Below are 88,305 nucleotides of genomic sequence, written 5' to 3' on the forward strand. Positions count from 1 at the left end.
CACGACGTGCACACACCACGCAAGACGCAGCCAACGAAACGGCAAACGAAGAAGACAACGACCCCCAAACCCCGCCGCACAGGTTAAAGATCAAGTTAGGGGATGTCACAGGTCGGCAGCAAAGGCCCCCGTGTTCCTCCGGCCGGGACACCGGACACAGCGGGAACAGGTACGTTCGAATGCGTGGCTGGATTCAGGATCGGACGCGGCCGGGACAACAACCGCACCCCGCAACAACAACCGCAGCAGGCGCCTCCGCCGCCGTACGGGCAGCAGCAGCAGTACGGGGGCCAGTACGCGGGCGGCCAGGCGGCGCCCTCGTACCCTCCGCAGCAGCAGTGGCAGCAGCACCAGCAGCCACACGGCGAGCCGGAGTACTTCGGCGACCCGCACCCCCAGGCGCACCCGCAGCACCCGCAGCAGCAGCCGGGCGGGTACGCGGCGGGTGACCCGTACGCCGACAACCCCGGTCACACCCGGGCCTTCAGCGTCGGCGACGACCCGTACGGCGACGGCTCCACCTACCGCGCCGGCGCCGCCCCCGTGGCCCCCGCGGGCCCGCGCCTGCACTGGAAGGACCTGCTGAGCGGCATCGTGCTCCGCCCGGGCCCGACGTTCCTGCAGATGCGGGACTACCCGGTCTGGGGCCCGGCCCTGACCGTCACGTTCCTCTACGGACTGCTCGCGATCTTCGGCTTCGACGAGACGCGCAAGGAGGCGATCAGCGCGCCGTTCGCCACCGTACTCGGCTCCGTGCTCATCACCGGCGTGGTCTTCGTCATCGGTGGCCTGATACTCGGCGCCGTCACCCACACCCTGGCCCGCCAGCTCGGCGGCGACGGCGCATGGCAGCCGACGGTCGGCCTCTCCATGCTGATCATGTCCCTGACGGACGCACCGCGGCTGGTCTTCGCCCTCTTCCTGGGCGGCGAGAACTCGCTGGTGCAGGTGATCGGCTGGGTGACGTGGCTGGCGGCGGGCGCGCTGTTCACGACGATGGTCGGCAAGTCCCACGACCTGCCGTGGCCGAAGGCGCTGGGGGCGTCGGCGATCCAGCTGATCGCACTGCTGTCGATCATCAAGCTGGGAACGATCTGATACGAGCGGATACGGGAAAGGCCCCCACCCGAACCGGGTGGGGGCCTTGCTGTGCGTGTCAGGCGTCCAGAACCTGCCCGCTCCGCTGGACGACGGGCTTCTCGACACTCCAGGGAAAGTTGATCCAGTCGTCGGTGCGCTTCCAGACGTACTCGCACTTCACGAGGGAGTGCGACTTCTCGTAGATGACGGCGCTGCGGACCTCGGCGACGTGGTCGACACAGAAGTCGTGGACGAGCTTGAGGGTCTTGCCCGTGTCGGCGACATCGTCCGCGATCAGGACCTTCTTGTCGGAGAAGTCGATCGCGTTGGGCACGGGCGCGAGCATGACGGGCATCTCGAGGGTCGTCCCCACGCCCGTGTAGAACTCCACGTTCACCAGGTGGATGTTCTTGCAGTCCAGCGCGTACGCCAGCCCGCCCGCGACGAAGACCCCGCCACGCGCGATGGACAGCACTATGTCGGGCTCGTACCCGTCGTCCGCGATGGACTGTGCGAGCTCACGGATCGCGCCGCCGAACTTCTCGTACGTCAGGTTCTCGCGTACCTCACTCATCGCGTGCCCGCCCTCACACCTGCGTCCGATGGAAATTCATGAACGACCGCGAGGCCGTCGGCCCGCGCTGCCCCTGGTACCGGGAGCCGTACCGCTCACTCCCGTACGGGTGCTCGGCCGGCGAGCTCAGCCGGAACATGCACAGCTGCCCGATCTTCATCCCCGGCCACAGCTTGATCGGCAGGGTGGCCAGATTCGACAGCTCCAGCGTGACATGCCCGGAGAACCCCGGGTCGATGAAGCCGGCGGTGGAGTGCGTGACCAGCCCGAGCCGCCCGAGGGAGCTCTTGCCCTCGAGCCGGGACGCGATGTCCTCGGGCAGCGAGATGACCTCGTACGTCGACGCGAGCACGAACTCGCCGGGGTGGAGGATGAACGCCTCGTCGCCCTCCGGCTCGACCAGCCGCGTCAGGTCCGCCTGCTCGACGGCGGGGTCGATGTGCGGATAGCGGTGGTTCTCGAACACCCGGAAATAGCGGTCGAGCCGCACGTCGATGCTCGAGGGCTGCACCATCGAATCGTCGTACGGGTCGATACGCACCCGTCCCGCGTCGATCTCGGCCCGGATGTCCTTGTCTGAGAGAAGCACGCCCCGAGGATACGCAGAGCGCGCGGGCCCGCCCCAATCGGGCGGATCCCCGCGCGCCACCTCGACCACACCTCAGCGCTTCTGCAGCTCCACCGCCCGGCCGATCTGCTCGGCCTTTTCGACCTTCTCGACCTTCTGGACGGGCACGGCATGCCTCAGCCGCGCACACCGGGGACACCGGATGAGCCGCCCGGGCCCGATCCGGCCGGTACCGAGCTGCTGCATCGGGAACGACGAGGTGGTGAACACATGCCCTTCGGCACAGCGGACGACGGTGCGCTCCGTCGAGTCCATCGGGTCCATGAAGTCCCTTCCCCAACACGTGGACGAGATAGCCACATTAGGGGATCAACAGGACACCACTCCACGCGGCGCTCCGTGCCCCAAAAGTACGCCCCACCCCTCCACCACCCCGCGCACATCCCCCACTCCGACGCGACTCCGACACGACTTCTGCGCGTCTCCGGTGCGGGGCCCTGACAGCCCGAAGGCCCCTCGGCTCAATACACCGGGGGCCTTCGATGGGGTACAGTGTGCGACGGTGCGGTGCCGATCAAACGGCCCGCTGTGCGGGTGTAGTTTAATGGTAGAACATGAGCTTCCCAAGCTCAGAGCGCGGGTTCGATTCCCGTCACCCGCTCCATAGTTGAAGGCCCAGGCCAGGGACATGATCCCCAACCTGGGCCGTTTGTTGTCTAGACCGATTCAGACGTCGTGCACCACCTCCGCACTACCTGCCCCCTGTTTTGCCTGGTCGGAGTGCTTCGTTCGCTGCTCCCGCACCTTGCGGTCGAGCCCCGCCGCAACCTCCTTCTGTCGGTCCAAGTTCGAGTGCTGATAGATCAGTGCCGCCTTCTCCGAGGACTGGCCAGCACGCACCATCGTGTCCTTGAGCGTCGCCCCGGACTGGGTCGTCAGGGTGTGGCCGGTGTGGCGAAGGTCGTAGAAGCGGAAGCCGTCGGGCATGCCGACCTTGGCCCGCGCCCTCCTCCACTTGCGGCCGAAGCTGGAGCGGCGGAACGGCTTGCCCTTCTCCCCCACGAACAGCAGCCCGTCCGGTCCCTTCTCCGCGTACCACTCCAGGTGCCGCCGCAGGTCGGTGTGGAGGAACGGCGGCAGCACAAGGAGCCGTTTGCCCGCCTCGGACTTGGTCGGGCCCTCGGCACGCTTCCCCGTGCTGAGCTCCGGAGCCGCCTTGCGGACACGGATCGTCATGTTGTCCAGGTCAACGTCCTTGCGCCGTAGCTCTGCCTGCTCCTCAGGACGCGGAGGGCCGTACGCCCCGAGGTAGACCATGAGGCGCCAGCGCAGCCCGATGGCGTCCGCCAGGGCGTCCACCTGCTCAACGGTTGCCGTCTCGCGCTCGGCGGCTTCCTCCTTGCCCGCGCCTCTAATCCGGCAGGGATTGCGGCGAATCAGTTCATCGTCGGCCGCGGTCTCCAAGATGGCCTTGAGGGTGTTTGTGCGGCTCGGTTCGCCCCGTTCCGGCTGCGTCGGGCCGGCCACCGGTTGCTCGACTGCTCTTTCGCCGCGCTGGCCGACTGTCCCGGTGCTGCTTGTCACAGCCCCGTGCACCTTTCGGGGCACGTTGTAGATCATGTACGCTCCCCGGTCACCCAGTGGGGTCGATTATTTGTTCGTGCATTCAGGGGAGGGGTACATGAAGACGCGCGTGTTCAGATCAGGCGTCAAGGCGCTGCTCGCGATTGTCGCGGCCTTCGGGATGGTGCTGGCCGCCAACGGGCCGGCGATGGCGGCCGACACGTGGAAGTACTACCGGAGCGGTATCAACGGTGACAACTGGGACATCGAGTTGTGGCGCGACGGCACCCTCCGCGGTTGGGGGTCGTTCAACGCCGACCCGTACGGCGGCATCAACCCCGTCCCCGGGGACGCGTTCCAGGCCTGCGACCAGTACGCCGACGGCAAGGGGATCGAGGTCCAGCGCAAGTTCGAGGGTGGGTCGTGGCACGTCATGGCCAGCACGCGGGGCGTCAGCTCGCCCTACTGCACCATCTGGGAGACGGACAACATGCCGGAGGAGACCTTCCTGGCCGTCCGGGTGTGCATCGTCGAGGGGACGAGCCAGACGTGCTCGGCGGAGCGGTGGACCTGGGCCTGACGGGCGCCTTGGGACCGACGTAGGTAGGGGAACGGCCGCGGTGCTGATGCACCGCGGCTTTCCTGTGCCGTCGGCTTTGGCGCTGCGATAGCAGGGGTGGTTGGCTGACCGCCTGCTCCGTCTTGACTGGGTGCTCGCGGTTCCTCGTTGTGGGTGGGCTGGTGCACTGGTCGCTGCGCCGGTTGGCGCCGGGGTGACCCCTCACCGTCCGCCGTGGTCGTCCGCAGAAGTGGATGCCGTGCGGCAGCTGGCGCACCTCCCGGGCTCCGTCGCTCCGACGCGCACCACCCTGCACCACCTCCGCACCACGGCGGAGAACCACGGTCAACCACGGAGACACCCGCCGATCGTCGAGTGACACGAACGGCATCATCGACGCAGCTCACCAGCCCATACCCCGAGATCATTGTCAGGATTCCCAAGCTCAGAGCGCGGGTTCGATTCCCGTCACCCGCTCTTGCAAGGAGGTCCAGGTCAACGACCTGGACCTCCTTTGTTGTCTAGACCTCTCCGGCCCCGCGTGCCACCGTTCGCGGTGGGGCCCTTCGACGTATGCGGTCTCAGCCTGCGGCCTGCCCGTCCGCAGGCGCCGTGACGGGTTCTTCCGGTGCCGATGGCAGGCCACGGAGTCGGCTCACGGGGGACAGGACGAGCGCGATCAGCACGGCGGCGGATCCGGTCGCCGCCACGGTCAACGCGTCCTGGGCGCCGATCCGGCCGGACAGCAGACCCGCGGACAGGCCGCCGAGTGCGCCGCCGCCGAACAGCAGGGTGCGGAAGACCGCCGTCATCCGGCCCATCATCGACTGCGGGGTACTTGCCTGGCGCAGACTGACGATGATGACGCCGGCGACGCCGAGTCCCAGGTAGGTGGTGAAGAAGGAGAGGACGAACATCCCAACCATCACCGGCCGGGGGCCGATGGCCAGGACGATCAGCATCGGGCCGATGAGAAGGGCCGACTGGGCGACCAGGTAGACGAGACCGAGCCGGAAGCGCCGGATGACCTTCCGGGAGATCGCCGCGCCGATCAGTCCGCCCACGGAGGCGGTGGCGAAGATGCCGCCGAGGGTCGTCGAGTCCAGGTGCAGGTCGCGTGTTCCGTACAGCAGGAACATCGTCCATACGGTGATCATGGAGAAGTTGCAGCAGAACCCGATGAGCGCAAGGGACCGCAGGACCGGGTTCTTCAGCACCCAGCGCAGGCCGTCCCGGAGTTCGGTCGGCACGTGCCGTCGTACGGCCGGGGACGAGGGGCTTGGCTCGGGCGTGCGGATGAGCAGCAGCGAGACCACGGACACCAGATAGGAGAACGCGTCGACGATCAGCGCCACGGGTGCGGTCAGGGCGCCGATCAGGACACCGGCGAGCCCGGGTCCCGCCACATCGGCCGCCGAAGAGCTCATCCCCATCTTGGCGCCGGCTTCGACATAGTGCTTGGGATCGCGCACGAGAGTGGGCACGTACGACATCCAGCTCACGTCGAACAGCACCGACGCAACGCCGACCGCGCAGGCGATCGCCAGGAGCGAGGCCATGCTGAGCGCGTCCGTCCAGTACAGGACGGGCACGAGGGCCAGCAGGATCATCCGGACGAGGTTGGCGCCGAGCATGATCCGTCGCCGCCGGGCGCGGTCCACCCACACCCCGAAGACCAGGGCGAGTCCGAGGTACGGGACGAGTTGCAGGAAGCGCAGGACACCGACCTGCTCATCGGTGGCGTTGAAGGCGAGGATCGCGGTCAGCGGCAGGGCGAGGTTCGTGACCTGGGTGCCGAGGAGCGAGAGTGTTTCGCCGAGCCAGAACTTGAGGAAGCCGACGTTGCGCCAGAGGCTTTCCGCAGACGGTTCTACGGTGCGTGTCTGTGCGGCGGTCATCGCCGCCCCTGGCCGACGAGGTCCGCGACCGCGTCGGCGACGTGGTCCACCTCCTCCTCGGTGTTGTAGTAGTGCGGCGACAGGCGCAGACACCATTCGACGCCCTTGTCCGCGAAGTCGAACTGCGCGAACTCACGGAAGCTGAGTGCCGAGTTGATGCCGCGGGCGTCCATGGCTGCCTTGAACGGCTGCGGCTGCCAGCCCTCCACGCCGAAGGTGACGAGCGCGGCAAGACGCGGTCCGCGGTCGAGCACGCGCACCCCGGGTATGGGTTCGAGCCGGTCGCGCAGCCGGGCCGCGAGCGCCGGTGTGCGCTGTTCGATCGCATCGATACCGACCTTGCGGGCATAGCGCGTCGCGGCGGCGCTGCCGAGCACCGTGGCGTACGGGAACTCCCACTCCTCGAACCGGGCCGCCGTCCCGACGGGCTCGTAGCCGCCCGGCTCCGTCCAGCGGGCACCGTGCATGTCGATGAACAGCGGTTCGTAGCCCGCGCGCAGGACGCGATCGGAGACGTACAGGAATCCGGAACCGCGCGGGCCGCGGAGGAATTTGCGGCATGTGGCGGTGAGGAGGTCGCAGCCGATCTCTTCCACATCGATGACGAACTGGCCCACCGACTGGCAGGCATCGACCAGGTAGAGCAGGCCCAACTCACGGCAGTGGCGGCCGATATGGGCAACCGGCGAGACCAGACCCGAGTTGGTGGGGACATGAGTGGCGGACACCAGGCGCGGGCGGTGGGTCCGCATCAGCGCGGCCATCGCCTCCACATCGACCCCGCCCTCGGGCGTGTCGGGCGCGTGGACGATCCGTACGCCGAATCGCTTGCGCAGGGACAGGAAGGCGATCTGGTTGGAGACGAAGTCGTCGCGGGTGGTGAGGATGACGTCGTCGGCCTCGAACGGGATCGACGACAGGGCGTTGGCGTAGGCGTGGGTGGCACTGCCCGCGAAGGCGATGTTGTCGGGCGTGGTGTTGATGAGGGCGGCGATCTCCGTGTAGAACTCGCGGACTTCGGCGGCTCGGGCGGCCGACGCCTCGTAACCACCGATCCGTGCCTCGAGGTTCAGATGGCCGACCATCGCGTCGAGGACCGGGGCTGCCAGCAAGCCACAGCCTGCGTTGTTGAAGTGGATGACCCGTCGGCACCCCGGAGTGTCGGCCCGCAGGGTGGCGACGTCCAGCTGAAGTGCTTCCGGAGCAGATCCAGTAGCGCTATTCTCATCTCTCATGAATGACGGTAGCACTTCTGATGAGTTGGCCGACAGTCTTCGTACGCTGCTCTCCCGGCTTGCGCCCGGCGACCGGTTGCCGAGCAGCCGGGAGTTGATCAAGGAGTACCGGGTCGGCCCTGCGACCGTGGCGCGGGCCATCGCCGCACTGGCCGCCGAGGGCGCGGTGGTGACTCGTCCGGGCAGTGGGACGTACGTGGCGCAGCGCACCCGGCTCGGCGACGAAGCCACTGCCACCGACACGGCCTGGCAGACGGTCGCCCTCACCGACCGCGCCGTCGACACCCACCTGATCGCCGACCCGCTCGGCCCGCCGCCGGCCGGGACGATCACCATGGACGGCGGTTATGTGCACCGCTCGCTCCAGCCCACCCGGGCCCTGAGCGCGGCGCTGGCGCGGGCGGCACGCCGCCCGGACGCCTGGGACCGCGCCCCGGCCGGCGGCCTGATGGCGCTGCGCACCGTGTTCGCCCACATCATCGGCGGCAGTGTGGCACCGGAGGACGTGCTCGTCACCGCGGGCGGACAGAGCGCGCTGTCGATCGCGTTCCGGGCCATCGCCGGGCCCGGCAGCCCGGTCCTGGTGGAGTCACCCACCTATCCCCGGGCTCTGGCCGCGGCCCGCGCCGCAGGGCTGCGGCCGGTGCCGGTGCCGCTCGACGCCGACGGCGTCCGGCCCGACCTGCTGGCCGACGCGTTCGCGATGACCGGCGCACGACTGCTGTACTGCCAGCCGACCTACCAGAATCCGACCGGCACCGTGCTGGCGCCCGAACGGCGCAGCCAGGTCCTCGATGTGGCGCGCGCTTCGGGCGCGTTCGTGATCGAGGACGATTTCGCGCGGCACCTGGGACACGGCGGCGCCGTGCCGCGGCCGCTGGTTGCCGACGACCGCGACGGCACGGTCGTCTACGTGACCTCACTCACCAAGCCCGCGGCACCGAGCCTGCGGATCGGGGCACTGGTGGCCCGCGGGCCGGTGATGGAGCGCATGCGGGCGGTGCGCCTGGTCGACGACTTCTTCGTCACCCGCCCGCTGCAGGAGGCCGCGCTGGAGGTGCTCAGCTCCCCCTCCTGGGACCGGCACGTCCGGTCTCTCGGCATGGCGCTCCGGGAGCGGTGCGCCGTGCTGGCCGCCGCGGTCACCCAGGAAGTCCCCGGCGCGGCCTTGGCCGCGCTGCCTACGGGCGGACTCCACCTGTGGGTTCGCCTGCCTCCCGGCGTGGACGACACCGTACTGACGAGCGCCGCCCGGCAACGCGGCGTCGCCGTGAGCGCCGGCAGCCGCTACTTCGCCACCGAGCCGCCGGCGGCTCACCTGCGGATCGGGTTCGCCGCCACAGCCGACCACGCCGAGCTGACCGAGGGTGCACGTCGGCTGGGAGCCGCGCTTGCGGATCTCGGCCCTGGGCAGGAGTGAGGCGCATGAAAAGCATCGGCCTCTGTGTGGCCGAGTCGCAGTGGAACTGCGCAGGCTGAACGGCCGAACCGGTCGGCTGTCACTGCCGAAAAGCCATGTTCTGGCAGCAGCGACAACGGCGGGCGGGCAGCGATGCCCGGAGCAATCCGGAAGAGCACCGGACCCGACGCCCGGCATCGCCCTTTCCGACCAGGACAAGCTCACCCTGCGGACCGCCGCGTACGGCGCCATCTCGCTGCTGGCCGCCGCTGACGCCACCGGCTCGCCCCATAAGATCGCCACCGAGGGCTCCATCGCCCTGTCCTCCGCGACCGGCCTGGTCGGGCACGTGCTCGCCGAGAAGCCGCAGGGCGCGAAGCTGGACGGCAAGTCCGTAGCCGCGATCGCCGACCAGGTGCTGCCGGCCCTGACGGCAGCGACGGGCCTGCTCAAGAAGGCGGATCCGGCGGAGGCCGACAACTTCCGCAGCACCGTCCTCGTCGCCATCGAAACGGCCACCCAGGCCCGCAAGGGCGAGCCCAGCCCCACCCTGACCGACATGACCCGCAAGATCACCGAAGCCCTCGACGCCTCTTAAAGCTCCTGACAGAAGTCGCTGACGGTGTGACGGTCGACTGGATACTCATTGGTCTGGTCATGGGAAGAGGGAGTCGCGGCCGGGGATCGTGTCGGACGAACCGGGGCTCGCCTTGTTCGTTACGGCGTGTTCGTGAAGGAGCGTCGGTAGGAGCGGGGCGGCACTCCCCGGCGGCGCACGAACTGTTCGCGCAGGACGGCCGCGCTCCCGTATCCGACGCGGTGGGCGATCTCCTCGACCGGCAGGTCCGTGGTCTCCAGGAGCTCCTCGGCGCTGCTCAGACGCAGGCTCCGCAGCCAGGCGTGGGGGGTGGTGCCGGTCGCGGCGGTGAAGCGGCGGGCGAAGGAGCGTTTGCTCATCAAGGCACGCCGGGCCAGTTCCGCGACGGGAAGCGGCTCGTGGAGGTTCTCGCGGGCCCACGCGAGTACCTCGGCGAGACGCTCGTCGCGACAGTCTTCGGGGACGGGGGCGGCCAGGTACTGTGCCTGCCCGCCGTCGCGGTGAGAGGGCAGCACCACGTCCCGGGCAACAGCGTTGGCCATCGCGGCTCCGTACTCCCGCCTCAGCAGGTGCAGGCAGAGATCGAAGCCCGCGGCGGCTCCCGCGCCCGTGATGATGCGTCCTTCGTCGATGTAGAGGGCGTCGGGTTCGACGGTGACGTTGGGGTGGCGGCGGGCGAGCAGTTCGGCGAACCGCCAGTGGGTGGTGGCCCGTCGACCGTCGAGCAGTCCGGCGGCGGCGAGCGCGAAAGCGCCGACGCAGTGGGCCGCGACCAGTGAGCCGCGCTCGTGTGCGGCCGACAGTGCATCGAGCACGGCGGGAGCGGGTGGTGTGCGGAAGCCGGCCCACGGCAGGGCGATCACCAGATCGGCTGAGGCGAGCCGGTCCAGGCCGTGCGTGATGGTGAGCGGCACGCCGAGGTCAGTGGGGACCGGCCCGGGCCGGTCGGTGCACAGGGCGAAGTCGAAGCCGGGCAGTGTCTCGCCGTGCGGGCCGAAGACCTCGGTGACGATGCCGACGGCGAGCATGCCGACTCCGGGCGGGGTGTACGCGGCGACGGTCACGAAGGGAGGCACACGTGCAGTGTGGCACTGATCCTGCGATCAGCGGCAGCTGTGCCACTCGTGAACGATCGGCCTGCCCGGAAGGATTGAGGCCATGACAGACGCACCGCTCGGCCGCAGCGCCGTGTACACGATCCTGACCACCGGATACGTCGGCTCCACCGGCCCCGGAGTCGCCGCCACCGTCTCCTACGTATCCGACGCCGGCCGGCATGTGATCTTCGACCCGGGCATGGTGGCGAGTCGCGACCGTATCCTCGCCCCGCTCGACGAGTTGGGGCTCGGCCCCGACGACATCACCGACGTGGTGCTCAGCCACCACCACCCGGACAACACCATGAACGTGGGCCTGTTCGGACGGGCCCGGGTGCACGACCACAAGGTGGAGTACCTCGGCGATCAATGGAGGAACCGGGATGCGGAGGGTTACGAACTCACCCCGTCGCTACGGCTGATCCGCACCCCGGGCCACAGCGCCGAGGACATCACACTGCTGGCGGGCACGGACTCGGGCGTGGTCGCCTTCGCCGGTGACCTGTGGTGGCACGCGGACGGCCCGGCGGACGACCCAGTAGCCCCGGACCGTGCGGTGTTGCGCGCCTCCCGGCTCCGGGTGCTGACCGCCGCGGACCTGATCGTGCCCGGCCACGGCGGCCCGTTCAGGGCCGACGACACCACGCCACGCTAGCCGCTCTGTCCGGTGTGGGCTGCGGAATCCCGTCCGGTCAAGCTTCGGCGACCCGCTGTCACAGGACAGCCGCCCGCAGCGTCGTCAGCAAGGGTGATTCCCAAGCTCAGAGCGCGAGTTCGATTCCCGTCACCCGTTCTTCGAACGAAGGCCCAGGTCAGCGACCTGGGCCTACGTTGTCGTCCCGGCACCCCCGACGACTCCCACCCCTGATCGACAGGGGCCCGACCGCTAGAGTGAACACCCGTACGTAGAAACACGCGTACGAACGGCGCGACGAGCGGGGGCTCAGGATGCGGAACGCCGATCTGGACGTCTCGGAGGACGGCCTCACCAGACTGGCGAACGACCTCGACGAGATGCAGCGCTATCTGGAACAGCAGACCCGCGCAATGGACGAGGTCGTCGACAGGATCGCCGCCGGCTGGCAGGGCCCCACCGCAACCGCGTACCGCTCCCTCCACCGCGGCGTCGCCGAGGACGCCGTGCGCATCCGCCAGGTGATGATCCTCCTCGAAGCGGCCATGCGCGCCTCGCGCGACGGCTTCACCGAACAGGAGCTCGACACCCTGGCCCGGATACGGCGGATGCAGGAGGGCGAGGACGTGTCCGCCGCCGCCCGCGCTCTCACCGTGCCCGACCCGGCGCCCGCGCCGGATGCCGGCCGGCCGAAGAGCCGCATTCTGGACGTCTGAACCACGGGGGATCAGCACAATGCCGGACGAAGACCGGATCACCGTCGACTTCGCCACCCTGCAACGCCTTTCGGGGAACCTGGAGGACATCCTCCGCACCCTCAACGAGAAGCTGGACACGCTGTACGGGCGGGCCACCAAGGTCGTACTGACCTGGGACGGCGAGGCCCGTGAGGCCTTCATCGACGAGCTGGACAAGTGGAGCCACTCCGCCGACGACCTCAAGGCCGCCCAGGCCTGGCTCCACGAGGTCGTCGTCAAGGGGCACCTCAACTACGCCGCGGCCAACAGGTCCGTACTCGAAGGCTGGGGAGGCGGCGCCTGATGGCCGGCCCCTCCGCCCCCGCCCAGTCACCGGGCGGCAACGGCGCCATCGACGTCAAGCCGAGCGACCTCTGGTCGGTCTCCGGCCGGGTCGCCGCGCAACAGGACTTCCTGGTGCGCGGGGCCAACAAGCTCCTGGAGGAGCTGGGCAAGTACCCCGACGCCGGAGGCGCCGGCACCGAGGCCCAGAAGTTCGCCCAGGCGTACAAGAAGATCGGCAACCGCTGGCTGGAGGTCTGGGGCCGGTCCGTACTCAGCGTAGGCGGCGTCGCGGTCGGGTTCACCGAGACGGCCAACGCCTACACCAAGGCGGACGCGGCGGCCCACCCCAAGCCGGGACAGACGGCCGAGCAGCGCCCGCGGCCCGCGGTCATCGACAAGGCCCCGAACTTCGCCTCGGTACCCGACATCAAGTGGGGCGACGACGACGGAGGCGACGACATCCTGCGCGGCCTGATGGAGGGCATCCCCGAGATCGTCCGGGACGTCCTCCAGCCGCTGTGCAAGCACGTGTTCCGGGTCGGAAGGGTGGCGGACGTCCACCCCTTCCCGCAGCAGCACTACCTCAACTCCCTGTGCCACAGCTGGATGAACGTCTCCATCGTCGCGACGACGGGGGCGGACCAGCTCACCCAGGCCGTCGGCACCATCACCAATCACCAGCAGGCCGATTGGGAAGCCGCCATGCGGACCTTCTGCAGCGCCCTGTGGGGCGCGACGGCATGGGGACAGCAGCGGCACGGCTACCAGTGGGGCCAGACGGCCAACTCCGGCCCGGGCACGCCCCGCGTCCCCACGGGCAGCGAGCCGGTGATGACCGTGCTCAAGGACACGGCCGACGACATCGCCACCATTCTGCGGGAGTACGCGGAAGCCGCCGTCGACCTGAACCGCGACGTCGCGGACGAGCTCCACCGCGCCATGTGGAAGGCCGCCAAGGAGATCCTCGAGGACCTGGCCAAGCCCAAGGACCCCAAAAGCATCCTCACCACCGTCACGTCCGCCATCGGCAAGGGTGCGGGCCTGGTCCTGTCGTTCGACGTCAAGACCGTCCTGAACATCGACACGGCCAAGCTGAACCGGATCGTCGACACGTACACCGGCATCCTGGGGGGTCTGACCACCCGCATGGAGGCGCTGAAGGAGCCGCTGGACGAGGCGTACCTGAGCGCCCCCAAGTTCGAGGCCGGCGTTGCCCGAGCGCACGGCTTCGGCATGCGGGCCCTGGAGGAGTTCAAGGACTCGCAGGTCTGGCTGAAGGTCGACTCGGCCGGCAGGTACGACCTGAACCTCGGCGCCAACGAGTACATGGCGGACGGCCACACGCTGGACAAGCACGTCGGCAAGACGGACGAGCAGCTGGCGCAGCGTCTGCGCGACCAGCAGTCGAACGGCCCGACGCAGGCCTGGCCGCACGGCAAGCCGATGCCCAGCGGCTCTTCGGCCTTCCCGAACTACCAGCGGGCGGAGGAGCTGACCGAGTACAACCTCAACCAGAACAAGGCCGCCATCGAGGCATGGATCAAGGGCCCGCCACCGCCGGAGGAGGGAAAGGTCCAAGACTTCCATTCGACCGCGCCGAACGGCGAGACCAGCGGCCGCAGCGTGAGCAAGCAGCCTGTGGACCCGAACGACCCGCTGTCCGGGTACAAGCAGGGCGGCATGAACGCCAAGGCGTACGACGTGACCGGCATCGACACGCGGATCCGGTACGACAGCAGCCGCACCCCGCCGTTCACCGTCATGACGTCGATGCCCTCCAAGTCCTAGTGCCCCGCCGAGAAAGGCCGTCACCACATGTCCGTCGACCAGGCCGCCTGGGAAGCCGCAGTACGTCACCTGTACGAGGACGCGTACCCGTACGACGCCACGGGCCCACGCCGCCACGAGGACTGGATCCTCGACGTCCTCGCGCTGATGGCCCGGGTCCCGGACCCGCGGGGCTGGACCGGTCTCGACGACGCGGCGCAGAACCCTGAGCGCGAGGCGTCCCCCACGTTCCCCTTCGCCGTCCACCCCCCGGAGTACGTCGCGGAGCGTCTCCAGGAGATCGACCGGGACAGCGCCGAGAACCTGCTGCTGGCCCTCACGGACGACAGGTGCACCCTGTCAAACCTGGAGCGCTTCACGGAGAGCGAGGAGGAGCTGCGGGCTATGGCGCGCACGATCCTCGCGCGATACGGGGACGCTGCCGGCTATTACACCAACGTCAACAGGCCCGGCCACGTGCGCGGCACGCTCGACTTCACGTCGTCGGGGTGGGCGTACAGCCCGCTGAGCGTCTACTCGGAGGACTACGGCCTGATCGTCGTCTCGGACACCGAGGTGGGCATGTTCTGGAACTTCTCCGACTACTGATCCGGCTGCCGATCCCGTACGAGCGCAGCTGCTGACCAGGTGATTTGAGAGGATGCCCCCGTGCTGACCCGTTCCGCCTCCTACCCCGACCGGGAGACCGCCCAATGGGCCACCCAGCAGGTGGTGACCGCCAACGAGCAGGTCATCCACCGCTGGCTCGCCCAGAACACCCGGGCCCGCCTCACGATCGAGGCCGCCTGGCCGTCCCGCGAGGAGCCGGTGGGCCGGGTCCAGCTGGAAGCCGATCTGCTGGCGGGCCGCGGGCCCGCCGAGGTCCGCGCAGCGCGCGTGGTGCTGCGCCGCGAGCCGTCGAGCCCGCATGGCTTCGTCGTCCACACGACCGTCCCGTTCTACCTGTAGGGGCCGCACGCACATGTCCATGAAGCCCCTCGAACACGACCGCCGGTACGGCGAGTTGGACCAGGTGATGCGCGCGTACCTGGGGCAGCCGGCCGACGACACCCCGGAGAGGCGCAGCCGCGCGCTGGACGCGTACCTCCGTCACACCTGGCACACCCGCCCCTCGGCCATCGCGGAGGCGGAGCGCCAGCTGCGCGAGTACAGCCGCAACCCTCCGGGCCGCGTCCGGCACGGCCTGGGCGAGTTCTACGCGATCCCGGACACCGGGATGCCCCGGTCGGAGATCGGTGACTGGCTGATGGTGCTGGCCGACCACCTGAAGAAGAGCATCGAGGAAGGCGACGTCCCGGAACCGTCGTCCCCGCAGACGCATTGGGAGTGGCACGCGCGCTTCCCGGAGACCGCGCAACTGCTCGGCGGCTGGTTCTCGCAGGACATCGTCGACGAGTTCCCCGACCACGACGCCGCCGTCGCCGACTACGCCGCCACCACCGACCCCCAGCTGGTCGCACGCCTCGTGGGCGAACTCCACGAGTTGCTCGCGCTCCCCCTGGACGAGGGGGACTACGCCCTGGCCGCCGCCGAACTGGGCATGGAAGTCGGCCCGCCCGAGCCGTTCTCCTACGGCGCCTGGTTCCAGGCGCTGGCGACGACGCTGTCCAGCATCTGACCCCGCCTTGAGGCCGCCGTCCGCTGGTGCACGAAGCCCCAGGTCAGCGACCTGGGGCTTCGTCGTCGTCCAGACCGACGTGTGGTGGCTCCCGATCGAGGCACAGCAGCGTCGCCGAGAGGGAGGAAGATGGAAGGGAGGGGAGGATCACGCAGGGGCATGGAAGGGGCCGGCGGTCGTGGATCTTGTACTGCGCCCGGGTACCGCGGACGATGCCGCAGCGCTGCCTCGGACGCGGTCACGGCCCGGCGTGCCAGTCCCGCTCCAGATCGCCTGTGTCGAATACGCTGCGAAGACGTCCGACCTGGCGTCCTTGACAACGCGTACGCACAAGGGACTGCCACCTGGTGGCGGCCCTCCACGTCGGCCCGGATGCCGCAGCTGCCGGATGCAGGAAGGGGTGTGGCATGAGGTCCCCAGGCGTGCACCTACGGGAGATCACCGACGACAACCGGGAGGCCGTTCGTGCCCTCCGCGTCCGACGTGACCAGAAGCAGTTCGTCGCTTCAGTGTCCAAGTCGCTCAAGGAGGCGGCAAAGACGCCGGAGGCCAATCCCTGGTACCGCGCCGTGTACCGTGGCGACGAGCCGGTCGGCTTCGTGATGCTGTCGTGGAAACCGCCGGCTGGTCCTTTCAAAGGGCAGCACTTCCTCTGGCGCCTCCTCGTCGACAAGCGGTACCAGAGGCGAGGGATCGGCCGAGAGGCGCTCACGCAGATCGCCGCCCTGGTTCGCGCGGACGGCGCCACCGAGCTGCTGACCAGCTACGAGCCCGGCGAGGGCGAACCGTGGCCCTTCTACCAGAAGTTCGGGTTCGAGCCCACCGGGGAGATCGACGACGGCGAGATCGTTCTGCGGCTCACCTTCCCCGCTCGGTGAGCTCGTACGGGAAGCCGCGGACGGTTTTGACCTCCGCCACCCGAGTCCGTGGAGCACTTCACGGCGGCGGCTCGGAACTCGGTGATTCCCGGCTCAAAAGTCAGCGTCGGACGACAGCACCGCCTCTGTGAAGTCGGCCGGCGGCTGGTAGTCATGGGCCTCGACGTAGTGGGCGATCAGCTCAGGGGCGGCGTAAGCGACGCCGTCGCCCATCACTCGTATCTCGGCGCTTCCCCGAGGGCCATCGAGGCGCCTGGCAGCAAGTCGCGAGGCGCACCATGGACAGAGGTGAAAACCTCGGGTCTGCTGTGCTCGGTGGGTGCGGGTCATGCCCTTCAGCCTCTCGACCAGGTCCGGCGGTGGAGAGCCCGTCGCGTACCCCCTACCGCTGTCGAGCCAGCCCACGTTGAGCAGTGTGACGCCGCGCCAGAGGCCTGATGCCGCCGGAGCCCAGTTGTCCCTGTCGTACGTGTACGGAGTCAGGTCTGCGTAGTACGTCATGGTGGCTGTCTACCAGCAACAGCGAGTGCCGGGATCACCAGGCGCATCAGATGAGCAGCAACTGACCGGGCTGTACGGATTCGTCCGCACCACGACCCACCGAGCGCTCCGGCTCAGCGGTCGATGACGGGTCGGTCACCGTCGCGTCCGAGGGCGCCAGTACCGCGTTCAGCACGACGGCGGCCACCGACTCCGGTCGTAGGAACTGGTCCGGGTGGTACTCGCGGCCCGCGCGTTCGGCCGCGCTGCGCTGCAGATCGGTGTCGGTCGGGCCCGGATGGATGGAGGTCACTCGGACTCCATTGGGTTTCTCCTCGGTTTGCAGGGCGTCCGCGAACCCGCGCAAGGCGTACTTGCTGGCGACGTAAGGGCCGCGGTTCGACGTGATCCGGAGCCCGGATCCCGCGTTGATCAGTACCACGTGACCTCGGCTGTGGCGGAGGGACGGCAGGAGCAGACGAGTGAGTTCCGCGGCCGAGAAGAGATTGACCGCGAAGACCCGCTGCCACACGTCCAGCGGGGTACGGGCGATCGTGCCGGGCTCGGCGACGGCGGCGTTGTGCACCAGCACGTCCAGACGGTCCACGCCGGCTGTGGCCTCGGCGAGTCCGTCAGGGTCCGACAGGTCGGCCACCCATGGGCGGGCCCGGCCCGGCAGCTCGCGTGCGAGTGCCTCGAGGGACCGGGGGTCCCGGCCGCCGAGGAGCACGTCGTGGGTGGGTGCGAGCGCGCGGGCGATGGCCGCGCCGATGCCGCGGGAGGCTCCGGTCACGAGTGCGCGGGGCCGTGGCGTCGTCATGAGGGGGGCCTTTGCACGGCGGGCCGGAAGGTGACCGGCAGGCTGGTCAGTCCGCGCATGAACCGGCTGTGTCCCCAGGTCAGTTCGGAGGGATCGACCGCGAGAGCCAGTTCGTCGCACCGCTCCAGAAGGGTGCGGAGCGCGATCGTGGCTTCCGCTCTGCCGAGCGGCGCGCCCAGGCAGTGGTGAACCCCGTGTCCGAAACCGAGGTGTCCACGGCTGTCGCGGAGGATGTCGAAGCGGTCGGGCTCGGCGAAGCGGTCCGGATCCCGGTTGCCCGCGCCGTAGGACAGCAGCACGGCCTCCCCGCCACCGGGGACGGTGACGTCCCCGATCCGTATGTCGCAGGTCGTGAACCGCAGTACGGGCGCCATCTTGATGGGGCCGTTGTAGCGCAGCATCTCCTCGATCGCCTGCTCCATCAGGGACGGCTTCCTCCGGAGCATCTCCAGCTGCCCGGGGTGTTCCAGCAGCGCCAGTACCCCGCTGCCGATGAGGTTGGCGGTCGTCTCGAAGCCCGCCACCAGGAGGAGGAAGGACATGCTGATCAGCTCGTCCTCCTCGTGACCGGCCACAAGAAGCCGCTCCAGCAGGTCCCCGGCATCGGCCGCGGACTCCCTCCTGGCCTTGAGGAGCCCGGCGAGGTGGTCCCGCATCCCGGAGGCCGCCTGAGGCGTTCGCCCGTGGTCGCTCTCGCTCATCTCCACGTAGACGGTCGCCAGCCGGGCGAAGGTGTCCCGACCTTCGGTGGGCACGCCCAGTACCTCCGAAATGACCGTGAGGGGCAGGCGTTTGGCGAAGTCGGAGATGATGTCGCAGCGCCCCAGCGGAAGGAATGCGGACACGAGATCATCGGTGATCTCCTGGATTCTCGGACGCAGGGCGTCGATTCGGCCGGGCGTGAACTCCCCTGCCACCAGCGCGCGCAGTCTTGTGTGGTCCGGGGGATCGCAGCGGAGCATGTTCCGTGTGACGGTGTACGTCTCGGTGGCGAAGACCCAGGGAGCGGCCCGCACCGCCCTGCCGGCGCGCCGCGGATCGTTGCTCAGCCGTGGATCCCTGCTCACCGTGCGGATGTCCTCGTGGCGCGTGACCAGCCATACGGGAACACCGGCGAACGTCACGCGCCGTACGGGCCTCTCGGACCGGAGCTGGGCGAGCAGCGCATACGGGGCGCTGACAAAGCCCGTCCGGTGCATGAGGTCGACGGCACCTTCCGCGGCCGTGTGTGCGGCCGGCGCAGGGCAGGAGACGGCGGTGTCGGTCTGATCGGCATTCATGGGACCTCCATGTGGGCAGGATCGTCTGCGTCCCGTGAACTCATCCGGCAGTGGGCAGTGCGAGGCGCACCGGCAGTGCGTCGCAGTGGGGGGTGGAGGGGTCTGCGGCGACGCATGGACTCCATGCGCCCCACGAGTGATAGATGCAGCCGCTCCGGCGCTCCAGGTAGCAGATCAGATTGACCGGCCAGCCGGTCCTGGCGAAGACGTAGGTGTCCATCTGCGTCGGATGCTCGCTCAGTGGCGAACCGGTGCCGCCGGGAGAGTCGATGTTGTGCCAGTCGGGGTGGAGGTGTACCGAACCGAGAATGTCGAGTCCACCGGCTTCGGCATCCCGCATGATGCGGAGCAGGTCGGCGGAGTCGCACCAGTATCCGCGATGGGGGTTCTCGTAGGCCGTTCCGAAACAGGGAATGATGGACTCCGAGAACTCTCCCAGGGCCGCGGTGTCCCTCGCCCGGACGTTACGGCCGAAGGCGACCCGCTCGATGCGGGCGGTGTGGTCGCGAACGCTGCCCACCAGCACGCCGAAGCACGCATAGGGCAAGCCGGGCCTGACCGTTCGGTAGACGCCGACGGCGGCGTCGAGGAACGTGGAACAGGCGGCACTCTCCATGAACACATGGACGCCGTCGGCGTGTTCGTTGACATCTCTGGCGCTCATCATGACTCCCGTTCCGGGCGTATGACGGGAACAGAGGTGAACCCGCGCAGCCGCCCGAGTCGCTGGACGGGCGATCGTGCCGGCACGAGATCCGGAGCTCGCTGCCGGAGCCGTCGCAGCAGCATCGACATCTCCAGGTAGACCAGTTCTGCGCCGAGGCAGTAGTGCGCACCTCCGCCGAAGCTCAGATGGCGTGGTCCGCCGCGCCCCGGACGGAACTCGTTGGGCCGGGGGAAGACGCCGGGATCCCGGTTGGCGGCACTGAGCGCCGCCCAGACGTGTGCACCCTCCGGCACCGGCACCCCGCTGATGACGACCGTTCTCGCGGGGATCCTGGGTGCGGGGGTGAACTGCACCGGAGCGTCGTAGCGGAGCACCTCGTCGATGAACAGCCGGGTGGTGGCAGGGCCGTCCAGGAACGTCGCCTGCTGCGGGTGGCGGCTCATCAGGACGATCCCGGTCTCGATACCCGCGGCGATCTGTGGGTACCCGGCGACGACGAGTCCCGTGAGAATGCTGATGAGTTCGTCATGGGGCAGGGCACCGGCACGGCGGGTGTGTGCCCGGACCATTTCGGACATCAGATCATCACCGGGCCTGCGGCGCCGTCGGACCACTTCCTCCTGCAGGTAGGCGGTGAGCCGCTGCATCGCCGCGGCGCCGCCGCTGTCCGGGTCCGGCAGCGGCCCGGAGGTGGGGAAGATGTCGGCGACCAGCGTCGACACGAGGTGTCGATCGTCCTGCGGCAGGCCCAGGATGTGCATGATCGTGTCGCGGGGAAGCGCCTCGGCGAGTCCGCTCATGTCGGTCACGCCGTCCCTGAGGGACTGCACAACGGGGTCGAGGAGTTGGTCGCAGCGCCCGCTGATCCACGTCTGCCGGCCTCGCACATGCTCGACGAACCGCCGGGCCACCGCGGCACGCATCCTGGTGTGCCGGGGCGGGTTCTGTGAACTCATGACGCGGGACAGCACGGGCGCCGGCCGGTCCGCCGTACCGACGGAAGGCCCGGGGTCGCCCGGTGCCAGGAAGCTCTCACGATCGGCCAGGACGCGCAGGCAGTCCTGGTAGCGGGACAGCAGATATGTGCCGTTCCGGATCCGGTACACCGGTTCCGTCTCGCGCAGGCGCTCGTAGACCGGGTAGGGGTCACCGGTGTGAAGGTCCGTGAGTGCGTCGGTGGAGCCAACGGTTCCCATCGCATCAGCCCCTCGCGGTGGCGAGTGGTCCGGGACCGGTCCGTCCTGTCCAGTGGGTCCGGGAGTCCGACGGACCTGCGTGTTCGGTGAATGTTCGGTGAATCCGCAGGTCCGGTGCGTTCGCTGTCCGGCGCCTGCTCCTCACCATTGACCCCTCCGAACGGGTGAAGTGCGACTCGGAGCGCGGCGCGCTACTCCGAATGGGTGAGTCGAGGCCGGCTCCCGGGGTGCCGGCGCGGCACTCCTTGCAATGCCGTTCAGTTGGGGCCTACGGAGGGCACGGTCCAGGGATCTCGCAACGGTAGGCCCCTCTTGTGGGCCGACGTCACACCGCGTGTTCCAGCATGCTCGGTGATCGGGATTGCACCCGAAGGCTCTACCGTCCCGGTCATCCGACCGGTTCAGGAGGGCGCGCCGGTCAGGACTTCCACCTGGCCGGTGTCGAGCGAGTAGTAGGCGCCGGCCACGGCAAGGGCACCCTTCTTCACGAGAGGGGCGAGGTCCTGGTTGGAGCGTAGGTCGGCCGCGGTCAGCTTGACCTGGGCGCGGGCCATGGTCTCGACCGGGTCGGCGCCGCCTTCCTTGACTGCCTGCTCGTACGCCGGTCGCAGAGCCTTGGCGATCGCCTCCAGGTTGCCGGACAGCGGTTCGCCGTCACGGATGGACTTGTACGCCGCCTCGACGGCGCCGCAACGCTGATGCCCGAGGACCACGATCAGCGGGGTGCCACTCGTCATGGGCCCGTACTCCACGGAACCAATGACCACCGGGCCGACCGCCTGCCCGCCCGTGCGCATCACGTAAAGGTCACCCAGCCCGGTATCGAAGAGGAGTTCAGGCGGCACCCGGGAGTCGATGCACGAGAGGATCACGCCGTAAGGTTCCTGCTTCTCGGCTACGAGCTGGCGTCGGTTCGGATCCCGGTCGGGATGCCGGAGGTCTCCGCTCACCCAACGCTTGTTGCCGTCCGTCAGTCTCGCGAAGGCTGCCTCCGGCGTGGTCGGCCGCGCATCCGTCGTCGGGGCGGCGGTCGTCGCCCCCGGGGAGGCGCTCGTGGATGAGCACGCCGTCAGCGCGCCTGCGGCGACCGCGAGACCGCCGGCAAGCAAAGCCCTCCGATGCGGCTGTCCTGCGCTGTCCATCGGTCGTTCCCCTCGGTGCCGCTGAGACACGTCCGTACGTCTTGACCCTGGTGACTATTCAGCGTGGTGGGGGTGATCCGGCGGCAGGCACGAGCAGACGTGGGCTCCCGTGCCCACGGACGGCCCACATCCGCTCGCCGGCTGCTCGCAGCCGGTTCCTGACCATGGCATGTAACCGGCATGTCACGACTGATCCGCCGGAGCAACCGGTGGCCGGCGATCTCCATGTCACCGAGTGAGTGCCGCAAGGACCCGGCACCGGTCACATCCTTCGGGGGGCGTCATGCAGTACAGGAACAGCATCCGCAGAGCCGCGGCGGCGATGGTCGTGGTCTCCGCGGCCACCCTTCTGGCCACGGGCTGCCAGCCGACCGGCGACGATTCGGGTGCCGCCGCGCCTTCGGCGGCGGGGAAGCCTTCGGGCGCGCCCTCGGCGGCGGGGAGTCCTGCGGGCACCCCGAACCCCGCCGCCTCGGAGCCCGGCAGGACCAGCGTGCCGCCCGTGAACGACCCGGCGGAGAGCGGCTCGTCCGGGGGGTCGGGCGAGGGAGCCGGATCGAGCGGCACCGCTCCGACGTGTGCCCCGACGGACCTGAGGGCCGAAGGGCACCAGGCGACGGACTACCCGCCGGGCACGGGCACGGGAGCGGAGGTCGTCGGGTTCAAGAACACCTCGGATCGCGCCTGCACCCTGGAGGGCTTCCCGACGGTGGCTGCGGCAGGAATGACCCGCCCGGACCTCAACCGTCCGCTGGCGGTGACGCGTACGGGATCCGCGTCGCCGGTCCGGCTGGCACCGGGCGGCACGGCGTGGGTGAAGCTCACCTTCGTCCAGGTCCAGGGCGAGGCCGACGGCTACTGCGTGTCCGGGGCCGAGCCGCAGTTGTACCCGACGCTGATCGTGGGCCTGCCCGGGGCGGGCCGGCACCAGGTCCAGCTGGAGGATGGAAGGGATGTCGCCGCCTGTGACGACAAGGTGACTGTCACCGCGGTGTCGGGGTCGAAGCCTTCCTGAAAGTCGAAGCCCTCCTGAAAAGAGGGGAAACACCGGCACCCCGCTCGTGTGAACCAGGGCCATGGCCGATGCGGGCTGTGGCACCGCACGGGCCAAGTCGCGCGCCACCTCGCTCCTGATGCGGTGTCAGGGAGGTGGCGCGTCGCCGACCGGTTCATCGGGCGATTCAGCAAAGGGGTTCGCTGAGCTCGATTGCGCGCAACGCGGCGGCGAGCGCTTGCTCGTCACCGAGGTCCAGTGCGGTGTCGGTGAACTTGATGACGTGCTCGTCGCCGTGTGCCAGGGCGCGCTCGAGGACTTCTTCGGCGGTGATGCGACCGGGAGATACGTACGGGATCGGTTCCGTCGGGGCATACATGGCGGTCACGGCCGCGGACGCTGTCCACGCAGCGTGCAGGCTCGGTGCCCACAGGGCGCGAGGGAGAGCGGGAAGGGTGCGCAGCACGGCGTTGGGGGCCGTCGCCGCGTGGACCAGCATGGTCTCTTCGCCATGCCCATGAGTGGCGTAGCGATGAGTCGCAGCACGCACCAGCTCCGCAAGCCGCTGCTTGGCCGTGTCCGGGTCCGTCACTCCGGCCGCCCATGCCGGCAGCCGATCGACGCGGGCCAGCCTGGCCGGGAAGCCGCCCTGCGGGTCGGGGATCGGAGGCACTGCGTCCAGGGCCCCCACGGCGTCCGGCGCACCGGGGAGCAGGGCGATGCCGGAGACCGGGTGGTGCCGGGCGGCCCAGTAGCCCAGGCCATGGGCGAGTTCGGTGAGCCGTGGCGCGCTCTCGCCGCTCTCGACGAGGGCACGTACGGCGTGGCCGACCCGGATCACGGGATGGGTGGATCCCCCGTACATCCCCGGCAGCAGACGCGGCCACCACAACGCGAGCAGGCTTCGCCAGGAGTGTTCGTCGGTGGCGCGCGTGAAGTACGCGATCCAGTCGGCGACCCGGCGGGGATCGCCCAGCGCAGCGGGCCAGTCGGCGTCGGTGATGGGCGCTACGGCGGTGGGGAATTCCTCGAGTTTCTTCCCGTAGAGATCCAGCCAGCGGTGTACGGCGCCCGACCGTCCATGCGAGGCAAGGGCCTCGACCACCATAGGTGCGTGATTGGTGAGCCGTCCGAGCCGCTCCGGCCCCGAGGCGTGCAACCGTTCCAGTGCTTCGTCGAGCGCACCACTCGTACCCCTCATGTCCATGCAGAGCACGCTAGGCAGGAGTCGTACGGTCCGGCATCGGGCCCGGGAACGAAGCCCAGCCCGCCCGGGTCCTACGACCGAAGTCGCAGCGGGCAGTGACAGGTTCGGGATGTGTCGGCCGTCCACCCGGATTCCCGTCGGCGGCGCCGCTCCACGCGAAGAGCCCGGAGGGTCATCCGCGGGGGACGCGCAGGACGGCGAGCAGGACCAGGGCGCCGGCCTGGATCGCGGCCACCACCGTGACCAGCACCGGGATCGAGTACGCGTACAGAGCCCCGGTCAGAGCGCCCCCGGCGAAGGCCGCCCCTCCGACGACCGCCGCGAACAGGCCGTATGCGGTGGCTCGCCGCTCCAGCGGCACCAGGTCGGCCACCGTGGCGCGCAGCGTCGATTCCTGGACGCCCATGGCCGCACCCCACACCAGTGATCCGGCCACCACCAGTGCGAGGCGGTTCGTGAACGCCAGGGCCGGGACGGCGGCGGCGAGGAGCGGCAGCACCACGAGGACCCGCGGCCCGACGCGGTCGTAGCACCAGCCTGTCGCCAGGGCCGCGACGGCGTCGACGCCCATCGCGGCCGCGTACAGCACCGGCACCGCGGCCGTGGAGACCAGGCCGCGTTCGACAAGGTGGTAGGAGAGGATGCCGAAGGTGGCGAAGCCGGTCATGGTCGCCGCGGTGAAGATGGCGTACACCCAGAACGCGCGCGGCAGCCGCCTCGCCTCACCAAGGCCGTCCGCCGACGCAGCAGCAACAGGCGTGGGCACCATGGCCCGCTCGTACGCGGCCGTATCAGGCACCCGTCTGCGCAGCCATACCAGCAACACCAGCACCGCCGCCCCGGGCACGGCCAGCACTCCGAGCGCCGGTCCGTACGCGTCCCCGGTCAGCGCGAGGACGCCGGCCACCGTCAAGGGGCCCAGCAGCGCCCCGATCTGGTCCATCGCCTCGTGCGCGGCGAACCCGCGCCCTCGCCCGGTCGCCGCCGTCGCGTGCGAGAGGAGGGTGTCCTTGGCCGGGCTGCGCACCGCCTTGCCGACCCGCTCGGCGATCACCAGCGCACACGCCACCCACAGCACCCCGGCCACACCCAGCAGCGGCACACTCACCACCGTCAGCGCGTACCCGGCGATCGCCCACGCCCAGAACCGGCCCGTACGGTCCGCCAGCGGCCCCGAACCGAGCCGGAGCACCAGCGCCGCCGCCTCACCCGCGCCCGTCACCACCCCGACCACCACCGCCGAGGCGCCCAGCGACGCCAGCAAAGGCCCCGTGATCGACCGCGCACCCTCGTACACGAAGTCCGCCAGCAGGCTGACCGTGCCGAACCAGAGCACGAACCGCCACGGCCGCATCCCCACCGCTCCGGTCCCGGAGACCTCGGCCTCCGTACGGGTCCGGCTCATGCCCACAACGCCTCGGCGAACGCGACGCCGACGAACACCGCGCCCAGCGCGGCCACCACACTGGCCACCACGTTGACCGCCGCGTAGAACTTCGCGCCGTCCTCGGCCAGCCGCAGCGTCTCGTAGGAGAACGTGGAGTACGTCGTCAGCGCCCCGCACAGCCCGGTCCCCACCAGCAGCTGCACCTCGGACGAGGCGGCCCCGGCCGTCACCGCCCCGGTCACCAGCCCCAGCACCAACGACCCCACCACGTTCACCGCGAAGGTCCCCCAGGGGAAGACGGTGTCGTGCCCGGCCTGAACGGCCCGGTCGGTCAGGAAACGCAAGGGCGCCCCGACCATCGCACCCACGATCACCAGCAGCCAGTTCACTTGTCCCTCCCCCGGCCCACGTAGCGGATGACCTCGCACTCGTCCAGGATCACCAGGCCCTCCGCGACCAGCTCGTCGAGCTGGGGCAGGAAGGCGCGGACACGCTCCTCGTCATCCACGATCACGATCGCCACCGGCAGGTCCTCGCTCAACGACAGCAGCCGCTGCGTATGGATCAGCGACGACGCCCCGAAACCCTCGATCCCGCGGAAGACGCTCGCGCCCGCCAGCCCCGCCGCACGCGCCCGGTGCACGATCTCCGTGTACACCGGCTTGTGGTGCCACACGTCGTTCTCCCCGATGAAGATCGTCACCCGCAGGGCCGAGCCCGTCAGCCGTGTCATGCCTGCCTCCACGCCAGTACGCGGCGCGTCAGCGACACGGCCGTCCACACCGCGGTCAGCGCCGCCACCAGCGTCATTGCCAGATACGCAAGACCCGTACGCGCCTCACCACGGTCCACCAGATGCTGTATATCGGCGGCGTACGTGGAGAACGTGGTGAACCCGCCGAGCACACCGGTGCCGAAGAACGGCCGCACCAGCCGGTGCGCAGCCCACACTTCGGAGATCACCACCATGAACACACCGATCACCGCACACCCGACCACGTTCACGGCCAGCGTCGTCCACGGGAAGCCGCCCGCCGCGGTCGGCCAGATCAGCGACGCCCCGTACCGTGCCGACGCCCCCACGCCGCCCCCCAGCGCGACGGCACACACGACCGGGCCCTGCCCGCGCAACAACGCGCGCCACCAGGCGGGTACGCGATCCCCGACTCCGGGATCATCACTGAGGTCGTCCACCACCTGGGCCTCAGAACTCCCCACCACGCATCTCCTACTCGCAGGGCACCGGCATCCAGGCGCACTTCGTCGCAAGTAGGGACCGTTGGCGGCATCCTCGCCGCGGTTCGGGTACGGCGGGCCCCACCGCCGCGCGACGCCTTCGAAGCACCGCTCGTCCCAGCCTAGCGGCCGCTCCGTTTCCAAGCGCGGCTGTGTACAGCATGGGGCGAAGGGTCTTGTGGCCCTCGGCACGACGGGAAGGGCGACGGCCTGAACGGGCGCGCCTGCCGCGCGGGCCCATGCCCAGGAGGTGAGGCGACAGAACCCCCTTCGCGTAAACGCTGCGTTCCGGGCGGACCAATATCTGTGCTCATGAAGTGAGAAATCGATGCGATGCGCGATCAAGTTTTCTGAACCGACAGACGGAGCGTAATTATCCGCCGTGCACATCCGATCGCGCCGTGCTACTGTCGATATCAGTTGCAGTTGTGGTTCCCAAGACTTCAAGTGCCCCTACCGGCCTTTCGCGCCGATGGGAGTGCTTTTGTATTTCCGGTCATTTTCCGGGCGGGGCAATCATCGCGGCGACACGGACTCCGCACAGTGCGGACTCCGGGCACTGCCCCGAAGGAGATTTGACATATGGCTACTGGCACCGTGAAGTGGTTCAACGCGGAAAAGGGTTTCGGCTTCATCGAGCAGGACGGTGGCGGCGCTGACGTGTTCGCCCACTACTCGAACATCGCCGCCCAGGGCTTCCGCGAGCTGCAGGAAGGCCAGAAGGTGAGCTTCGACATCGCGCAGGGCCAGAAGGGCCCGACGGCCGAGAACATCGTTCCCGCCTGAAGCTGACGCGCACAGTCCACAGCTGGGGCCCGCACCTTGGGGTGCGGGCCCCAGCTCGTTGCACTTCAGGACTCAGCCCCGCCGTCACACCGTGGCGCTTTCACCGTCGGCATGATTCCGAGGGTTGCGCGATCGCACCGTACGGCGGATGCTCCACTCAAGGCTCCGGACGCAGATCCGTCAGAGCTTCCCACACGCGACGCCCCGGCCTCTCCGGCCCGGATCGCGTCACCTGTTTCAGCGCCTCTGCCCGTGCGTATTTCCCGCCGGCCGCCAGATCCGCTTTCGCATTTGTTTTGGCCCGTTCTCGCGATTCTCTGTGCTGCTCATTGCCGCAGGAATTCCTTGATACGTGCCGCATCGAGGAAGGTTCTGCATGAACCGCACACGTACGAACGACCGTTTCGCCCGCACCCGCACCGGCGGTTCCCGCTCCGGAAAGGGCGGCAGCCGCTGGGGTGCCCCGGCCTCCAGCCGCTCCGGTGCTCCGAGCCGTTCGGGTGGCCACGGGCGCCGCCCCGCCGCACGGCAGGGGGAGTTCGCCCTGCCGGAAACGATCACTCCCGCGCTCCCCGCCGTCGAGGCGTTCGCCGATCTCGACATGCCCGCGCAGTTGCTGGCCGGGCTCGTCGCCGAAGGCGTGACCGTACCGTTCCCGATCCAGGCGGCGACCCTGCCGAACTCCCTCGCGGGCCGTGACGTACTCGGCCGCGGGCGCACCGGATCCGGCAAGACCCTCGCCTTCGGCCTGGCGCTGCTGGCCCGTACGGCCGGCCGACGAGCCGAGCCCCGGCAGCCGCTGGCCCTGGTGCTGGTACCCACCCGGGAGCTGGCACAGCAGGTCACCGATGCGCTCACTCCGTACGCCCGCTCCGTGCAGCTGCGGCTGGCCACGGTGGTCGGTGGGATGTCGCTCGGCAGGCAGGCCGGTGCGCTGCGCGGTGGGGCGGAGGTCGTCGTCGCGACGCCGGGCCGGCTGAAGGACCTCATCGAGCGGGGCGACTGCCGCCTGGACCAGGTCGGCATCACGGTCCTGGACGAGGCCGACCAGATGGCCGACATGGGCTTCATGCCGCAGGTCACGGCCCTGCTGGACCAGGTGCGTCCGGAGGGTCAGCGGATGCTGTTCTCGGCCACCCTGGACCGCAACGTCGACCTTCTGGTCCGCCGGTACCTGACCGACCCGGTGGTCCACTCCGTCGACCCGGCCGCGGGTGCGGTCACCACGATGGAGCACCACGTGCTCCATGTGCACGGCGCGGACAAGCACCGGGCGACGACCGAGATCGCGGCGCGGGACGGCCGGGTGATCATGTTCCTGGACACCAAGCACGCCGTCGACCAGCTCACCCGCCACCTGCTCAACAGCGGTGTACGGGCCGCCGCGCTGCACGGTGGAAAGTCGCAGCCGCAGCGCACCCGGACCCTGGCCCAGTTCAAGACGGGGCATGTGACGGTGCTGGTGGCGACCAACGTCGCGGCGCGCGGGATCCACGTCGACAACCTCGACCTGGTGGTCAACGTGGACCCGCCCAGCGACCACAAGGACTACCTCCACCGTGGGGGCCGCACGGCCCGCGCCGGCGAGTCCGGCCTCGTCGTCACCCTGGTCACACCCGACCAGCGCCGCGACATGGTCCGTCTCATGTCGGACGCCGGGATCAGCCCACGGACCACACAGGTCCGCTCGGGTGAGGCCGAACTGAGCCGCATCACCGGCGCGCAAACCCCGTCGGGCATCCCGGTCGTCATCACGGCACCGGCGGCCGAGCGCCCCAAGCGCAGCGCCCCCGCCTCTCGTGGCGGGCGCAGCCGTACCGCCAGGAACCGCCGCACCGGCCAGTCGCCGCGCCGCACGGCTCAGCGGCAGTCCGCCTTCGACGCGGCGGCCTAGGGGTGTCCGGCTAGGTCCTGTCCGGTCGATCAGGCCGGATCAGTGAGCGGGGTCTGGTGCCGTACATCGCAAGGCGGAGGAGGAAATCGACGCGGAGCGTCGGTGACCGACGACAACGCAGCGAGGTGCGGCACCAGGGCACGCGAGCCCGGCAAGATCGGCCGGACAGGACCTAGGTGGACAGGGCCTGGAACCCTTCGTGATCAGGACGCCGACCCATTTCAGCAGGAGGCACTTTGACGCTGGTTCAGATGCAGCCGCGCCAGGCGGATTCCGCCGGCCGGACTGTGGTCGACGCCATGGACGCGCCCGGACCGCAGGTCTGGGACGACATGACCGTGGAGGTGGCCTTGTCCGTCATGGCCGGCGCCCGCTCCGGGCACCTGCTCGTCTGTGACGAGGACGGCCGGTGCACGGGCCTGATCACTCAGGCCCAGCTCGCCCTCGTCCGCGACAGCTCCGCCTATACGGACCGGGTCCGTCTGCGGGACGTCGTCGGCGACACCGGACCGTTCACCTCGCCCGTGACCACGGTGGTCGAGGCCGAGCACGCGATGCGGTACCGGCAGCTCGGGGCCTCGCCCGTCGTCGACGAGCACGGCTGTGCCGTGGGCGTTCTCACCCTCTCACGCTGATCCGCCTTCCCCCGGTCGGACCCCTCTCCCTCTACCTGTGAGGCACCATGCGCTGCGTCATCGCCCGTTTCCCGTTCGACCTGTCCAAGAGCGGGGTGATGGCGTCGATGAAGGGCGTCAAGCCCGAGCCGGTGACGGGTGAGTCCGTGATCATCGGCCGCCGCCATTACCCCGTGAAGCAAGTGGGCGAAGTCATCACCCGCCAGGACCGTCGCGACTTCACCGCCGGCGAAGTCATCAGGGCCATGACCCGTCTCGGCTTCACGTGCCGTGCCCTGCCCGAGGCCTCACCGGCGCCCGCCCTCACTCCGCTCGAGAAGGCGTCGGCACTGCTCGGCAACCCCACGCCCGTGTAACCGAAGGGTCGGGCGAAAGCCGGGGCAGGACAGTGATGAGGGCTCGGCCGGCGCGCGCCGGCCGAGCCCTCGTCGCGTTCGGCCTCCGGTCGACGAGACACAGCACCTGACAGCACCTCCCTGGCCCGCCACGGATCCGGTCACCGGGGCTCAGCGGTCGGAGTAGCTGAAGTCGCCAACGGTCCAGCCGCTGACATCCTCGATCGCGACCCGGTACATCCCGCCCGTCTCCGGGATCCCGATGCTGCCTTGCAGGATCCGGGCGACGTGGAAGTGCAGATGCGTGGGCGGCTTGCCGGGGTCGGGCCGGTCCTGCGTCCGGTCGGCGGTGAAAACGCCGGAGAACGGGCCGAGGCGGTCCGAGTCCCTCAGGACCTCCGACACACGCTGCCTCCACACGGCTTCGGGAGCCAGCCGTCCGGTGATGACAGCGCCGCCGATGACCACGGTCAGGGACATCTGATTGCTCTGCTCGGACTCCACCATGGCGGCGACATCGACGAGCAGTTCGTCAGCGTTCGACATGACAGCCGATTCTATGCGTCGGTCCGGCCGGCGGACACGTAAAAATCTGTGCTCGCCAAAGCAGACATTGGGCCGTCGCGCGGTTAAGGTTTCTCTTGTAGACGCAGTGAAACGAGACCCGGCAGAATCGAACTGGCGGGTAACAGTACTCATCGGTACTGATTCGGTAATTGGTTGACTCAGGTGAAGAACGGAGGAAGCAGACGCCATCGGGATCGCCCGGGCAGGGAAGATTCGGCCCGGGTGCCGTACGACCCCGGAATGGAAGGTGGTCCCCGGTCACGCATTCGCGATCCCCGCACTCCCACCCTCTCCCGGGTGGGGTAGCGGAAAACAGAAGGTCGGCACCGCAGTAGGGCCGACAGATGGTGTTCAATTTCCTTCGGGGCCTTGGTGCTGTATGGCGCCAGGGCCCCTCGACGCGTTGCACAACGAGGTGAGAATGACAGCAGACACTCCGCTCAGTGGCCGCCTGGACGACGACGACTACCCCGCGTACACCATGGGACGGGCCGCCGAGATGCTCGGCACCACTCCCGGTTTTCTCCGCGCCATCGGTGAGGCCCGCCTCATCACCCCGCTCCGCTCGGAGGGCGGACACCGCCGGTACTCCCGCTACCAACTACGGATCGCCGCCCGCGCCCGCGAACTCGTCGACCAGGGCATGCCGGTCGAGGCCGCCTGCCGCATCGTCATCCTCGAGGACCAGCTCGAGGAAGCTCAGCGCATCAACGCGGAGTTCCGCCGCGCCGCAGCCGAACAGCACGACGACACCCAGTGAGCCCGTCCGGGCACAGAGGTCCGGCTGGAGCCGGAGAGCATTGTCCGGCCCCTCGCCCACATCCGGCCCATCGCCGTTACCCTCCGGACATGGGTGAGGACATGGTGGGGCTGTCCGGCCGAGTGACCGGGACGGTGGGGCCGGGGCTGGTGGGCGAAGTCATCGTGAAGATCCGGGGCGGGGCGGAGCACTTCCTGGCCTACCCCGCGATCGGGAACGAACGGCTCGAGACCGGCACCGTGGTGATGATCGTGGAGTATCTGCCTCCGCGCACGGTGTACGTGACGGCCGCGTACGACAACTGAGCGTGGCTTCAGCTCATTTGGCCATGGGTTTCGCCCGCGCGTATCAAGATTTCGACAAGGGTCCGTCAGCGTCTTCACCCGGAAGTCGCCCGGGCGCACACTCCCCTCACAGGTGCCGAACGGCACCGTACTAAGGGGGCGCATGCCGATGGTCATCGGCACCGTGGCGGGAGTGGTTCTCGCCGCCGTCATCGTTCTGGTCGGCCTGTTCAAGCTCATGTGGCGGGTGGCCGAACCGAACGAAGCACTCGTCATCTCCGGTTCCAGGCACAAGACCGAGGGTCTTGGCGAGGGCATGGGGTTCCGTATCGTCACCGGGCGCGGAACCTTCGTACTGCCCGGCGTGCAGGCGGTCCGGAAGCTGTCGCTGGACCTCAACGAGACAGAACTGTCCGTGGACTGTGTGACCCACCAGGGCATTCCCCTGCGGGTCAAAGGCGTCGTCATCTTCAAGGTCGGGGACGACTTCGTGTCGATCGCCAACGCCGCACGCCGTTTCCTGGACCAGCAGAGGATGATGCCGGAGCGGGTGCACATCGTCTTCGCCGGCCATCTTCGCTCCATCGTGGGCGGGTTGACGGTCGAGGACATGATCCGCGACCGGGAGAAGCTCACCGGCCAGACCCGGGCGGCATGCGGGACCGAGATGGAGAAGCTCGGCCTGATCGTCGACTCGCTGCAGATCCACGAGATCGAGGACCCGACCGGATACATCAAGAACCTCGCCATGCCGCACGCCGCGGCGGTGCAGCGGGACGCGCGGATCGCGCAGGCCGAGGCGAACCGGCTGGCGACGGAGGCCGAGCAGGCCGCCTTCGCCCGGATGTCGGAGGCGACCCGCGACAGCGAGATCCTTCAGGCCGGCTACCAGGCCGAGCGGGACAAGGCGGCTGCCGCCGCCCGGCAGGCGGGCCCGCTCGCGGACGCGGCGGCCCGGCAGGAGGTCGTGGTTCAGGAGACCCGGGTCGCCGAGCTGGAGGCGCAGCGCCGCGAGCAGCAGCTGCAGGCGGACGTGCGCAAGCCGGCGGATGCGAAGGCGTACGAGAAGCGGACGCTGGCCGAGGCCGAGCGTGACGCCCGTATCTCGGCCGCGCAGGCCAAGGCGAAGGAGACGGAACTCGCTGCGGCCGCCGAGGCGACCCGGGTGAAGACGGCCGCGGCCGCCGAGGCCCAGGCCACCGAGGCGCGCGGGGCCGCGGCCGCGACGGCGACCCGCGCAACCGGTGAGGCCGAGGCGGCGGCGACGCAGGCCAGAGGGCTCGCGGAGGCCGAGTCGGCGAAGGCCAAGGGCCTGGCCGAGGCCACGGCGATCAAGGCGCGTGCGGCGGCGCTCGCGGAGAACCAGGAGGCCGTCGTCGCCCAGCAACTCGCCGAGAACTGGCCGGAGATCGTGGAAGCCGGTGCGGGTGCCTTCGCCAATGTGGAGCACATGGTGCTGCTCAACGGCGCCGAGGGCATGTCGGAGATGTTCGCCAAGGCCCTCACGATGGGCGGCACCGGGCTCGGTCTCGCGCGCCAGCTGCTGGCCTCGATGAACCAGAACGGCCACGTGCGGGGCGCGCAGGCCCCGACCGTGCCCTCGCCGGCATCGCAGCCGATCTCGATCACGGAGGAGGGCGTCAAGGACTGAGCCCCCGCGCTCCGACGGCAGGGCGCCCGGCTTCCGCCACAGGCATGAAGCATGGGTCGCGTCCTGTCATCCGCTCCGTGCGACACCGGAAGCCCCAGGCCATGGCCTGGGGCTTCGTTGCTGTACAGCCCCGTTGGGAAGGTCCGCACCCTCCGCGTGCCATGCAGCTCCCCGGTGCTTGAACAGAAGTCACCGACGAGGCGTACGCATAACGACGGCACCGGCCTCCCCGGCCCGGTCCGCCGTGCACCATCGGGCTTCGCATGGAAGGACCTCCGGTGTCGCTGAGGACGCGCTCTCGTCAACTGCTGAATGCCAACGCCACGGTCACGGCCACGGAAACCTCCGCGGTTCAAGGCTCCGACCCCGGTGCGGACGCCACCGCAGATGGAGCCGCCTCCGGCGATCCGGGCGAGGCCGCCGCCGGCTGTCCGGGCGAGGCCGTCGTCGGCGGACGGCAGGGCGAGCAATCGGCACTGGCCCGGGCCGTGGCGCGGGGGAAGACCGCCCTGGCCGCCGTGCTGGTGCTCGGCGCCCTGCTCCTGCCGAACGACCCCACCCGCCTTGGGCCCAGCGCATACGCACGCATCCCGGTGGAGGGGATTTTCGGCGTCGCCGTGCTGCTCGTCCTGCGGCCGCGCATGAGGCGGGTGGTGGCGGTGCTCGGCGGGGTGGGCCTGGGCCTGCTGACCGTCCTGAAGTTCCTGGACATGGGCTTCCACTCGACCTTCTTCCGGCCGTTCGACCTGGTGCTCGACTGGGTCCTGCTCGACGACGGCGTGGCATTCCTCAGGGACTCCATAGGCCGGGCCGGTGCGATCGGTGCCGTGATCGGGGTCGTGGTCCTCGTCCTCGTCCTGCTCGTCCTCACGGCACTGGCAGTCGTCCGGCTGAGCCACCTCGTGGTCCGGCACAGCGTCGCGGCGACCCGGGGCACTCTCGTACTCGGGACCGTCTGGGTCACCTGTGCGGCGCTCGGCGTGCAGATAGCCGACGTGCCGGTCGCGTCCAGCAGCACGGCCGGATTCGTCCAGAGCCGTGCGCGGCAGGTGAGAGCGGGCCTGAAGGACAGGCAGGCGTTCACCGAGGAGTCCTCCGTCGACGCCTTCCGCGACACCCCGGCGGACCGGCTGCTGACCGGGCTGCGCGGCAAGGACGTCATCTTCACCTTCGTCGAGAGCTACGGCCGCAGCGCGGTCGAGGACCCGCAGATGGCCTCTCAGGTCGGCGCGGTGCTCGCGGACGGGACCAGGCGGCTGCGCGCGGCCGGGTTCTCCTCCCGGAGCGCCTTCCTCACCTCCCCGACCTACGGCGGCGGCAGCTGGCTGGCCCATTCCACCTTCGCGTCCGGCCTGTGGATCAACAACCAGCAGCGCTACCGGGACCTCACCTCGAGCGACCGTCTGACCCTCACCAGCGCCTTCCAGCACACGGGCGCCTGGCGGACCGTCGGCATCATGCCGGGCGTCACCCGGTCCTGGCCCGAGGGGACGTTCTACGGGCTCGACAACGTCTACGACTCGCGGCAGCTGGGGTACCAGGGCCCGAAGTTCAGCTGGACACCCGTACCCGACCAGTACAGCCTGGCGGCCTTCGAGCGCCTGGAGCACGGCAAGAAGGGCCGCAAGCCCATGATGGCGGAGATCATTCTCACCTCCAGCCACAACCCCTGGGCGCCCATACCCACGCTGATCGGCTGGGACGAGGTCGGCGACGGCTCGGTCTACGACTCGATCAAGGAGGCCGGCAAGGACCCCAAGGATGTGTGGCAGGACCCCGACCAGGTGCGCACCGAGTACCGGCGTGCCATCGAGTACTCGCTGAACAGCCTCATCTCCTACGTGGAGAAGTACGGCGACGACGACACCGTCCTCGTCTTCCTCGGCGACCATCAGCCCGTTTCGACCGTCACCGCCGGCAAACTCGGCCGCGACGTACCGATCGCCATCATCGCCCGCGACCCGGCCGTGCTGGAGCGGATCTCCGGCTGGAGCTGGCAGGACGGCCTGAAGCCCGGCCCGAAAGCTCCGGTCTGGCCGATGGACGCCTTCCGCGACCGCTTCCTGACCGCCTACGGTCCGCAGCCCGGCACCGTCCCGTCCACGTCGGGCCGTTGACCGGCGGCTCCGGACCAGGTGGGGCGGGTCAGACCCTCCCGTAGGTCGCGTCCCGGACCACCGCGGCGTTCTCACGGACCCTGACGCGCCACAGCCATCTGATGTCACGCCCGAAGGACCAGACGAGCAGCGCCAACGCCACGAGGACCGCCCCGTATGCGGGCACGCGCGGGATGATCCCGGCGCCGGCCACGAGGAGGACGATCCCCTGCAGCGCGGCCACCGTCTTGCGGGCCGTGCTCGGGGGAAGCGGCCCGTGCAGCCACGGCAGCACCCGGGCCGCCAGGACGAAGGCGTAGCGCATGGTGCCGATCAGGAGCACCCACGCACCCATCGACATGGCGACGTGGACGCTGAGCACCAGGATGAGGAAGGCGTCGACTTCCATGTCGAAGCGTGCCCCCAAGGGGGACTCCGTCCCGGTGCGCCGGGCCACCTGGCCGTCGACGGCGTCAAGGACCAGCGCCGCCGTGGTGAGGGCGACCAGGATCGTGACCGGGGGGCGGCTCGTGAAGGAATCCGCGACCAGCGCGGTCACACACCCGACGAGCGTCGTCCGGGCCAGGGTCACGGCGTTGGCGGGACCGAAGGGCCTGGTCCTGAGCCACGACCGGTGCAGGGCGCGTGTGAGCACACCCCAGGTGGCAACCGTGAACACCAGACCTGTGAGCCATCCCGCGGGGCCCAGGCCGGCGGCCGTGCCCAGAAGGACCAGCAGGAGTGTCTGCGCGACCGCCCCCGCGGTCGTCTCCGGGCGCAGCAGCCGGGTTTCGTACGTGACGCTCATGGCCAGCAGGCACCTTCCTCCAGCCGTGTGACAGAGTCGATGAGCGCCGCGTACGGTGTGCGCGGCCTCGTGATTGTCAGAACGTAAACCGTCACCCGAGCGTTCAGCAGGAGGACTCAGATGGAGCGCGCCGCACGCGCTTTCTGGCTCAACTCCCCAGGTCACGGCGAGATCCGCGAGGTTCCTCTGCCGGCGCCGTCCGACGACGACGTCGTGGTGCGCACGCTCTTCTCCGGGGTGAGCCGTGGCACGGAGAGTCTCGTCTTCCGCGGCGGCGTACCGGAGAGCCAGTACTCCGCGATGCGGGCGCCGTTCCAGGACGGCGACTTCCCCGGGCCGGTCAAGTACGGCTATCTCAACGTCGGTCTCGTCGAGGAAGGGCCGCGGCACCTCGTCGGCCGCACGGTCTTCTGCCTCTACCCGCACCAGAGCCGGTACGTCGTCCCGGCGAGTGCCGTGACCCCGGTGCCGGACACCGTACCCGCGGAGCGGGCCGTACTGGCCGGCACGGTGGAGACCGCGGTGAACGCCCTGTGGGACGCGGCACCGCTGATCGGCGACCGGATCGCCGTCGTCGGAGCCGGCATGATCGGCTGCTCCGTCGCCGCTCTTCTCGCCCGGTACCCCGGCGTCCGGGTCCAGCTGGTCGATGCCGAGCCCGCCCGTGCCGCCGTCGCCGAGGCGCTGGGCGTCGATTTCGCGCTGCCCGAGGACGCCTTGGGCGACTGCGACCTCGCGGTCCACGCCAGCGCCACCGAGGCCGGGCTCGCACGCTCACTGGAGCTCCTCGCCCCGGAGGGTACGGTCCTGGAACTGAGCTGGTACGGCGACCGGCGGATCAGCCTGCCGCTGGGTGAGGCCTTCCACTCCGGTCGACTGGTCCTGCGGGCCAGCCAGGTGGGGAGGGTGTCCGAGGCCCGGCGCTCCCGACGGACCTTCGCCGACCGGCTCGCGCTCTCGCTCGATCTGCTGGCCGACCCCGCCTTCGACGCGCTGATCAGCGGCGAGTGCGCCTTCGAGGAGCTGCCGTCGGTGCTGGCCAGGATCGCCGCCGGCGACCTTCCCGGGCTGTGCCACCGCGTTGTGTACAACGTCGAGAACGACGTCGAGCACAGCATCGAGCACGACGTCGAGCACAGCGTCGAGTACGACGGCCACGCCGCCGGGGACTCCGCCTGACCTCGGAACGACCTGGATGTTTTGAACGTGCGGCAAGCTGCGGCCGTACTGAGGGGCAAGGGCCGCCAGCGGCCGGATACGTCGGACCGGGAGGTCACAGCCGTTGTTCAGCGTCACCGTCCGCGAGCACCTCATGATCGCTCACAGCTTCCGCGGGGAGGTCTTCGGACCCGCGCAACGTCTGCACGGCGCGACGTACCTCGTGGACGCCACCTTCCGCCGTCCCGAGCTGGACGCCGACAACATCGTCGTCGACATCGGCCTGGCGACCGGTGAACTGGGGAGCGTGGTAGGTGAGTTCAACTACCGCAACCTCGACGACGAATCCGCGTTCTCCGGCATCAACACCTCCACGGAGTACCTCGCCAAGGTCATTGCCGACCGTCTGGCCGACCGGGTGCACGCCGGGGCCCTGGGCGAGGGCGCCCGCGGGCTGACCGGCATCACGGTCACCCTGCACGAATCGCACATCGCGTGGGCGAGTTACGAGCGGGCTCTGTGAGCCGGGTGGCAGCCACCACCACGCCCGAGCGCTCGGTGCGCGTGGTGATGCCTGGTGACGTCGACGATCCGGCCGCGCCGAGTGGCGGCAACACGTACGACCGCAGGGTGTGCCGGGACCTGCCCCGCCTCGGCTGGCAGGTCCACGAGCACGCCGTCGCGGGCGACTGGCCGCAGCCCCGGGCCGCCGCGCGCGCGGAACTGGCCCGGATCCTGCGGGAGTCGCCGGACGGCAGCCTCGTCCTCCTCGACGGAATCGTCGCCTGCGGCGTCCCCGACAGCATCGCCCCCGAGGCCGAACGGCTGCGCCTGGCGGTGCTGGTGCACCTTCCGCTGGGTGACGAGACGGGACTCGCCCCGGGCCCGGCGGCGGCTCTGGACGCGGCGGAGCGCAGGACGCTGCGGGCCGTGGCGACGGTCGTCGCCACCAGCGGCTGGGCGGCCGGCAGGCTCGTCGAGCACCACGTGCTCGACCCCGGCCGGGTCCATGTCGCCGTCCCCGGAGCCGACATCGCCCCACTGGCATCCGGCACTGCGTCCGCCGTCGGCAGCCCCCCGCGCCTGCTGTGCGTCGCCTCGGTGACCCCGCGCAAGGGGCAGGACCAGTTGGTGTCGGCTCTCGCGGACGTCGCCGACCTGCCGTGGAGCTGCTCTCTCGTCGGCGGACTGGGCCAGGATCCCGATTACGTCGCCCGGCTCCGGGAGCTGATCGGGAAGTACGGCCTCGACGACCGGGTGCACGTGACCGGCCCGCGGACCGGCCCCGAGTTGAACGCGAGCTACGCCGCGGCCGACCTCCTGGTGCTCGCCTCGCGCGCCGAGACGTACGGCATGGCCGCGACCGAGGCGCTCGCACGCGGCGTTCCCGTACTGGCGACGGCCGTCGGCGGACTCCCGGAGGCGGTCGGGCGCGCGCCGGACGGCAGCGTGCCGGGCGTCCTCGTGCCGCCGGATGACCCGGCGGCACTCACCGCTGCCCTGCGCCGCTGGCTGAGTGAGCCCGGCGAACGCCATCGTTCGAAGGTGGCCGCGCGACGCCGGCGCACCGCCCTGGCCGGCTGGGAGACGACCTCGCGGAGCCTGGCCAGGGCTCTGGAACAACTCCGGCAGGAACCCCGGGAGGCCATGTGAGTGTGACCGATCGACCTCGCTACGCCCCGGAGTGGCTGGCGCTGCGGGAGGGCGCCGACGCCGCCGCGCGCGCATCGGAACTCCTCGAACCGCTGCGACAGCGCGTGGCGCACCGCGCGGACCCGGCGGATCCGGCGGATCCGGCGGATCCGGCGCGGCGGGACATGGGAGTGGTGATCCGCGACCTCGGCTGCGGCACCGGCTCCATGGGACGCTGGCTCGCCCCCCGGCTGCCGGGCCCCCAGCACTGGATCCTGCACGACCACGATCCCGACCTGCTCGCTCTGGCCGCCGCGCGAATGCCCCGTACCGCCGCCGACGGCAGCCGCATCACCGTCACGACGGAACGCGGTGACCTCACCCGCCTGACCGAGGACGACCTCTCCGGCACCTCGCTGGTGACGGCCTCCGCCCTGCTGGATCTGCTCACTCGCGACGAGCTGGACGGACTCGTCGCGGCCTGCGCCGGGGCAGACTGCCCGGCACTGCTGGCGCTCTCGGTGGTGGGACGGGTCGACCTCACCCCGGCCGACCCGATGGACACGGAGATCTCCGACGCGTTCAACGCCCACCAGCGCCGCGTGGATCACGGCCGCCGGCTCCTCGGACCCGACGCCGTCGCCGCGGCCTCCGTGGCCTTCGCCCGCCATGGCATGACCGTGCGGGTGCAGGCCAGCCCGTGGCGGCTCGACCCTGTTTCCCGGGTGTCCCCCGTCTCCCCTGTTTCCCGGGTCTCCGCTGTTTCCCGGGTCCCCGCGGGCCCTGACGATCCGGACCCGGGCGCCGACGCCTCCGCGCTGGCGGCGGAGTGGCTACGGGGCTGGGTCGGCGCCGCTCATGAACAGCGACCGGACCTCGCGCCCCGTGCCGACGCGTATCTGCGGCGCCGCCTCGCGGCCTGCCGGGCAGGCGAGTTGCGGGTGGTGGTGCACCACAGCGATCTGCTGGCCGTGCCCCGGCGGACGGGCGGCACCTCGTGATCCTGCGGGCGGTCCGGTCCCGCCTCGGCATGGTCGCCGGGGCGGCCGTCCTCGCGGCGGTGCTGTGGTGGCAGGGCACCGGCGCCTTCCTGGACGGGCTGAGCGGGATCGACGGCCCCACCCTCCTGGCCGCGCTCGGCCTCGGCCTGCTCACCACCGTGTTCAGCGCGTGGCGCTGGTGCCTGGTGTCCCGGGGACTGAGCATCCGGCTGCCGCTCGGCCGGGCCGTCGCCGACTACTACCGCGCCCTGTTCCTGAACGCGGCGCTGCCCGGCGGCGTCCTGGGCGACGTGCACCGCGGGGTACGCCACGGGCAGAGCACTGGTGACGTCGGCCGGGGCGTCCGTGCGGTCGTCCTCGAACGGGTCGCGGGGCAGGCGGTACTTGCCGCGGTCGGCGTGACGCTCCTGATCACGCACCCCTCCGCCCCGCTGGCGGAGGCCGGCCACGCCGCCACGACGCCGGCGGCCGTGGCGGCCCTCGCCGTGCTGTGCGCTCTTGTGATCGTCGGCGCCGTCCGGCTCCGCAGAAGGCCGGACACCTCGCGCCGGCGCTCCGCGGTCCGCGCCACGCTGGCCGAGGCGCGCCTCGGACTGCTCGCCCGTGGGACCTGGCCGGGGGTGCTGGTCTCGTCCGTGGTGGTGCTGGCGGGGCATCTCGGGATGTTCCTGCTCGCCGCCCGGGCCGCGGGATCGAAGGCGCCGGCAGCCGAGTTGCTGCCCCTGATGGTGCTGGCGCTGCTCACCATGGCGCTGCCGCTGAACATCGGCGGCTGGGGGCCCCGTGAGGGCGTCGTCACCTGGGCCTTCGGAGCCGCGGGCCTGGGCGCCGCCCAGGGGCTGACCGTCGCCGTGGTGTACGGACTACTCGCCTTCGCCGCGAGCCTGCCCGGCGCCGGGGTCCTCGTCACACGATGGTTCGCCGGAATGCGCCGTCCGCAGGTCGAGTTCGAAGAGGGTGTCCTCGCCGAGGAAAGCGCGTCGCGTCGGCGGACGGAGCGCGTCCCGCATCAGCTCCGGACCGGGGAAGCCGAGCCCCGGGATGCCGTCGCCGAGCAGGACCGGTGCCACGGTGACGTAGAGCCGGTGCAGGGCACGTGCGTGGAGGAAGCGCGACACGGTGACGCCGCCGCCCTCGACGAGCACGCGGCCCAGTCCGCGTCGCGCGAGTTCCCACACCAGGCGGCGGGGGGCGAACGCGGCGCTGTCGGGCAGGACCAGTACGTCGACGCCGTGGACGCCGTCCATGTCCGCGGCGGTCTGCCCGTGCTCGCTGTCGGCGCCCACCACCCACAGGGTCGGTGCCTCCCCGTCGGTGAACACCCGGCGCTGCGGCGGCACCCGGCGGTGCGGGTCGAGGACGACGCGCACCGGGTTCACACCGGTGCAGGCACGGACCGTCAGCCGGGGATCGTCCGCGACGGCGGTGCCGGCCCCGACGACCACCGCGTCGGCGAGCGCGCGCAGACGGTGCAGATGCTCGCGGTCCTCCTCGCCGGTGACATAGTCGGCGTCGCCCTTACGGGTGGCGATGAAGCCGTCCAGACTCTGCCCCAACTGCGCGAACGTGAAGCGCGGACCGGCCAGGCAGAGCGACAGATAACGGTCCGCGAGGACATCGGCCTCGGGCGAGGCGTCCTGCCACCGACGCCGGCCGTCCGCGCCCCGGAGCAGCCCGGCGGCCTCGGCGTCCGCCTCGGACCGGACGCCGCGCAGCCGCTCCCAGGCTCCCGATGCGTCGAGCGTGCCGGCACGGTGCTCGGCGGCGCGGCCGGTCACCTCGTCTCCCGCCGGTCGTCGGCAGGCTGCCGGGGGTCTGCCGGGTCCGGCGGCTCCGCCGAGGCCATGAGTGCGAAGTATTCCGCGAAGGAATCGACGAGACCGGCCAGCAATTCCTTACCCTTCCCGGCCGATGCCATCGACGGGCGGCCGACCACACCGGATTCCGTATAGGCGCGCATACCCAGAGTCAGAAAATGCTGCCGGTCGTCGGCGAGAAAATCGGAGGTCTCATAACCGGGCCGGACCAGTTCTGGTCGGTCGTGCAGCAGTATGGACGTCTCCATTTCCCCCGCGTGCATATCGCTGTACGACGACGTCTGCACCCCGGCTCTGTCCCTCGCCGCACTCCAGTCGGCCGGGCCCGGGAAAAGCGCCATACGAGTGCCACTGCCGGCCGACTCCTGAACCACGTTGCGCAGTACGTAGTTTCCACCGTGCCCGTTGATCAGCACCAGGCTGTTGATACCGGAACGGCGGAGGGATCCGGCGATGTCCCGTACGACGGCACAGAGGGTCGTGGCGGAAATGCTGACGGTTCCCGGCCAGGCGGCGTGCTCGTGCGAGCAGGAGATCGTCACGGGAGGGAGAAGGTGCACCGGATACGCGGCGGCGACCTCCCGGGCGATGGCGCAGGCTATGACCGTGTCCGTCATCAGGGGGAGGAACGGCCCGTGTTGCTCGAAGCTGCCGATGGGAAGGACGGCCACACCGGCCTGCCCGGCCCTCACATCCTCCGTCGTCGTGCCGAGCGGCAACAGGCCCGCTTCCGGGAGTCGCACATGCGGGCCACTCATCTTTCCGACTCCTCGTTTCGTGGTGCGCCGGCCGGCCGAACGTCCCCGACCCAACAGAACAGTTGACGCTCTCTCGAAATTTTTATTCCGCCGCCAGAGGCTACCCGATATGATCCGACCATGACAGATACCGATGGCGCACACCGTGAGAGTGCTCGTTCATCAGGCGTCGAACGGGTGGCAAATGTCCGACTGTCCACCGAGCACGGTGATTTTCTCGCTGTCGGCTACCTGGACCACATTCGCGGCGATGAACAAATTGCTTTGGTGCACGGCGATATCGAGGGTGACGGAACGCTCACCCGCGTTCATTCCGAGTGTCTGACAGGAGATGCCTTCGGATCCAAGCACTGCGAGTGCGGAGACCAGTTGTCCGCGGCGTTGCGCACCATCGTGAGCGAGGGGCGCGGCGTTCTCGTCTATCTCCAGGGCCACGAGGGGCGGGGGATCGGCCTGTTGGCCAAGCTTCAGGCGATGCAGCTCCAGGCGGAGGGCCTGGACACGGTCGAGGCGAATCTCGCGCTCGGGCTCCCGGACGACGCCCGCGACTACCGGGTTGCGGCGGACATCCTGCACGACCTCGGCGTGCGATCCGTACGGCTGCTGTCGAACAACCCGCGAAAGCGTGACGCGCTGCTGCAGCACGGCATCAAAGTCACCGAAGAGGTTCCGCTGCTGATACCGCCGCGCGAAGAGAACATCTCGTACCTGCGGACCAAACGGGAACGCCTCGGCCATCACCTTCCGCACCTGGACCCCGCGTCCGACCGGCCCTGAAGCGCGGGCGATTCGCCTGATCACCGTGCGCGACCGCGACGGCCTCCGGGCCGGGCGCATGGAGTTCGTCGCCGTGCGGCTGTTCGATGCGTAGGTCGGACATCGCAGCAGCCGATCCGCGGCGGCCTCGGGCGTCAACTCTGATTGAACGGCACACCGCCGGCCGGAAGTTCCAGGCGGAGCTCGTAGCCGCCGTCGGCAGTCGGGCCGGAGGTGACGGTGCCGCCGAGGAGCGCGGCGCGCTGGCGCAGGCCGACCAGGCCGTAGTGCGCGCTGGGCAGGGGAAGCGCGGGCTGGGTCGGCGCGGTGTTGACGACCGTGACACGGACGGTGTCGTCCGCGCGGCGGATGCGGACCGCCGCAGTGGCGCCGGGGGCGTGCTTGCGTACGTTGGTCAGCGCTTCCTGGACGGTGCGGTAGATCGCGCGCTGGACGGTCTGCGGAAGGCCGTCGGGCAGGTCGTTCTGCAGCTCGGCCTCGATGCCGCTGCCGCTGACCAGCCGCGGGAGGTCGGCCAGCGACGGCTGCGGGATCAGCTCCGTGGGGCGGCCGCCGGAGGCGCGCAGGACGCTGACCATGTGCCGTAGCTCGTCCAGGGTCTGCACGCTCAGCCGCCGGATCGTGGCCGCGGCTTCCTTGACCTCGGCGTCCTGGGTCCCGACCTGGAGCGCTCCGGCCCGCACCGCGATCAGGCTGACCTGGTGGGAGACCACGTCGTGCATCTCCCGGGCGAGCTGTGCGCGCTCCCTGGCCAGCACGCTCTGGGCGGTCAGCATCCGCTCGTGGTCACGCGCCTCGGAGATCTCGGCGAGCCGCAGCGACAGATCGCGCCGGGCCTGGACGAGCTGGCCGAGGAAGACGGGAGCGGCAGCCGTCGTCGCCGTGTAGGCGAGAGCGATCAAGGTCGAGGTGTCCAACAGGTCGAACTCGGGTGACGGCCACGAGGTGATGCGACTGATCGTGAACGCCAAGGCGCAGACGACCAGCAGGACGCGATTACGGGAGAGCGAGGCGAGTGTGTACAGCGCGGCCAGACCGGCGAAGATCGCGTCGGTGAGCAGGACGGCCGGCAGGGTGAGCAGGAAGGTCAGCAGCGGCAGGCGACGGCGCAGCAGAAGAGCGAAGGCGGCGCCGAAGCCGCAGGCCATGCGCAGCGGCTCGTCGGCCTCGAAATGCACCCAGAAGTCGAGCAGCGAGGCTGCGATGAGGGCTGCGTCCAGCAGCGGGACGGGTATGCGGCGGGGAGTCATTCCTCCTCCTCGTGCTGCTGGGGCTGCTGAGGCAGCTGGTCCTGCAGGCACTGCTGATGCTGCTGGTCCTGCAGGCACTGCTGCTGGTCCTGCTGATGCTGCTGGTCCTGCGACGGCTTGAGAAGGCCGGCCCGTTCGGCGAGCAGGGCGGCCTGGACGCGGCCGCTCACCTCCAGCTTGGTGAGGATGGCGCTCACATGGTCCTTGACCGTGCCCGTGCTCAGGTGCATCCGCGCCGCGATGTCGGCGTTGGACAGCCCCTCGGCGACGAGGACGAGCACGGCACGCTCGCGGTCGGTGAGCCGGCAGAGGCTGCGGGCCGCGGGTTCCTGGGGGCCGGCCTCCAGGTAACCGTCCACGACCGTCCGGGTGACCTTGGACGACAGTACGGTGCCGCCGTCGGCCAGGGCCCGCACCAGGAAGGGCAGCTCCTCGGGGTCGGTGTCCTTGAGCAGGAAGCCGGCGGCGCCCGAGCGAAGAGCCGCAGCCACGTACTCGTCCATGTCGAACGTCGTGAGCATGGCCACCACCGGAGGGTCCGGCAGCCGGAGGAGGCCGGCCAGGACGGTGAGCCCGTCCACATCGGGCATCCGGATGTCCAGCAGTACGAGGTCGGGTCGGGTCTCCCGGGCCGCCGGGACCGCCTGGCCGCCGGGTACCGCCGCGACGACCTCGATGTCGTCCGCCGCGTCGAGGATGCGCTGGAAGCCCGTACGGATCAGGGCCTCGTCGTCGACCACCATTACCCGGATCACGTGTGCTCCACTCGCCGTCGGACCACTCTCCGATTCGTACCACGCCGACGGACGCCCTGCCGTGTGCCGAGGGACGCCCTGCGCTGCCGGACGCTCTGCCGAGGCTCTGCCGCGCTCTGCCGCCGCTCTGCCCGACGCCGGATCCGGCCGAGCGGCGGGATCGCGCCAGCCGGTCGGCGGGGGCGGTTCCGGACAACTGCCGGATGGTTGTAACCGACAGCTTCCCCGACGCTGAGCACATGACACGGGACTGGTGTCGGATTCGCCGTCCGCGCCGGGCAGGGCATGCTCCACTCCCGGCGCCGGCCCCATGCTCCGGGGGCGCGGACCGATGGATTACCCGCTGTATGCCGCCACCACCCCCGCCCGCCTGATCAGATGACCGGGCGGTCAACCACCCCTGGATGGCTCATGGACACGTTCAGCTACCACGGCAGCGACGGATGCTCCCTGCATGCCGCCATGCTCGGGACAGGACCGGCCCTGATCCTCCTGCACGACGGGGGCCCGGATCACCACAGTCTCGTGCCGCTGGCCCGCCGGCTCGCGGAAAGTTACACCGTCGTCCTGCCGGATGTCCGCGGTTACGGACGCTCGGTGTGCACCGACCCCGCTCGGCACACGTGGGCGCAGTACGCCGACGACGTCGCGGCGCTCCTCGGCCATCTGGGCCTCGGCACGGCAGCGCTGGGCGGCACGGGCCTGGGCGGCACCATCACACTCCGCGCGGCCGCGGAGCACCCGCAGCGCATCCGGGCCGCGGTCGTCATCGATGTCGACGACATCGAGCACGCCGCCAAGGAGCCCGAGACGGCGATGATGGAAAGCTTCGCCGCGCGCGTCATGCAGGAGGGGATCGACGCCGCCTGGAAGGCCGTCCTGCCCGATCTCGCGCCGGTGATCAGGACTCTGGTCCGTGACGCCATGACCCGCTCGGACCCCGCAAGCATCGCCGCCGCCTGCGCGATCGGCCGGGACCGGGCCTTCACCAGCGTCGCCGACCTCGCCTCCATCCCGGTACCGACACTGATCGTTCCCGGAAGCGGCCAGAGCCGTCCGGGGACCTCGGCCGAGGAGATCGCCCGCGCCCTCCCCCACGGGCACCTCGCCAAGCTCACCCTCTCCGGCGACCTGCGCACCGCAGACGACCTGGCGCAGACGATGGCGCCCGCCATGTGGGCCTTCCTCGCCTCACACCACCTCACCGTCCAGACCTGTCGCCGCACTGTCCGGCGCACGGGAACCCCGGTCCGCGCGGGAACCCCGGTCCGCAGGGGAACCCCGGTCCGCACGGGAACCCCGGTCGCCGTCGGAGGGTGACAACGGGAGACGCGGACGGTCGAACCGCTTCGGCCATGCCGCCGGTCGAAGCGGTTCGGACGGGCCCGTCACCCCGCCACGTCGCCGTCCCACAGATCGGTGCTGTGTGCGCCCACAAGAGCGCCGATGCGAGCCAGGAACGCGTCGGCGGGCATGGAGTCCAGGCGGCGTCCGTCGCGCAGACGTACGGCGACGTGGTCACCCGCTGCCTCCTTGGCGCCGATGACCGCCTGGTAGGGAACGAGCCGCGCGGCACGGATGCGGGCACCCAGGGTGCCGTGGTCCGGTCCGGCGATCTCGGCTCGTAGCCCCTGGTCGACACAGCGGCGCACCAGCCCGGCAGCCTGGCCCATCTCGGCGTCGGAGACCGGGAGAACGACCAGCTGGGTGGGGGCCAGCCAGGCGGGGAAGGCGCCGCCGTGGACCTCGATGAGGTGCGCGACGGCCCTCTCCACGCTGCCGATGATGCTGCGGTGGACCATGACGGGCCGGTGTTTGGCACCGTCGGGGCCGATGTAGTGGAGATCGAACTGCTCGGGCTGGTGGAAGTCGACCTGGACGGTGGACAAGGTGGCCTCGCGGCCCGCGCCGTCGGCGATCTGAACGTCGATCTTGGGCCCGTAGAAGGCGGCCTCCCCCTCGACGGCCTCGTAGGGCACGCCGGAATCGTCGAGGACCTCGCGGAGCAGCGCGCCGGCCCGTTGCCACATCGCGGGGTCGGCGACGTACTTGCCGCCCGGCCCGGGGAGCGAGAGCCGGTAGCGGGCAGCGCGGATACCGAGGGCCTCGTAGGCGCGGCGGATCAACTCCAGCGCCGCCCGCGCCTCGTCGACCGCCTGGTCCGGGGTGCAGAAGATGTGCGCGTCGTTGAGCTGGATCGCCCGTACGCGGGTCAGTCCGCCGAGCACACCGGACAGCTCGGAGCGGTACATGCCGCCCAGCTCGGCCATCCGCAGGGGCAGTTCGCGGTAGCTGTGGGCCCGGGAGCGGTAGATCAGTGCATGGTGGGGGCACAGGCTCGGCCGCAGGACGACCTGCTCTCCCCCCAGGTCCATCGGGGGGAACATGTCCTCGCTGTAGTGGGACCAGTGCCCGGAGATCTCGTACAGCTCGCGCTTGCCCAGCACGGGCGAGTACACGTGCCGGTATCCCGCCCGGCGCTCGGCGCCGCGGACGTACTCCTCCAGGGCGTGCCGCACGGCGGCGCCGTCAGGCAGCCAGTACGGCAGCCCCGCGCCCATCAGCGGATCGGTGTCGAACAGGTCCAGTTCGCGGCCGAGCTTGCGGTGGTCGTGCATCGTGGTCTCCTCGTGGACGTCGGGTCGGGACGAGTGACCACACGGCGAAGCCCCGGGGCACTCGCCCCGGGGCTTCGGACAAAGTCAGCTGTCAGCGCGCCGGGACACTCTCCGGCGTCGTCGTCAGACTCACAGCGGCACGCTTCATACCGGCGACCGTACAGCCGCACCCGGTGCGCGCACGAGCGGATTTCCGGTGCGACAGGATCGGGAAGCCCCGAGCCCGCGCCGCCACCCCGAGCCCACGCTCGCCCGCGCCCCGAGCCCGCGCTCGCCCGCGCCCCGAGCCGGCACCCGCCATCACCCCCGGAGGTTTGCCGCGCCGACGCACACTCGACTAAAATTCAAGATCATCGGTGCCCGACCCGTTCACCGGTGCCCTGCAGGTTTTCCGGAGCAGTGGCCCCACCGATGGAGGACGGCCATGGCAAAGATCCTTGCGGTGCTCTATCCGGATCCCGTGGGCGGCTATCCACCCGAGTACGCCCGCGACGAGATTCCCACCATCACCGGCTATCCGGGCGGTCAGACCGCGCCGACCCCACAAGCCATCGATTTCACCCCGGGACAGCTCCTCGGCTGCGTCTCGGGAGAACTGGGACTGCGCCGCTTCCTGGAGGAGCGGGGCCACACCTTCGTCGTCACGTCCGACAAGGAAGGGGCGGACTCCACGCTGGACCACGAGCTGCCCGAAGCCGACGTGGTGATCTCGCAGCCCTTCTGGCCCGCTTATCTGACCCCTGAGCGGATCGCCGCGGCTCCCCGGCTCAGACTCGCGATCACCGCCGGGATCGGGTCGGACCACGTCGACCTGCCGAGCGCCATCTCCCACGGGATGACGGTGGCGGAGGTGACCTACAGCAACAGCATCAGCGTGTCCGAGCACGCCGTCATGCAGATCCTCACCCTGGTGCACAACTACATGCCCGCCCATGACTGGGTGACCGCCAAGAAGGGCTGGAACATCGCGGACAGTGTGTCGCGCGCCTACGACCTCGAGGGCATGGACGTCGGGGTCCTCGGCTCCGGCCGTATCGGCCATGCGGTACTGCGCCGCCTCAAGCCGTTCGACGTCACCCTGCACTACTGCGACGTGCACCGGCTGCCCAAGGATGTCGAGGACGAGCTGGAGCTGACCTATCACCCCGACGCCCGTTCGCTGGCCTCCTCGGTCGACGTGCTGTCGATCCACACTCCGCTGCATCCGCAGACGCAGAACCTCTTCGACGACGAGCTGATCGGGGTCATGAAGCGCGGCTCGTACATCGTCAACACCGCACGCGCGCTCATCGTGAACCGGGACGCCGTGGTGCGGGCCCTCAACAGCGGCCAACTGGCCGGTTACGCCGGTGACGTCTGGTACCCGCAGCCGCCACCGCCCGACCACCCCTGGCGCACCATGCCGTACGAGGCGATGACGCCGCACGTGTCCGGTACGACCCTCTCGGCGCAGGCCCGCTACGCGGCCGGTACCCGGGAGATCCTGGAGTGCTGGCTCGACGGGCGCCCCATCCGCCCGGAGTACCTGATCGTCGACGGCGGTGGGCTCGCCGGGACGGGAGCGCGCTCCTACACGGTTGCGGGATGAGGCGACCTCGAGGTTACTGAGGGAGGGCCGGGTGGACCGGCTCCCGGGCCCGGCACGGTCGTCGTCGCAGGAGGGATTTCCCCATGAGACTTCCTACTGAGCGTGCCCGTGGCCGCGCCGCCCCCGGCGCAGGCCCCGCGCCGGGGCCGGTGAGCGCCGCGGATGCCGGTCTGCTCCTGCTGCGGCTGGCGGTGGGCCTGATCCTGGCAGGTCACGGGGCCCAGAAGCTGTTCGGCTGGTTCGGAGGGCCGGGCCTGGAGGCCACGGGCAAGGGCTTCGCCGAACTCGGCTACGAGCCCGGCGTCTTCTTCGCAGGCCTGACAGGGGTTTCCGAATTCCTCGGGGGCCTGGGCCTGGCCGTCGGGCTGCTCACCCCACTCGCCGCCGCGGCCGTGGTCGGAGTCATGATCAACGCCATGGCGGTCGCCCCCGACCTCACGCTCTGGTCCGCCGCCGGCCCCGCCTTCGCCTACCCCATGACCCTTGCCGTCGCCGCCCTCGCCATTGCCGCCATAGGGCCGGGTCGCCTCTCCCTCGACCGGTCCTTCCCCTGGCGTGACGGCGGGTGGCGGCCGGCGGGCTTCGCGCTGGTCGTCGGTGGCGTCGCGGCAGCCATTGTCATGCTGCTGTAGCGGCATTGCTCGGCAACCGGTCAGGATCGGCAACCGGTCAGGAGCAGCAGTCGTCGTCGGTCCCGCACGGCGCCTGCACCGTGCCGACCGCGCCCGCAGCCGGTACGGCGCAGCAGCCGTCCCCGCGCCAGGCGTCCCGGCCCTCCTTGACCGCGACGGCGGCGATGAACAGTGCGGCGACGGGGTCGGCCCAGGTCCAGCCGAACGCGGCGTTGGCCACGAGCCCCATCAGCAGGACGGCCGACAGATACGTGCACAGCAGGGTCTGCTTGGAGTCCGCCACGGCGGACGCCGAGCCGAGTTCCCGTCCCGCCCGGCGCTGAGCGGCCGACAGGACCGGCATCACCAGCAGCGAGAGCGCCGCCAGACCGATACCGACGAACGAGCGGTCCGCCTCTCCGGCGCCCGTCATCGCCCGTACGGCATCGACCGTCACGTATGCCGCGAGCGCGAAGAACGACACCGCGATGATCCGCAGCGCCCTGCGCTCGCGCGCCTCGCGCACGGCATGGTCGCGGGCGGAGAACTGCCAGGCGACGGCGGCCGCCGACGACACCTCGATGACGGAGTCGAGGCCGAAGCCGACGAGGGCCGTGGAGGAGGCCGCGACTCCGGCGGTCAGGGCCACCGCGGCCTCGATCAGGTTGTACGAGATGGTCGCACCGACCAGCAGGCGTATCCGGCGGGCCAGCTCGTCGCGGCGGACCGGCGACGGCCCGAAGGACATCCCGACGGCCCCGGCGGCCCCGGCGGTCCCGGCCATCAGCAGCAGTCCTTTTCGTCCGCGTCCGCGCACGTACGGTCCGCCTCGACCGCGACCACGGCGGTGCGCAGATCGTCGAGGGCATGCCCGAGCCGCGGATCGGCGAGCTCGTAGCGGGCGCGACGGCCGACCGGGACGGCGACGACCAGGCCGCAGTCGCGCAGGCAGGCCAGGTGGTTGGACAGCCGCGTCCGCGAGATGCCGAGCGTCTCCGCAAGATCGGACGGATGGGCCGGGGATTCGCGCAGTGCGAGCAGCAGCCGGCAACGGATCGGATCGGCGAGCGCGCGGCCGAACCGGGCCAGGACCTCGATCTCGGAAGCAAGTGTCAGCACAGCGATTACGATACAGCAGATCCTGAATTCAGGACATCCTGAAGCATCACCCTGCGGTGCGCCGCTCGTCAGTTCTTGAGCGGGAACGAGTGGTGTTCGTGCGCCACGACCCAGCGTCCGCCTTCCTTGCGCAGCCCGATGGTCAGCCTCAGCCGGTTGTCCGGATCCTCCCGCAGCTCCTGCTGGGTTCCGCAGCGCAGGAGCGCGTGGGCGAAGGCGACGTCCTCCCCCGCCGTGACATCGAGCGAGACGAGCTCGAACGAGGCGCCCTGCCGCTGCCACACGAAGAACGGCGGCCAGGTCTCGCGGTAGCGGTCGATGCCCCGTACCCCGTCATTGGGCGGCGGCACGTCGAACATCACGATGTCGTCGGCGTGGTCGGCGAGGACACCGTCGATGTCGCCCTCGTGCACCGCCCTCGCCCAGCGCTCGATGAGCGCCCGGATCTGCGTCGTGTCATCGGCCATGACCGTGCTCCTTTCGACGGTGCCGCGCTCTGCGGCGGGCTTGTGTGGATGCGTACGAAATATGGACCGCCGCGGCGACCGTGATTCATCGGTCCCGTGCCGGCTCTTGTCGCGACCCCCGCCGCCTGGTTGGGTACGCGCAGCGCGGTCGGGCGTGCGTACGAGGCCGTGCGAGGCCCGTACGAGGCCGTACGAGGCCGTACGAGGCCGTACGAGGCCGTACGAGGCCGTGCAAGGGCGATGCTGAGGGAGCGGCGTGGAATCAGGGAGCGGGCAGAAGCAGGACGTACGAGCCGTACTGCCGGAGGGGCTCGGTGACGCGATACGCGACACCGCCGGGGACATCGCCGCGCTGCTGCGCGGGGTTGCCGACACGGGCGTGCCGGTACCCGGCTCGCAGTGGAGCCTCGGGGAGGCGGCGGCGCATCTGGCGCAGGCCAACGAGCTGATGGCCGATGTCGCGGCCGGGGGCGCGCGCAGCCACGGGGACGGCACGCCGCAGAGCCTTGCCCAGGCCAACGAGCGGGCGCTCGCCGCCTTCGACGAGCGCGGGGCCGATCCGCTGGCGGACATGATCGTGGCGCAGGCGGAGGCCTTCCTCACGGCGGCCGGCGAGGGGGCGGCCGAGGGGACTCTGGTGACTCCGATGGGGCCGATGGGCCTGGCCGAGCTGGGCTCGTATCTGCTGACGCACATGCTCGGGCACGGCTACGACCTCGCCCGTGCCCTGGGCCGTCCGCACATGATCGACCGCGCCCGGGTCGAGCTGACCCTGCCCTTCCTGATCACGGCCATGCCACGCGTCGTCGACACCGCCGCCACGGCCGGACTCACCGCCCGCTACTCGGTCCGCCTGCGGGGCGGCACCGGCATCGGCGTCACCTTCACCGACGGCGAGGTGGCCGTGGGCCCGCAGCCGCCGCACCGCCCGGACTGCACGATCCTCACCGAGCCGGTCACCTTCCTGCTCATGGCGCTCGGCCGCTGCGCGCCGTGGGGGGCCATCGCCCGGGGCCGTGCCCTCGCCTGGGGCCGCAAGCCCTGGCTCGCTCCCCGCTTCCCGACACTTTTCACCGCGCCCTGATTTCCCGTCGTACCGAGCCCGGGTGCGACCGGGCCGGCCGGGCCGGGGTGCGACCGGGCCGGCCGGGCCGGGGTCGGCCGAGTCGGCGTCAGCCGAGCCGCCGGACGGGCGAGCCCGCGAGGAACGCCTGGATGTCCTCGATGGCATGGCCGTAGTAGGTCCGGTAGTTGTCGCGGGTCACATAGCCGAGGTGAGGCGTCGCGAGCAGGCGCGGCGCCGTACGCATCGGATGGTCCGCCGGGAGCGGTTCGACGTCGAACACGTCGACGCCCGCGCCCGCGATCGTGCCGTCCCGCAGCGCGGCGAGCAGCGCGTCCTGATCGACGATGGCCGCCCTGGACGTATTGATCAGATAGCTCGTCGGCCGCATCAGGCCGAGCTCGGCCGCACCGAGCAGACCACGCGTACGGTCGCTCAGCGCCAGGTGTACGGAGACGAAGTCGCTGGTTCCCAGCAGCTCCTCCTTGGAGGCCGCGAGGCCGGTGCCGACCTCGTCGGCGCGCTCCTTCGTGAGGTTCTGGCTCCAGGCCACGACGTCCATGCCGAAGGCCAGGCCGATCTGCGCGACCCGGCTGCCTATCTTTCCGAGGCCGAGCAGACCGAGCCGCCTGCCGTGCAGGTCGGCGCCTACGGTGGACTGCCAAGGGCCGCCCGTACGCAGTGCGGTGGACTCGGGAACGATGCCGCGGGCGAGGCCGAGCAGAAGCGCCCAGGTCATCTCGACGGGCGGGGTGGAGGAGCTGGCGGTGCCGCAGACGGTGACGCCGTGCTGCTCCGCGGCGGCGAAGTCGATGACCGAGTTGCGCATGCCGGACGCGACGAGCAGCCTGAGCCGGGGCAGCCGGGCGAACACCGTGGCCGAGAACGGGACGCGTTCGCGGAGGGTGACGGCGATGTCGAAGTCGGCGAGGGCGGCGACGAGTTCGTCCTCGGAACCGAAGTGCTCGGGGAAGGTGACGACCTCCACTTCGTCGGTGACGGGCGACCAGTCGACGACGGTGGTCGCGACGGACTGGAAGTCGTCGAGCACGGCGCAGCGAAGTCTCATGTCGGCGCTCTCCTCGGTGGTGTGCCGGTGGGGTGTCGGTCGTGTCGGTCGTATCGGTCGTGTCGGTCGCCTCGGTGACGGCCTGACACCGGCAACGTACCTGTGTGCCGCGGAAGTCCGGTCGGCGGAGCGACTCGACGGAGGAACGTGAACGACTGGCACAGCTGGGCCGCGATCGCCGTCTTCGTCGGCGCGTACGCCCTGATCATCACCGAGAAGGTCCACCGCACAGCGGCCGCCCTCGGCGGCGCCGGGCTGATGCTGGCGATCGGCGCGACCGACGACGTCTCCGCGTTCTACCTCCAGGACCGGGGCATCGACTGGAACGTCATCTTCCTGCTGCTCGGCATGATGGTGATCGTCGGCGTGCTGAAGAAGACCGGCATGTTCGAGTACCTGGCCATCTGGGCGGTCAAACGGGCCAGGGCGAAGCCCTTCCGGGTGATGGTGATGCTCGTCGTCATCACGGCGGTCGCCTCGGCGCTCCTCGACAACGTCACCACGGTCCTGCTGATCGCCCCGGTGACCCTGCTGGTGTGCGAGCGGCTCGCGCTGCCGGTGGCCCCGTTCCTGATCGCCGAGGTCCTGGCCTCCAACATCGGCGGTACGGCCACCCTCGTCGGCGATCCGCCGAACATCATCATCGCCAGCCGGGCCGGGCTGACCTTCAACGACTTCCTCGTCCACCTCGCGCCGTTGTCCGCCTTCCTGGTCGTGGTGCTGATCGCGTTGTGCCGCTTCCTGTTCCGCACCTCGTTCGCGTACGACGAGAGCCGCGCCGAGGATGTCATGGCACTGGAGGAGCGCGAGGCGATCCGCGACCACCGGCTGCTCTGGCAGGGGCTGGTCGTCCTGGCCCTCGTCGTCGCCGGATTCGTCCTGCACCCCGTGCTGCACTACGAGCCCAGCATCGTGGCCCTGCTGGGCGCCGGGCTGCTCGTCGCCGTCTCGGCCGTGGACACCGGAGACGTGCTCGGAGAGGTCGAGTGGCCCACGCTTGCCTTCTTCGCGGGACTGTTCGTCATGGTCGGCGCCCTGATCGACACCGGCATCATCCGCGCGGTCTCCGAGGTCCTCGCCGACGCGATCGGCGACAACGAACTGGGCGGGGCCATGCTGATGCTCGGCGCCTCCGCCGTGCTGTCCGGCATCATCGACAACATCCCCTACGTCGCCACCATGGCGCCCATCACCAGCGACCTCGTCGAGGCGATGGGCGGCTCCCGGGACCACGTCATGTGGTGGGCCCTGGCGATCGGCGCGGGCCTCGGCGGCAACGCGACCGCGATCGGCGCCAGCGCCAACGTCGTCGTCCTCGGCATCGCCGAACGCAACCGCACCCCCATCTCCTTCTGGCAGTTCACCAAGTACGGCCTCGTCGTCACCGCCGTCACCGTGGCCATCTCGGCGGCGTACATCTGGCTGCGCTACTTCGCCCTGGCCTGACCCGCCCCTATGTTTTCCGTCAAGGCCGTCGCCGGAGCCCCGGACCTGGACGACGCTGGGAGCAGGAACAACAGGGACAGCAGAGACAGCAGAGGCATTCCGAACAGACGAGGAGCCGGCCGTGCGCGCACGCGACCTGGCGGTTGAGTACGAATCGGTGAGCGTGGACAGCGGCGCCCTCGCGGCGGCCGGGCTGATGGCCGAGCACAAGCTCCCCGGCCTCCTGGTGCTCGACGAGCACGGCGAGCCCAAGGCGATCCTCCCCGCCTCCCAGATGGTCAAGGTCCTGGTGCCCGAGTACGTGATCGAGGACCCGACCCTCGCCGCGGTCGTCGACGAGAGGCACGCCGACCGGCTCTGCCAGGCCCTCGTCGGGCGCCGCGTGGGCGACTGCCTGCCCACCACCGCCGCCCCGCCACCGATCGCGGACCCCGACGACACCGCGCTGGAGGTGGCGGCGCTGATGGCCCGGGTCCGCAGCCCGCTGGTGGCCGTCGCCGAGAAGGCCAAGGACGGCACTCACCTCCTCGGTGTGATCACCGCGGCCCATCTGCTGCACGAACTCATCCGCGCCGTGGGCGCGGGCGAAGGCGGGGGCGAAGGCGGGGGCGGCGGCAACGGCGGGAGCAGTCGGCGAACGCAGTGACGGCGGCGGTACGAGTCGGCCGACGCGACACCGGCCCGTACCGGCTCCTCGCAGGGCGCGGTGCCGTCGTACTCCGCGGAACTCCCGGCATGCTGAGCGGATGAGTCATCGCAGCCCCGAATCGGCGGAGTCGACGGAGCGGAACTACGCCGGCGCCGTCTACGGCTCGCTCCTCGCCGCCTCGGTCATCGCCACGGCGGGGACGCTGGGCCCCTTCCCCCGGCTCCAGCTCGTGGTCATGCTGCTCACCACCGGCCTGGTCTTCTGGATCACGCACGTCTATGCCGGCCTCGTGGGCGACCGGCTGGCCCATCAGCCGCTGTCGCGGGAGGTGATCCGCCTCGAGCTGCGCAGGGAAAGGCCGATCCTCGAGGCCGCCCTCCCGCCGGCCGCCGTCGTGGCGGTGAGCCCTTCCCTGGGGCTCGATCCCGGCAACACCGCGTGGGTGGCGCTCGGCGTCGCCCTCGCCGAACAGGTCGGCTGGGCCACCGTCCCCCTGGCCAGAGCCGGTGCCCCGCGCCGTCTGGTCGCCGTCACCGGTGTGGTCAATCTCCTTCTGGGGCTGGTCATCGTGGTCGCGAAGGCCGTGGTCGCCCATTGAGCCGCGACCCGCGGCGCGGACGTACGGGGGTCACAATGGTGAGGAGGGGGATCTCTGTCGCTGCGGAGAGGCGGAATACGCATGCCGTACGTAGCCGTGACCGCCCTGAGCGATGTCGGGCTGATCCGCGACCACAACGAGGACAGCCTCGTCGTCGGGCCGTGGACCCTGTGCGGCACCGTGACCGAGAACCCCCAGACGCTCCTGTTCCCGCTCGGCACCCCCCTCGTCGTCGCGGTCGCCGACGGGCTCGGCGGGCAGCCGGCCGGGGAGGTGGCGAGTGCGCTGGTCGTCCGCCGCCTCGCCGCGATCGGGCCCTCGTTGGAGAACGAGGAAGCCATCCGTGATGCCCTGATGCTCTGCAATCACTCGGTGTACGCGGCGGCCGACGGCGATCCGGAACTGATCACCATGGGGACGACGGTCGCCGGCACCGTCGTGCTGGAGAAGTCGCTGCTGACATTCAACGTCGGCGACAGCAAGGTCTACGACCTGGCCGAGGACGGGCTCCGTCAGGTGAGTGTCGACGACAGCCCGCCACCGCCGCCCGGGCGGCGCATCACCTCCGCCGTGACCCAGACGCTGGGCGGCAGCACTGTGTTCACCACCATCACGCCCCATGTCACGGCCTCCACGTTGTCCGCGGGCGACCGCTATCTGGTGTGCTCCGACGGGCTGACCGACCCGGTGCCGGACGAAGAGGTCGAGCGAGTGCTGCGGGTGCACGACGACGGCAGGGCCGCCTTCGAGCTGTGGAAGGCGGCCATCGAGGCCGGAGGCCCCGACAACATCACGCTCGCGCTGGTCCGCATCGGCGAATAGCGCCACCGCGTTCCGGCAAACGTGGACGGTGCCCGCGAAGCCGAAGCCTCGGGGCACCGTCCCTCAGTCCCAGGTGAAGCGGACAGCCGGTACCGCACCACCGCTCACATGGGGGTTGTTACACGACCTGGCAGATCACGTAGGCCGTGAGCGAGCCGCCGGCGAGGGTGACGGTGGCCTCGGCCTCCCATCCAGTGGCAGGGCCGTCATTGGTGTAAATCGGCCCGTCGTGGGTGACATTGACGGTGAGGCCGCCGCTGCTGCCGTATCCGCCGCCGATGGCAATGTCGTCACCGGTGCAGTCGATCTCCGACGTGATCTCGGTGCCCACAAGGTCGCTGGTCCCGGGGGTGAGGTCCTCGAGGACGTAGGTGTCGAACTCGCCGTCCTCGCCGTCCTTTCCGGGCTGTCCAGGCGGGCCCTGCACGCCCCGCGGACCCCGCGGACCCCGCGGACCCTGCGGCCCGCGGTCGCCGTAGACGTCGCCGCCGTCGTCGAGAGTCATTGCGCCGTTCAGGCCCGGCAGCACCAGACTGTGATCATTTCCGGACCGGTGCATCGTGTCGGCGACAGCCGCAGTGCTCGGGACAACACTGAGCAGTACGGCGATGGTGCCCGCCGAAACCAACGTGGCGGTCTTCATGCGGGAACTTCGGATCGTTTTACGGCTCACCAGAGAACCTTCCTCGCGGAACTTGGAGTGACGACACCGCAGGCGCACGCACTCGACAAGTGCGCTTCGTTCGCATGCGTGTCACGTCGCACATGGCCACGGACATGAGCATTCTTAGCTCTCCGCGATTGAATGATTACGATTTGAGCCGTGTCGCAGATGAAGATCACCCAAGCGGCGGCGATGGCCCCCGATCACTCTCCGTGACGCGGCCTCCCGGCGTCCGACCGGGCGGAACCCCGATGGAGCAGGGAAAAGCGCTTGAGCCGTCCCTCCGACCCCAGGAATTACCGGCATGGAAATCGGATAAGGATTTCCGTTCGACTGTGACGACATACGTTTTACCTACGAGCTGGTCTCGCCGGCGAGGGTGGGAATATCGGCACCAGTTGAGTGTCCGCCGACTCATGAAATCGTTTCGTCCATCGTGAGTTCTTCCAACCCTCCGCCCCCCACTCCCGGCGGTTCGAACCCCCTGACCCCATCGGCTCACGATGCGGCTGATCCCGGCCCTCAGCCGTACCCACGGGCTCCGGGCAGCCCGTACGGCCCGGGCGAGCTCGCCCAGACACCGCTGTACGTGCAGCTCGTGGCCGAATGGCGGGCGCGCGGAGCAATGCTGCCGGGAGCGCGCGACCTGCAGTGGGACAGGCTCGCCTCCAGCAGAGCCTTCGAGGAGGACACCCAGCGGACGGTTCGTATGCTGCGACTCGAGCGGGATCCCGCACCGGCGCCACCCACCGGTCTTGAGGCGGGAATGGACGCGGGCATGAGAGGACGACCCCCGTCCGCTCCCGGCGGCCGTCTCCCGAGGCCTCGGTGATCAGAGGCGCTCGCCGCTTCGGCGAGCGCGTCCGCACACGCCTCCGGCCCCTGTTGTCATCACTGCAAAACTCAGAACCTTTAGTTATTGGAACTGTTCGTGTGAATTCTGACTCGGCCGCGAGTCCCGGGGGTACGAGAAGCGTTTGTGCGTACGTGGAACCGCGTGAGTTGTGGGAGAGAAACACAGTCCTGGCAAAAGCCTTCTGTGCCAGCGATGACCGGGTGCGTCTGGCGCAGAGCGCCCTGGACGAGGCACAGGCCGACCGGACGAGGATGCTTGCCGCATTCGCGGTGGTTGTGGGTGACGACGGCACCGTCGCCGGCATGATGGGCTTGCAGGAACGCGAGGTGAGGGTGGCCCGCAGGACCGTCGGTCGGGAGGGCGCCCGCAATGTGGCAGCTAATCTGCTGACGCGAATTTCCGACACGGCTCCGGCGGGCGAGACGGGCGGCGAACCCAGTCAGTCGGCTTCGGATCCTCATGTGCCCTTTCCTCGGACAGAGCCGGCTCCGCCCGTCGCCACCTCCGTCCCTTACACAGCCCCGCAGGCCCAGTACACAGCCCCGCAGGCCCAGCCGAACGGCTCCCATTCCGCTGCGCCCGCCGAAGAGCAGATCTGGGCCGAGCCGGCTCAGGCAGCCGTTCCCGTCTGGTCGTCCTCCATGGACTCGGTACTCGTGTGGAGCTGGCACTCCGGGCTGGATCTGCAGGTCGTCGCGAACGAACTGGGGCTGGAACTGAGGACGGTTCTCCAACGTGTGCAGCACCTCGCGGCCGAGGGCCGCCTTGTGAAGTCCGAGCCGATGGGTTCGAGGGACTACTCAAGTCCTGGGAGGGACTACTCGGGCCGCCATCGCCGGAACGAGGAATCGCTCGAGTACTCCGACTCGGGAGCCTTCAGCCTGGGAGGACTGTTTTCCACGGCATCCTGGACATGAGTGCGCCATCGACCATCGGTCATCGGTCATCACGGTCCTTGCGGTGACCCACGGGCTCCGAGGCGATCTCAGTCGGCGCCGACCTGCGCGCCGCCGGCGAGTGAATCCCGACAGCCTGCCTGTGCGCGGCCGGGCACTGCGGGGCGAGGCGGCAGCCCCGGGGCCACGACCCAGACCGCAGGGGAACGTTTTCCCTCCCGGGCCGCCCGGCGGCGGGCCCGTTCATCGGCCTCCCGCAGCTGTACACACCACACGCAGCCGGCCTCGTCATGCACGCGCGGGGCGAGCCAGTAGGCGCCGGACAGCTGGGCGACGGGGAAGGGGACCGGGTCGTTGTCGAAGTCGTTCATACCCGCGCCAACGACGCCGTCCGGCCGCAGGGAACGGCGGCGCCCGAAGCCGCGCCGCCCCGACGGCCATGCAGTCGAACATCCCGCCCGGCTCGAAGCTCCGAGCGAACGCACGTGGCTGCTCCGGTAGGTGGATGCCCCGGGTGAACGGCGCCGCACCACAGGCGCACCATGGAGGCATGGACGACGCTCGCCTCGGGGAGATGAGCACACCCGGACGCCTCGCGGACCCCGGCGAGGGCATCACGTCCGAGGAGCTGGCGCTCGCGGCCCGTAACCACGGCATGCCCCTGGAGGCCCTGCGGTACGGCCTGACGCCGCCCGGGCTGCATTACGTCCTCGTCCACTACGACATCCCTGCCGCGGAGGCCGCCGAGTGGCGGCTCACCGTGCGGGGCCGGGTGCGCACGCCGCTCATGCTCGGCCTGGAGGCGCTGAGGTCGTACGAACCGGTCACCCAGCGCGTCACGATGGAGTGCGCCGGCAACGGCCGGGCCCGGCTCAGCCCGCGCCCCGTGAGCCAGCCGTGGCTCGTCGAGGCGGTCGGGACGGCGGAGTGGACCGGGGTGCCGCTGCGGGCTCTGCTCGCCGATGCCGGGGTGGAACCGGACGCCGTGGAGGCGGTCTTCACGGGCGCCGACCACGGGGTCGAGCGCGGCGTCGAGCAGGACTACCAGCGCAGCCTGCCCCTGCCGGTGGCCGCGGGCCCCGACCCCGAGGTGCTGGTCGCGTACGAGATGAACGGTGCGCCCCTGCCACCACAGCACGGCTGTCCGCTGCGGCTCGTCGTACCCGGCTGGTACGGAATGGCGCACGTGAAGTGGCTGCGCGACATCAGCCTCACGGCCACGCCCTTCACGGGCTTCCAGCAGTCGGTCGCGTACCGCTACAAGCAGTCCCCCGACGAACCGGGCGAGCCGGTCACCCTGATCGCGCCCCGCGCCCTGATGATCCCGCCCGGCTTCCCCGACTTCATGTCCCGGACCCGCGCCGTGCGCCCCGGCCGGATGGGACTGGAGGGAAGGGCATGGTCCGGGCACGCCCCGGTCGTACGGGTGGAGGTCAGCACCGACGACGGCGGCACCTGGCACGACGCCGCCCTGGACCCGCCGGACGGCCACCCCTGGGCCTGGCGCCACTGGCACACGGCCTGGACAGCCACCCCCGGCACCTATGTGCTCAGCGTCCGCGCCACCGACGCCGAGGGCCGTACGCAACCCCTCCACCAGCCCTGGAACCGCGGCGGCTTCGGCAACAACCTCGTCCAGCGGATTCCCGTGGTGTGCCTGGAGGACGACGGCTGAGCCCGGGCCGACGGACCGGGCCTGCCCCCATTGGCCCCCCGTGGGGTATTCGGGCCCGGCGCCGCAGCTGGGCCGAAGCCGCCCGTGTGCGGGCCCGTCGCGGGGTGATCCGCCCCGAGTTGCGAAGCCGCCCGCCATGGGGTTGGTTCGAAGGAGAACCCCTGATGGGGGTGAGCCATTGTGCTGTTCACCGATCGTGTGGACGCGGGGCGGCGCCTCGCGGATGTGTTGAGGCACCTGCGGGAGGAGGATCCCGTGGTGCTCGGGCTGCCGCGGGGTGGGGTGCCGGTGGCGTTCCAGGTGGCGCGGGAGCTGGGGGCGCCGCTGGATGTGATCGTCGTGCGGAAGCTGGGGGTGCCCTACCACCGGGAGCTCGGATTCGGGGCGATCGGGGAGGGCGGGGTGCGGGTCATCAGTGACGACATCGTGCGCCGCGGGCATGTCTCCCGCGCGGACGTCGAGTCGGTCGAGCACGCCGAAGAGGCCGAACTCGCCCGGCAGGCACGGCAGTTCAGGGCGGGCCGGGAGCGGATCGACATCACCGGGCGGACCGTGATCGTCGTGGACGACGGGGTCGCCACCGGGGCGACGGCCGCCGCGGCGTGTGAGGTCGTACGGGCGCAGGGCGCGGCCCGGGTGGTGCTGGCAGCGCCGGTGGCGCCGCCGGACGCGGTGGCGTGGCTGCGTACGGAGGCGGACGAGGTGGTGTGTCTGTCGACGCCGCGCGCGTTCTCGGCGGTCGGGGAGTGGTATCAGGACTTCTCGCAGACCCCCGACGAGGAGGTCGTCGCGCTGCTGGAGCGGGCCGCGAAAACCGCGCCGCCCGCCCCGGCGAAGACCGAGGAGGTCGAGGTGGACGCGGGCGGGGTCCGGCTCGCGGGAGAGCTCACGATGCCGGACGGGGCCGCCGCCGCGGTGATGTTCGCCCACGGCTCCGGCAGCAGCCGCCACAGCCCCCGCAACCGCTCCGTCGCCACCGCCCTCAACCGGGCCGGCCTCGGCACCCTGCTCTTCGATCTGCTCACGGAGGCCGAGGGCACCGACCGGGCGAACGTCTTCGACATCGAGATCCTCGCCCGCAGGCTCACGGGCGCCACGCACTGGCTGCGCACCCGGACACCCGTTCCGATCGGCTACTTCGGGGCGTCGACCGGGGCCGCGGCAGCGCTGTGGGCGGCGTCGACCGCCGGCACGGAGGTGGGCGCCGTCGTGTCGCGCGGCGGCCGCCCCGACCTGGCCGGCTCCCGGCTTCCCGGTGTGCGCGCGCCGACGCTGCTCATCGTCGGCGGCCGCGACACGACGGTCCTCGACCTCAACCGCCAGGCCCAGTCGGCCCTGCGCTGCGAGACCCGCCTGGAGGTCGTCCCCGGCGCGACGCACCTCTTCGAGGAGCCGGGCGCGCTGGACGAGGTCGCGGCGCTCGCCAGGGACTGGTTCACGCTGCATCTGACTCCGCAGGAGCCTTAGGTCCTGTCCGGCCGATCTTGTCGGGCTCGCACCGGCGTCATTCCGTGCCGCGCAACGGCTTGAGGCAGGAGACGGTCGCCCCGCCCGGGCCGTACTCCAGGTCGGCGTAGTACTCGCCGACGGCGCACGTCGACCCGGCCGTCTCCAGCTGCCGCGTCACCTGGTACTCGGCATCGGCCGAGCCGCAGTCCGTGACCCGCAGGTCCTGGTCGGTCCAGTCGCCCTCGTTGCGTACGCACGCGCCGACGGAGAGCGTCGGGGTCGAACTGCCGCCGGCCAGCAGGCCGATCACGACCAGAAGGGGTATCGCCACGGCGACGAGCAGCATCGGCACGAGGAAGAGCAGGGCTTCGGGGCGACGAGGCAGGGACTTGCCCGGGTCGAGAGCGGGCCGGAATCCGCCGGTCGGAGCGGGGAGTTTCCGGAAGCGTGACCACGGGCCGAGGTTCAGCAGCAGGGTGAACGGCGTGATGACCACGGACAGCGGGCCCCACCAGCCCTGCCACAGGGTCTTCGCGGACATGTCGCGGACGACGGCGAGACCGCAGTCGCGGCAGAACGGCCCCTGCATGCTCAGGAACCGCATGAGGACGAGGATGCCCTGGTGGCCGCGCACCGTCGCGGGCACCGCGGGCACGGCCTGGCAGACGCGGCAGACAGCAGCCGCGCCCGGCGGCGGGTACGCGCCGGCCTGCTGCGGCCAGGCCTGCGGGGCGGCGTACCCGCCGTGGGGCTGCGGTGGATGGGCGCCGGGGTAGGGGCCGCCGCCGGTCTGCGGAACGGTGTACGGGCCCGGCTGCGCCGCAAACCGGGCGTACGGGTTGTCGGACTGCGGCTGCGGCTGCGGCTGCGGCTGCGGCTGCGGCTGCGGCTGCGGCTGCGGCCAGGCTTGCGGGTCGGCGCCGTACGGTGGTGGCGGGGTCGCCACGGAGATCCCCCTCGGTATCGCGGTCGTCACCGGACGCGGTGACGACGGAAACCCTAACTCCGGCCATGGACCGCCGATCTCAGCGGGGCAGCGGCAAACCCGTGCAGTTCTCGGCCAGTTCGGCCGCCGCGTGCGGTGACGTCGCCACGTCCGCCGCTGCCCCCGCCGCCCCGCCCAGCCCCCGCGCGAACACGCACACCGAGAGATCGGGGCGCGTCACCTCTCCAGGACGAGGGCCAGCCCCTGCCCCACACCGATGCACAGCGTGGCGAGGCCGGTGCCGGAGCCCGCGGCGGCGAGCTGGTGGGCCACGGCGCCGGTGAGCCGGGCACCCGACGCGCCGAGGGGGTGGCCGATGGCGATGGCGCCGCCGCGCGGGTTGACGACGGCCGGGTCGAGGCCGGGCAGCTGGCTCAGACAGGCCAGTGCCTGGGCGGCGAAGGCCTCGTTGAGCTCGACGGTGTGCAGATCGCCCGGCTCGCGCCCCGCCTTCTTCAGGGCGCGGCGGACGGCCTCGACCGGGCCCGCGCCGAAGTACTGCGGCTCGATGCCGGTGACGGCCGAGGCACCGATGCGGGCGAGGGGTTCGCGGCCGGTGGCGCGCAGCCCGTCCTCGTCGACGAGCAGGAGCGCAGCGGCGCCGTCGTTGAGCGGGGACGAGTTGCCCGCGGTGACGGTTCCGTCCTTGCGGAACACGGGCTTGAGCTTGGCCAGCGCCTCCGTCGACGTGCTGTCGCGGATGCACTCGTCGCGCGCGAGTTCCACGCCGTCGACGGGGACGACCTCGCCGTCGTAGAGGCCCTCGGCCCAGGCCCGGGCCGCGTTCCGGTGGCTGGCGAGGGCGAACGCGTCCTGCGCCTCGCGGTCGATGCCGTACCGCTCGGCGAGCAGCTCGGCGCCTTCGCCGAGGGCGACCGTCCACTCCTCGGGCATGCGCGGGTTCACCATGCGCCAGCCGAGCGTGGTCGAATACATCTGCTGGTGCCCGGCGGGGAAGCCGCGCTCCGGCTTCTGCATCACCCAGGGCGCGCGGCTCATCGACTCGACGCCGCCCGCGACGGCGATCGACGCGTCGCCGACGGCGATGGCGCGGGCGGCCTGGATGACGGCCTCCATGCCGGAGCCGCAGAGCCGGTTCACCGTCGTGCCGGGGACGGTGACCGGCAGGCCGGCGAGCAGCACGGCCATGCGGGCCACATCACGGTTGTCCTCGCCCGCGGCGTTGGCATCGCCGAAGAAGACGTCGTCGATACGGGCCGGGTCGAGGTCCGGCGTACGGGAGACGAGGGCGCCGAGGACTCCCGCGGCGAGGTCGTCGGGGCGCACGCCGGACAGGGCACCGCCGTACTTGCCGATGGGGGTGCGGACGGCATCGACCACGTACACATCGCGCAGACGGTCGGTCATGTCAGCTCAGCTCCAGTCTTTTCTCGTACCTCGTCGGGGGTGACACCGGGCGCCGTCTCGACGAGGGCGAACCCCTCGCCGGTCACGTCGAGCACGCCCAGGTCGGAGACGCGGTGCATGCACGCCCTGCCCGGCAGCGTGCAGGCGCGGACGAGCTTCGGGGAGCCGTCCTTGGCCGTGTGGTCGGTGAGGACGATGACGCGGCGGGCGCCGTGGATCAGGTCCATCGCGCCTCCCATGCCCTTGATCGTCTTTCCGGGGACGGACCAGTTGGCGAGGTCGCCGCCCGCAGAGACCTGCATGCTCCCAGGATGGCGGTATCGATGTGTCCGCCGCGGATCATGCCAAAGGAGATTGGCGACGTTGAGCGCCGCGACGGTGCGGCCCGTGTGGTCGCAATGCCGGCTACCGCGTCGGCCGCGGACCGTTCGACCTTGTCCATGAGGCTTCCGTCAGACGCCTGTCGTGTCGTCGTGTTCGCCAGATGAACTACAGTTCATAAGCGACTCGCCCCCGAGTGTGCGTGCACCGGTCACACATGTCAACGCCCTGGAGATCCGATGCCGGCCGCTCCACCCCCTGTCGAGCCGACCACCGAGGCCCCCGCCGAGGCCGTGGGGCCGCTGATGCGCGGTATCGCCGTACTGCGTGCGATCAGCGACGCCGGCGGCCGGACGAGCCTCAGCGAGCTCGTCCGCACGACCGGGCTGGCCCGCTCCACCGTCGACAGGGTCGCCGCGACGCTCGCGCGCATGGGGTACGTACGCCTCGACGGCCACGAGGCGAGGCCGGCGCCGCGGCTCATGGAGCTGGGCAACGCCTATCTGGCCGCGATCGGGCTGCCGGGCCCGCTCGGCCCGCACGCCGAACGGCTCGCCGACGAGCTCGACGAATCGGTGTCGCTCGCCGTGCCGGACCGCGACGGCATCCGATTCGTCCACCAGACGACGCGGCGGCGCGCCATGTCGCTGACCTTCCGCATCGGCGACCTGCTGCCCGCCGAACGCACCGCGCCGGGAGCGCTGTTCGCCGCCACGTGGACGGACGAGGAGTGGGCGGCGTGGCGTCGCGGAACGGGTTCGGGTACCGAGTACGGGGCGGGCTTCGAGGAACGGACGGCCCGCGCCGCGAAGGACGGCTGGGCGCTGGACGACCAGCTGATCGAGCCCGGGCTGGTCTCCCTCGCGGTCCCGGTGCACGACCCGCGGGGACGTACGGTCTGCGCGCTGAGCGTCGTCAGCCACACCAGCCGTCACAGCGCCGACTCACTGCACCGCGCGCTGCTTCCCCGCGTACGCGAGGCCGTGGCCGCGATGGAGCGCGAACTGCGGAGGGCGGCGTCGCCCGTCGCGGAGCCGACCGGCACCACGACCGCCTCCGGCGGCGGCACGGACGGTGGCGGACAGGGCCTCGCGCAATGGACCGCCGCGTCCAAGCAGGAGCTCGGCGCGGAGTTCGTGGAGTCGCTCGCCCGCGGGCTGACCGTCATCACCGCCTTCGGGGAGGGCCGCGCGGAACTCGGCCTCACCGCGATCGCCGAAGCCACCGGCCTCGCCCGCGCCACCGCCCGCCGTGCCCTCATCACCCTGGAGCACCTCGGCTACGTCACCTCGCAGGACCGGACCTTCCGCCTCACTCCGCGCGTGCTCGCCCTCGGCTGCCCCCCGCTCTCCCGGACGACGCTGTCCGACATCGCCGTCCCGCACATGGCGGAACTCGTCCGCCATGTCCACGACTCCGCGTCCCTGGCCGTCCTCGACGGCGACGACATCCGCTACACGGCCCGCGTCGCCACCGAGCGCATCATGAGCGTCAACATCACCATCGGCACCCGCTTCCCGGCGTACGCGGCGTCCATGGGCCGCGTCCTCCTCGCCGGCCTCTCCGCGGACGAGCGCACGGCACGCATCGGCCACGCCGAGCTGCGCGCCCTGACCCCCCGTACCGTCACCGACCCCGCCCGTCTCGCCGCCCTCCTCGACCGCGTGCGCGAGGAGGGCTGTGCCCTGGTCGACGAGGAGCTCGAGGAAGGGCTCCGGTCCCTGGCCGTCCCGGTCCGCGACCACACGGGCCGCACCGTCGCGGCGCTCAACGTCGCCATGCACACCACCCGGCGCACCCCCGACGAGTGCCTCACGGACGTGCTCCCCCAACTCCGCGCCACCGCGGCCCACATCGAGTCCGACCTGCACATCGCGGGCCGCTTCACCCGCATCGCCGAGGTCTGACCCGGCCGATCGTCCGACGTCAGCTGATCCAGAAGTCCCACCAGCGCGTCAGGATCAGCATGCCGATGACACCCGTCCACAGCACCGGCGGCACCCAGCCGAACTCGCGCAGGCCGCTGCGCAGACCCGCCGGCGCAGGGAGCATCCGGTGCTGGACGGTGTGCCGGGTGACGTAGCAGAACAGCAGGATCGTGGCGGCCCAGACCAGCGAGCACCAGAGACACAGCGCGTTGATGCGGTACAGCGACTGGAACTGGAGCCAGGTGCAGAACGCCACGCCGAAGAGCGCGCCGGCGTTGAGGGCCAGCCAGAACCAGCGACGGTAGCGGGCGCCCGCCAGGAGGCCGGCGCCGACGCCGATCACGACGGCGTACGAGGCGAGACCCAGCATCGGGTTGGGGAAGCCGAAGGCCGCGGCCTGCTCGCTCTTCATGACGTTGCCGCAGGACACGACCGGGTTGAGGCTGCAGCCCGGCGTGAAGCCCGGATCCTCGAGAAGCCTGAACTTGTCGATCGTGATGACCCACGACGCGAGCAGTCCCGCCGCGCCCGTGATGATCAGCAGCCAGGCGAAACCACGGGTTCCCCCGACCGCATCTGACGGTGCGTCGTCCGGCGCCGCCGCCGGGCGCGGGACGCTCCGTGTCCTTGTCCGTGTCTCCATGTCCGTGCCCCTGCGTCCCTCTCCTGACAGTCCAAAAGTTCGTTTCCACGGGCCGCCGCCCACCTGGGCCGATGCGCACACGCAGTAATCGCCCCCTCGTCCAACGCGACGGATCGTCAGATTCCGATTAGCGTCGCGATTGTCCCTGACCCTTGTATCGAGGAGCTCGATCATGAAGCTGACGCTTCGCCACCCGGCGGCCGCCGCCGCCAAGAGCACCGGGATAACACTCAGGCTCGCCGAGGCCACCCGGGCGGTCGCGCACTCCGCGGCCTCCTGCTCGGCGAGCGCATCCCAGCCCCTTTGATCCGCACGGCGTAACCAAGGCCCGGCAGGCGGTCGCACCACCGCCCGTCGGGCCTTTCGGCGTGCGCGATCACCTCACCCACGCAGCTGACGCACCGGCAGCAGGCAGTGCGCCGCCGTCGACAGCATCGCCTCGTCGCCCACGAAATCCCGCAGCTGCTCCTCCGTGACCGGCGCCCCGGGAACCGCCTCCGGCCAGGCGCGGGTGGCGAAGAGGAAGTAGACATGGCCACGGTCCCGCACCGCGGCCAGCCACTCCGGCGGCACCGTGCACTGGGCGGTGAGATGAGGCAGCGTCAGGACGGCGCGGCCCGCCTCGACAAGGAGCGTGACGGGGAGGCCGACGGCCTGGGCGGCGTCCACGTAGTCGGCGCCGATCGGCAGCCCGATCTCGTCGAGCACCATCCTGGCGGCGGCCTCCACCCCTTCGGGGCCGCCGTCGCCGTCGCCGAGCGAGTAGGCCAGCAGGAACGGCATGTCGCGCTCGTCGTCCGGATGTTCGCCGCTCCAGGCGATGACGACGAGGGTGCCCAACTGGGCCGGGCGGAAGGCGCGTACAGCGCCGGAGGTTGAGGTCACCGTCGGACCTTAGCGACTTATCGGGATCCTCCGGGCTTCCGCGTCACCTTCGCGGGGGAGCCCGGCCGCGGATTACCCCGAAGGGGTCGCGCTCGCTCGCTCGTACGCACCCGCGCAGCGGACCGGCGGGCGGCAAAGGGGCCGGCCCTGCGGAACCCCCGTTCCGCCGGGCCGGCCCGGAACCGCACCGGTGGCGTCGCCCGTCCGGCGCAGCCCCCGGAACTCCGTCGGATGATTCGCCACCTGCGGTCAGGAACCCACGGGAAGTCCGCCGAGGAGCCCGCTCGGGGCGCCCGCCCCGGCCTTGTTCAGGTCGCCGGTGGCGTCCTGCACGGCGTTGAACAGCGAGCCCTCCTTCTCCGTGTCCAGCGTCTCGTTCGCGAGCGGCTCCGCAGCGGCCGCGGTCCGGCTCGCGACGGTCTCCACCGCCCCGTTGAGGCTGTTCGGGGTGAGGTCGGAAGCGGCGAAAGCCGGGGCGGCACCACCCGCGGCCACCAGGGAACCGGCAATGACCGCAGCGACCTTCATGGGCTTCATCAGTGAATCTCTCCTTCGGCAACGCGTGTCGGCGCGCACGTGATCTACGGTTCAGGCATATTGCGGATGCTTGTGACTGCCTGTCGTGCTGCTACGTATCCGTAACGAACCGTCACCGCGTCAGAAACTCCGAAGCCCGGGGATTCGCGCATTCCCACCCGAATGAAGCGACCCGAGCCAATATTCGTATCAGATGCCGGAGCGCGCCAAAAAGGTCGCGCCGACCCCGGGAAAGGGTCGGCACGACCGATCGGACGGTAACGCGGGAGTGAGCCGGGCTCAGCCCTCGGGCACCGAATACACGGGCTGCGTGTTCTCCACGGGCGGCGCCGCCGGGAGCTTCGCCTCCGGGGTGCTCGTCTCGGGGAGCTTGGCCTCCGGGAGCTGCGCCTCCGGGGTGCTCGTCTCGGGGAGCTTGGCCTCCGGAAGATTCGCCTCCGGGGTGCTCGTCTCTGGGAGCTTGGCCTCCGGGAGCTGCGCCTCCGGGTTATTCGCCTCCGGGAGCTTGGCCTCCGGGAGGCCGTTCGCGAGCAGCACGGCTTCAATGAGATCGCCGAGAGCCTTCGCCACCGCATCCGCCGCTGCGGCGATCGCAGTGACGTCACCCGAGGTGGCCGCCGCGATGAGCGCGTCCACCGCCGTCTGCAGCGCAGCCAGCGCGTCGTCCACCGCATCCGCCGCGGCCGTGACGCCGGGCGCACCCACCACGGCAGCCGGAACGCCTGTCACCGGCTGAGCCGCGGGCTTCTCCGCAGCCGGATTCTGCGGAACCTGCGTCGACGGTGCCGATTCGGAGGTCGCGGCGGCGATGGCCGCCTTGATCTCCTTGGCGTACTCCGCCGCCTTCTCGGCGGTGAGCCGGCCGTTGTCGGCGGCCAGGACGGCTTCGAGCAGTTCGTTGACGGGTGTCACCACACCGCCGACGCTGCCGGCCGCGTCGGCCCGCGCGAGGACAGAGCCTGCCCCGTCCTGGACGGCGACGGCGCGCGGCGCCTGATGCTGGGCGGCAACGGCGGGGCCTGCGGCCCCGAGAAGGAGGGTGAGAGAGAGGGCGGTCGTGGTGATGCGGCGCTGTGCCAGTGCACGCATGAAAATTCCCTTTCGGTGATCGACGGATCTTGATTTCACCGTGCGAGCCGCGGATGCCGACCGCAACCGAACGAGTGCGCTATGTGTTCGGGACCATCCGGACCCCTCCGGCACATCGGCGCGTTTGTACTGGTCAGAGCTTGATCGCCCGGCGTGTCGCGCAATGCGGTGCCGCGCCCGCCATTCGGGGGAGCACGCGCCGGACATGGCGAAAAGGCCGCTCCCCCCGCCGTGGCGGGGAGAGCGGCCCGGGAATCGCCGTAGGGGCGATCAGTCGTTGACGCAGGCGTTGCCGATGGCCGGGTTCAGCAGACCGATCACGTTGACGGTGTTGCCGCAGGCGTTGACCGGCACGTGGACGGGAACCTGGACGACATTGCCCGAGAGGACGCCCGGCGACTGCGCCGCAGCGCCCTCGGCACCACTGTCGGCGCTGGCGATTCCGGCGGTGCCCGCGACAGCGGCGGCAGCGAGGGTGGACAGGAAAAGAGCCTTCGCGGTACGCGACATGGAGAAGCACTCCTTGATCAAATGTTCAGTTGCCGTGCGTGACTGCCCGGTCCTTGGTTCAACGGCGGCGGAGGCCCTCAGGTTGTGCGGCCGAAGGAGTGAACACCGGTCAGCCGATACGAATGCCGGCACCCGACAGCGGTGCGCCGACGGGTGCCGACGCCCGTCATGCGTTGCTGCAGGAGTTGCCGAACGTCGGGTTCAGCAGGGCAATGACGTCGACGGTGTTGCCGCACACGTTCACCGGAACGTGGACCGGGACCTGAACCACGTTGCCGGACCCAACGCCGGGCGAGCCCTGGGCGCCGCCGCTCGCGCCGCTGTCGGCGACGGCCATGCCCGCACCGCCCATGACCAGGGCGGCACCCGTGCCCGCAAGCGCGACCGACTTGGCGATTCGCTTCATCATTTCTTCCTTCCGGGTTACCGATGAGGCACAACCATCAACGACGGCACGCGAACTCTGGATACGGACGAACACCGAATGGATTAATCCGAGGCACGCCGCCCTCCGCGGTTCCGGACAGAAAGCGGCTAGAGTCCCTTCCGCCCCCCGAACCCACGAAGAAACATAGGAAGCCGGTTTTCGTCGGGGCCAAGGAGAGTCAGTCATACGAAATTCCATGGGCGCTGCCCGCCTCATGGAATTCGACCGTCCAGCGGTGGGCCTGCGGCCCGCCCATATGAATACCCTCGGATATGAATCGGACCTCTCGATCCGAGCAGCGACGCACAGCAGTGGCAGCGCGGTCGTTCCCGGGCCCGGGCCAGTACACGAGCGGAGATCTGCACGTGCCGCGGCAAGCCCCTACGCACGGCCTTCGTCCGGCGGTGCTCCACATCGTGCAGCCCGTCGACGGCGGCGTCGCCCGGGTGGTCGCGGATCTCGTGACCGACCAGGCCGCCGCCGGCCTCCGGGCGGCCGTGGCATGCCCCAGGGGAGGTGTGCTCGCGGACGCCGTACGCGCGCTGGGCGCCGACGTGCACCCGTGGCGGGCGGGGCCCGCGCCGGGGCCACTGCTGCTTCAGGAAGTCCTGCAGCTCGCCCGGCTCGTGGCGCGGGTACGCCCGCAGGTGGTGCACGCCCACGGAGCCAAGGCCGGGCTGGCCGCACGGCTCGCCCTGCGCGGCCGGATCCCCACCGTGTTCCAGCCGCACACCTGGTCCTTCGAGGCGGTGGGCGGCATCACCGCCCGGCTGGCGCGCGGCTGGGAGCGCTACGGCGCGCGCTGGGCGGACCGGATCGTCTGTGTCAGCGAGGCGGAGCAGCGCACCGGCGAGCGGGCGGGCGTCGATGCGCGGTGGACGGTCATCCGCAACGGCGTGGACACCGAGCTGTTCCTGCCGGCAGCGGATGACCGGCCGCGGGGCCTGCCCCCGCTGGTCGCCGACCTGCCCGAGTCCACGCCGCTCGTCGTGTGCGTGGGGCGGCTGTGCCGGCAGAAGGGCCAGGACGTACTGCTCGCCGCGTGGGAGCACCTCCTGCGCAGGCTGCCCAACGCCTGTCTCGTCCTGGTCGGCGACGGGCCCGACGCCGAGGTGCTGCGCGCGAACGCGCCCGCGTCGGTCCGGTTCGCCGGCGCCGAGCCGGACGCGGCGCCCTGGTACCGGGCGGCCGACCTCGTCGTCCTGCCGTCCCGCTGGGAGGGCATGGCGCTGACGCCGCTGGAGGCGATGGCCTGCGGCCGGCCGGTCGTCGTCACCGATGTCGACGGGGCGCGGGAGAGCCTGCCACCCGGGCACGCGCTGTTCTGTCTGAGGCCGTCCCAGGATCCGTACGCGCTGGCCACGGCCATCGGAGACCTGCTGCTCAATGCGCCGCTGCGCGCCACGTTGGGCCGCCAGGGCCACCAGTACGTCGTCTCGACCCACGACGTACGGCACACCGCAGGTGCCGTCGCGGACGTGTACCGCGATGTGGTCGACGTACGGCCCGGGTGAAACGAACCGGCCGGGAGAGTCTGAGGGGAAGACTCTCCCGGCCGGGAGTCACACGGGAAACGCGGTCACGTCAGCGCCGCGCGGCGGCCGTCCCGCGCCGGTAGAGCAGCGAGCCGCCGGCCAGCAGACCCACTGCGACAGCCCCGGCTGCCAGCATGCCCGCGTCGCTGCCGGTCTGGGCCAGCTGCCCGGAGGTGCCGGACGAGTCGACGGACCGGTCCACCGGGGTGGTCACGGCGGGCACCGCCGGGGTGTTCGGCGTCGCCGGAGTCGCCGGAGTCGCCGGCGTGTTCGGCGTCTCCGGAGTGTTCGGCGTCGCCGGGGTGTTCGGCGTGTTCGGCGTCGCCGGGGTGTTCGGGGTCGCCGGAGTGTTCGGCGTCGCCGGGGTGTTCGGGGTGTTCGGCGTCGCCGGAGTCACCGTCTCACCATTGCCGCACACGTTGCCGAGGGCCGGGTTGCCCAGGGCAGCGCCGTCCACGGTGTTTCCGCAGACGTTGACCGGGATGTCCACCGGGATCTTGACGTTGTTGCCGGAGCCGACGCCCGGGGAGCCCACCGCGTCGCCTTCAGCGGTCGCGGACCCCGCCCCCGAATCGTCCGACGCGTTGACACAGCTGTTGCCGAACGCCGGGTTCAGCAGCCCGACGATGTTCACGGAGTTGCCGCACACATTGACCGGCACGTCCACGGGCGCCTGAACGTTGTTTCCCGACAGTACGCCGGGGGAGCCCACGGCGTCCCCGTCGGCGTGGGAGTCCGCGTTGGCGTATGCACTGCTCAGAGACAGAATGCTGGTGGCCGCCGCGGCCGTCAGGATTCCCTTGCTGATGACCTGTCGCATCTTTTTGTCTTTCCCGCTCTCGGTTCGCGAACCGGCCCTGCGGTGCACCGGTCGGTGCACCTCAGGACCGGGGAAAACGACCCTTCAGGGCTGAACGCGATGACTGATGTCAGTCGTTCTCGCAGATGTTGCCGAACGCCGGGTTCAGCAGGGCAATGACGTTGACTGTGTTGCCGCACACGTTCACCGGGATGTGCAGGGGAACCTGGATGACGTTCCCGGACAGCACACCCGGCGAATCGGTTGCGGCGCCGCTCGCTCCGGAGTCCGCGAGGGCCGGCGAGGCCATGCCCATGGCCATCACCATCCCCATCCCCGCGAAAACCGTTGCAGTCTTCCTGTACTTCATCTCGGATTCCTTCTGTTTGGAATATGCCGACATCGGGGCAATGCCACCAGGGCAATGCCACTGACGCCCTACCAACGAGCAGTGCCCGTCGAAGAAACCCCTCGGCCGATCAATCTCCGCGCATTCACTCGGACGCCCCGGCTCGTCATTCCGGTAATCGCGGCGAAAACTGCTCCCCGACATGCTCATCGGCGCCCCGGGAGGGGCGCGGACCGTCGGCGCCGGAAAGAGGGCGACGGCCCGGGGAGGCCGGTCCGACGACTCAGCTGTTGCCCGTGCCGTTGCCGGACAGCAGCGGAATGTCGTCCAGGATGTGCGACAGGGACTCGTCGCCCTTGGCCTGCGTCGAGTTCTCCGTGCACTGCTGGTTCTGCGGGTTCGCCAGAACATTGACGTCCTGGACGGCGACCGGCACGACGCCGACGAGCGAACCGGCGTTGGCCTTCGCCGGCAGACCGATGCAGGGCTTGTTCAGCGAGCCCTGGACCAGGGAGAGCTGCGGGCTCATGTTGCCGTACGTGGCCGAGTTCCCGAAGGCCTGCGAGGCACCGACACCGCTGGCGGATGTGGTGCCGGTGTCGTCGCCGATGGCCAGGGCCTGCGGCGCCGCAACGGCGGAGACACCGATTACGGAGGCCGTGACCGCAGCCGCGGCCATAACCCTCTTGATCATCACTGAATTACCTTTCTGCAGGGGCACACTGGACCTCGTCTGCGCACCGAATCAACTGGACGGCTCCGGTTTGGTTTCGGGACTTCACCCGAACAGCCCCAAGCCGTCCCTTCCGCATTGCCGGCCGCGGTGAGATGCCGAGAGGTGCCGAATGGTCCGAGCGGCGATCCGCGCCGCCCTTTGGAGTGAAGCGGAGGAACCAACTCCGCTGGGTGGAGTTGGTCAGGGGGCTCCGGGAACGGCTCTCACAGTCCCTCGCAGCAGCCCCTGATAACCCCAGAAAGGGATCAGTCGTGATCAAGAAGGCTATGGCGGCTGCCGCCGTCACCGCGTCCCTCGCCGGTGCCTCGGCCGCGGCCGCGCCGCAGGCCCTGGCCATCGGCAACGACACCGGCACCACGTCGCTCAGTGGCAACGACGCCTCGCAGGCCTTCGGCAACTCGGCCACGTACGGCAACATGAGCCCGCAGATGGCGCTCATCCAGGGCTCGCTGAACAAGCCCTGCGTCGGTCTGCCGGCGAAGGTCAACGCCGGTTCGCTCGTCGGCGTCGTTCCGGTCGCCGTCCAGGACGTCAATGTTCTGGCGAACCCGCAGAACCAGCAGTGCACGGAGAACTCGACCCAGGCCAAGGGCGACGAGCCGCTCTCGCACATCCTGGACGACATCCCGGTGCTGTCCGGCAACGGCACGGACAACGGCTGATCTTCGCGTCACTTCCCTGCTGGGGTACGCATCCTGAAGGCTCGAAGGGAATCACCATGAAGAAGGTGTGGGCAGCCGCGGCCGTGACCGCGTCCGTGGCCGGAGTCGCCCTGACTGCCGCGCCGCAGGCGCTCGCCGTCGGCAACGACACCGGCACCACGTCGATGAGTGGCAACGAGGCCCGGTCGGAGTTCGGCAACTCGGCCACGTTCGGCGACCAGAGCCCGCAGTTGTCGCTCGTCCAGGGCTCGCTGAACAAGATCTGCGCCGGTGTGCCGGCCAAGGCCAACGCCGGTTCGCTCGTCGGCCTCCTCGTCCCGGTCTCCGTCCAGGACGTCAACGTCCTGGCGAACCCGCAGAACCAGCAGTGCACGGAGAACTCGACCCAGGCCAAGGGCGACGAGTCCCTCGCGCACATGGCGAACGGCATCCCGGTGCTGTCGGGCAACGGCATCGGCAACAACTGAGCCTGCCTGCCGCTCCGGTCGAAGGCCCGGCCCGACGAACCACTCGTCGGGCCGGGCCTTCGGCATGCGGCCTTGAGTCAGGCGGCCTTCAGGCAGGCGACCGGGTGCCTCAGCGCTGTTTCACCGCTCGCAGGACGACGAACTTCGGGTTGCTCGCGACGGTCTCGCAGTTGCCGAAGAGACGGCGCAGCCGGACGTGGTAGCCGAGGTGGCGGTTGCCGATCACCCACAGTTCGCCGCCGGAGCGCAGCGCGGCGCGTGCACCGGTGAACATGCGCCAGGAGATGCTGTCGGTGAGGGCCCGGTGGGTATGGAACGGCGGATTGTTCAGTACGAGGTCCACGGACTCGCGCTCCATGCCCGACAGCGCGTCGCCCACGATGAACTCGGCCTTCGCCGTCGGGCCGGCGTTCGCCCGGAACGTCGCCTCGGCCGATGCCACCGCCTGGAACGACTCGTCCGTGAACACGACGTCGGCCTCGGGGTTCGCGACCGCCACGGCCGTACCGACCACTCCGTTTCCGCAGCCCAGGTCCACGGCGCGGAGCGGGCCACGGCGGCGCGGCAGATGCTGGAGGAAGAAGCGGGTGCCGATGTCGAGGTGCTCGGCGCAGAAGATGCCCGCGTGATTGATGACGGGCCGGCCGGCCATGAAGCCGATGTCCGGAGGCAGGTCGTAGCGGCGCGGCCAGGGCTCGCCCGCGGCGGACCCTGACTCCGTACGGGCCGGATCCGGGGTGCTGAAGATCAGCCGGGCCTTCTTCGCCGCCAGCGAGGTGCTGGTCGGGCCGATGATCCGCTCGAACAGCTTCAGCGTGGAGGTGTGGATCTCCGTCACCATGCCCGTACCGACGACGAGTGTGTCCGCGTGCAGACGCGGCGCGAGGCGCTGCAGCTGGTCCTCGAGGAGGGCGAGGCTCTTGGGGACGCGTACCAGCAGGACGTCGATCCGGTCCGGAGCGGTGTCCTGGGTGGACAGCAGCCGTACGGCGCCGGCCTCGGCCGGTGTGCGGTTGCGGGCGAGATTGGCGCGGGTCGCCTGCTGGGTCAGATACGAGTCGGTGATCTGCACGGGCCGGTGCGCGGCCAGCGCGGTGACGAGGGCGCCCCAGCGGTCGCCCAGGACGACGACGGTGCCGGACAGATCGGCGGGCCTCACGTCGTCCTCGGCGCCCGTCATGCCTGCGAGGTGGCGCAGCAGGTACTCGTCGGAGGCGTCCCAGGCGCGCAGCTGGTCACGGGGGTCCTCGGGAAATCGGGTGAGCGCGAGGTCGCCCCATGACGTGGTGAAGGTGTTCATCGTGCCTTCAGGCTACGCGGCCGCCTTCGAGAGCTCCGCCGCGCCGAAGGAGACGTCGAAGCGGTCGCACCAGATGGCCACGCTGGAGTACTTGCTCAGATCCACGTCGGCGGGCAGCACGTAGTTCTGGTCGCCCTTGTTCCCCTTGAGCTTGCCGAGGCTGACGTACGCGCCGTCGTCGAAGACGCGCCAGCCGGCCACGCCCTCCTTCACCGGCGCGTCGGTGAGCCAGACCCGCAGGTCGGGGCCGTTGCTGGTGTCGAGGCCCTCCAGCCGGAGGGTGCGGCTGCCGTCCGCGAGCTCGACGATCCTGACCTTGCCCTCGGTGGCGTGTTCATGGCTGATGAACGAACCGGAGGCGAGGGTCCTTGGCTCGGCCGGCCCCGGGGTCCGGGTCGGGTCCGCGGGGCCGGCGGGGCTCGCGGGCGCCGCCGCCGGAAGCTCCTCGCGTACGGTCTCGTCGACGAACAGCTGCCACGGCTGGAACCAGTACAGGCCGAAGCCGAGCGCTGCCGCCAGTACCGCCAGGCCGACGGCGACGAGCGGTTTCCTCAGGACTGCTGCTGCTCTCATGCCCCCATTGAAGCGGGGCAGCGGGGTCCGTAGGCGCTTGCGGCCGGTGACGGAAGTCTTACGGCTGCCCCGGGCTCGGCGTCCGGGGTGTCAGTCGTCGCCCTCCAGGTCGCCCTCCGTCTCCAGGAACACCTGGCGCAGCGCCTCGATCACCGCCGGGTCGGGCTTGGCCCACATGCCGCGGGACTCCGCCTCGAGCAGGCGTTCGGCGATGCCGTGCAGCGCCCAGGGGTTGGCCTGCTGGAGGAACTCCCGGTTCTCGGGGTCCAGGACGTAGGTCTGGGTGAGCTTGTCGTACATCCAGTCGGCGATGACGCCGGTGGTGGCGTCATAACCGAACAAGTAGTCGACAGTGGCGGCGAGTTCGAAGGCGCCCTTGTAGCCGTGGCGGCGCATCGCCTCGATCCACTTGGGGTTGACGACCCGGGCGCGGAAGACGCGGGACGTCTCCTCGACCAGCGTCCGCGTACGGACCGTCTCGGGGCGGGTCGAGTCGCCGATGTACGCCTCGGGGGCGGTGCCGCGCAGGGCGCGGACGGTGGCGACCATGCCGCCGTGGTACTGGAAGTAGTCGTCGGAGTCGGCGATGTCGTGCTCGCGCGTGTCGGTGTTCTTCGCCGCGACCGCGATCCGCTTGTACGCCGTCTCCATCTCGTCGCGCGCCGGGCGGCCTTCGAGTCCGCGGCCGTAGGCGTAGCCGCCCCACACCGTGTAGACCTCGGCCAGGTCGGCGTCGGTACGCCAGTCGCGGGAGTCGATCAGCTGCAGCAGGCCGGCGCCGTAGGTTCCCGGGCGGGAGCCGAAGATACGGGTGGTGGCGCGGCGTTCGTCGCCGTGTTCGGCCAGGTCGGCCTGGGCGTGGGCCCGTACGTGGTTGACGTCGGCGGGCTCGTCGAGCGAGGCGGCGAGCCGTACCGCGTCGTCGAGCAGGCCGATGACGTGCGGGAACGCGTCCCGGAAGAAGCCGGAGATGCGGAGCGTGACATCGATGCGCGGGCGGCCCAGCTCGGCGGCCGGGACGGCTTCCAGGCCGGTGACGCGGCGCGAGGCCTCGTCCCAGACCGGGCGGATGCCGAGCAGGGCGAGGGCCTCGGCCACATCGTCGCCCGCGGTGCGCATCGCGCTCGTACCCCACAGGGAGAGACCGACGGAGGTCGGCCAGTCGCCGTTGTCGGTGCGGTAGCGCTCCAGCAGCGAATCGGCGAGGGCCTGGCCGGTCTCCCAGGCGAGGCGCGAGGGGACGGCCTTGGGGTCGACGGAGTAGAAGTTGCGGCCCGTCGGGAGGACGTTGACCAGTCCGCGCAGAGGCGAGCCGGAGGGGCCCGCCGGGACGAAGCCGCCGTTCAACGCGTGGACGGCGTTGTCGAGTTCGTCGGTCGTGGCGGACAGGCGCGGGACGACCTGCCGGGCGGCGAAGTCGAGGATGTCGGCGACCGGCTGCCCGTGAGCCGCGGCCACGGAGGCGACGGCGGCCGGGTTCCAGTCGGCGTCCTCCATCGCCTCGACCAGCGCGCGGGCCGCGGCCTCCGCCTCGTCGGCGGTCGTACGGGTCGCGGCGGACTCGTCGAGGCCGAGGGCTTCGCGCAGTCCGGGCAGGGCCTGGGTGCCGCCCCAGATCTGGCGGGCACGCAGGATCGCCAGGACGAGATTGACGCGCTCCGGGCCGGTCGGCGCGCCACCGAGGACGTGCAGACCGTCACGGATCTGGGCGTCCTTGACCTCGCACAGCCAGCCGTCGACGTGGAGCAGGAAGTCGTCGAAGCCGTCGTCGTCCGGCCTGTCGTCGAGCCCCAGGTCGTGGTCGAGCCTCGCGGCCTGGATCAGCGTCCAGATCTGGGCACGGATGGCCGGGAGCTTCGCCGGGTCCATGGAGGAGATCTGCGCGTACTCGTCGAGCAGCTGCTCCAGGCGCGCGATGTCGCCGTACGAGTCGGCGCGGGCCATCGGCGGGACGAGATGGTCGATGAGCGTGGCGTGCACGCGGCGCTTGGCCTGGGTGCCCTCGCCCGGGTCGTTGACCAGGAACGGGTAGACGAGCGGCAGGTCGCCGAGCGCCGCGTCGGGCGCGCAGGCGGCGGACAGGCCCGCGTTCTTGCCGGGCAGCCACTCCAGGTTGCCGTGCTTGCCGAGGTGGATCATCGCGTCGGCACCGAAGCCGCCGTCGTCCTTCGCGGCCGCGATCCAGCGGTAGGCGGCGAGGTAGTGGTGCGAGGGCGGCAGATCGGGGTCGTGGTAGATCGCGATCGGGTTCTCGCCGAAGCCGCGCGGCGGCTGGATGAGGATGAGCAGATTGCCGCGCCGCAGGGCGGCCAGCACGATGTCGCCCTCGGGGTTGCGGGAGCGGTCCAGGAACATCTCGCCGGGCGCGGGGCCCCAGTGCTGCTCCACGTGCTCGCGCAGCTCCTGCGGGAGGGTGGCGTACCAGCGCTTGTAGTCGGCGGCCGGGATACGGACCGGGTTGCGGGCGAGCTGCTCCTCGGTGAGCCAGTCCTGGTCGTGGCCGCCCGCCTCGATGAGCGCGCGGATCAGCTCGTCGCCGTCGCCCGATGCGAGGCCGGGGATGTCCTCGGCACCGAAGTCGTAGCCCTCGTCGCGGAGCCGGCGCAGAAGAACGACGGCGGAGGCGGGGGTGTCGAGGCCGACGGCGTTGCCGATGCGCGAGTGCTTCGTCGGGTACGCGGACAGGACCAGGGCGAGGCGCTTCTCCGCGTTGGGGATGTGGCGCAGCCGGGCGTGGCGTACGGCGATTCCGGCGACGCGGGCCGCGCGCTCGGCATCGGCGACGTAGGCCGGGAGGCCGTCCTCGTCGATCTCCTTGAAGGAGAACGGGACGGTGATGAGGCGGCCGTCGAACTCGGGGACCGCGACCTGGCTGGCGGCGTCCAGCGGGGACAGGCCCTCGTCGTTCTCCTCCCACGTGCTGCGCGGCCCGGTCAGGCACAGCGCCTGCAGGACGGGCACGTCGAGCGCGGCGAGCGCGCCCGCGTCCCAGGACTCGTCGTCGCCGCCGGCCTGCGCCTCGGCGGGCCTGGTGCCGCCCGCGGCGAGAACGGTGGTGACGACGGCGTCGGCATCGCGGAGCTGGTCGAGCAGCTCGGGCTCGGGGGCGCGGAGGGATGCCACGTAGAGCGGCCTGGCCTGGCCCCCGGCGTCCTCGATGGCGTCGCAGAGGGCGCCGACGAAGGCGGTGTTGCCGCTCATGTGGTGGGCGCGGTAGTAGAGCACGGCCACGGTGGGGCCGGTGGTGCTGCGCGGGGTGCGGTCGAGGGGGCCCCAGGTGGGCGCCGGGGCCGGGGGCTCGAAGCCATGGCCCGTGAGCAGGACCGTGTCGGACAGGAAGCGGGCGAGCTGCTCCAGGTTGGCCGGGCCGCCGTGCGCGAGGTAGGCGTGCGCCTCGGCCGCGATGCCGATGGGGACGGTGGAGGCCTCCATCAGCTGGGCGTCGGGGGCCTGTTCGCCTGTGAGGACAACCACGGGCCGCTCCTGCGCGAGCAGCAGGTCGAGGCCCTCCTGCCAGGCGCGGATGCCGCCGAGGAGGCGTACGACGACGAGGTCCGTGCCGTCGAGGAGCGCGGGCACGTCGTCGAGCGCGAGGCGGGACGGATTCGCGAACCGGTACGCCACCGGGCCGTCCCCGGTGTTCGCCGCGCGGGCGCTGAGCAGGTCGGTGTCGGAGGTCGACAGCAGCAGGATCGTCGCGTGCGTCATCGCGTGCGCAGGCCTTCCTCGGGGTGTCCGCGCCCCGGGTGGTCGTAGGACGGCGGGAGTTCCTGACTCACCGGACCTCGTGGACGAGGCCCGGTTCACAGTGGCGGGACCGCGCCGGATTCTCACCGGGCTTCCTCCCTAGGGTCCTGGGACCCTGTGCCGTCTGCATAGTAGAGGCTGCCCCCGGCCGCGGGGGCGGTCACCTCGAAGGACGCCCGAAGAACATGGGTAGGGACGTGGGTATGCTCGCCGCCATGCCGCCCACACCGCCAACACCCCCGGACCGGGGCGAACCCCGCATACGGGACCGGGGTGATGCCTGCCCGGGTGCGCTGCGGCTGCACCCGGCGGACGACGGGCGACTCGCCCGACTCCGCCTGCCCGCAGGTCTTTTGACACTTCGTCAGCTGACTGTTCTGGCCGACGCGGCGGAGACGCTGGGCGACGGTGCTCTGACCGTCACCTCCCGGGGAAATGCGGAGCTGCGCGGACTCGGCGAGGGGTGCGGAGCCGAACTCGCGGCGCTGCTCCGGGAGGCAGCACTGCTCCCCTCCGACACCCACGAGCGGGTACGGAACGTGGTGGCCTCGCCGCTGGCCGGACTCGACGGACTCGGCTGCGCCGACGTGCAGTTGTGGGCGCGCGAGCTGGACGCGCTGCTGTGCGCGAGCGCCTGGGCTGCCGGGCTGTCCGGACGTTTCCTGTTCGCCCTGGACGACGGGCGCGGGGATGTGGCGGGGCTCGGCGCGGATGTGACCTTGCTCGCAGAGCCGGGGAGTGCGGCGGTCGTACGGGTCGGCCGGCACGCCTTCCGCGTCCCGGCCGCCGACGCCCCGCGGGCCGCCCTCGCGGCCGCCGAGGCATTCCTCGCGGCGGCGGAGGCCTCGGGCACGGGGGCGTGGCGGGTGCGAGAGCTGCCCGCTGGGCAGGACATTGCCGTGGGGACGTATCTGGAGGCGGCGGGCATCGCCTGTGAAGCCGGTCCGGCGTTCGAGGACGGACACGCGGATTCGCCCCGCGGTACCGGCACACCCCAAGCCCGTCCGGCGATGGAGGTCGGACACACCGGGCGACCGGACGGCACCGATGCAAGCCCGCCCGCAGGGCGCACCCTGCCAGGGGTCCTGGAGGGGCCTCGCGCCTGGGCCCTGTCCGTCTTCGCGCCGCTCGGGCGGCTCACCGTCGCGCAGGTGCGCGCGCTGCTCCCCGCGCCCGGCGGCCACGTACGCCTCACCCCCTGGCGCGGGGTCGTCGTGCCCGGTTTCGGGAACCGGGACGCGGCCGAGGAGCGGCTCGCCGCGCTCGGGCAGGCGGGGTTCATCACCGGCACCGACTCCCCCTGGTACGGCGTCGGCGCCTGCACCGGCCGGCCCGGGTGCGCCAAGTCCCTGTCCGACGTACGGGCGGACGCGACACCCGGCCGGGGCGGGCTGCCCGTGTACTGGTCGGGCTGCGAGCGGCGCTGCGGGCATCCCCACGGGGAGTACGTGGACGTCGTGGCCACGGCGGCCGGCACGTACCGGGTGACCGTGCACGGCGCCGACGTACCGACAGACCAGGGCCTGGCCGACGCGGTTGCGGCGGCCCGTACAACGACCGTCACGAGATGAGCGAGAGCACAGTGTTCGACTACGAGAAGGACGGCGCGGAGATCTACCGCCAGTCCTTTGCCACCATCCGCGCCGAGGCCGATCTCGCCGCGCTCCCCGCCGACGTCAGCCAGGTCGCGGTGCGGATGATCCACGCCTGCGGCATGGTCGACCTGGTCCGCGATCTCGTCCACTCCCCCGATGTGGTGGCCCGCGCACGCGAGGCCCTGCGAGCCGGCGCGCCCATCCTCTGCGACGCCCGGATGGTCGCCAGCGGCGTCACCCGCAAGCGGCTGCCCGCCGACAACGAGGTCATCTGCACGCTCTCCGACCCGTCCGTGCCCGCGCTCGCCGCCGAGCTCGGCACGACCCGCAGCGCCGCCGCCCTCGAACTGTGGCGCGACCGCCTCGAAGGCTCGGTCGTCGCCGTCGGCAACGCGCCCACCGCCCTCTTCCGGCTCCTGGAGATGATCGAGGAGGGTGCTCCGCGCCCGGCCGCGGTCATCGGTGTCCCGGTCGGCTTCATCGGCGCGGCCGAGTCCAAGGACGCGCTCGCCGGACACGGCAGCGGCATCGAGCACCTGGTGGTACGAGGGCGGCGGGGCGGCAGCGCCATGGCCGCGGCAGCGATCAACGCGATAGCGAGTGAGGCAGAGTGAGCACGCAGCAGGTCGGCCGACTGTACGGAGTGGGACTCGGTCCCGGCGACCCGTCCCTGATGACCCTGCGGGCGGTCGAGGCCGTCGCGGAGGCGGACGTCGTCGCGTACCACTGCGCCCGGCACGGCCGTTCCATCGCCCGCTCGATCGTGGCGAGGCATCTGCGCCCCGACCACATCGAGGAGCGGCTGATGTACCCCATCACGGTCGAGACCACCGACCACCCCGGCGGCTACCGCGGTGCGCTCAACGACTTCTACGAGGAGGCGGCGGAGCGGCTCGCGGCGCACCTCGACGCGGGGCGGACCGTCGCCGTGCTCGCGGAGGGCGACCCGCTCTTCTACGGCTCGTACCAGCACATGCACAAGCGGCTGGCCCACCGCTATCCGACCGAGGTGATCCCCGGGGTCACCTCGGTGAGCGCTGCCGCCGCGCGCCTCGGTGAGCCGCTGTGCGAGGCCGAGGAGGTGCTGACGATCATCCCCGGCACGCTGCCGGAGGAGGAGCTGACGGCCCGTCTCGCCTCGACCGACTCGGCGGTGGTGATGAAGCTGGGGCGGACCTTCCCGGCGGTCCGCCGTGCGCTGGAGCGCGCGGGGCGGCTCGGCGACGCGCGGTACGTCGAGCGCGCCACGATGGACGGCGAGCGCACGGAACGGCTGGCCGACGTGGACCCGGATTCGGTGCCGTACTTCTCGGTGGCGGTGCTGCCGAGCCGTATCGACGAGGTGCCTCCGGCAGCGCGCCCCGAGGGTGAGGTCGTCGTCGTGGGCACCGGCCCGGCGGGGCCGCTGTGGCTGACCCCCGAGACCCGGGGGGCCCTCGCCTCCGCCGACGACCTGGTCGGCTACACGACGTACCTGGACCGGGTGCCCGTGCGTCCCGGCCAGCGGCGCCACGGCTCCGACAACAAGGTGGAGTCGGAGCGGGCGGAGTTCGCGCTGGACCTCGCCCGGCGCGGGCGGCGGGTGGCCGTGGTGTCGGGCGGCGACCCGGGCGTCTTCGCGATGGCCACGGCGGTGCTGGAGGTGGCGTCCCAGGATGCGTACGCGGACTTGCCCGTACGCGTTCTGCCGGGTGTCACCGCGGCGAACGCGGCGGCAGCTCGCGCGGGTGCTCCGCTGGGCCACGACTACGCGACGATCTCGCTCTCCGACCGGCTCAAGCCGTGGGAGGTCATCGCGGAGCGGCTGCGCGCCGCGGCGGCGGCCGATCTCGTACTGGCCCTCTACAACCCGGGCTCGCGCAGCCGCACCTGGCAGGTCGCCAAGGCCCGCGAGCTGCTCCTGGAACACCGCGCCCCGGACACCCCGGTCGTCGTGGCACGTGACGTGGGCGGCCAGGAGGAGAGCGTACGGATCGTGCGCCTCGCCGAACTGGATCCGTCGGTGGTCGACATGAGGACGCTGCTGCTGGTCGGCTCGTCGCAGACCCGTGCGGTGCGGCGGGGGGCGGGCGAGGAGATCGTCTGGACCCCGCGCACGTATCCGGAGAGCTAGAAACGGCTGTCGCGGGTCACGGCCCCTTGGGCGACGAGCGCCCCACCACCGCACCCGCGCGGTCGATGCACACCACGTCCACCGTGACCGGTGCGCCCCGGAGCACTCCGAGCGCCTGGTCGCGGGCGGTCGCGGCCACGAGGTCGCCCAGGGGCACGCCGCGCGCGGCGCACAACTGCAGCGCGGCGAGGCCCGTGTTGGCGGTCGCGACCTCCTCCGCCAGCGCCTCGTCCGCCCCGCCCGCGCGGGCCAGCTCCGCCAGGAAGCCCTTGTCGACCTGGGAGCGGGCGGAGTGCAGATCCAGATGCCCGGCTGCGAGTTTCGACAGCTTGGCGAAGCCGCCGCAGACGGTGAGCCGCTCCACCGGATGCCGGCGTACGTACTTGAGCACGGCGCCCGCGAAGTCGCCCATGTCGAGCAGGGCGTCCTCGGGAAGGCCGTACAGCGAGACGACGGTCTTCTCGGACGTCGACCCCGTACACCCGGCGACGTGCGTACGGCCCGCCGCCCGCGCCACGTCCACGCCGCGCCGGATCGAGTCGATCCACGCCGAGCACGAGTACGGGACGACGATTCCGGTCGTGCCCAGGATGGACAGCCCGCCCAGGATGCCGAGGCGGGGGTTCCACGTGGAACGGGCGATCTCCTCGCCGTGGTCGACGGAGACGGTCAGCTCGACATCGCCGGTGCCGCCGTGGCGTGCCGCGACCTCCGCTATGTGGTCGCGCATCATCTGGCGCGGTACGGGGTTGATCGCCGGCTCGCCCACGTCCAGGGGCAGTCCCGGGCGGGTGACGGTGCCGACGCCGTTCCCGGCCCGGAACACCACTCCCGAACCGGCGGGCAGGGCCCGTACCGTCGCGCGGATCAGCGCGCCGTGCGTGACGTCCGGGTCGTCGCCGGCGTCCTTGACGACGGCCGCCATCGCGTACCCGTCGGCCAGCTCCTCCGCGGCCAGCGCGAACGCCGGGGTCTGCCCCTTCGGCAGCGTGATCGTCACCGGATCGGGGAAGTCGCCGGTGAGCAGCGCGGTGTACGCGGCGGTCGTCGCGGCGGTCGCGCAGGCGCCGGTGGTCCAGCCGGGGCGCAGGCCGGTGTGCTTGAGTTGGGCGCTGCGTCCGCCCGTGGCCGCAGGCTCACTCATGGAGGTCCCCCGTGCACATCCTCGTCCTCGGCGGTACGACGGAGGCCCGCGCCCTCGCCGAATCGCTGCACGCGGGAGCGTGCGGGCCGGGGGTACGGGTGACGACGTCACTCGCGGGCCGGGTCGCCGCGCCGCGGCTGCCCCGGGGCGAGGTGCGGATCGGCGGCTTCGGCGGGGCGGAGGGCCTCGCCGCCTGGCTGCGCGAGCACCAGGTGGACGTGCTCATCGACGCCACCCATCCTTTCGCCGGGACGATCAGTTTCAACGCCGCGCGTGCCGCGGACCAGGCCCATGTTCCCCTGCTCGCGTTGCGCAGGCCCGGCTGGGCCCCCGTGGAGGGCGACGACTGGCACCTCGTCGACTCACTGACAGCGGCAGCGGACGCCCTGCCGGGCCTGGGCCGCCGCGTCTTCCTGACGACGGGCCGCATGGGCCTGGCGTCCTTTGCCGGGCTGGACGAGCTGTGGTTCCTGGTCCGCTCCGTGGACGCAGCCGAGCCCCCGCACCCCGCGCGGATGGAAGTCCTCCTGGATCGCGGCCCCTTCACCCTCGACGGCGAGCGGGACCTGCTGCGCAGGCACAGCATCGACGTCCTGGTCACGAAGGACAGCGGCGCGGCGGCGACGTCCCCCAAACTCACCGCGGCCCGCGAGGCGGGCATCCCGGTCGTGGTCGTCCGCCGCCCACCGGTCCCGGAGTGCGTGCCGGTGGCGGCGACCCCGGCGGAGGCGCTGGAGTGGGTGGCGGCACGGGCGTGACGGCGCCGTCGGGTGGGCCGGGGTGTCCGTCCTCAAGCGCCGGACGGGCTGAGTGTGCACCCGGTACCGCCGGGTGGGCCGGTGTGTCCGTCCTCAATCGCCGGACGGGCTGTGCGCGCCGATACCGCGGGCGCGACCCGGGTGTCCGTCCTCAAGCGCCGGACGGGCTGAGTGTGCACCCGGTACCGCCGGGCGGGCCCGGGGTGTCCGTCCTCAAACGCCGGACGGGCTGAGTGTGCACCCGGTACCGCCGGGCGGGCCCGGGGTGTCCGTCCTCAAACGCCGGACGGGCTGAGTGTGCACCCGGTGCCGCCGGGTGGGCCGGGGTGTCCGTCCTCAAGCGCCGGACGGGCTGGGTGG

Annotated in this window: 92 protein-coding genes, 1 tRNA gene, 3 pseudogenes and 1 riboswitch; of the genes and pseudogenes, 48 read left to right on the top strand and 48 right to left on the bottom strand. The window is 70.8% G+C overall.

Features of this window, described 5'->3' with window-relative positions; all coding sequences use genetic code 11:
- Positions 1–183: 183 nt before the first annotated feature.
- The gene (locus tag ACWCXB_RS30320) at positions 184–1,098 is read left to right on the top strand and encodes a Yip1 family protein (protein WP_450726955.1); all 915 of its coding nucleotides are present in this window, start codon (positions 184–186) and stop codon (positions 1,096–1,098) included.
- A 58-nt stretch (positions 1,099–1,156) separates the two neighbouring features.
- Here ACWCXB_RS30320 and ACWCXB_RS30325 read toward each other — a convergent pair whose 3' ends face one another.
- The 3 genes from ACWCXB_RS30325 to ACWCXB_RS30335 form a co-directional block, all read right to left on the bottom strand.
- A complete protein-coding gene (locus ACWCXB_RS30325; RefSeq protein WP_450726956.1) occupies positions 1,157–1,654 on the bottom strand; it encodes a phosphoribosyltransferase in 498 nt (165 codons plus the stop codon).
- A 13-nt stretch (positions 1,655–1,667) separates the two neighbouring features.
- Positions 1,668–2,243: a dCTP deaminase gene (dcd, locus tag ACWCXB_RS30330; RefSeq protein ID WP_450726957.1), complete on the bottom strand. Its 576-nt coding sequence runs from the start codon at positions 2,241–2,243 to the stop codon at positions 1,668–1,670.
- Between the two features lie 72 nt (positions 2,244–2,315).
- The gene (locus ACWCXB_RS30335) at positions 2,316–2,537 is read right to left on the bottom strand and encodes a hypothetical protein (RefSeq protein ID WP_450727036.1); all 222 of its coding nucleotides are present in this window, start codon (positions 2,535–2,537) and stop codon (positions 2,316–2,318) included.
- A 275-nt stretch (positions 2,538–2,812) separates the two neighbouring features.
- On the opposite strand from ACWCXB_RS30335, the gene ACWCXB_RS30340 reads away from it, so the two are divergent.
- A tRNA-Gly gene (locus tag ACWCXB_RS30340) sits at positions 2,813–2,886 on the top strand.
- Positions 2,887–2,948: 62 nt separating this feature from the next.
- Here the strand turns inward: ACWCXB_RS30340 and ACWCXB_RS30345 are convergent.
- Positions 2,949–3,698 (bottom strand): annotated as a pseudogene (locus ACWCXB_RS30345) (tyrosine-type recombinase/integrase); the annotation flags it as partial.
- 205 nt (positions 3,699–3,903) lie between these two features.
- Between ACWCXB_RS30345 and ACWCXB_RS30350 the strand changes: the two are divergent.
- The gene (locus ACWCXB_RS30350; RefSeq protein ID WP_450726958.1) at positions 3,904–4,365 is read left to right on the top strand and encodes a hypothetical protein; all 462 of its coding nucleotides are present in this window, start codon (positions 3,904–3,906) and stop codon (positions 4,363–4,365) included.
- A gap of 560 nt (positions 4,366–4,925) precedes the next feature.
- Here the strand turns inward: ACWCXB_RS30350 and ACWCXB_RS30355 are convergent.
- Positions 4,926–6,242, bottom strand: coding sequence for an MFS transporter (locus tag ACWCXB_RS30355; protein WP_450726959.1), 1,317 nt, complete (start codon positions 6,240–6,242; stop codon positions 4,926–4,928).
- Entirely contained in the window at positions 6,239–7,477 is a 1,239-nt protein-coding gene (locus ACWCXB_RS30360; RefSeq protein WP_450726960.1) for an aminotransferase class V-fold PLP-dependent enzyme, read from the bottom strand. Before ACWCXB_RS30360 ends, ACWCXB_RS30355 begins: the two co-directional genes overlap by 4 nt.
- Here ACWCXB_RS30360 and ACWCXB_RS30365 point away from each other — a divergent pair.
- Together ACWCXB_RS30365 and ACWCXB_RS30370 are read left to right on the top strand one after the other, a co-directional pair.
- A complete protein-coding gene (locus tag ACWCXB_RS30365; protein ID WP_450726961.1) occupies positions 7,476–8,897 on the top strand; it encodes an aminotransferase-like domain-containing protein in 1,422 nt (473 codons plus the stop codon). The genes ACWCXB_RS30360 and ACWCXB_RS30365 overlap by 2 nt on opposite strands.
- 40 nt (positions 8,898–8,937) lie before the next feature.
- Positions 8,938–9,474 carry a hypothetical protein gene (locus ACWCXB_RS30370; RefSeq protein WP_450726962.1) on the top strand — a complete coding sequence of 179 codons (537 nt, stop codon included), beginning with the start codon at positions 8,938–8,940 and terminating at the stop codon, positions 9,472–9,474.
- A gap of 119 nt (positions 9,475–9,593) precedes the next feature.
- Here the strand turns inward: ACWCXB_RS30370 and ACWCXB_RS30375 are convergent, their stop codons facing one another.
- On the bottom strand, positions 9,594–10,502 hold the full coding sequence (locus ACWCXB_RS30375) for a GlxA family transcriptional regulator (RefSeq protein WP_450727037.1): 909 nt from the start codon (positions 10,500–10,502) through the stop codon (positions 9,594–9,596).
- Positions 10,503–10,632: 130 nt separating this feature from the next.
- On the opposite strand from ACWCXB_RS30375, the gene ACWCXB_RS30380 reads away from it, so the two are divergent.
- The 8 genes from ACWCXB_RS30380 (at position 10,633) to ACWCXB_RS30415 (ending at position 16,511) form a co-directional block, all read left to right on the top strand.
- Positions 10,633–11,226 (top strand): MBL fold metallo-hydrolase, encoded by a 594-nt coding sequence (locus ACWCXB_RS30380; protein WP_450726963.1) that lies wholly within the window; start codon positions 10,633–10,635, stop codon positions 11,224–11,226.
- 293 nt (positions 11,227–11,519) lie between these two features.
- Positions 11,520–11,921: a WXG100 family type VII secretion target gene (locus ACWCXB_RS30385; RefSeq protein ID WP_450726964.1), complete on the top strand. Its 402-nt coding sequence runs from the start codon at positions 11,520–11,522 to the stop codon at positions 11,919–11,921.
- 19 nt (positions 11,922–11,940) lie between these two features.
- A complete protein-coding gene (locus ACWCXB_RS30390; RefSeq protein ID WP_450726965.1) occupies positions 11,941–12,246 on the top strand; it encodes a WXG100 family type VII secretion target in 306 nt (101 codons plus the stop codon).
- Positions 12,246–14,015, top strand: a complete 1,770-nt coding sequence (locus ACWCXB_RS30395) for an RNase A-like domain-containing protein (RefSeq protein ID WP_450726966.1) — start codon at positions 12,246–12,248, stop codon at positions 14,013–14,015. Before ACWCXB_RS30390 ends, ACWCXB_RS30395 begins: the two co-directional genes overlap by 1 nt.
- A gap of 27 nt (positions 14,016–14,042) precedes the next feature.
- The gene (locus tag ACWCXB_RS30400; RefSeq protein WP_450726967.1) at positions 14,043–14,603 is read left to right on the top strand and encodes a hypothetical protein; all 561 of its coding nucleotides are present in this window, start codon (positions 14,043–14,045) and stop codon (positions 14,601–14,603) included.
- 60 nt (positions 14,604–14,663) lie between these two features.
- Positions 14,664–14,963, top strand: a complete 300-nt coding sequence (locus tag ACWCXB_RS30405) for an RNase A-like domain-containing protein (protein WP_450726968.1) — start codon at positions 14,664–14,666, stop codon at positions 14,961–14,963.
- Between the two features lie 13 nt (positions 14,964–14,976).
- The gene (locus ACWCXB_RS30410; RefSeq protein ID WP_450726969.1) at positions 14,977–15,633 is read left to right on the top strand and encodes a contact-dependent growth inhibition system immunity protein; all 657 of its coding nucleotides are present in this window, start codon (positions 14,977–14,979) and stop codon (positions 15,631–15,633) included.
- Between the two features lie 407 nt (positions 15,634–16,040).
- A complete protein-coding gene (locus ACWCXB_RS30415; protein WP_450726970.1) occupies positions 16,041–16,511 on the top strand; it encodes a GNAT family N-acetyltransferase in 471 nt (156 codons plus the stop codon).
- A 93-nt stretch (positions 16,512–16,604) separates the two neighbouring features.
- Here ACWCXB_RS30415 and ACWCXB_RS30420 read toward each other — a convergent pair whose 3' ends face one another.
- The 6 genes from ACWCXB_RS30420 to ACWCXB_RS30445 all read right to left on the bottom strand — a co-directional run bounded on the left by ACWCXB_RS30420 (position 16,605) and on the right by ACWCXB_RS30445 (position 22,096).
- Complete coding sequence (locus tag ACWCXB_RS30420) at positions 16,605–17,012, bottom strand: DUF7919 family protein (protein WP_450726971.1); 408 nt, start codon at positions 17,010–17,012, stop codon at positions 16,605–16,607.
- A 46-nt stretch (positions 17,013–17,058) separates the two neighbouring features.
- Positions 17,059–17,811, bottom strand: a complete 753-nt coding sequence (locus ACWCXB_RS30425) for an SDR family oxidoreductase (RefSeq protein ID WP_450726972.1) — start codon at positions 17,809–17,811, stop codon at positions 17,059–17,061.
- Positions 17,808–19,091, bottom strand: coding sequence for a cytochrome P450 family protein (locus ACWCXB_RS30430; protein WP_450726973.1), 1,284 nt, complete (start codon positions 19,089–19,091; stop codon positions 17,808–17,810). The genes ACWCXB_RS30425 and ACWCXB_RS30430 overlap by 4 nt, the downstream gene beginning before the upstream one ends.
- Positions 19,092–19,131: 40 nt before the next feature.
- Positions 19,132–19,755: a hypothetical protein gene (locus ACWCXB_RS30435; protein WP_450726974.1), complete on the bottom strand. Its 624-nt coding sequence runs from the start codon at positions 19,753–19,755 to the stop codon at positions 19,132–19,134.
- Positions 19,755–20,954: a cytochrome P450 gene (locus ACWCXB_RS30440; protein ID WP_450726975.1), complete on the bottom strand. Its 1,200-nt coding sequence runs from the start codon at positions 20,952–20,954 to the stop codon at positions 19,755–19,757. Before ACWCXB_RS30440 ends, ACWCXB_RS30435 begins: the two co-directional genes overlap by 1 nt.
- Positions 20,955–21,355: 401 nt before the next feature.
- Positions 21,356–22,096 (bottom strand): carbonic anhydrase, encoded by a 741-nt coding sequence (locus tag ACWCXB_RS30445; protein ID WP_450726976.1) that lies wholly within the window; start codon positions 22,094–22,096, stop codon positions 21,356–21,358.
- Between the two features lie 283 nt (positions 22,097–22,379).
- On the opposite strand from ACWCXB_RS30445, the gene ACWCXB_RS30450 reads away from it, so the two are divergent.
- Complete coding sequence (locus ACWCXB_RS30450) at positions 22,380–23,111, top strand: DUF4232 domain-containing protein (RefSeq protein WP_450726977.1); 732 nt, start codon at positions 22,380–22,382, stop codon at positions 23,109–23,111.
- A gap of 166 nt (positions 23,112–23,277) precedes the next feature.
- Here the strand turns inward: ACWCXB_RS30450 and ACWCXB_RS30455 are convergent, their stop codons facing one another.
- From ACWCXB_RS30455 to crcB (ACWCXB_RS30475), 5 genes are all read right to left on the bottom strand, one after another.
- On the bottom strand, positions 23,278–24,291 hold the full coding sequence (locus ACWCXB_RS30455) for a questin oxidase family protein (RefSeq protein ID WP_450727038.1): 1,014 nt from the start codon (positions 24,289–24,291) through the stop codon (positions 23,278–23,280).
- Between the two features lie 178 nt (positions 24,292–24,469).
- Positions 24,470–25,702 carry an MFS transporter gene (locus ACWCXB_RS30460; RefSeq protein ID WP_450726978.1) on the bottom strand — a complete coding sequence of 411 codons (1,233 nt, stop codon included), beginning with the start codon at positions 25,700–25,702 and terminating at the stop codon, positions 24,470–24,472.
- Positions 25,699–26,073 (bottom strand): fluoride efflux transporter CrcB, encoded by a 375-nt coding sequence (crcB, locus tag ACWCXB_RS30465; RefSeq protein ID WP_450726979.1) that lies wholly within the window; start codon positions 26,071–26,073, stop codon positions 25,699–25,701. The genes ACWCXB_RS30460 and crcB (ACWCXB_RS30465) overlap by 4 nt, the downstream gene beginning before the upstream one ends.
- Entirely contained in the window at positions 26,070–26,417 is a 348-nt protein-coding gene (locus tag ACWCXB_RS30470) for a DUF190 domain-containing protein (RefSeq protein ID WP_450726980.1), read from the bottom strand. Before ACWCXB_RS30470 ends, crcB (ACWCXB_RS30465) begins: the two co-directional genes overlap by 4 nt.
- A complete protein-coding gene (gene crcB / locus ACWCXB_RS30475; RefSeq protein WP_450726981.1) occupies positions 26,414–26,902 on the bottom strand; it encodes a fluoride efflux transporter CrcB in 489 nt (162 codons plus the stop codon). Before crcB (ACWCXB_RS30475) ends, ACWCXB_RS30470 begins: the two co-directional genes overlap by 4 nt.
- Positions 26,903–27,502: 600 nt before the next feature.
- On the opposite strand from crcB (ACWCXB_RS30475), the gene ACWCXB_RS30480 reads away from it, so the two are divergent.
- From ACWCXB_RS30480 to ACWCXB_RS30495, 4 genes are all read left to right on the top strand, one after another.
- Positions 27,503–27,706, top strand: a complete 204-nt coding sequence (locus tag ACWCXB_RS30480; protein WP_030224351.1) for a cold-shock protein — start codon at positions 27,503–27,505, stop codon at positions 27,704–27,706.
- A gap of 376 nt (positions 27,707–28,082) precedes the next feature.
- Positions 28,083–29,600 carry a DEAD/DEAH box helicase gene (locus ACWCXB_RS30485; RefSeq protein ID WP_450726982.1) on the top strand — a complete coding sequence of 506 codons (1,518 nt, stop codon included), beginning with the start codon at positions 28,083–28,085 and terminating at the stop codon, positions 29,598–29,600.
- Between the two features lie 236 nt (positions 29,601–29,836).
- Positions 29,837–30,235: a CBS domain-containing protein gene (locus tag ACWCXB_RS30490; protein ID WP_450726983.1), complete on the top strand. Its 399-nt coding sequence runs from the start codon at positions 29,837–29,839 to the stop codon at positions 30,233–30,235.
- A gap of 47 nt (positions 30,236–30,282) precedes the next feature.
- Entirely contained in the window at positions 30,283–30,591 is a 309-nt protein-coding gene (locus ACWCXB_RS30495; RefSeq protein ID WP_450726984.1) for an SCO5918 family protein, read from the top strand.
- A 150-nt stretch (positions 30,592–30,741) separates the two neighbouring features.
- Here ACWCXB_RS30495 and ACWCXB_RS30500 read toward each other — a convergent pair whose 3' ends face one another.
- Positions 30,742–31,116 (bottom strand): hypothetical protein, encoded by a 375-nt coding sequence (locus ACWCXB_RS30500; protein WP_450726985.1) that lies wholly within the window; start codon positions 31,114–31,116, stop codon positions 30,742–30,744.
- Positions 31,117–31,558: 442 nt separating this feature from the next.
- On the opposite strand from ACWCXB_RS30500, the gene ACWCXB_RS30505 reads away from it, so the two are divergent.
- The 4 genes from ACWCXB_RS30505 (at position 31,559) to ACWCXB_RS30520 (ending at position 35,949) form a co-directional block, all read left to right on the top strand.
- Positions 31,559–31,897 carry a helix-turn-helix domain-containing protein gene (locus ACWCXB_RS30505; RefSeq protein WP_450726986.1) on the top strand — a complete coding sequence of 113 codons (339 nt, stop codon included), beginning with the start codon at positions 31,559–31,561 and terminating at the stop codon, positions 31,895–31,897.
- Positions 31,898–31,998: 101 nt separating this feature from the next.
- Positions 31,999–32,202 carry a hypothetical protein gene (locus ACWCXB_RS30510; RefSeq protein ID WP_450727039.1) on the top strand — a complete coding sequence of 68 codons (204 nt, stop codon included), beginning with the start codon at positions 31,999–32,001 and terminating at the stop codon, positions 32,200–32,202.
- 142 nt (positions 32,203–32,344) lie between these two features.
- Positions 32,345–33,832: an SPFH domain-containing protein gene (locus ACWCXB_RS30515; RefSeq protein WP_450726987.1), complete on the top strand. Its 1,488-nt coding sequence runs from the start codon at positions 32,345–32,347 to the stop codon at positions 33,830–33,832.
- A gap of 263 nt (positions 33,833–34,095) precedes the next feature.
- The gene (locus tag ACWCXB_RS30520; RefSeq protein ID WP_450726988.1) at positions 34,096–35,949 is read left to right on the top strand and encodes a sulfatase; all 1,854 of its coding nucleotides are present in this window, start codon (positions 34,096–34,098) and stop codon (positions 35,947–35,949) included.
- A gap of 28 nt (positions 35,950–35,977) precedes the next feature.
- On the opposite strand, the gene ACWCXB_RS30525 is transcribed toward ACWCXB_RS30520, so the two are convergent.
- Positions 35,978–36,742, bottom strand: a complete 765-nt coding sequence (locus ACWCXB_RS30525; RefSeq protein WP_450727040.1) for a CDP-alcohol phosphatidyltransferase family protein — start codon at positions 36,740–36,742, stop codon at positions 35,978–35,980.
- Positions 36,743–36,856: 114 nt separating this feature from the next.
- Between ACWCXB_RS30525 and ACWCXB_RS30530 the strand changes: the two genes are divergently transcribed.
- From ACWCXB_RS30530 to ACWCXB_RS30550, 5 genes and pseudogenes are all read left to right on the top strand, one after another.
- Positions 36,857–37,915, top strand: a complete 1,059-nt coding sequence (locus tag ACWCXB_RS30530; RefSeq protein ID WP_450726989.1) for a zinc-dependent alcohol dehydrogenase — start codon at positions 36,857–36,859, stop codon at positions 37,913–37,915.
- A 103-nt stretch (positions 37,916–38,018) separates the two neighbouring features.
- The gene (locus ACWCXB_RS30535; RefSeq protein WP_450726990.1) at positions 38,019–38,417 is read left to right on the top strand and encodes a 6-pyruvoyl trahydropterin synthase family protein; all 399 of its coding nucleotides are present in this window, start codon (positions 38,019–38,021) and stop codon (positions 38,415–38,417) included.
- Positions 38,418–38,464: 47 nt separating this feature from the next.
- Positions 38,465–39,547: a glycosyltransferase family 4 protein gene (locus ACWCXB_RS30540; protein WP_450727041.1), complete on the top strand. Its 1,083-nt coding sequence runs from the start codon at positions 38,465–38,467 to the stop codon at positions 39,545–39,547.
- Entirely contained in the window at positions 39,544–40,527 is a 984-nt protein-coding gene (locus ACWCXB_RS30545; protein ID WP_450726991.1) for a class I SAM-dependent methyltransferase, read from the top strand. The genes ACWCXB_RS30540 and ACWCXB_RS30545 overlap by 4 nt, the downstream gene beginning before the upstream one ends.
- A gap of 29 nt (positions 40,528–40,556) precedes the next feature.
- Positions 40,557–41,459 (top strand): annotated as a pseudogene (locus ACWCXB_RS30550) (lysylphosphatidylglycerol synthase domain-containing protein); the annotation flags it as partial.
- Here ACWCXB_RS30550 and ACWCXB_RS30555 read toward each other — a convergent pair.
- Entirely contained in the window at positions 41,391–42,305 is a 915-nt protein-coding gene (locus ACWCXB_RS30555) for a RibD family protein (protein ID WP_450727042.1), read from the bottom strand. The pseudogene ACWCXB_RS30550 and the gene ACWCXB_RS30555 sit on opposite strands and share 69 nt — an antisense overlap.
- Positions 42,302–43,102, bottom strand: a complete 801-nt coding sequence (locus tag ACWCXB_RS30560; protein ID WP_450727043.1) for a creatininase family protein — start codon at positions 43,100–43,102, stop codon at positions 42,302–42,304. Before ACWCXB_RS30560 ends, ACWCXB_RS30555 begins: the two co-directional genes overlap by 4 nt.
- A gap of 120 nt (positions 43,103–43,222) precedes the next feature.
- Here ACWCXB_RS30560 and ribA point away from each other — a divergent pair, with 120 nt between their 5' ends.
- Positions 43,223–43,879 carry a GTP cyclohydrolase II gene (gene ribA / locus ACWCXB_RS30565; protein ID WP_450726992.1) on the top strand — a complete coding sequence of 219 codons (657 nt, stop codon included), beginning with the start codon at positions 43,223–43,225 and terminating at the stop codon, positions 43,877–43,879.
- 134 nt (positions 43,880–44,013) lie between these two features.
- Here ribA and ACWCXB_RS30570 read toward each other — a convergent pair whose 3' ends face one another.
- The gene (locus ACWCXB_RS30570; protein ID WP_450726993.1) at positions 44,014–45,129 is read right to left on the bottom strand and encodes a sensor histidine kinase; all 1,116 of its coding nucleotides are present in this window, start codon (positions 45,127–45,129) and stop codon (positions 44,014–44,016) included.
- A complete protein-coding gene (locus tag ACWCXB_RS30575; RefSeq protein WP_450726994.1) occupies positions 45,126–45,884 on the bottom strand; it encodes a response regulator in 759 nt (252 codons plus the stop codon). Before ACWCXB_RS30575 ends, ACWCXB_RS30570 begins: the two co-directional genes overlap by 4 nt.
- A 411-nt stretch (positions 45,885–46,295) precedes the next feature.
- On the opposite strand from ACWCXB_RS30575, the gene ACWCXB_RS30580 reads away from it, so the two are divergent.
- The gene (locus tag ACWCXB_RS30580; RefSeq protein ID WP_450726995.1) at positions 46,296–47,204 is read left to right on the top strand and encodes an alpha/beta fold hydrolase; all 909 of its coding nucleotides are present in this window, start codon (positions 46,296–46,298) and stop codon (positions 47,202–47,204) included.
- A gap of 68 nt (positions 47,205–47,272) precedes the next feature.
- Here the strand turns inward: ACWCXB_RS30580 and thrS are convergent, their stop codons facing one another.
- Positions 47,273–48,502, bottom strand: coding sequence for a threonine--tRNA ligase (gene thrS / locus ACWCXB_RS30585; protein WP_450726996.1), 1,230 nt, complete (start codon positions 48,500–48,502; stop codon positions 47,273–47,275).
- A 424-nt stretch (positions 48,503–48,926) separates the two neighbouring features.
- Here thrS and ACWCXB_RS30590 point away from each other — a divergent pair, with 424 nt between their 5' ends.
- Positions 48,927–50,090 (top strand): NAD-dependent formate dehydrogenase, encoded by a 1,164-nt coding sequence (locus tag ACWCXB_RS30590; RefSeq protein ID WP_450726997.1) that lies wholly within the window; start codon positions 48,927–48,929, stop codon positions 50,088–50,090.
- Between the two features lie 83 nt (positions 50,091–50,173).
- Positions 50,174–50,722, top strand: coding sequence for a DoxX family protein (locus tag ACWCXB_RS30595; RefSeq protein ID WP_450726998.1), 549 nt, complete (start codon positions 50,174–50,176; stop codon positions 50,720–50,722).
- 37 nt (positions 50,723–50,759) lie between these two features.
- On the opposite strand, the gene ACWCXB_RS30600 is transcribed toward ACWCXB_RS30595, so the two are convergent.
- The 3 genes from ACWCXB_RS30600 to ACWCXB_RS30610 form a co-directional block, all read right to left on the bottom strand.
- Positions 50,760–51,485 (bottom strand): cation transporter, encoded by a 726-nt coding sequence (locus ACWCXB_RS30600; protein WP_450726999.1) that lies wholly within the window; start codon positions 51,483–51,485, stop codon positions 50,760–50,762.
- Entirely contained in the window at positions 51,485–51,820 is a 336-nt protein-coding gene (locus ACWCXB_RS30605) for an ArsR/SmtB family transcription factor (protein WP_450727000.1), read from the bottom strand. The genes ACWCXB_RS30600 and ACWCXB_RS30605 overlap by 1 nt, the downstream gene beginning before the upstream one ends.
- A 68-nt stretch (positions 51,821–51,888) precedes the next feature.
- On the bottom strand, positions 51,889–52,287 hold the full coding sequence (locus ACWCXB_RS30610) for a YybH family protein (protein ID WP_450727001.1): 399 nt from the start codon (positions 52,285–52,287) through the stop codon (positions 51,889–51,891).
- Positions 52,288–52,543: 256 nt separating this feature from the next.
- Between ACWCXB_RS30610 and ACWCXB_RS30615 the strand changes: the two genes are divergently transcribed.
- Positions 52,544–53,371: a maleylpyruvate isomerase family mycothiol-dependent enzyme gene (locus tag ACWCXB_RS30615; protein ID WP_450727002.1), complete on the top strand. Its 828-nt coding sequence runs from the start codon at positions 52,544–52,546 to the stop codon at positions 53,369–53,371.
- A gap of 88 nt (positions 53,372–53,459) precedes the next feature.
- Here ACWCXB_RS30615 and ACWCXB_RS30620 read toward each other — a convergent pair whose 3' ends face one another.
- Positions 53,460–54,419 carry a D-2-hydroxyacid dehydrogenase family protein gene (locus tag ACWCXB_RS30620; protein ID WP_450727003.1) on the bottom strand — a complete coding sequence of 320 codons (960 nt, stop codon included), beginning with the start codon at positions 54,417–54,419 and terminating at the stop codon, positions 53,460–53,462.
- Positions 54,420–54,566: 147 nt separating this feature from the next.
- Between ACWCXB_RS30620 and ACWCXB_RS30625 the strand changes: the two genes are divergently transcribed.
- The 4 genes from ACWCXB_RS30625 to ACWCXB_RS30640 all read left to right on the top strand — a co-directional run bounded on the left by ACWCXB_RS30625 (position 54,567) and on the right by ACWCXB_RS30640 (position 57,934).
- Positions 54,567–55,865: an SLC13 family permease gene (locus ACWCXB_RS30625; RefSeq protein WP_450727004.1), complete on the top strand. Its 1,299-nt coding sequence runs from the start codon at positions 54,567–54,569 to the stop codon at positions 55,863–55,865.
- Positions 55,866–55,986: 121 nt separating this feature from the next.
- Positions 55,987–56,511 carry a CBS domain-containing protein gene (locus tag ACWCXB_RS30630; protein ID WP_450727005.1) on the top strand — a complete coding sequence of 175 codons (525 nt, stop codon included), beginning with the start codon at positions 55,987–55,989 and terminating at the stop codon, positions 56,509–56,511.
- Between the two features lie 100 nt (positions 56,512–56,611).
- Positions 56,612–57,112, top strand: coding sequence for a hypothetical protein (locus tag ACWCXB_RS30635; RefSeq protein WP_450727006.1), 501 nt, complete (start codon positions 56,612–56,614; stop codon positions 57,110–57,112).
- Between the two features lie 81 nt (positions 57,113–57,193).
- Complete coding sequence (locus ACWCXB_RS30640) at positions 57,194–57,934, top strand: PP2C family protein-serine/threonine phosphatase (protein ID WP_450727007.1); 741 nt, start codon at positions 57,194–57,196, stop codon at positions 57,932–57,934.
- Positions 57,935–58,052: 118 nt separating this feature from the next.
- On the opposite strand, the gene ACWCXB_RS30645 is transcribed toward ACWCXB_RS30640, so the two are convergent.
- Complete coding sequence (locus tag ACWCXB_RS30645; RefSeq protein WP_450727008.1) at positions 58,053–58,577, bottom strand: hypothetical protein; 525 nt, start codon at positions 58,575–58,577, stop codon at positions 58,053–58,055.
- A 1,008-nt stretch (positions 58,578–59,585) separates the two neighbouring features.
- Between ACWCXB_RS30645 and ACWCXB_RS30650 the strand changes: the two genes are divergently transcribed.
- Positions 59,586–60,371 (top strand): hypothetical protein, encoded by a 786-nt coding sequence (locus ACWCXB_RS30650; RefSeq protein WP_450727009.1) that lies wholly within the window; start codon positions 59,586–59,588, stop codon positions 60,369–60,371.
- Between the two features lie 68 nt (positions 60,372–60,439).
- On the opposite strand, the gene ACWCXB_RS30655 is transcribed toward ACWCXB_RS30650, so the two are convergent.
- Positions 60,440–60,721, bottom strand: a complete 282-nt coding sequence (locus ACWCXB_RS30655; protein ID WP_450727010.1) for a hypothetical protein — start codon at positions 60,719–60,721, stop codon at positions 60,440–60,442.
- Between the two features lie 179 nt (positions 60,722–60,900).
- On the opposite strand from ACWCXB_RS30655, the gene ACWCXB_RS30660 reads away from it, so the two are divergent.
- Together ACWCXB_RS30660 and ACWCXB_RS30665 are read left to right on the top strand one after the other, a co-directional pair.
- Positions 60,901–62,025: a sulfite oxidase gene (locus ACWCXB_RS30660; RefSeq protein ID WP_450727011.1), complete on the top strand. Its 1,125-nt coding sequence runs from the start codon at positions 60,901–60,903 to the stop codon at positions 62,023–62,025.
- A gap of 180 nt (positions 62,026–62,205) precedes the next feature.
- Positions 62,206–63,492, top strand: a complete 1,287-nt coding sequence (locus tag ACWCXB_RS30665; protein ID WP_450727012.1) for a phosphoribosyltransferase family protein — start codon at positions 62,206–62,208, stop codon at positions 63,490–63,492.
- A gap of 37 nt (positions 63,493–63,529) precedes the next feature.
- On the opposite strand, the gene ACWCXB_RS30670 is transcribed toward ACWCXB_RS30665, so the two are convergent.
- The 4 genes and pseudogenes from ACWCXB_RS30670 to ACWCXB_RS30685 all read right to left on the bottom strand — a co-directional run.
- Complete coding sequence (locus ACWCXB_RS30670) at positions 63,530–64,420, bottom strand: LppU/SCO3897 family protein (protein ID WP_450727013.1); 891 nt, start codon at positions 64,418–64,420, stop codon at positions 63,530–63,532.
- A 79-nt stretch (positions 64,421–64,499) separates the two neighbouring features.
- Positions 64,500–64,640, bottom strand: coding sequence for a hypothetical protein (locus ACWCXB_RS30675; RefSeq protein WP_450727014.1), 141 nt, complete (start codon positions 64,638–64,640; stop codon positions 64,500–64,502).
- Positions 64,637–65,827: a thiolase family protein gene (locus ACWCXB_RS30680; protein WP_450727015.1), complete on the bottom strand. Its 1,191-nt coding sequence runs from the start codon at positions 65,825–65,827 to the stop codon at positions 64,637–64,639. Before ACWCXB_RS30680 ends, ACWCXB_RS30675 begins: the two co-directional genes overlap by 4 nt.
- Positions 65,824–66,188 (bottom strand): annotated as a pseudogene (locus ACWCXB_RS30685) (CoA-transferase); the annotation flags it as partial. The pseudogene ACWCXB_RS30685 and the gene ACWCXB_RS30680, both read right to left, overlap by 4 nt.
- Before the next feature lie 199 nt (positions 66,189–66,387).
- Here ACWCXB_RS30685 and ACWCXB_RS30690 point away from each other — a divergent pair.
- Entirely contained in the window at positions 66,388–68,055 is a 1,668-nt protein-coding gene (locus ACWCXB_RS30690; protein ID WP_450727016.1) for an IclR family transcriptional regulator domain-containing protein, read from the top strand.
- 19 nt (positions 68,056–68,074) lie between these two features.
- Here ACWCXB_RS30690 and ACWCXB_RS30695 read toward each other — a convergent pair whose 3' ends face one another.
- Positions 68,075–68,719 (bottom strand): vitamin K epoxide reductase family protein, encoded by a 645-nt coding sequence (locus ACWCXB_RS30695; protein ID WP_450727017.1) that lies wholly within the window; start codon positions 68,717–68,719, stop codon positions 68,075–68,077.
- Positions 68,720–68,891: 172 nt separating this feature from the next.
- Between ACWCXB_RS30695 and ACWCXB_RS30700 the strand changes: the two genes are divergently transcribed.
- Positions 68,892–69,026, top strand: coding sequence for a hypothetical protein (locus ACWCXB_RS30700; RefSeq protein WP_450727018.1), 135 nt, complete (start codon positions 68,892–68,894; stop codon positions 69,024–69,026).
- Positions 69,027–69,100: 74 nt separating this feature from the next.
- Here ACWCXB_RS30700 and ACWCXB_RS30705 read toward each other — a convergent pair whose 3' ends face one another.
- The 5 genes from ACWCXB_RS30705 to ACWCXB_RS30725 form a co-directional block, all read right to left on the bottom strand.
- Positions 69,101–69,604 (bottom strand): DUF5949 family protein, encoded by a 504-nt coding sequence (locus tag ACWCXB_RS30705; RefSeq protein ID WP_450727019.1) that lies wholly within the window; start codon positions 69,602–69,604, stop codon positions 69,101–69,103.
- A 249-nt stretch (positions 69,605–69,853) separates the two neighbouring features.
- Entirely contained in the window at positions 69,854–70,141 is a 288-nt protein-coding gene (locus ACWCXB_RS30710) for a hypothetical protein (RefSeq protein WP_450727020.1), read from the bottom strand.
- 279 nt (positions 70,142–70,420) lie between these two features.
- Positions 70,421–71,230, bottom strand: coding sequence for a hypothetical protein (locus tag ACWCXB_RS30715; protein ID WP_450727021.1), 810 nt, complete (start codon positions 71,228–71,230; stop codon positions 70,421–70,423).
- A gap of 270 nt (positions 71,231–71,500) precedes the next feature.
- Positions 71,501–71,740, bottom strand: coding sequence for a chaplin (locus tag ACWCXB_RS30720; protein WP_450727022.1), 240 nt, complete (start codon positions 71,738–71,740; stop codon positions 71,501–71,503).
- Positions 71,741–71,906: 166 nt separating this feature from the next.
- Positions 71,907–72,146 carry a chaplin gene (locus ACWCXB_RS30725; protein ID WP_450727044.1) on the bottom strand — a complete coding sequence of 80 codons (240 nt, stop codon included), beginning with the start codon at positions 72,144–72,146 and terminating at the stop codon, positions 71,907–71,909.
- 425 nt (positions 72,147–72,571) lie between these two features.
- Here ACWCXB_RS30725 and ACWCXB_RS30730 point away from each other — a divergent pair, with 425 nt between their 5' ends.
- A complete protein-coding gene (locus ACWCXB_RS30730) occupies positions 72,572–73,681 on the top strand; it encodes a glycosyltransferase (RefSeq protein WP_450727023.1) in 1,110 nt (369 codons plus the stop codon).
- Between the two features lie 70 nt (positions 73,682–73,751).
- On the opposite strand, the gene ACWCXB_RS30735 is transcribed toward ACWCXB_RS30730, so the two are convergent.
- From ACWCXB_RS30735 to ACWCXB_RS30745, 3 genes are all read right to left on the bottom strand, one after another.
- The gene (locus tag ACWCXB_RS30735; RefSeq protein WP_450727024.1) at positions 73,752–74,522 is read right to left on the bottom strand and encodes a chaplin family protein; all 771 of its coding nucleotides are present in this window, start codon (positions 74,520–74,522) and stop codon (positions 73,752–73,754) included.
- Between the two features lie 109 nt (positions 74,523–74,631).
- A complete protein-coding gene (locus ACWCXB_RS30740) occupies positions 74,632–74,871 on the bottom strand; it encodes a chaplin (protein WP_450727025.1) in 240 nt (79 codons plus the stop codon).
- 262 nt (positions 74,872–75,133) lie between these two features.
- Positions 75,134–75,544 carry a rodlin gene (locus ACWCXB_RS30745; protein WP_450727026.1) on the bottom strand — a complete coding sequence of 137 codons (411 nt, stop codon included), beginning with the start codon at positions 75,542–75,544 and terminating at the stop codon, positions 75,134–75,136.
- A 293-nt stretch (positions 75,545–75,837) separates the two neighbouring features.
- Here ACWCXB_RS30745 and ACWCXB_RS30750 point away from each other — a divergent pair, with 293 nt between their 5' ends.
- Both ACWCXB_RS30750 and ACWCXB_RS30755 read left to right on the top strand, forming a co-directional pair.
- Complete coding sequence (locus tag ACWCXB_RS30750) at positions 75,838–76,248, top strand: rodlin (protein ID WP_450727027.1); 411 nt, start codon at positions 75,838–75,840, stop codon at positions 76,246–76,248.
- Positions 76,249–76,304: 56 nt separating this feature from the next.
- A complete protein-coding gene (locus ACWCXB_RS30755) occupies positions 76,305–76,715 on the top strand; it encodes a rodlin (protein WP_450727028.1) in 411 nt (136 codons plus the stop codon).
- 109 nt (positions 76,716–76,824) lie between these two features.
- Here the strand turns inward: ACWCXB_RS30755 and ACWCXB_RS30760 are convergent, their stop codons facing one another.
- From ACWCXB_RS30760 to cobN, 3 genes are all read right to left on the bottom strand, one after another.
- Positions 76,825–78,015 (bottom strand): methyltransferase, encoded by a 1,191-nt coding sequence (locus ACWCXB_RS30760; protein WP_450727029.1) that lies wholly within the window; start codon positions 78,013–78,015, stop codon positions 76,825–76,827.
- Between the two features lie 12 nt (positions 78,016–78,027).
- Positions 78,028–78,588 (bottom strand): DM13 domain-containing protein, encoded by a 561-nt coding sequence (locus ACWCXB_RS30765; RefSeq protein ID WP_450727030.1) that lies wholly within the window; start codon positions 78,586–78,588, stop codon positions 78,028–78,030.
- 90 nt (positions 78,589–78,678) lie between these two features.
- A complete protein-coding gene (gene cobN / locus ACWCXB_RS30770) occupies positions 78,679–82,296 on the bottom strand; it encodes a cobaltochelatase subunit CobN (RefSeq protein WP_450727031.1) in 3,618 nt (1,205 codons plus the stop codon).
- Between the two features lie 34 nt (positions 82,297–82,330).
- A riboswitch (cobalamin riboswitch) is annotated at positions 82,331–82,475 on the bottom strand.
- A 45-nt stretch (positions 82,476–82,520) separates the two neighbouring features.
- On the opposite strand from cobN, the gene ACWCXB_RS30775 reads away from it, so the two are divergent.
- Genes ACWCXB_RS30775 through cobJ form a run of 3 tightly spaced genes read left to right on the top strand, consistent with a single transcriptional unit; the run spans position 82,521 to position 86,043 of the window.
- Positions 82,521–83,906: a cobalamin biosynthesis protein CobG gene (locus ACWCXB_RS30775; protein WP_450727032.1), complete on the top strand. Its 1,386-nt coding sequence runs from the start codon at positions 82,521–82,523 to the stop codon at positions 83,904–83,906.
- Complete coding sequence (locus tag ACWCXB_RS30780; protein ID WP_450727033.1) at positions 83,903–84,544, top strand: precorrin-8X methylmutase; 642 nt, start codon at positions 83,903–83,905, stop codon at positions 84,542–84,544. The genes ACWCXB_RS30775 and ACWCXB_RS30780 overlap by 4 nt, the downstream gene beginning before the upstream one ends.
- Positions 84,545–84,603: 59 nt before the next feature.
- Positions 84,604–86,043 (top strand): precorrin-3B C(17)-methyltransferase, encoded by a 1,440-nt coding sequence (gene cobJ, locus ACWCXB_RS30785; RefSeq protein ID WP_450727045.1) that lies wholly within the window; start codon positions 84,604–84,606, stop codon positions 86,041–86,043.
- A 16-nt stretch (positions 86,044–86,059) separates the two neighbouring features.
- Here cobJ and ACWCXB_RS30790 read toward each other — a convergent pair whose 3' ends face one another.
- Positions 86,060–87,187, bottom strand: coding sequence for a cobalt-precorrin-5B (C(1))-methyltransferase (locus ACWCXB_RS30790; RefSeq protein ID WP_450727034.1), 1,128 nt, complete (start codon positions 87,185–87,187; stop codon positions 86,060–86,062).
- A gap of 11 nt (positions 87,188–87,198) precedes the next feature.
- Here ACWCXB_RS30790 and ACWCXB_RS30795 point away from each other — a divergent pair, with 11 nt between their 5' ends.
- Complete coding sequence (locus tag ACWCXB_RS30795) at positions 87,199–87,945, top strand: cobalt-precorrin-6A reductase (RefSeq protein ID WP_450727035.1); 747 nt, start codon at positions 87,199–87,201, stop codon at positions 87,943–87,945.
- Positions 87,946–88,305: the final 360 nt, after the last annotated feature.

Source organism: Streptomyces sp. NPDC001514 (assembly GCF_053597075.1).

Excerpts from the sequence above, each read along its gene's own strand:
- ACWCXB_RS30325 (WP_450726956.1), bottom strand. The coding sequence starts at position 1,654 with ATGAGTGAGGTACGCGAGAACCTGACGTACGAGAAGTTCGGCGGCGCG.
- ACWCXB_RS30335 (WP_450727036.1), bottom strand. The coding sequence starts at position 2,537 with ATGGACTCGACGGAGCGCACCGTCGTCCGCTGTGCCGAAGGGCATGTG.
- ACWCXB_RS30350 (WP_450726958.1), top strand. The coding sequence starts at position 3,904 with ATGAAGACGCGCGTGTTCAGATCAGGCGTCAAGGCGCTGCTCGCGATT.
- ACWCXB_RS30355 (WP_450726959.1), bottom strand. The coding sequence starts at position 6,242 with ATGACCGCCGCACAGACACGCACCGTAGAACCGTCTGCGGAAAGCCTC.
- ACWCXB_RS30365 (WP_450726961.1), top strand. The coding sequence starts at position 7,476 with ATGAATGACGGTAGCACTTCTGATGAGTTGGCCGACAGTCTTCGTACG.
- ACWCXB_RS30360 (WP_450726960.1), bottom strand. The coding sequence starts at position 7,477 with ATGAGAGATGAGAATAGCGCTACTGGATCTGCTCCGGAAGCACTTCAG.
- ACWCXB_RS30375 (WP_450727037.1), bottom strand. The coding sequence starts at position 10,502 with ATGCTCGCCGTCGGCATCGTCACCGAGGTCTTCGGCCCGCACGGCGAG.
- ACWCXB_RS30380 (WP_450726963.1), top strand. The coding sequence starts at position 10,633 with ATGACAGACGCACCGCTCGGCCGCAGCGCCGTGTACACGATCCTGACC.
- ACWCXB_RS30385 (WP_450726964.1), top strand. The coding sequence starts at position 11,520 with ATGCGGAACGCCGATCTGGACGTCTCGGAGGACGGCCTCACCAGACTG.
- ACWCXB_RS30390 (WP_450726965.1), top strand. The coding sequence starts at position 11,941 with ATGCCGGACGAAGACCGGATCACCGTCGACTTCGCCACCCTGCAACGC.
- ACWCXB_RS30395 (WP_450726966.1), top strand. The coding sequence starts at position 12,246 with ATGGCCGGCCCCTCCGCCCCCGCCCAGTCACCGGGCGGCAACGGCGCC.
- ACWCXB_RS30400 (WP_450726967.1), top strand. The coding sequence starts at position 14,043 with ATGTCCGTCGACCAGGCCGCCTGGGAAGCCGCAGTACGTCACCTGTAC.
- ACWCXB_RS30410 (WP_450726969.1), top strand. The coding sequence starts at position 14,977 with ATGTCCATGAAGCCCCTCGAACACGACCGCCGGTACGGCGAGTTGGAC.
- ACWCXB_RS30415 (WP_450726970.1), top strand. The coding sequence starts at position 16,041 with ATGAGGTCCCCAGGCGTGCACCTACGGGAGATCACCGACGACAACCGG.
- ACWCXB_RS30420 (WP_450726971.1), bottom strand. The coding sequence starts at position 17,012 with ATGACGTACTACGCAGACCTGACTCCGTACACGTACGACAGGGACAAC.
- ACWCXB_RS30425 (WP_450726972.1), bottom strand. The coding sequence starts at position 17,811 with ATGACGACGCCACGGCCCCGCGCACTCGTGACCGGAGCCTCCCGCGGC.
- ACWCXB_RS30430 (WP_450726973.1), bottom strand. The coding sequence starts at position 19,091 with ATGAATGCCGATCAGACCGACACCGCCGTCTCCTGCCCTGCGCCGGCC.
- ACWCXB_RS30435 (WP_450726974.1), bottom strand. The coding sequence starts at position 19,755 with ATGAGCGCCAGAGATGTCAACGAACACGCCGACGGCGTCCATGTGTTC.
- ACWCXB_RS30440 (WP_450726975.1), bottom strand. The coding sequence starts at position 20,954 with ATGGGAACCGTTGGCTCCACCGACGCACTCACGGACCTTCACACCGGT.
- ACWCXB_RS30445 (WP_450726976.1), bottom strand. The coding sequence starts at position 22,096 with ATGGACAGCGCAGGACAGCCGCATCGGAGGGCTTTGCTTGCCGGCGGT.
- ACWCXB_RS30450 (WP_450726977.1), top strand. The coding sequence starts at position 22,380 with ATGCAGTACAGGAACAGCATCCGCAGAGCCGCGGCGGCGATGGTCGTG.
- ACWCXB_RS30455 (WP_450727038.1), bottom strand. The coding sequence starts at position 24,291 with ATGAGGGGTACGAGTGGTGCGCTCGACGAAGCACTGGAACGGTTGCAC.
- ACWCXB_RS30460 (WP_450726978.1), bottom strand. The coding sequence starts at position 25,702 with ATGAGCCGGACCCGTACGGAGGCCGAGGTCTCCGGGACCGGAGCGGTG.
- ACWCXB_RS30470 (WP_450726980.1), bottom strand. The coding sequence starts at position 26,417 with ATGACACGGCTGACGGGCTCGGCCCTGCGGGTGACGATCTTCATCGGG.
- ACWCXB_RS30480 (WP_030224351.1), top strand. The coding sequence starts at position 27,503 with ATGGCTACTGGCACCGTGAAGTGGTTCAACGCGGAAAAGGGTTTCGGC.
- ACWCXB_RS30485 (WP_450726982.1), top strand. The coding sequence starts at position 28,083 with ATGAACCGCACACGTACGAACGACCGTTTCGCCCGCACCCGCACCGGC.
- ACWCXB_RS30495 (WP_450726984.1), top strand. The coding sequence starts at position 30,283 with ATGCGCTGCGTCATCGCCCGTTTCCCGTTCGACCTGTCCAAGAGCGGG.
- ACWCXB_RS30500 (WP_450726985.1), bottom strand. The coding sequence starts at position 31,116 with ATGTCGAACGCTGACGAACTGCTCGTCGATGTCGCCGCCATGGTGGAG.
- ACWCXB_RS30505 (WP_450726986.1), top strand. The coding sequence starts at position 31,559 with ATGACAGCAGACACTCCGCTCAGTGGCCGCCTGGACGACGACGACTAC.
- ACWCXB_RS30510 (WP_450727039.1), top strand. The coding sequence starts at position 31,999 with ATGGTGGGGCTGTCCGGCCGAGTGACCGGGACGGTGGGGCCGGGGCTG.
- ACWCXB_RS30515 (WP_450726987.1), top strand. The coding sequence starts at position 32,345 with ATGCCGATGGTCATCGGCACCGTGGCGGGAGTGGTTCTCGCCGCCGTC.
- ACWCXB_RS30520 (WP_450726988.1), top strand. The coding sequence starts at position 34,096 with ATGGAAGGACCTCCGGTGTCGCTGAGGACGCGCTCTCGTCAACTGCTG.
- ACWCXB_RS30530 (WP_450726989.1), top strand. The coding sequence starts at position 36,857 with ATGGAGCGCGCCGCACGCGCTTTCTGGCTCAACTCCCCAGGTCACGGC.
- ACWCXB_RS30540 (WP_450727041.1), top strand. The coding sequence starts at position 38,465 with ATGCCTGGTGACGTCGACGATCCGGCCGCGCCGAGTGGCGGCAACACG.
- ACWCXB_RS30560 (WP_450727043.1), bottom strand. The coding sequence starts at position 43,102 with ATGAGTGGCCCGCATGTGCGACTCCCGGAAGCGGGCCTGTTGCCGCTC.
- ribA (WP_450726992.1), top strand. The coding sequence starts at position 43,223 with ATGACAGATACCGATGGCGCACACCGTGAGAGTGCTCGTTCATCAGGC.
- ACWCXB_RS30570 (WP_450726993.1), bottom strand. The coding sequence starts at position 45,129 with ATGACTCCCCGCCGCATACCCGTCCCGCTGCTGGACGCAGCCCTCATC.
- ACWCXB_RS30580 (WP_450726995.1), top strand. The coding sequence starts at position 46,296 with ATGGACACGTTCAGCTACCACGGCAGCGACGGATGCTCCCTGCATGCC.
- thrS (WP_450726996.1), bottom strand. The coding sequence starts at position 48,502 with ATGCACGACCACCGCAAGCTCGGCCGCGAACTGGACCTGTTCGACACC.
- ACWCXB_RS30590 (WP_450726997.1), top strand. The coding sequence starts at position 48,927 with ATGGCAAAGATCCTTGCGGTGCTCTATCCGGATCCCGTGGGCGGCTAT.
- ACWCXB_RS30595 (WP_450726998.1), top strand. The coding sequence starts at position 50,174 with ATGAGACTTCCTACTGAGCGTGCCCGTGGCCGCGCCGCCCCCGGCGCA.
- ACWCXB_RS30600 (WP_450726999.1), bottom strand. The coding sequence starts at position 51,485 with ATGGCCGGGACCGCCGGGGCCGCCGGGGCCGTCGGGATGTCCTTCGGG.
- ACWCXB_RS30610 (WP_450727001.1), bottom strand. The coding sequence starts at position 52,287 with ATGGCCGATGACACGACGCAGATCCGGGCGCTCATCGAGCGCTGGGCG.
- ACWCXB_RS30620 (WP_450727003.1), bottom strand. The coding sequence starts at position 54,419 with ATGAGACTTCGCTGCGCCGTGCTCGACGACTTCCAGTCCGTCGCGACC.
- ACWCXB_RS30635 (WP_450727006.1), top strand. The coding sequence starts at position 56,612 with ATGAGTCATCGCAGCCCCGAATCGGCGGAGTCGACGGAGCGGAACTAC.
- ACWCXB_RS30640 (WP_450727007.1), top strand. The coding sequence starts at position 57,194 with ATGCCGTACGTAGCCGTGACCGCCCTGAGCGATGTCGGGCTGATCCGC.
- ACWCXB_RS30645 (WP_450727008.1), bottom strand. The coding sequence starts at position 58,577 with ATGAAGACCGCCACGTTGGTTTCGGCGGGCACCATCGCCGTACTGCTC.
- ACWCXB_RS30655 (WP_450727010.1), bottom strand. The coding sequence starts at position 60,721 with ATGAACGACTTCGACAACGACCCGGTCCCCTTCCCCGTCGCCCAGCTG.
- ACWCXB_RS30660 (WP_450727011.1), top strand. The coding sequence starts at position 60,901 with ATGGACGACGCTCGCCTCGGGGAGATGAGCACACCCGGACGCCTCGCG.
- ACWCXB_RS30680 (WP_450727015.1), bottom strand. The coding sequence starts at position 65,827 with ATGACCGACCGTCTGCGCGATGTGTACGTGGTCGATGCCGTCCGCACC.
- ACWCXB_RS30690 (WP_450727016.1), top strand. The coding sequence starts at position 66,388 with ATGCCGGCCGCTCCACCCCCTGTCGAGCCGACCACCGAGGCCCCCGCC.
- ACWCXB_RS30695 (WP_450727017.1), bottom strand. The coding sequence starts at position 68,719 with ATGGAGACACGGACAAGGACACGGAGCGTCCCGCGCCCGGCGGCGGCG.
- ACWCXB_RS30700 (WP_450727018.1), top strand. The coding sequence starts at position 68,892 with ATGAAGCTGACGCTTCGCCACCCGGCGGCCGCCGCCGCCAAGAGCACC.
- ACWCXB_RS30710 (WP_450727020.1), bottom strand. The coding sequence starts at position 70,141 with ATGAAGCCCATGAAGGTCGCTGCGGTCATTGCCGGTTCCCTGGTGGCC.
- ACWCXB_RS30715 (WP_450727021.1), bottom strand. The coding sequence starts at position 71,230 with ATGCGTGCACTGGCACAGCGCCGCATCACCACGACCGCCCTCTCTCTC.
- ACWCXB_RS30720 (WP_450727022.1), bottom strand. The coding sequence starts at position 71,740 with ATGTCGCGTACCGCGAAGGCTCTTTTCCTGTCCACCCTCGCTGCCGCC.
- ACWCXB_RS30725 (WP_450727044.1), bottom strand. The coding sequence starts at position 72,146 with ATGAAGCGAATCGCCAAGTCGGTCGCGCTTGCGGGCACGGGTGCCGCC.
- ACWCXB_RS30735 (WP_450727024.1), bottom strand. The coding sequence starts at position 74,522 with ATGCGACAGGTCATCAGCAAGGGAATCCTGACGGCCGCGGCGGCCACC.
- ACWCXB_RS30740 (WP_450727025.1), bottom strand. The coding sequence starts at position 74,871 with ATGAAGTACAGGAAGACTGCAACGGTTTTCGCGGGGATGGGGATGGTG.
- ACWCXB_RS30745 (WP_450727026.1), bottom strand. The coding sequence starts at position 75,544 with ATGATCAAGAGGGTTATGGCCGCGGCTGCGGTCACGGCCTCCGTAATC.
- ACWCXB_RS30755 (WP_450727028.1), top strand. The coding sequence starts at position 76,305 with ATGAAGAAGGTGTGGGCAGCCGCGGCCGTGACCGCGTCCGTGGCCGGA.
- ACWCXB_RS30760 (WP_450727029.1), bottom strand. The coding sequence starts at position 78,015 with ATGAACACCTTCACCACGTCATGGGGCGACCTCGCGCTCACCCGATTT.
- ACWCXB_RS30765 (WP_450727030.1), bottom strand. The coding sequence starts at position 78,588 with ATGAGAGCAGCAGCAGTCCTGAGGAAACCGCTCGTCGCCGTCGGCCTG.
- cobN (WP_450727031.1), bottom strand. The coding sequence starts at position 82,296 with ATGACGCACGCGACGATCCTGCTGCTGTCGACCTCCGACACCGACCTG.
- ACWCXB_RS30775 (WP_450727032.1), top strand. The coding sequence starts at position 82,521 with ATGGGTAGGGACGTGGGTATGCTCGCCGCCATGCCGCCCACACCGCCA.
- ACWCXB_RS30780 (WP_450727033.1), top strand. The coding sequence starts at position 83,903 with ATGAGCGAGAGCACAGTGTTCGACTACGAGAAGGACGGCGCGGAGATC.
- cobJ (WP_450727045.1), top strand. The coding sequence starts at position 84,604 with ATGACCCTGCGGGCGGTCGAGGCCGTCGCGGAGGCGGACGTCGTCGCG.
- ACWCXB_RS30790 (WP_450727034.1), bottom strand. The coding sequence starts at position 87,187 with ATGAGTGAGCCTGCGGCCACGGGCGGACGCAGCGCCCAACTCAAGCAC.